Raw genomic sequence first — 113,168 nt, 5'->3', positions numbered from 1 at the left:
CAGGGCCTCCAGGTAGGCGTGGCCGCGCCAGGGACGCAACGCAGCCCAGACGGTGCTCTGCTCCAGGTAGGTGGCCATGAGCGGGCGCGCCAGCTTGCCCAGGGCCTGGCCGGTCTGGCGCCGCGTACCGGTGATGCTGACGGGTTTGAAAGCCATGGCAGGCTCCTGTCGTGGGTCGCTTCTGGTTTGATTGTAATGACCCGCGGGGGGATGGCGGCGGGGGACGTATGCGTTAAGATGATCCGCAGGTCCCCGCCGGATTACCCATGCGGCACGGACTCGGAGATGGTAGCCCCTTACAACAAATGGCTGGGGCCTGAGCAGACCCCAAGAGGAGAGTTCCATGATCAAAGCGAAAGTTGCGGCCGTACTGATCGGCGCGTCGGCGGCCCTGCTGGGCGCCGTGTCCACGGCGTCGGCCCAGGACAAGGAACTGGTGGTCGCCACCGACACCGCGTTCGTGCCGTTCGAGTTCAAGCAGGGCAACACCTATACCGGCTTCGACATTGATCTGTGGGCGGCCATCGCCAAGGAGCTGAACCTGAAGTACAAGCTGCAGCCCATGGATTTCAACGGCATCATCCCCGGCCTGCAGACCAAGAACATCGATGCGGCGCTTGCCGGCATCACGATCCGGGACGACCGCAAGAAGGTCATCGACTTCTCCGATCCCTACTATGAGAGCGGCCTGGCCATCCTGGTCAGCGAGAAGAACGACAGCATCAAGGAGGCCAAGGACCTCTCCGGCAAGAGCGTGGCCGTCAAGACCGGCACCGCCACGGTCGACTTCATGAAGTCGCAGGTGCCCGACGCCAAGCTGAAACTGTTCCCCAATATCGACAACGCCTATCTCGAACTGGCCACCGGCCGCGTCGACGCGGCGGTGCATGACACGCCCAACGTGCAGTACTACGCCAACACGGCGGGCAAGGGCCGCGTGAAGGTGGTCGGCACGGTCAAGAGCGGCGACTTCTACGGCATCGCCTTCCCCAAGGGCAGCGAACTGGTGCCGCAGGTGAACAAGGCGCTGGCCACGCTGAAAGCCAACGGCCAGTACGACGCCATCTACACCAAGTGGTTCGGCAAGCAGCCCTGAGCCGGCTGGCATCCGCGGGCCGGCGCATGGCGCCGGCCTGACCCGCATCCGCTGGCAGGGGGAAGACTGTGGATTTCGATTGGTCGGTAATCGGGACGGCATTGCCCAATCTGCTTGACGGCACGTTGATGACCGTCAAGATCACTTTCTGGGGGCTGGTGGGCGGCTTCGTGGTGGGCGCCCTGATCGGCGTGGCCCGGGCCTACGGGCCGCTGTGGCTGGCGGGGCTGGCGCAGGTGTACGTGGCCGTGATCCGCGGCACCCCCATCGTGGTGCAGGTGATGTTCATCTATTTCGCCTTGCCGCTGATGATCGAAGGCATGCGCGTCGACGCCGTGGCGGCGGCAATCGCCACGCTGATCATCAACTCCGGGGCGTACATCGCCGAGATCGTGCGCGGCTCGCTGCTGTCGGTGCACAAGGGCCTGAAGGAGGCCGGGCAGGCGATGGGCCTGCCGTTCTACAAGATCCTGCTGTACATCATCGGTCCGGTCGCTTTCCGACGCATGATTCCCCCGCTGGGCAACCAGTGCATCATCAGCCTGAAGGACTCGTCCCTGTTCATCGTGATCGGCGTGGCCGAACTGACGCGCCAGGGCCAGGAAATCATGGCCAGCAATTTCCGCGCGGTCGAGATCTGGTCGGCCGTGGCCATCGTGTACCTGATCCTTACCGGGACGATGGCCCTGGGCCTGCGGATGCTGGAAAAAAGGATGCGCATACTATGAGCATGGTCGAATTCCACAATGTCACCAAGAAATTCGGCGATTCGACGGTGCTCGACGGCATCACGCTGGATATCGACGCGGGCGAAGTGGTGGTGGTGGTCGGGCCGTCCGGATCGGGCAAGTCCACTTTCCTGCGCTGCATCAACGTGCTGGAGACCATCAACGACGGCGACCTGCTGGTCGGCGGGCAAAGCGTCAAGGGCGATGCCGCCCAGGTGCGCGAGATCCGCCGCGAAGCGGGCATGGTGTTCCAGCAGTTCAACCTGTTTCCGCAGATGACGGCGCTGGAGAACGTCATGTTCGGCCCGGTGCATACGCGCGGCGCCGCGCGCGCCGAGGCGCGCCGGCAGGCCGAGGAGCTGCTGGGCAAGGTGGGGCTGGCCGAACGCATGAACCACTATCCGTCCGAGTTGTCGGGGGGCCAGCAACAGCGCGTGGCCATCGCCCGCGCGCTGGCCATCAAGCCCAAGCTGATGCTGTTCGACGAGCCGACTTCGGCGCTCGATCCGGAGTTGCGCCACGAAGTATTGAAGGTGATGCGCGACCTGGCCGAGGAGGGCATGACCATGATCGTGGTCACGCACGAAATGGAGTTCGCGCGCAAGGTGGGCAGCCGCCTGATCTTCATCGATTGCGGCAAGATCGCGCACGACGGACCGCCGGCCGAACTGCTATCCAATCCGCCCAGCCAGCGGCTGAAGGACTTCCTGCAGCACGTATCCTGAGCGGCGCGCCGCTCAGCCCTTGACGCGCACGATCTTCTGGACTTGCGGCACGTGCCGGATGGCGCGGATGACCTGCGCCAGGTGCTTGCGGCTGTCCACCTGCACCGTCAGGTGCAGCGAGACCGTGGAAACCGCGTCGTCGTGCATCGTGACATGCACGATATTGGCGTCGGCCGCCGTGACTTCGGCCGCCAGCCGGCCCAGCACGCCGCGCTCGTTGCGCGTGACGATGTCCAGGCGCGTGGGCAGGTGCTTGGCGGTCTGGGCGTCCCAGGCCACGTTGATCCAGCGCTCGGGCTCGCGCGCGCGGGCGCGCAGCGCGACCGGGCAATCGGAGGTATGCACGACCAGGCCGTGGCCCAGCCGCATGCCGGCGATGATGGGGTCGCCGGGCAGCGGGCCGCAGCATGGCGCCAGCTGGACCGCCTGGCCTTCGCTGCCCTGGATCAGGATGGGCGCGGCGCGCGCCGAGGTGATCTGGTCCACGGCGGCGGCAGTGGTGGCGATGAGATCGTGTTCGGGCGCGAAGCGCCGCGCCACCACTGCGGCCAGGCGCTTGCCCAGGCCGATATCGGCCAGGATTTCATCGCGCGAGCTGGCACCCGAGCTGCGCGCCAGCTTGTCCCATTGCGGATCGTCGGTGCTGGGCACGGGCAGGTGCAGCTCGATCATCGCCTGTTCGAGCAGGCGCTCGCCGAAGGCCACGGACTCCTCGTACTTGACGGTCCGAAGGTAATGGCGGATTTCGGAACGGGCGCGGCCGGTGCGCACGTAATTGAGCCATTGCGCGTTCGGGCGCGAGGCCGGCGAAGTGATGATTTCGACCGTGTCGCCGCTGCTGAGCTCGGTGCGCAGCGGGACGAATTCGCCATTGACCTTGGCGGCGACCGCCTGGTTGCCGATGTCGGTATGGATGGCGTAGGCGAAATCGACCGGCGTGGCGCCGCGCGGCAGGGAAATGATCTTGCCGCGAGGGGTGAAGACATAGACCGCGTCGGGGAACAGGTCGACCTTGACGTGTTCGAGGAACTCGCCCGAATCGCCGGTCTGGCTCTGGATGTCGAGCAGCGACTGCAGCCACTGGTGGGTGCGCTTCTGCAGCTCGTTGAGCGTCAGGTCGGCATCCTTGTAGAGCCAGTGCGAGGCCACGCCTTCCTCGGCGATGTGGTGCATGTCGCGCGTGCGGAACTGGAACTCCACCGGCGTGCCATACGGACCCACCAGCGTGGTGTGCAAGGACTGGTAGCCGTTGACCTTGGGAATGGCGATGTAGTCCTTGAACTTGCCGGGCACGGGCCGATACAGCTGGTGCAGCGTGCCCAGCGCCAGGTAGCACTCGGGCAGGGTATGGACGATGACGCGGAAACCGTAGATATCCAGGACTTCGGAAAACGATTTCTTCTGTTCGGTCATCTTGCGGTAGACGCCGTACAGCGTCTTCTCGCGGCCGGTCACCTCGGCCTCGATGCCGGCTGCCGGCAGCGCCGCGCGCACGGCGTCCTCGATCTTGCTGATGACTTCGCGCCGGTTGCCGCGGGCCGCCAGCACGGCGCGATACAGTACCTGGTAGCGGTTGGGGTACATCGCCGCGAAGCACAGGTCCTGCAGTTCGCGAAACAACAGGTTCAGGCCCAGCCGGTGCGCGATCGGCGCGTAGATTTCCAGGGTTTCGCGGGCGATGCGGCGGCGCTTCTCGGGGTTGACCGCGTCCAGCGTGCGCATGTTGTGCAGGCGGTCGGCCAGCTTGATCAGGATGACGCGCACGTCGCGCGCCATGGCCAGCAGCATCTTGCGAAAGCTCTCGGCCTGCTGTTCGGCCTTGGTCGCGAAGTCCAGCCGATCCAGCTTGGACAGGCCGTCGACCAGTTCGGCGACTTCGGGGCTGAACTTCTCGGCCAGCTCATGCTTGCCCACGCCCTGGTCTTCCATCACGTCGTGCAGCAGGGCGGCCGACAGCGCATTGGCGTCCAGCTTCCAGCCGGCGCAGATCTCGGTAACGGCGATGGGGTGGGAAATGTACGGCGCGCCGCTGGCGCGGAACTGGCCCAGGTGGGCCTGGTCGGCGAAGCGGTAGGCTTCGCGCACGCGTTCGACCTCTTTGGGGTCGAGGTAGGTGCTGATGATCTCGGTCAGCGGCGCCAGCGAGGCGACCGGCGAGGCGGCCGCGTCGACAGCTTCCTGGGCGCCGGGAGACGGAGAGGGAGGCGTGCGGCCTTTCTTACCGGTGCGCCGTCCCAGGCGCAACGCGGCAAGCAATCCTGAAGAGGCGTACTTCAGCCCGGGAAAAGCCATTGCCACCGCCTCCCTGGGTAGGTATCAGGTCGGGACTTTGCGCAGCATTTCCAGGCCGGTGAGACCGGAGGCGATTTCCCGAAGCGCGGTGACCGTGGGCTTGTCCTTGCTGTCCAGGCGCGGCGCGTGGCCCTGGGCCAGCTCGCGGGCGCGATAGGTCGCCGCCAGCGTGAGCTTGAAGCGGTTGGGAATCTGGTTCAGACAGTCTTCGACAGTGATACGGGCCATGGAAAATACCTGGAGCTGACGGAAAGTGAAGGGAGTTCGCCTCAGTGCGCGGCGGGTATGCCCAGTTGCGAGAACAACTGCGCATTGCGCACGGCCTGGGACGAAAAACGCAGCCGCGCGGCACTGATGATTTGCACCAGTTCCGTCAGGGCTACGCTAAATTCTTGATTAATAATAACATATTCGCATTCAGGCGCGTGCGCGATCTCGCCGCCGGCAGCCAGCAGGCGGCGCGCGATGACCTGGGGCGCGTCCTGGCCGCGGGCCTTCAGGCGGCTTTCCAGCTCGTCGATGGAAGGCGGCAGGACGAATATGCCGATGGCCTCGGGGTAGCGCTGCTTGACCTGCCGCGCGCCCTGCCAGTCGATTTCCAGCAGGACGTCATGGCCGGCGCGGGTGGCCTCGTCGATGCGGTCGCGCGGGGTGCCATAGAAATTCCCGTGCACCTCGGCCCATTCGAGCAGCTGTTGCGCATCGCGCAGGCGGGCGAATTCGGCCTGGTCGACGAAGCGGTACTCGCGGCCGTCTTGCTCGCCGGGGCGCGGCGCGCGCGTGGTGCACGAAATGGACAGCACGAGAGAGGGATCGCGGTCGAGCAGGGCGCGAACCAGGCTGGACTTGCCGGCGCCGCTGGGAGCGACGACCATGAATACATTGCCGGAGGGTGCGGACATGGACAAAAACGACACAAGGGGCAGAACCGAAGAATAGCAAATCGGCCGGCGCGCCGGGAGCGGCCGGCCTTTTTTTCGCCTTGGGGGCGGCCCGAGGGCGGAAAAGCCCCCGGGGCCAGCAAGCCCTCGCGCCGCCTACTTGCCGGCCGCCCGCAGCTTGCCGCCGGACGGCGGCGCTGCGCTGCCCAGCAGATGGCCGTTGACTTCCATCCCGTACAGGGAGTCGTCCGAATCGTGGTACTTGGCGCGCGTCTGCGCCACCGAGCCCTGGTAGCGGGGGTCCTGCGGGCGTTCGTGGGCGTTCATGAAGTACGCCACGTCCCAGGCTTCCTGGTCGCTCAGCAGGCCGGCCTGGCCCAGCGGCATATTGGCCTTGATGAAGCCGGCCGCGTTGCCGATCTGGTGCATGCCCGCGCCCCAGTTGAACGAGTGCTCGCCCCACAACGCGGGGAAGACCCAGTGCCGGCCGTTTTTCTGCCCCTGGCCTTCGGCGCCGTGGCAGACGGCGCAATATTGCGCGTAGGCGGTCTTGCCGCGCAGGTAGTCGGGTTTTTGCGGCGGCGCCGGCAGCTTGCGATAGCCCTGGCCCGCCAGCTTGACGCCGGTCGGGGCCTTGCTCGCCAGCCAGTACATGTACGACTGCAGGGCGACCAGCGTGGGGTCGTCGGCCGGCGGGGATTCGCCATTCATGCTGTAGCGAAAACAGCCCTGCAGGCGCTCGGCCAGCGTGTTGACGTGCCCGTTCTTGGCCCGGTAGGCCGGATACAGCACGTAGGCCGCCCACATGGGCGCGGAATCGGCGCGCCGGCCCGCGTCCAGGTGGCAGCTGGCGCAGGTCAGGTCGTTGCCGACGAACTTGGCGGCGCGCTGCGGGGTATGCAGGAAGATCTGCTCTCCCTCGCGCACCACTTTGCCGAACTCGTTATCGGGAATGGCGTCGGCCGCGGGCGGCGTGAACGCGGGCGGGGCGTCGGCGGCCAGGGCTGGCGCGGCCGGCAAGGCGGCGGCCAGCAGCGAGGCCAGCGCAAGGCGGTGGATCAGTGCGTGCTTCATTTGGCGGCCTCCGGTCGCGGCGCGGCGGCCTGCCTGGGAAGGTTGGCGTAATAGGCCGAGACCGCGTCGATCTCGGCATCGCTCAGGCGGGTGGCGACGGCGGGCATCAAGGCCAGCGGGCCGGGCGGTCGCTGGCCCTGGCGCCATGCGCGCAACTGGCCGGCGATGTAGGCGGCCGGCTGGCCGGCCAGCGCCGGGAAGGCCGTGCCTACCCCGATGCCGCCGGGTCCGTGGCACTGGTTGCAGGCGGGTACGTTCCTGTCCCAGGCGCCGCGCACCGCCAGCCAGGCGCCGGTATCGGCCTTGGCGGGCTCGCCCAGGTGGGTGGCGGCCAGTCGGTCGGCATCGAAGGGGGCGGGCAGGCCGGCGTAGTACTCGGCCAGGGCCTGGCGCTGCGCGTCGCTCAGCCCTTTCGCAATGGGCGCCATGACCGGGTTGGCGCGCGAGCCGTTGGCCAGGGCGGTGAGCTGCTCGTACAGATAGCCCGAACCCAGGCCCGCCAGATGCGGAAAACCGGCGGCCGGGTTGCCTTCGCCCTTGGCGCCATGACAGGTGACACAGGCGGCCACGCCGTCGGCCCCCTGGCTGGCGATGCGGGCGGCGTCGGCGGGGGCGGGGGCCTGCGCGTGCGCCGCCGGGCTACAGAGGGCCGCGACGGCCAGCGCCGACAGGACGGGCCAGCGGCAACGGACAAGCCGGTGTGGGTGCATGGGTGACTGCTCCTTGGTAAGCGCATCTGGCGCTGCCGGTATCCGGGGCCAATCCGCTTGGGGTAATAAGTAAATACCCAAAAATTATATAAGGCGTTGGCTGACCAGTCCCTAACAGGGGCAATGTCGTTCATCCTGGTCGAACGGACTCGTCCGAAAAAGTCACGGGCACTTGCAGCAGCTGTCCGACGATTGGGTTAGGATGCGCCGAACACGTGACACAAAGAGGAGAGGGGCATGCAAGCCAACGCTAATTCGGGCGTCAAGGTCGCATTGGTGACGGGGGCGGGCACGGGTATCGGCCGTGCCGTGGCGCTGGAATTCCTGGCGCAGGGGTATCGCGTGGTGCTGGCAGGCCGGCGCCGCGAGCCGCTGGAGCAGACCCGCATCGCCGCCGGCGAGGATGGCGTGCGCGCGCTGGTGGTGCCGACCGACGTGGCCCGCGAGGAATCGGTGCGCGAGCTGTTCGACGAGACGCAGCGCGCCTATGGCCGGCTGGATGTGCTGTTCAACAATGCCGGGCGCGGCGCGCCGGCCGTGCCCATCGAGGAGTTGCCGGTCGAGACCTGGCGCGACGTGGTGGATACCAACCTGACCGGCATGTTCCTGTGCGCGCAGGCGGCGATCCGCCTGATGAAGGCGCAGCAGCCGCAGGGCGGGCGCATCATCAACAACGGTTCGATTTCCGCGCATGCGCCGCGGCCGTTCTCGATCGCCTACACCGCGACCAAGCATGCGGTCACGGGCCTGACCAAGTCGATTTCGCTGGATTGCCGGCCCTACGGCATCGCCTGCGGGCAGATCGATATCGGCAACGCCGCCACCGAGATGACCGAGCGCATGGCCGCCGGTATCCTGCAGGCCGATGGCAGCACCCGCCAGGAGCCGCGCATGGACGTGGCGCATGTCGCGCACGCCGTGGCCGAAATGGCCCGCCTGCCGCTGGACACGAACGTGCAGTTCATGACCATCATGGCCACCAACATGCCGTTCGTGGGACGCGGCTGAGGTTTCAGTTCTCGCTGGCGGCCAGCAGGGTGCCGCCGGCGGCGGGCGTGTCGAGATAGCGGCGCGCGCCGACGAAGCGCTTGTTCCAGTAGCGGTTGTCCATGCTGTCGACGCGGACCTTGGAGCCGCGCGTGGGGGCGTGCACGAACTGGTCCTGGCCGATATAGATGCCTACATGCGAGGTCACGCCGCGGCCGCGGGTGGCAAAGAACACCAGGTCGCCTGGCCGCAGGTTCTTGCGGGCCACGGTGCGCCCGGCGCCGCGCTGCGCGCGCGCGGTGCGCGGCAACTCCAGCCCGGCGGTGTGGCGGTACACGAACAGCACCAGGCCGCTGCAATCGAAGCCATCGGCGGGGTCGTCGCCGCCCCAGCTGTAGGGTGTGCCGATGGCGTCCAGGCCGGCCTGGACGACGCGGTCGCGCAGCGTGGGAACGGTGGGTTCGCCGGCCAGGCGCAGGCCCTGCAGCGAAGGGCGGGCCTTGGGCGAGAGCGCGGCTTGCGCGGTATCGGGGGAGAGCGACAGGCCCAGCGCGAGCAGCGGGGCGGTCAGGAAGGCGGGCAGGGACAGCGACAGGAGTCGGGCTTTTCGCGTAGGGGGAGTCATTACGGCACTTCGGGAAAGACAGTGGACGGCATGGCTGGACAAGGCGCGCGCCGGCGGCGAAGACGGTCCGCGAGGGAACGCCTGCGCTGCATTGTAATGGAATAATATTCCATTACATTTGCAAAGGCTTGCAGCATCGAGGCAAGCGCATGTAGCCGCGCCGGTGTCCGGCCGGCGACACGCCGGTGGGGCATAATCGACGCAACAGACAAGCTGTCGTGTCACTACGGAATCCGTCCCGCCCATGCCCTCCGACTATTCGATCGCTCAACTGCATTGCCCGGACCCGGTGCCCTTCGAGGCCTTCGACAGCGCGGTCGCCGCCACCGACCGCCTGATCGAGCTGTACCGCCGCAATACCGGGTTCGTGCGCGAGCTGTTCCACGAGGTGGTGGGCGGGCGTGAGTTGTCCGGACGGGTGCGCGCCTACTACCCGGCCATCCGCATCGGCGTGCAGACCTACGATCCGATCGATTCGCGCCTGTCGTACGGGCACGTGGCCGAGCCGGGCGAGTACCAGACCACCATCACGCAGCCGCATCTGTTCCGCGACTATCTCATCGAGCAGATCGGCCTGCTGCTGCAGAACCACCGCGTGCCGGTGGAGGTGGGCGAATCCGATATGCCGATTCCGCTGCATTTCGCCTTTCCGGACGGCACCTACGTGGAAGGCGAGCATATCGAGAACCTGCGGCGGCCGCTGCGCGATCTGTTCGACGTGCCCGATCTGGCGGTCACCGACGACGCCATCGTCAATGGCTCGTGGCGCGGCCAGCCCGGCGAGCCCCGGCCGCTGGCGCCGTTTACGGCCACGCGGGTGGATTATTCGCTGCATCGCCTGCAGCACTACACGGCCACCGCGCCCACGCACTTCCAGAATTTCGTGCTGTTCACGAACTACCAGTTCTATGTGGACGAATTCTGCGTGTGGGCGCGCGGGCTGATGGCCAGCGGCGGCGGCGACTACGACGCGCTGATCGAGCCGGGCAACCGCATCACGCGGCGCGGCGACCAGGCGCCGGTGGAGGCGGCGGCGGTGCGCCTGCCGCAGATGCCGGCGTACCACCTGGTGCGCCCCAATCATTCGGGCATCACGCTGGTCAATATCGGCGTGGGGCCGTCCAACGCCAAGACCATTACCGACCACATCGCCGTGCTGCGCCCGCATGCCTGGCTGATGCTGGGCCATTGCGCCGGCCTGCGCGATTCGCAGCGCCTGGGCGATTACGTGCTGGCGCACGGCTACGTGCGCGAGGACCACGTGCTGGACGCCGACCTGCCTACCTGGGTGCCGGTGCCGCCGCTGGCCGAGGTGCAGGTGGCGCTGGAGCAGGCAGTCGAGGAAGTGGCGGGCCTGTCCGGCTGGGAGCTCAAGCGCATCATGCGCACCGGCACGGTGGCCACCATCGACAATCGCAACTGGGAGCTGCGCGACCAGGGCGAACTGGTGCAGCGGTTCGCGCAATCGCGCGCCATCGCGCTGGACATGGAATCGGCCACCATCGCGGCCAACGGCTTCCGTTTCCGGGTGCCGTACGGCACGCTGCTGTGCGTGTCCGACAAGCCGTTGCACGGCGAGCTCAAATTGCCCGGCATGGCCAGCGCCTTCTACCGGCGCCAGGTCAACCAGCACCTGGAGATCGGCATCCGGGCGCTGGAGCGCCTGCGCGAAATGCCGCCCGAGCGGCTGCAGTCGCGCAAGCTGCGCACCTTCATGGAAACGGCGTTCCAGTAGGCGCGGCCGGCGGGCGCTGCGATAAAGCCGGCGGTTCCTCGCACGCCAACGGTGACAGTCAGGCCAGCGCTTCGATCACCGCCTGGGGATTCCGGTCGATCACGTTGAGCAGAACCAGCGCGGCCCCCCGGGGAGTGCGGTCGCCACGTTCCCAGTGCCGCAGGGTTGCGGGCGAGAAGCCGAACTGGGCGGCGAACTGTTCCTGGGTCATGCCCACTTTGGCACGCACGGCCTTGACATCGACCTGGCGGGGGCGATGCACGCGCATGCCATGAACATTGCCCTTGGCGTGAGCGATCGCTTCCGACAGGCCCTGCCTAATGTTGTTGAATGCAGTGCTCAAGATTTCGCTCGTCCTTTCCAGATGTTCACCAACACATCGACCAGGCCGGCCAGCTCATTACGCTCGGCTTTGGCCAGATTGGCTTTGTCGCCCTTGGCAAAGAGCGCCAGCAGATACAGTGGCATGAGGTCATCGTGCTAGTAGTAGATGACGCGCACGCCGCCCGTGCCTTCCATGATGTCTCCGGCTTCAGGATGTGCGGCCAGATAGCCGATCAGGTCTTGGCGCTCTTGCGGGCCCAAGAGCTTGCCGGCCAAGCGAATGTAGGTGGGCAGTTCGGCAATGCCGTGCATGATTTCGTAGATGTTCCATTCTAATCCAATGGATTAGTTGAAACAAGAACGACTGAAAAGGATTTCAGGGGCACCGGTCTATGCCGGGGGCGATGCTGTCGGCTGCATTGTATTGAGACCTACCCGGCTGATTGAGAAGCCCGAGACGAATTTGTCACCCATTTCTGGGTTGATTGGGCAATGTCTCTTGCGGCAATCAGGCGGCGCTTCGGAGTCTGTGGCGGCGGATGCGGCAGCGGCAGGGGGGAAGGCCAGGGCCCTCCCGTCGCCTCACTCCAGGTTCTGCGCCTGTTCGCGCATCTGCTCGATCAGCAGCTTGAGATCCATCGCCGCGCGCGTGACTTCCAGGCTGCCGGCCTTGGAACCCAGGGTGTTGGCCTCGCGGTTCATTTCCTGGAACAGGAAGTCCAGGCGCTTGCCGGCGCTACCGCCGCGCTTGGCGTCGGATTTGGCGGGGCCGTCGCCCAGCAGGTGGCGCAATTCTTCGAGGTGCGAGCGCAGGCGCGAGAGTTCTTCGGCGACGTCGATGCGCAACGCGAAAAGGGTGGCTTCCTGAGTCAGGCGCTCGGACAGCTCCGGTCCGGTGATGTGGGCGAAGCCGCCGGGGAAGGCCGATTCGACCGCTTCGCGCAGCTTGAGCGCCAGCTTCTCGCGGTGATCGGCCAGCAGCTGGGGCAGGTGGGTTTCGACGCCGTCGACAATGCGGCCCACGCCGTCGGCGCATTCGCGCATCATCGCGGCCAGGCGCTCGCCTTCGCGGGCGCGGCCTTCCTGCATCTGCGCCAGCGCTTGCTGGGCGGCCTGCATGCAGGCCGCGCCCCAGGCCTGCGGATCGAGCGCGTCGTTGCCGCGCTGGCCGGGCCAGTTGAACAGTTCGACCAGGCGCGGCGCGGCGACTTCGGGCAGGACGGCGCGCGCGTTGTCCAGTTGCGCGGCCAGCGAGCGCAGCCATTGCGGGTCCAGCGTGGAGAGTTCGGTGGAGGCGGCGCGGGTATACGACACGCGCACTTCGACCTTGCCGCGCGCCAGCTTGGCGGTCAGCAATTCGCGCAGCGGCGTCTCGACGTGGCGCAGCTCGTCGGGCAGGCGGAAATACAGGTCGAGATAACGGCTGTTGACGCTGCGCAGCTCGAGCGCGAGCGAGCCCTGCTCGAGGTCGGCGCGGGCGTTGCCGAAGGCAGTCATGCTGCGGATCATGGGGAGGATTCCAGGTGATTCGATGAAAGGCCCGCCGCGCGCAGGCCGGCGGCAGGATGCTTGCAGGATAACCGATGCGCGCGCGCCGCCGGCACGTACAATCCCGCTATTGTCAGATTTCCAGGAGCCGATAACCGTGAGCACTTCCGCCGCCGATACTCTTTCCCGTCCGTCCGGCCGCGCCGTCGACGCCTTGCGGCCGTTCAGCCTGGAGCGCGGCTTCACGCGTTATGCCGAAGGCTCGGTGCTGGTGCGCGCGGGCAATACGCATGTGCTGTGCACGGCCAGCGTGCTCGAGAAGGTGCCGCCGTTTCTGAAGGGACGCGGCGAAGGCTGGGTGACCGCCGAGTACGGCATGCTGCCGCGCGCCACGCATACGCGCGGCGACCGCGAGGCCGCGCGCGGCAAGCAAAGCGGCCGCACCCAGGAAATCCAGCGCCTGATCGGCCGCAGCCTGCGCGCGGTGTTCGACCTGCGCCTGCTGGGCGAACGCACCCTGCACCTGGATTGCGACGTGCTGCAGGCCGACGGCGGTACGCGTTGCGCCAGCATCACGGGCGCCTGGGTGGCCGCCGCCGACGCCGTGGCGCTGCTGATGCAGCGCGGCGACCTGGCGCACAACCCGATCCGCGACGCGGTCGCCGCCGTGTCGGTCGGCCTGGTGGATGGACGCGCGGTGCTGGACCTGGATTACCAGGAAGATTCGGCCTGCGCGGCCGACGTCAATGTGGTGATGACCGGCAGCGGCGCATTCGTCGAAGTGCAGGGCACCGGCGAGGGCGCCACCTTCACGCGCGGCGAACTCGACACGATGCTGGGGCTGGCCGAAGGCGGCATCGCCCAGCTCGTGCGGGCGCAGCGCGAGGCACTGCAGTAAACCCGCGTGCCTGTCCCCGCAGGGGGACTGGCACGCGCTGAATCCGGGGTGCCTGTCCTCCCCGCTGACCTGGTGTGCCATGCGCACTCGACCGCCGGGACAGGCACCCCGTCGTCCGTCCTGGCCACTGCCTTACTCGCTCAACAGCTTGCCCACGCGCTCCTGCTCGGCGATGCGCCATACCCGGTCGATCAGGGCGCGGACTTCGCTTTCGGTGGCGTGTCCGCCGTAGCGCGCCAGCCGCGCGACCTTGTCTTCGATTTCGGGGCGCGAGAGGGTGTTGCCGGGGTCGCCCTTGGGCTCGTCGACGCGGCCGTGGAGGCGGCGGCCGTCGGTGGTGGTGACGTTGACCTTGCCGATCCAGCGCCTGGGGTAGGCGCGGTCCACCTCGTCGTCCAGCGTCATGCGCACCTTGTCGCGCAGCGCCGCCACCTCGGCGTCGCCCGGGGCGGCGTCGAATTCGGTGAGGCCGGCGTGGCCGCGCAGCGCGATCAGCGCCAGCACGGTGCCCATCGAGAACTTCGATTGATGGACGGTGGCGGGGGCGGTGACCGGCCCCAGCACGTCGATGGCGCCCTGGTGCACCAGGGTTTCGACCGCCGCCAGGTCGGCGGCGCGCAGGCCATGTTCGCGCATCACGTGCTGCAAGGCGTCGGCCGCCGGGTGGGTGTGGCGGCACGAGGCGTGGTATTTGAACGAGGTCTCGGCCAGGGCCCAGCGCTGGCCCAGGCCGTCGAGCAGCCGGCTGGGGTCGGCGTCGCTGGACATGCCGGCGGCCAGGCCCTGCGCGCCCTCGAGGATGCGCTGCGCGCCGGTGAAGCCGTCCTGCGCCAGGTAGGCCGCCGTGATGCCCGCGGCGGCGGCGTGCGCGGTGTGCAGTTGCTTGGAGTCCGCGGCATCGCGCAGGAACTCCCACAGGCCGGCCGATTGCGTGCCCGCCGAGCCCAGGGCATGCAGCATCTGCGCGGCGTCGAGCCGCAGCAGATGGCCGACCGTGACGGCGGCGGCCAGGGGGCCGACCGTGGCGGTGGTATGGAAGATCCTGTAGTGCGAACGGCCGAGGAATTCGCCGATGCGGATGCCGGCCTCATAGCCGGCCACCGCCGCGGTCAGCAGGTCGCGGCCGCTGCGGCCAAGCGCTTGCGCGACCGCCAGCGCCGGCGGGAATACCACCGCCGCGGGGTGGAACACCGCGCCGTTGTGCACGTCGTCCTGTTCGACCACGTGGCAGGCGGCGGCGTTGACCATGGCGGCGAACAGCGGCGTGGTGCCGGTGCGCGTGACCAGGTTCTGGGAGGGACCGTCGGCCGGGCCCATGGCGGCGGCATAGCGCGCGATGGCCTGCACTGGTGGCGCGCCGGCGCCGGCCAGGATCGAAGCCAGGCTGTCGAGGAACAGGTCTTCGGCGCGCCGGAGCACGGCAGGCGGGATGTCCTCGTAGCGCAGGCCAGCGGTGAATTCGGCCAGCCGGGCGCTGGGGTGATCGGATGGGGAAGGGATCATGGTCATGGTCGGAAGGAGCGACGCATGCCCAGCACGTGCCCGGCGACGTAGGGCAGGACCAGGGGCTGCGTCTTCTTTTATGATGGGGTTTGCGGAAACGTAATCGAGCACTGTGCCCCAAGCCCGGCGCCCTGCCAATTTACGATTGCCGAACACCGGGTTATGGATTACCGAAGGAGGGGGGGCGCATGGCCGCGCATTTCGATTTGACCGACCTGCAGCTGCTGGTGCATATCGGCGATTGGCACAGCCTGACGCGCGGCGCCGAGAAGTCGCACCTGTCGCTGCCGGCGGCCAGCACGCGGGTCAAGAACCTCGAAGAGCATTTCGGCACCCAGTTGCTGTACCGCACCAGCCAGGGCGTGACCCTGACGCCCTCGGGCGAGGCCATGCTGCGCCATGCCCGCACGGTCATGCAGCAGGTCGAGCAGATGCGCGGCGACATGCAGGAGTTCGCGCGCGGCGTCAAAGGACATGTGCGCGTGCTGGCCAACACGACGGCGATGACCGAGTTCATGCCCGCCGTGCTGGCGCGCTACCTGGCGGCGCACCCGGACGTCAACGTCGAGCTGCGCGAACGGCTGAGCTACCTGGTGGTGCGGGCGGTGGCCGATGGCTCGGCCGATATCGGCGTGGTCGCCGGCTGCGCCCCGGACCAGAAACTGCAGTTCATCCCGTACCGCAAGGACAGGCTGGTGGTCGTGACGCCGGCCGGCCACCGGCTGGCGGCCGAGGAGTCGGTGGCGTTCGCCGATACGCTGGCCGACGATTATGTCGGCTTGTCCGAGTGGAGCGCCATCCATCCGTTCCTGGTGCAGGCGGCCGCCAGCCTGGGGCGCACCTTCAAGTTCCGCGTCGAGGTGGGCAATTTCGAAGCGGTCTGCCGCATGATCGAAAGCGGCGTGGGCATCGGCGTGATCCCGGAGTCGGCCGCGCTGCGCTACGCGCGCAACCTCGATATCGCGCTGGTCGGGCTGACCGACGAGTGGGCCGTGCGCGAGCTGCAGATCTGCGTGAAGAACCTGGACAGCCTGCCGGTTTTCGCGCGCGAGCTGGTGGAAACCTTGGTGGCCGACGGGGACGCGGCCGGCTGAGCGTGTCAACAATCTGCAAGACTGCCTGCCCATAATGGCGGCGACGCCGCCATGCGCGGCTCAGCCTCACTTGCGGATCCCGATGCGAAAGAAACTCAAACTTGCGGCCGCGCTGTCGGCCACGCTGGCATTTTTCGTGCTGTTGTTCGCCGCGGCGGCCGGCGCGGGCGTGGCGGTGCTGCGCGACAACCAGGCTGCCATCGAAGCCCTGGGCCGCGGCAATATCGAACGCGCCAGCGACCTGGGCGATACGACCAGCTGGCTGTTCCAGGCCCGCGCCGTGCTGGCCGACGCCAAGACGTATATGGAAGGCGGGCTGGAGGAGCAGCGCGACGCGGCCCTGGCGCAGGCGGCCACGCTGCTGGAGCAGGCCCGCGCCAGCCAGGAGCGCCTGCGCGCCAACCCCGAGATGGCCGCGCAGGGCGCGTCCTTGTATGACGAGGTGCTGGCCGGCTACGACGCGCTGGCGGTCCAGGCGCTGGCGCCGCTGCATGCCGCGCTCAAGGGCTGGAACGGCATCGAGGCCAACCGGCTGGCCGAACGCGCGCTGCCGCAGGCGGCCGAGCGCTACATCGAGGCGGTCGATGCCTTCCAGGGCTATGCGAGGGAGCAGGGGCGCGCCGCCGTGGCCGATGCCGCGCGCGTGCTCGAACGCATGGTGCTGGGCGCGGCGGCCTTGCTGGCGCTGGTGGCCGTCCTGGCCGTCGTGATCCGGCTGGGCTTTCGCCGCGCGATGCTGCGGCCCTTGACCGAGGCCGGCCGCCATTTCGACCGCATCGCCGATGGCGACCTGACCGCCGCGATCGCGGCGCGCGGCGACAACGAGATCGGCGTGCTGTATTCGGCGATGCGACGCATGCAGGGCGGGCTGACCCGCGCGGTCGAATCGGTACGCCATGGCGTGGAGGAGATCCACACCGGTTCGGGCGAGATCGCCGCCGGCGGCGTGGAGATGTCCGGCCGCACGGCGCGCCAGGCGGGCGCGCTGCAGGAGGCCGCCGCCAGCATGGCGGAGCTGGCCGGCACGGTACGCGCCACCGCCGAGCACGCCGACCAGGCCAGCCGGCAGGCGGCCGGCGCCACCGAGCTGGCGCGCCAGGGCGGAACGGCGGTCGCGCAGGTGGTCGCCAGCATGCGCGACATCGCAAGCGGCGCGCAGCGCATCGCCGAGATCGTGGGGCTGGTCGACAGCCTGGCGTTCCAGACCAATGTGCTGGCCTTGAACGCGGCGGTGGAGGCGGCGCGGGCCGGGCCGCAGGGCAGGGGTTTCGCCGTCGTGGCCGGGGAAGTCCGGTCGCTGGCCCAGCGCAGCGCCCAGGCGGCGCGCGAGATCAAGGGCTTGATCGACGATTCGTCGGCGCGCGTGGCCAGCGGGGTGCAGCAGGTCAACCTGGCGGGCGCCACCATGGGCGAGATCGTGCAATCGATCGACCGTGTGACGCAACTGGTGGCCGGTATTTCGGAGGCCAGCGCCACGCAGGCCGCGGGCATTGCCTCGGTCAACCTGGCCGTGGCGGACGCCGAGCGCGCCACGCAGGAGAATGCCGCCATGGCCGAGCAGACCGCGGCGGCGGCGGCCTCGCTGGAAGCGCAGGCGCAGGCCTTGCGCCAGGCGGTGGCGGTGTTCCGGTTGGCCGGCGCGGCGCCGCGTTCAGGCGGCGCGGGCGGGCAGTTGGTAGCGCTGGACCAGCAGCGCCAGGTTGCCGTGCTTGACCTGCTGCTTGACGCGGGCGGCGGCCGAGGCGAGGTCCTCCGGGCGAACGTGGCTGCCTAGTTCGACCGGGCTGACCTCCAGCGCGCCGATGCCCAGGGTGACGCAGGGGAAAAAGCGCAGCACGCCGTAGCGGTCTTCGGCGCGGATGCCGCCGTCGTGGCGGCCCTGGTCGTCGTACAGGTCGAGGGCGCGCAGGTTGAACTCGGCGATGATGCGCTCGATCCGCAGGCGCCAGTCGGTGCTGCGCAGCATGACGACGAAGTCATCGCCGCCGACGTGGCCGACGAAGTCGCGGCGCGCGTCGCAGTGGCGCTTGATGCTGTCGGCGCACAGGCGGATCATGTCGTCGCCGCGCCAGTAGCCGTAGACATCGTTGAACGGCTTGAAATTGTCCAGGTCGGCGTAGCAGACGACGAAGTCGAGCGCATGGTCAAGCAGGTGGGCGATGTGCTGGCTGATGGGGATGTTGCCCGGCAGCGAGGTCAGCGGGTTGGCGTAGCGCGCGGCTTCGAGGCGCATTTCGGTGACCGAGCGCACCAGCGCTTCGCCGGTGCCCAGGCTGTCGTAGCGGCCGCCGCGCGTGATGACGAAGCCATCGGCCAGATAGCGCTGGTCGTCGGACAGCAGCACGTGGCTGAGCTGGTCGATCGACGTATGCACGTCCACCAGCACAGGGTCGGGGTTCATGAACGTCGAGCATGGATTGCGCCCGAACAGGTCGCGGGTATAGCGCTGGGCGTAGTGCTCGGAGAAGTCGCGCCGGTTGATGATGCCTACCGGCCGGCTGTCGGTGTCCAGCACCGCCACGGCATGCAGGTGGCGATGCTCCTGGAACAGCCGCTGCACGTCGTCGTTGGTGTGGCGCGCCAGCATGACCGGCGGCGCCTCGACCCGCAGCGCCAGCGCCGTGTGGCCCGGGATGCGCGTGGGTTGCGTCGCACAGGCTGGCTGCAGCGAGGCGCGCGCCGCCGTGGGCAGGTCGGTGCGCGGCTCGTTCTCGGGACGGCCCAGGAACCAGCCTTGCGCGTAGCGTATGCCCAGCTCGTAGACCGTGCGCAGGTCGTCGGCATTCTCGATGCCCTCCGCCACCAGGGTGGAGTTGAGCTGGCGCGCCGTCGACACCATGGAGCGCACCAGTTGCAGGCGGCGCTCGTCGCGGCTGATGCCATTGAAGAAGTAGCGGTCGATCTTGACCAGGTCGGGGGCCAGTTCGGCCCATAGCTGCAGGCTGGCGTTGCCGACGCCGTAGTCATCCAGCGCCACCCGCATGCCGCTGGCGCGCAGGCAGGCCAGGGCCTGGTTCAGGGCCGGCAGGTCGCCGCCCACCGGATCGTATTCGGTGATCTCGATGACCACGCGGTCGGCCGCCAGGCCGCTGTCGGCCAGCAGCATGACCGGCAGCCCGCTGCCGTAGTGGCGCCAGCACGCCACCAGGACGGCGCCGGAGAGATTCAGGAACAGGTTGCCGGGCGAATCCAGCTCGATGAAGCGGCGCGCGCCGGCCTGCAGGCTGGCCAGTTCGAGTTCGGCGTGCAGGCCGTCGCGGCGCGCCGCGGCGAACAGGGCGTCGGGCATGTGCAGCACGCTTTGGTGCGGCCCTCGGATCAGGCTTTCATGGCCGAAAATACGATCCTGCGCCAGGTCGGCCACCGGCTGGTAGCAGGGATTGAGCAGGCCGCCCTGGAGAATGGCGGCCAGGCCGGCGTCGGCATGGAGGTCTGCTGCGGAAGACGAGATCATGCTGGGCGTATGCGCAAAGGGCCAGGCAGGCCGGGGTCAATATCATGACGAGTCATTATTGCCGCGATGTTGCGTAGGTTCGCCAGTCGCGCCGAGGCGGCCGCATCCCGTTCTACAATGTTGCCCATGTCCGCAGAAATACTCAATCCAAACTTGCGTCGCGTGGTGCTTGCATCCAACAATGCCGGCAAATTGCGCGAATTCTCGGCCCTGTTCGCCCCGCTGGGGATAGAACTGGTGCCGCAAAGCGAATTGGGCGTCTCGGAGGCCGAGGAGCCTCACGCCACCTTTGTCGAGAACGCGCTGGCCAAGGCCCGCCACGCCAGCCGGCATACCGGCCTGCCGGCCCTGGCCGACGATTCGGGCCTGTGCGTGGTGGCGCTGGGCGGGGCGCCGGGCGTGCATTCGGCCCGCTACGCCCAGCAGCCCGGCGGCGCCCGCAGCGACGCGGCCAACAACGCCTTGCTGGTGCGCGAGCTGGCCGCGGCCGGCGACCGGCGCGCCTGGTATGTGGCGCTGCTGGCGCTGGTGCGCACCGAGAACGATCCCTGTCCGCTCATTGGCGAAGGGCTCTGGCACGGCGAGATCGTCGATGCGCCGGCCGGCGAGCATGGCTTCGGCTACGACCCGCATTTCTATCTGCCGCAGCAGGGCTGCACCGCCGCCCAACTGGCGCCGGAGCACAAGAACCGCATCAGCCACCGGGCGCAGGCCCTGGCGCAGCTGCTGGACAAGCTGCGCGCAACCGGGCCGGTGGACCGGCCCTAGCCGGTCGAGGCGACTACGCGCATGGCCATCACGATTCCCATCCGCAACCTGGGCGGGCCGGCCGCCGGCGCGCGCGTCCTCGCGCCGGCCGGCGCCACGCTGACCAGCCTGCCGCCGCTGTCGGTCTATGTGCACGTGCCCTGGTGCGTGCGCAAGTGTCCCTATTGCGACTTCAATTCGCATGCCGCGCCGGGCGAGATTCCCGAACGCGCCTACCTGGACGCGCTGCGCGCCGACCTGGAGCAGGCCGTGCCCGAGGTATGGGGGCGCCAGGTCATTTCCGTCTTCATCGGCGGCGGCACGCCCAGCCTGCTGTCGGCGGCGGGGCTGGACGAGCTGCTGGCGATGCTGCGCGCCTGCCTGAACCTGCTGCCGGACGCCGAAATCACCATGGAGGCCAACCCGGGCACCGCCGAGGCCGGACGCTTCCGCGATTACGCGGCCAGCGGCGTGACGCGGCTGTCGCTGGGCATCCAGAGCTTTGACGATGCCCAGCTGTCCAGGCTGGGCCGCATCCATGACGCGGCCCAGGCGCGCGCGGCCATCGCCATGGCGCAGCAGGCGGTCGAGCGCGTCAACCTGGACCTGATGTTCGCCTTGCCGGGCCAGGAGCTCGAGCAGTGCCGCGCGGACTTGCGCCAGGCGCTTGCCTTCGGCACGGAACACCTGTCGCTGTATCACCTGACGCTGGAGCCCAATACGGTTTTCGCCAAATACCCGCCGGAATTGCCGGACGACGATGCCAGCGCCGCCATGCAGGACATGGTCGAGGAGACCCTGGCCCAGGCCGGGCTGGCGCGTTATGAGGTCTCGGCCTATGCCCGCCGGGGCGCGCGTTGCCGGCACAATCTCAATTACTGGGAGTTCGGCGACTACCTGGGCCTGGGGCCCGGCGCCCATGGCAAGCTGTCGTTTCACGACCGCATCGAACGCCAGGCGCGCCTGCGCAATCCGGATTCCTGGATGCAGCGCGCCATGGCGCGCGATGGCAGCCATGTGGCCGAAAGCCGGGTCGTCGGGGCGGGCGAACTGCCGTTCGAGTTCATGCTCAATGCGCTGCGCCTGAAAGAAGGCGTGGCCGCGTCCTCGTTTGGCGAGCGCACTGGCCTGTCGCTGGCGGCCATCGCGCACCAATTGGAAGCAGCGACCCGGCGCGGCCTGCTCGACGCCGATCCGACCCGCCTGCGCGCCACCGCACTGGGCTGGCGCTTCCTGAACGATCTGCAGGAAATGTTCCTGTAATCGCTGCGCACCAAAATAGGGCAACCAGCGCCCCGTGTTTTGCACCATAATGGTGCTGAATTCCTGTTTTCGCATTCCGCGGCCGCCTCCTTCCAGGAGTGCGGGACCTGGCACGCATTTTGCTTGCCTGTTTATTGCCAGTCGGGCAACCAAGGCCCTCGACGCTTTTATCTTATGGAGATGACATGGCAAGCCCCAAAGACGTTCTCAAGCAGATCGCCGACAACGAAGTCAAGTTCGTGGATTTCCGCTTCACCGATACGCTCGGGCGCGAGCACCACGTTTCCGTTCCCACCTCGGCTGTCGACGAGGACAAGCTGGAGAGCGGGCAGGCGTTCGACGGGTCGTCGATCCCGGGCTGGAAGGGCATCGAAGCCTCCGACATGCTGTTGATTCCCGACCTGGACACGGCCAACCTGGACCCGTTCCGCGAAGAGCCGACCTTGATCCTGAGCTGCGACGTGGTCGAGCCGTCGGACCTGAAGGGCTATGACCGCGACCCGCGTTCGCTGGCCAAGCGCGCCGAAGCCTACCTGAAGTCCTCCGGCCTGGGCGATACCGCCTACTTCGGTCCGGAACCCGAGTTCTTCGTGTTCGACGGCGTGACCTGGAACACCGACATGTCGGGCACCTTCGTCAAGATCAAGTCGGAAGAGGCGCCGTGGTCCAGCGGCCTGGAATTCGAAGGCGGCAACATGGGCCATCGTCCGGGCCCCAAGGGCGGCTACTTCCCCGTGCCGCCGGTCGATTCGTTCCAGGACATGCGTTCCGAAATGTGCCTGCTGCTCGAGCAGATGGGCGTGCCGGTCGAAGTGCACCACCATGAAGTGGCCGCGCCCGGCCAGCTGGAAATCGGCACCAAGTTCAGCACGCTGGTGCAACGCGCGGACTGGAACCAGGTCATGAAGTACGTGATCCACAACGTGGCGCACGTATACGGCAAGACCGCGACGTTCATGCCCAAGCCCATCGTCGGCGACAACGGCTCGGGCATGCACGTGCACCAATCGATCTGGAAGGACGGCCAGAACCTGTTCGCGGGCAACGGCTACGCCGGCCTGTCGGAGTTCGCGCTGTACTACATCGGCGGCATCATCAAGCACGCCCGCGCGCTCAATGCCATCACCAATCCGGGTACCAACTCGTACAAGCGCCTGGTGCCGCACTTCGAGGCGCCGGTGAAGCTGGCCTATTCGGCCCGCAACCGCTCGGCCTCGATCCGCATCCCGTACGTCGGCAACCCCAAGGCGCGCCGCATCGAGACGCGCTTCCCGGATCCGCTGGCCAACCCGTACCTGGCGTTCTCGGCCCTGATGATGGCCGGCCTGGACGGCGTGCAGAACAAGATCCACCCGGGCGACCCGGCCGACAAGAACCTGTACGACCTGCCGCCGGAAGAAGACGCCAAGATCCCGACCGTCTGCGCGTCGCTGGAAGAGGCCCTGGCCGCGCTGGACAAGGATCGCGAGTTCCTGACCCGTGGCGGCGTGTTCAGCAACGACATGCTCGACGCCTACATCGAACTGAAGATGGGCGAAGTCACGCGTCTGCGCATGACCACGCATCCGGTCGAATTCGACATGTACTACAGCCTGTAATCCGGGAGGCTGTGCGGCGGCGGGCCTCGCGGCCCGCCCGCCGCGCCGTCCCGGTTGCCTCCTATGACGAATGTCGATGCTTTTGATCTGCTGGCCACATCGGTCTTCCTGCTGAACGAGCGCGGGCATATCGAATACGCCAATGCCGCCGCCGAGGACCTGTTCGGCCGTTCCCGCAAGCAGTTGCGAGGCCTGTCGGCCGCGACGCTGTTCGACAATCCCGAAGACCTGCAATCGGCCATCGACAGCGCGGCCGCCGGCAAGTTTGCCGACGTGCGCCAGCTGGCCTCGCTGCGGCGGGTGGTCGAGTCGGTGGAGGTCACCGTCACGACGGTGTCGCTGTCCGGCCAGGCCTGGCCGGTATTGATCGAGACGCGCGAGATCGAGCAGCGCGTGCTGGCCGATCGCAACCAGCGGCTGGTCGACGAAATCGAATCGCATCGCGAATTGCTGCGCAATCTCGCGCACGAGGTCAAGAACCCCCTGGGCGGCCTGCGCGGCGCGGCCCAGCTGCTGGAAGCCGAGCTGCCCAGCGCGGCCCTGGCCGAATATACCCAGGTCATCATCACCGAGGCCGACCGGCTGCAGGCGCTGGTCGACAGGCTGAGCGGTCCGCAGCGCGTGCCGCTGGCCGCGCGGCCGGTGAACATCCATGAAATCTGCGAGCGCGTCTGCGCGCTGATCCAGGCCGAGTTCCGCGACGCGGTCGAACTGGTGCGCGACTATGACGCGTCGGTGCCCGAGCTGCGCGGCGACGCGGCCAGGCTGATGCAGGCGGTGCTGAATGTGGCGCGCAACGCGGCGCAGGAGCTGGTGCAGCAGAAGCCGGGCGCCGACGTGCCCGCGCCGCGCGTCGTGCTGCGCACGCGGGTGGCGCGCCAGGTCATGCTGGCGCACCGGCAGCACCGGCTGGCGCTGGTCGTGTCGGTGCTGGACAACGGGCCGGGCGTGCCCGAGCACATCCGCGAGCGCATTTTCCATCCGCTGGTGACCGCGCGCGCCGGCGGCACCGGGCTGGGCCTGAGCCTGGCCCAGGATTTCGTGCAGCAGCACGGAGGCATCATCGAATTCGAGTCCCGTGCGCGGCACACCGAATTCCGGCTGGTATTACCGATGGAGCCCCCACTTTGATGAAACCCGTTTGGATTGTCGACGACGACCAGGCTATCCGCTGGGTGCTCGAGAAGGCCCTGGCGCGGGCCGGCATCGCCACCCGCAGCTTCTCCCGGGCCGCCGATGTCCTGCAGGCGCTGGCGGCCGACGTGCCGTCGGTGCTGGTGTCGGACATCCGCATGCCGGGCGGCGATGGGCTTGAACTGCTGCGCCAGATCAAGGAGCGCAATCCCGGGCTGCCGGTGATCGTCATGACCGCCTTCGCCGACCTGGACAGCACGGTGTCGGCGTTCCAGGGCGGCGCGTTCGATTACCTGGCCAAGCCATTCGACGTCAACGAGGCGGTGGCGCTGATCCAGCGCGCCATGCAGGAGGGCGAGCCGGCGGCCGACGCGGGCGCGGCGGGCGAGCCGGCGCAGAACGGCGAGCGCTGGGTGATGACGCAGTCCTCGTCCACCGCGATGCAGGAAGTGTTTCGCGCCATAGGCCGGCTGGCCCAGTCCAAGGTGACGGTGCTGATCACCGGCGAGTCCGGCACCGGCAAGGAGCTGGTGGCGCGGGCCCTGCATGGGCACGGCGCGCGCGCCGGCGGGCCGTTCGTGGCGCTGAACGCCGCGGCGATTCCGCGCGACCTGCTGGAGGCCGAGTTGTTTGGGCACGAGCGTGGCGCCTTCACCGGAGCCAATACGCTGCGGCGCGGACGCTTCGAGGAGGCGCATGGCGGCACGCTGTTCCTCGACGAGATCGGCGATATGCCGATCGAGTTGCAGACCCGCCTGCTGCGCGTGCTGGCCGAGGGCAGTTTCTACCGCGTGGGCGGGGCGCAACCGGTGCGCGTGGATGTGCGCATCGTCGCGGCCACCCACCAGCCGCTCGAACAGCGCGTCGAGCAGGGCCTGTTCCGGGAGGACCTGTTCCATCGTCTCAATGTGATCCGCCTGCGCCTGCCGCCGCTGCGCGAACGGGTCGAGGATATTCCGGCGCTGGCCCAGCACTTCCTGGCCACCAGCGCCCGGGCGCTGGGCGTGCCGGTCAAGCGCTTGACGCCCGACGCGCTGGCCGTGCTGGCGCGTTTCGATTTTCCCGGCAATGTGCGCCAGCTGGAGAACTTCTGCCATTGGCTGACGGTCATGGCTCCGGGGCAGACGATCGATCGCAACGACCTGCCGCCCGAAATCCGGGCGGTCGAACACCAGCAGGCGGCGGCCCGGCAGGCCGAACCGGCTGCCGCGGCGGCCGCGGCCGGGACGGCGCCGGCCCCGGCCGAGGCGCCGGATGCCGCGCCGCGCAACTGGCACGCAGCCTTGCTGCGCGATGCGCAGTTCCGCCTCGAGCGCGGCGAGCCGGCGGTCATGGCGACGCTGACGCGCCAGTTCGAGAAGATCCTGCTGCAAAGCGCCCTGGATGCGAGCCGGGGGCGGCGGGTGGAGGCTGCATCGCGGCTGGGCATCGGCCGCAATACCATCACGCGCAAGCTGCGCGAGCTGGGTATCGACGACGAATAGCGCCAACCTTCACGACACGCCCAGCAGGCTTTCGCACAGCCGGGGCGAGCGCAGCCGCTCCAGCCACCACTGCAAGGCCCGCCCGGGGTTGGGATCGCGCCAGGCGTAGACCACCTGCTCGGTGAGCGGCACGACGTCGTCGGTGGGGCAGGTCGCCAGCAGGCCCTGGGCGAGGTAGGGCGCGGCCAGGGTCAGGGGCAGGTGCCCCACGCCGATGCCGCGCACCTGGGCGTCGATCTTCGCCTGCATGGTGGGCATGACGATCACGGGCTGTTCGCGCAGCAGGCCGCGCGTGCGGGGCGGCAGGTCGCGCGACGTGTCGGCCACCACGATGGCGCAATAGGCCGCGATGTCGCGCGCGCTCAGGGGGCGCCCCAACGCGGCCAGCGGATGATGCGGCGCCACGCAGAAGGCGAACTGGGTCTGCCCCATGGCCTGGGTGCGGTAGGCGCCCGACGGCGCGCCCGCCGCGTCGGCGCCGATCAGCAGGTCGGCGCGGCCGGAGGCCAGCGCATCCCAGTTGCCGCTGAGCACTTCGGCGGAAAAGCGCAAGGTGGTGGCGCCGGCCAGGGCGCGAAAATCCTCGATCAGATCGTACAGCGGCGTCCAGGGCAGCACGGCGCTGACGGCGATGCGCAATTCGCCTTCCCAGCCGGTAGCGACGCGCTTGACGCGGCTGGCCAGCGCGTCGAGCGATTGCAGCACGTGGCGGCCTTCGGCCAGCAGGGCCTGGCCGGCGGGCGTGAGGGCGGCCCGATGGCCGCTGCGGTCGAACAGCAGCACGTCCAGTCCGTCTTCCAGCTTGCGGATGGCGTAAGTGACGGCCGAAGGCACCTTGCCCAGTTCGCGCGCCGCCTTGGCGAAGCTGCCATGGCGGGCGATGGCGTCGACCATGACGAGCAGGTCGGGCGTGATGGGCTGGCCGGGGGGCGGGGCGGCGCGTGGACGGGGCATGGCGGCCTCCACTAATTCAAATTAATTGAATGATGTCATCAAATCCATCCCTCATCAAGGCGCCGGGGGAGGGGCACAATGGACCCATGTTGTGAATGCCTGCACTCGGCATCCGGCCGATGCACGGAACATTCATATTATTGAAATAAGGAGTTCGCCATGCTTACCCTGCGTCGCAGCGCCGAACGCGGCCATGCCAACCACGGCTGGCTCGATACGCACCATACGTTTTCCTTCGCCAATTACTATGATCCGGCCCATATGGGCTTCGGGCCGCTGCGTGTGATCAACGATGACCGCATCGCCGCCGGCCGGGGCTTCGGCACGCACGGCCACCGGGACATGGAAATCATCACCTATGTGCTGGACGGCGCGATCGCGCACAAGGACAGCATGGGCAGCGGCTCGACCATCCGCCCCGGCGATGTGCAGCGCATGAGCGCCGGCCGCGGCGTGATGCATTCGGAGTTCAACCCGCAGCCGGATGCCGCGACCCATATGCTGCAGATCTGGATCGAGCCCGATGTGGCGGGCATTGCGCCCGAGTACGAAGAGAAGCGTTTTCCCGAGGCTGACAAGCGCGGCCGGCTGCGCCAGCTGGTTTCCCCCGACGGCGCCGACGGATCGCTGCGCATCCACCAGGATGCGCGCCTGTACGCGGGCCTGTTCGACGGCACGGAAAGCGCCGAGCTGCCGTTGGCGGCCGGACGCCGCTCGTGGGTGCACGTGGCGCGCGGCAGCCTGGTCGTCAATGGCCAGAGGCTGGGCGCGGGCGATGGCCTGGCGCTGCAGGACGAGGCCGCGGTGCGGCTGGGCGACGGCGAAGGCGCCGAAGTCCTGGTATTCGATTTGCCGTAAAGTGAGACGGGCGCCGCCAGCCGGCGCCCATTTTTCCACGGCGCGGCCGCGCGGCCAGCCGGTACAGGAGGAGAGCCATGTCGATTTTGAACAATGCGCCGCAGTCGGCGGTACAGACCATCGTGGTGCCGCGCACCAGCGACCTGGGCGGATTCGAAGTGCGCCGCGCCTTGCCGTCGGCGCAGCAGCGCTCGGTGGGGCCGTTCGTGTTCCTCGACGAGATGGGCCCGGTGCAGTTTCCCGCCGGCGTGGGCATGGACGTGCGGCCCCACCCGCATATCGGGCTGGCCACGGTGACCTATCTCTACGAGGGCTCGCTGGTGCACCGGGACGGGGCCGGCAATGTCCAGACCATCCTGCCCGGCGAGGTCAACTGGATGACAGCCGGCCGCGGCATCGTGCATTCTGAGCGCACCGCGCCGGAAAGCCGGCTGGCCCCGCTGCGCATGTATGGCCTGCAGATGTGGGTGGGCCTGCCCAAGGAGCACGAGGAAACCGACCCGGGTTTCGTGCACTATGGCACGCAGGCGCAACCGGTGGTCGAAGGCGAGGGCGTGCGCGCCCAGGTGATCGCCGGCTCGCTGTTTGGCCAGACCTCCGGCGTGCGCACGCTGTCGCCGCTGTTCTACGGCGACGTGCAGCTGCAGGCCGGGGCCACGGTGGTGGTGCCGCCCGAGCACGAAGAGCGCGCCGCCTACCTGGTCGAGGGGACGGTGGACATCGAGGGGCAGGCGTACGAACCCGGCCGCCTGATCGTGTTCGCGCCGGGCGTGGCGGTGACGATCCGCGCGCAGACGGCGGCGCGCATGGCGCTGGTGGGCGGCGAGCCCCTGGACGGCCCGCGCTTCATCTGGTGGAACTTCGTCTCCAGCAGCAAGGACCGCATCGAACAGGCCAAGGAAGACTGGACCAGGAACCGCTTCGGCCAGGTCGTGCCGGGCGACGAAACCGAGTTCATCCCCTTGCCGCCGCCGCGCTCCTGAGCGGTCCGCCGCGTCCCTGCTAGCGCCCGCGGTCGAACGCCTGCAGGCGCTGTTCCACCAGGGCTTCGCGGCGGATGAAATCGCGCACGAACGGACTGGCCGGGTGCTGGTGCAGGTTGTACGGGGTGTCCCACTGCTCGATATGGCCGCGCGCCATGACGCCGATGCGGTCGGCGATGGCGAAGGCCTCGGCCTGGTTGTGCGTGACCAGGATGGCGGTGTGGCCGGTGCGCTTGAGGATCTCGCGCACCTCGAAGGCCAGGCGTTCGCGCGTATCCACGTCGAGATTGGAAAACGGCTCGTCGAGCAGGAGCAGGTCGGGCGAGGGCGCCATGGCCCGCGCCAGCGCCACGCGCTGCTGCTGGCCGCCGGAGATCTCGTGCGGATAGCTGTCGGCCGATTGCGCCAGGCCGACCAGTTCCAGCATTTCGGCCACGCGCTGCGCGCGCGCCGGGCGCGACAGCCGGCGCAGGCCGAAGGCCACGTTCTGGCTGACGCTCAGGTGCGGGAAGAGGGCGTAGTCCTGGAACATCATGCCGACGCGGCGCAGCTCGGGCGCCACCTGCACGTCGGGCGACGAAATGACGGCGCCGTCCAGCGCGATGTGCCCGGCCAGCACCGGCTCGAAGCCGGCGATGGCGCGCAGCACGGTGGTCTTGCCGCAGCCGGATTCGCCCAGCAGGCAGCCGATGTGGCCGGCGGGCAGGCTCAGCGACAGATCGTCGATGATGGTCTTCAGGCCCTGGGGCGTGTCGTAGCCCAGCCGGATGTGATCGAGTTCTAGCAGGTCGGCCAAGGTATCAGTGTCCCATCTTCAGATTGGTGCGCGCCAGCAGGATGACCGGGATCAGGCCGGCCGCGACGATGGCCAGCGCGGCGACCGCTCCTTCTTCGTAGGTGCCGCGCGCCGCCTCCGCGTACAGCCAGGTGGCCAGCGTCTCGAAATTGAGCGGGCGCAGCAGCAGCGTGGCGGGCAGTTCCTTCATGGTGTCCACGAACACCAGCAGCGCGCTGGCCGCCAGGGCGGGGCGCAGCAATGGCAGGTGGACGCGGCGCAGCGTGCCGGCGGAGGTCTCGCCCAGCAGCCGCGAAGCCTGTTCCAGCGAGGCGGGAATGCGCGCCAGGCCGGCTTCGATGCCGCCGGTAGAGATCGCCAGGAACCGGATGGTGTAGGCGCATACCAGCGCGCCCGTGGTGCCCATCAGCAGCAGGCCGTTCCAGCCGAACAGCGTGGACATGGTGTGGTCGAGCCAGGCGAAGGGCGCCAGCAGGCCGATGGCCAGCACCGTGCCGGGCACGGCATAGCCCAGGCTGGCGATGCGCCCGCAGGTGCGGCCGGGGTTGAACGAGGCGCTCTCGCGCAGGCTGCGGCCGGCCCAGGCCACGACCAGGCCGCACAGCAGCGTGACGATGGTGGCCAGGGTGGCCACCATCAGCGTATTGCGCAGCCCGGCCCAGAGCTGGTCCGAGACGCCGCCCACCAGATGCAGGCGCTTGTAGGTTTCGACGATCAGGTACAGGGCAGGCGCCACGAAGCCCAGCACCACGGGAATCCAGCCCAGCACGGCGGCCAGCGCGGCGGCCGGACCATGGAGCCGGCGCGGCTGCATGGCGCGCATGCGCTGCGTGTTGGCGTAGCGCTGCCGCTTGCGGCCGTGGCGTTCGAGCAGGATGAGGGCGATGACGAACACCAGCATGGTCAGCGCGATCTGCGCCGCGCTGGCCAGGTCGGAGCGGGTGATCCAGGTGGTGTAGACGGATACGGTCAGTGTCTGCACGCCCAGGAATTCGGAGGCGCCGATGTCGTTGAGCGTCTCGAGCAACGCCAGGCTGACGCCGACCGCGATGGCCGGCCGCGCCATGGGCAGGGCCACGCGCAGGAACACGCCGACGCGGCCGGCTCCCAGTGTGCGGGCGGCTTCCAGCAGGCTGGCGGCCTGGGTCATGAACATCACGCGCGTGCTCAGGTACACGTAGGGGTACAGCACGAAGCCCAGCACGAAGATGGCGCCGTAGATCGAGCGCAGGTCGGGCAGGCGGAACTGGCGCGGGCTGTCGTATCCCAGCACGGCGCGGATGGTGCCCTGCACCGGCCCGATCGGATGCAGCAGGTCGAGATAGGCGAAGGCGATGATGTAGGTGGGCACGGCCAGCGGCAGCAGCAGGGCCCAGGTCAGGGTGCGGCGGGTCGGGAACTCGTAGGCGGTGACCAGCCAGGCCGCGCCGGTGCCCAGCATCGTGACCAGCACGCCCACGCCGGCCAGCAGGATCATGGTGTTGGCCATGGCCTGCGGGAGCACGTAGCGGGTCAGGTGGGTCCAGTGCGACAGGTCGGCGTGCAGGGCCCACCATGCCAGCGCCGCCACCGGCGCCAGCACCGCCAGCGCGATGAGGGACGCGCCGGCCAGCCAGCCGGCGCCGCGTTCGCTGAAGCGGGTCCGCGCGCTGCGCGGCAAGAAAGTGGTGTGCATGCTACGGGGAAAAATGCAAAGCGGCCGGATGGCCGCTTTGCCGACAAACAAGGCAGTTCATGCCGTGCGCCAGGCAACGCCCGCGCCGCCGCAATGGCGTGGCGGGCGTGAGTGTAGCGCGGCTCAGTTGTCGAAGCCCACCTTGTCGACCAGTTCGCTGGCCTGCTTGCGGTACTTGGCGATCTCGGCCACGGGCAGGGTATCGACCTTCAGCGGGCCGAAGCTGGCCACCACCGCGTCCAGCTTGACGCCGGCGCGCACCGGGTACTCGTAGTTGGCCTGGGCGTACAGCGTCTGGGCAGGCTCGGAGACCAGGTACTCCAGCAGCTTGACGGCGTTGGCCTTGTTGGGCGCGTGCGCCGCGACCGCGGCGCCGCTGATGTTGACGTGGGTGCCGCCATCCTTGGCGGTGGCGAAGGTCGGGCGCACTACCTTGATGGCGTCGCCCCACTTGCGGGCGTCGGTGCCCGGCTCGGCGTTCTTCATGTGGCCGACGTAGTAGGCGTTGGCCAGGCCGATGTCGCAGATGCCGCCGAGGATGTCGCGCGCCACGTCGCGGTCGCCGCCGGCCGCCTTGCGGGCCAGGTTGGCCTTCACGCCGCGCAGCCATTTCTCGGTGGCCTCGGCGCCGTCATGGGCGATCATGGCCGCCACCAGCGCGGTGTTGTAGGGGTGCTGGCCCGAGCGGATGCACACCTTGCCCTTCCATTTGGGGTCGGCCAGGTCTTCGTAGCGGAAGCTGTCCAGCTTGAGGTCTTTCTCGACGTAGAGAACCCGGTCGCGCAGCGACAGGGCGTACCAGCTGCCTTCGGCGCCGCGCAGGTTGGCGGGCACCACGCTGTCGAGCGTCTGCGACTGGATTTTCTGGGTGACGCCGCCATTGACCAGGTCGATCAGGTTGCCGATGTCGACCGTCATCAGCACGTCGGCCGGCGACTTGTCGCCCTCGGCCCTGACGCGTTCGAGCAGGCCGTCCTTGACGAAGACGGTGTTGACCTTGATGCCGCTGTCCTTGGCGAAGGCGTCGAGCAGAGGCTGGATCAGCTTGGGTTCGCGCGTGGTGTAGAGGCTGACCTCATCGGCGGCCAGCGCCTGGGCGGAGAACGTGGCAACGCCCGCGAGCGCCAGGGCGCGCAGCAGCGGGATCAGGGAGGAACGCTTGGTCGACGGCATGGAATGACTCCGGCAGGACAGGAACGCACGCCGATGCGGATTGCAGTTGCGTGCGCTAACGAAAATGATTATCAACTGAGACGGGCACAATAACAGGAAGCGGACCGCTGTTCAACTTCTTGAAAGGTCAGTTTGCGGGCGCGGCGGGGTGGGGATTGACCCCGATCAAACGGCATATGGGTATTACGATTAATAAGAGCAGTTCTCAGCTACTTGCGTTAAAATCAGGATTAACCCTAGGTTCGCCCATGCGTTGCGCGCGGCGAGGCCTCTTCCCGTTTCTTCCTTTGTGCGCTGGAAGGCGCCGTAATTTACAACGACATGGCAGCTTTCAATACCGAGCGCGTGCTCAGCGTGCGCCACTGGAACGACACCCTTTTCTCCTTCACCACCACCCGCGATGCGGCGCTGCGCTTTCACAATGGCCATTTCGTCATGATCGGCCTGGAAATCGAAGGCAAGCCGTTGATGCGCGCCTACAGCATCGCCAGCGCCAATTACGAGGAAAACCTCGAGTTCCTCAGCATCAAGGTGCAGAACGGGCCGCTGACCTCGCGGCTGCAGCACCTCAAGGAAGGCGACACCATCCTGGTCAGCCGCAAGCCGGTGGGCACGCTGGTGGTCGACGATCTCAAGCCGGGCAAGCACCTGTATCTGTTCGGCACCGGCACGGGCCTGGCCCCGTTCATGAGCATCATCAAGGATCCCGAGGTCTACGAGCGGTTCGAGAAAGTGGTGCTGGTGCACGGGGTGCGCTGGGCCAGCGAGCTGGCCTATGCCGATTTCATCGAGAAGGAACTGCCCGGCAACGAGTTCTTCGGCGACATCGTGCGCGACAAGCTGGTCTATTACCCCACCGTGACGCGCGAACCGTTCCGCAACCAGGGCCGCATCACGCAGCTGGTCGACTCGGGCAAGCTGTGCGCCGACATCGGCCTGCCGCAGCTGGACCCGGCGGTCGACCGCGCCATGATCTGCGGCAGCCCGCACATGCTGGCCGATATCCGCGCCATGCTGGACAAGCGCGGGTTCGAGGTTTCGCCGGGCGTGGGCGAGCCGGGCGACTACGTGTTCGAGCGCGCGTTCGTGGACAAATAAGGCCGTGCGCCGCCAGGAAAAGCCGCCTTCGGGCGGTTTTTCTTTGGCCGCGCGCCGGCGCCGTTCATGCGTCGAACGGCCGGGCGCCCAGCGTCTCGATCACGTGGTCCACGAAGCAGGTGATGCGCGCGGCCAGCGCGGTGTTGCGGTAGTAGACCGCGTTGACCGGCTGGCGCACGTCCAGAGTCTGCCTGGCGAACAGTTGCACCAGTGCGCCGGCGCGGCGGTCCTCGCCGGTCATGAAGTCCGACAGGCAGACGATGCCCAGGCCCGCCAGGGCCATGTGGCGCAGCGTTTCACCGCTGGACGAGGCGATGGTCGGCCGGATGCGCAGGACGGCGCCGTCCGCATCGCGCAAGGGCCAGTCGTTCAGCGTCTCGGGCTGGGTGAAGCCAAGCAGGGCATGTTGCGCGAGTTGCGCGGTGCGGGTGGGCGCGCCGCGACGCTCGAGGTAGGCGGGACTGGCGAGCACCCGCAGGCGGCTGGTGCCGACGGCGCGGGCGTGCAGGGTGGAGTCTTTCAGCACGCCGATGCGAAACGCCACGTCGGTGCGCTTTTCGATCAGATCGACGATGCCTTCGTTGGAATTGAGCTCCAGCTCCACCTCGGGGTAGCGGGCATGAAAGCCTGCTATCAGCGGTACCAGCACATGCAGCATGAACGGAGTGGCCGCGTCGACCCGCAGCCGTCCGGCCGGGCGCATGCGGCGCGCCGCCATCTGTTCCTCGGCCTCGTCGACCGAGGCCAGGATGGCGCGCGCATGCTGCAGGAAAGCGGCCCCTTCCTCGGTCAGCTCGAGCCGGCGGGTCGTGCGGCGCACCAGGGTGGTCTGCAGCTTTTCCTCCAGCCGGCCCAGCGTGCGGCTGGCGGCCGAGACCGTCAGCCCGAGCTGTTCCGCGGCCGCGGTGATCGAACCCGTGTCCACGACGGCCACGAAGGCCTGCAATTCGTCCAGGGTGGTTTTCATTGTTGAATTCAAATCAAAAGAATTTGGTTCATACAGAGCTTAATCCGCAAATATAAACCCGGCACACTGTCGCCATTGGACTTTTTCAAGGAGAAGCGGCGATGAAATCCTCGGCCGCATTGTTTGCCCTGGCCACCGGCGCATTCGCCATCGGCACCACGGAGTTCACGCCGATGGGGCTGCTGCCCGTCATCGCCGACGGTGTGCAGGTAAGCATTCCCAGCGCGGGCATGCTGATCTCGGCCTACGCGGTGGGCGTGATGCTCGGAGCGCCGGTCATGACCCTGCTGTTTGCCCGTTTCGGCAAGCGCGCGGCCCTGATGTCGCTGATGCTGATCTTCACCGTCGGCAACCTGCTCTCGGCGTTCGCGCCGAGCTACTCGACCCTGCTGCTGTCGCGCCTGATCACCAGCCTCAACCATGGCGCCTTCTTCGGCATCGGGGCCGTGGTGGCGGCCAGCCTGGTGCCGCGCGAAAAGCAGGCCAGCGCCATCGCGGCCATGTTCATGGGCCTGACCCTGGCCAATATCGGCGGCGTGCCGGTGGCGACCTGGATCGGGCAGCAGGTGGGCTGGCGGCTTGCCTTCGGCGGGACGGCGGCCCTGGGCCTGGTTACCATCGCCGCGCTGTGGCTGGCGCTGCCCAAGGGCGAGCCCGGCAAGCGTCCGGACGTGCGCCGCGAGCTGGGGGTGCTCACGCGCCCCGAGGTCCTGCTGGCCATGGGCACCACGGTGCTGGGCGCGGGCGCCATGTTCGCGCTCTACACCTATGTGGCGCCGGTCCTGGCCGACCTGACCCACGCCAGCCCCAACTTCGTGGCCTTCGCCCTGGTGTTGATCGGCATCGGCTTCACGCTGGGCAATACGCTGGGCGGCCGCCTGGCCGACTGGTCGCTCGACGGCGCCACCAAGCTGATCCTGGGGCTGCTCGCGGTCATCATGGCCGTGCTGCCGCTGCTGCTGACCACCCATGCGGGCGCGGCCATCGGGCTGGTGGTGTGGGCGGCCGCGGCCTTCGGCATCGTTCCGCCGGTGCAGATGCGGGTCATGCAGGCGGCGGCCCAGGCGCCGGGCCTGGCCTCGTCGGTCAACGTCGGCGCGTTCAACCTGGGCAACGCGCTGGGCGCGGCGCTGGGCGGCGCGGCCATCGGCCAGGGCCTGGGCTATGCATCCGTGCCCCTGGTCGGCGCGGCGCTGGCCGCCGGCGGCCTGGGCCTGGTCTGGCTGGGCAATGCCGGCCGCCGCCGGGTGGCGCAGGGCGCCTGAGCGGGCCGGCGCCGCCGGCAGGCCGTCGACAACCTTCATATTCATCCGTCTTGCATTCAAGGAGTCTTCGCATGACCATCCCTTCCTTTGGCGTGGGTACCTTCCGCCTGACCGGCCAGACCGTGATCGACTCGGTCCGCAACGCCATCGACCTGGGCTATCGCGCCGTCGACACGGCGCAGATCTACGGCAATGAAACCGAGGTCGGCCAGGCTATCGCCGAAAGCGGCGTGGCGCGTTCCGAACTGTTCGTGACCACCAAGATCTGGACCGACAACTACGCCCGGGCCAAGCTGCTGCCCAGCCTGCGCGCCAGCCTGGAAAAACTGCGCACCGACTACGTGGACCTGACGCTGATCCACTGGCCCGCGCCGGGCAACGGCGTGGCCTTGCCCGAATACATGGAGGCGCTGGCCGAGGCCAAGGCGCTGGGCCTGACGCGCCGGATCGGTATTTCCAATTTCAACATCGCGCTGACCAGGCAGGCCATCGCGGCGGTGGGACAGGGCGAGATCGCCACCAACCAGATCGAACTCAGCCCCTATCTGCAGAGCGCCAGGCTGACGGCTTTCCTCAGGGAGCAGGGTATTGCCGTGACTTCCTATATGACCCTGGCCTACGGCAAGGTACTGAAGGATCCGGTGCTGGCGCGGATCGCGGACAAGCATCGGTCGACCGTGGCGCAGGTGGCGCTGGCCTGGGCCCTGCAACAGGGCTATGCGGTGATCCCGTCCTCGACCAAGCGCGAGAACCTGGCGAGCAATCTGCTGGCCCGCGGCCTGGCGTTGGACGCCGACGACATGGCGCGGATTGCCGCGCTGGAGCGTAACGGTCGCGAAGTCGATCCCGAGGGCCTGGCTCCGGCGTGGGACTGAACGATCGGAGTGCTGGGAAATGTTCCAGGGTTGCTGGCAAGACAGGCGAGACGTTGGGGCTTTTCGCCAGATGCCACGGTAAGAGCTGATAGGCCTGTATATGGACGGTCGGCAGACTGCGCGGATTGCTGCATGAGGGATGCAGCGTTCGCAAGAGGATGCCATGCTCAGGTCTGTTTCACCGTTGTTTTCCTTGCCTGTTTCCGGGCGCCGCCAACCGGTCCGAATGGTCGCAAGCGCAGCGCGGCCGGTGCTTGCCGTGGCGCTGGGCGGCGCGATGATCGGGGCGCCGCTGGCCCGTGCGGAGCATTGGTCCGGCGCCACGATCAAGAAGACCGGCCAGGGCGAGATCGGCATCGAGGTTCCGGACAAGACCGCGGCCTTGCATACCGGGCCCTGGGTCGCGCGCAAGATGACGGTGGAAACCACCGGCGCGCGAGGGGTGGGCGTATTGCTGGACAAGACCGGCGTTTCGCTGACGCTGGAGGAGGCCGCGATCACTTCCAGCGGCGACCTCGGCCTGGATAGCAGTTATCAGCCGCGCGGCACGGTGATGGTGCGGGCCGGCGCGCTGACCGCGCGCGGCACGACCATCCGCAACCGGTACGGTTCGAGTGCCGGCGACTGGAGCCGTCGGCCGCTGGCCTTGCGTGTCGCCGGCCCGGATGCGTCGCTGATCCTGTCCGACAGCACGGTCGAAGGGGAGCAGGGCATGCAGCTGGTCAGCAGGGCCCGGGCGGATATTGTGCGCAGTACCGTGCGTGGCCTGCATGCCACGGGCTTGTCGATCAAGTACGCCGCCAAGGCCAGTCTGGCTGACAGTGAGGTGCTGGGCGAGCGGGCGGCCAGGGTGGATGGCGATGGCGAGCTGGCGGCGCGCAACACCCGGTTCAGCGGCCGCTCGGGCCTGCTTCTGAGTAGCGGTGGGCGGGCCGACCTGAGTGGCGGGTCGCTGGCGGCGAGCAACGGATCCGCCCTTGATCTGTACGGTGGCGTCGAGGGGCAATTGCGTGATGTGGAAGTGAGCGCGCAAGGGGCGCCCGCCATCGATCTGGTTTCGACCCTGGCCGGCGATTCCGCGGGCGATTCGCCTGCGCGCCGGGATCCTGTGCTGCGTGTGGTGGGTGGTTCGATTTCGGTCGCCGGCGCGCACGCGCCGGCACTGTCACTCGGTGGCGGGCAGGCAAGGCTGGACACGGTGGATGTTCGTACGGCCGGCTCGCCGGCCGTCGAGCTGGTCGCGGGAGCGCTCGGCGTCGCGGGTGGAACGGTAAACGCGGGCCAGGCGCCGGTATTCGTCACGGGCGCCTACGATGCGGTGCTGGCGGCGGCGAATGTTTTTCTGCGGCCAGCGAAGGCCGCGCCGCAGGACGGCATGCCTGCGGTTACCGTCACCTTGTCGGGGGCCAAGGTCGGCGGCGCGCAGCTGTTGCGCCAGACCACGCCGGTGCCGGTGCGGCTCGTCCTGCGCGGCGCGGCGGTCGCGCAGGGCGATGTCGTGCGCGCGCCCGAGACGGCGCCGGAGAAGGATGGGTTCGGCACGCCCGTGCGGCCGGGCTTGCGCGTCGGGCTGGACCAGGCGCCGCTCGAGCTCGATGTGGCCGACGGCGCGCAGTGGCATGGCGCGACTCAGTCGCTTGACAGGCTGGCCCTGGGCGCGGGCGGCCAATGGCGCATGAGCGCGGCATCCAGCGTGGGCGAACTGAGCATGGAGCCTGGCGCGGCCGTCGTGTTCGGCGATGCGGCCGGACCGGGTTTTCAAACGCTGACGGTGCGCACCCTGGCGGGCGCCGGTTCGTTCGAGATGCGTGCGGACGCCGCGCTGGAGCATGCCGATCAACTGGTGGTGACCGACCAGGCCGAAGGGCGGCATCGCGTGTGGTTGCGCGCGCCGGCCGGCGCCGAGCCGTCGAAGGCACAGGCCGTGCTGGTGCGCGCGCCCGCAGACGGCAAGGCCAGTTTCGAACTCGACGGCAGCGACGGCAGGGCCGACTTCGGCACCTATCGCTACGGGCTGGCGCAGCAGCCGGGCGGCGCCTGGGGCCTGGTCAGGACGGGGTATTCGTCCACCGCCGCCGCGGCGCTGGATACCGGCGGACTGGGCGCGGTGCAGGGGTTGTGGTATGCCGAATCCAACGCGTTGGGCAAGCGCATGGGCGAATTGCGCCTGAACCCGGACGCCGGCGGCGCCTGGGGCCGGGCGTTCAGCCAGCGCCAGCGCATCAGTCCGCGCGCGGGCCGGCATTTCCAGCAAGGCGTCAGCGGCATCGAGCTGGGCGCCGACCGGGCCTGGCCCGTGGCCGGCGGCCGTTGGCATGCGGGCGGGTTGCTGGGCTACACGCGCGCGTCACGCGGGTTTTCCGGCCAGGGAAAGGGGCACACCGACAGCGTGCACGTGGGCGGCTATGCCACCTATATCGGCGCCAATGGCGTGTACGCCGATGCCACGCTGCGCGCCAGCCGCTTCGAGAATTCGTTCGACGTACCTGGCTGGGCGGGGCGCACCGTGTCCGGCAGCTACCGCGCCAATGGCGTGGGCGTGACGCTGGAGGCCGGCCGGCGTCTGGCGCTGGACCGGCACTGGTTCGTCGAGCCGCAGGCCGAACTGGCGTGGTTTCGTGCCGGCGGCGGTACGTACACGGCCAGCAATGGCCTGCGTATCGAGGATGACGGCGGCACGTCGCTGCAGGCGCGGGTAGGCGCGCAAGCCGGCCGCCGCTTCGACTTGCGCGGCGGCGCGGTGGTGCAGCCCTACGCGCAGCTGAGTTGGGTGCAGGAACTCAAGGGCGTGAGCACGGTGCGCACCAACGGCATCGCGCACCGTACCGACCTGGGCGCGGGCCGCGTCGAACTGGGACTGGGCGTGGCGGCCGCGCTGGGCAAGGGCCACAATCTGTACGCGTCGTACGAGTACGCGCACGGACCCAGGCTCAGCCTGCCGTGGACCGTGCAGCTGGGTTACCGCTACGCTTGGTAAACCGGTCCGCAATGGCGGTCGCGCATTGCCGGCGGCTGCCCGGCCTCTGTACCATCCGCTCATGGCGCAATGGCGCGCGAGGCTCGTCCAAATGGTTGAGGGCGGGCCACTTTCGCAAATGCCTATTGCTGATTAAACTCCGATAGTCGATGTTCCCTATCACGAGGACTGTCCCCATGAGCAAGCAGATCATTCATACCGACGCCGCGCCCGCCGCGGTCGGCCCGTACTCCCAGGCGGTCGCCGCCACCGGCGCCAAGACGGTCTACCTGTCGGGCCAGATCGGCCTGGAGCCGGGCACCGGCGACCTGGTGTCCGAGAATTTCGACGCCCAGGTGCGCCAGGCGTTCGCCAACATGCAGGCGGTCATCAAGGAAGCGGGCGGCACGCTGGACGACATCGTCAAGCTGACGCTGTTCCTGACGGACCTGAACAAGTTCGCCGCCGCCAACGCCATCATGGCCGAGCTGATCCCGCAGCCGTTCCCGGCCCGCTCGACGGTAGGCGTGGCCAGCCTGCCCAAGGGCGCCCAGTTCGAAGTGGAAGCGGTGCTGGTGCTGTAACGCCGGGAGCCGCCCATCAGCAGTAACGACGCGCCTGCCGCGCCCAAGCCGGCCGCCAAGGCCAGCGGCGCGGCCCGACCCACAGATACCGAGCGCAAGCTCCATAATCTGGGCTTGGTCGTGCCCGAGGATTTCGTGCTGCATCTGCCGTTGCGCTACGAGGACGAGACCCGCGTGACGCCGGTATCGTCCTTGCGGCCGGGGTTCGCCGCGCAGGTCGAAGGCGAGATCCTGCGCTCCGAGGTGCTGTACCGGCCGCGCCGGCAACTGACTGCCGTACTGGCCGACGACTCGGGCGAATTGCAGTTGCGCTGGCTGAACTTCTATCCCAGCCAGCAGAAGCAGCTGACGGTGGGGCGGCGCCTGCGGGCGCGCGGTGAAGTGCGCGGCGGATTGTTCGGCCGCGAGATGGTGCACCCGCGCATGAGCAGCGCCGACCAGCCATTGCCGGCGTCGCTGACGCCGGTCTATCCCAGCACCGACGGCCTGCCGCAGCCCACGCTGCGCAAGGCCATCGGCCAGGCGCTGGCGCGGGCCGATCTCTCCGATACCCTGCCCGAGGAGGCGCGCCGGCGCTATGGCCTGGCCGAATTCGCGCCCGCCGTGCGCCTGCTGCACGCGCCGCCGCCGGATGCGGCCGAGCACGAGCTGATGGAGCGCATCCATCCCGCCTGGCGCCGCATCAAGTTCGACGAGCTGCTGGCGCAGCAACTGTCGCTGGCGGCCGCGCGCGCGGCGCGCCGGGTCAAGCGCGCCGAGCCCTTGCCGGCCAGCCAGGACGAGGACGGGCTGGTGGCGCGCCTGTACGAGGCCTTGCCGTTTGCGCTGACCGGGGCGCAGCAGCGCGTGGTGGCCGAGATCGCCGCCGATCTGGCGCAGCCTTATCCGATGCACCGCCTGCTGCAGGGCGACGTGGGCAGCGGCAAGACCGTGGTGGCGGCCATCGCCGCCGCGCAGGCCATTGCCTGCGGGACCCAGGTGGCGTTGATGGCGCCCACCGAAATCCTGGCCGAACAGCATTTCCGCAAGCTGGTGGGCTGGCTGGAGCCGCTGGGCGTAGCCGTGGCCTGGCTGAGCGGCAGCCTGAGCGCCAAGGCGCGCCGCGAGGCTGCCGCCGCCGTGGCCGATGGCAGCGTGCAGCTGGTGGTCGGCACGCAGGCGCTGATCCAGGATCACGTCATGTTCCAGCGGCTGGGCCTGTCCATCGTCGACGAACAGCACCGCTTCGGCGTGGGCCAGCGGCTGGCCCTGAGCCGCAAGGGGGAGACCGGGCGCGGGGTGATCGTGCCGCACCAGCTCAACATGAGCGCCACGCCCATCCCGCGCACGCTGGCGATGACCTTCTTCGCCGATCTGGACGTCTCGGTGATCGACGAATTGCCGCCCGGCCGCACGCCGGTGGTCACCAAGCTGGTGGCCGATGCCCGGCGCGAAGAGGTCATCGGCCATATCGCCCATGCGGCGCGCCAGGGACGGCAGGCGTACTGGGTCTGTCCCCTGGTGGAAGAGAGCGAGGCGCTGGAGCTGCAGACGGCGGTCGATACCCACGAGGCGATGCGCGCCGCCTTGCCCGACCTGCGCATCGGGCTGGTCCACGGACGCCTGCCGCAGGCCGAGAAGGCCGAGGTCATGCGCGCGTTTCGCGAGGGCGAGATCGACCTGCTGGTCGCCACCACGGTCATCGAAGTCGGAGTCGACGTGCCGAACGCGTCGCTGATGGTCATCGAGCATGCCGAGCGCTTCGGGCTGGCGCAGCTGCACCAGCTGCGCGGCCGGGTCGGGCGCGGCACCGCCGAGTCGATCTGCGTGCTGCTGTACCAGGCGCCGTTGTCGCAGGTGGCGCGCCAGCGGCTGCGCGCCATGTTCGAGACCAGCGACGGATTCGAAATCGCGCGGCGCGATCTGGAGCAGCGCGGGCCGGGCGAATTCCTCGGCACGCGCCAGTCCGGGTTGGCCTTGCTGCGCTTTGCCGACCTGGAGGCCGACGTGGCCATCGCCGAGCAGGCGCGCGAGGCGGCGGTGTGGCTGCGCGCCAAGCATCCCGAGGCGGTGGCCGCCCACCTGGCGCGCTGGATGCGGGGGCGCGAGGATTTTCTACGTACTTGAAGGGCCGGCGCCGACACGGGGCGGCGCGGCATACCTGGAGCGAGTGGCGTTATGACACTGACCGAACTCAAATACATCGTCGCGGTGGCGCGCGAACGGCATTTCGGCCGTGCGGCCGAGGCCTGTTTCGTCAGCCAGCCGACCCTGTCGGTGGCGATCCGCAAGCTGGAGGACGAGCTGGGCGTGACCCTGTTCGAGCGCGGCGGCACCGAGGTGGGCGTGACGCCCATCGGCCAGCGCATCGTGGCGCAGGCGCAGAAAGTGCTGGAGGAAAGCGCCAGCATCAAGGAGATCGCCCGCCAGGGCCACGATCCGCTGGCCGGGCCGCTGCGGGTGGGCGTGATCCACACCATCGGCCCGTACCTGCTGCCGCGCCTGGTGCCCGAGCAGATCGCGCGCACACCGCAGATGCCCTTGCTGCTGCAGGAGAACTTCACGGTGCGGCTGGTCGAGCTGCTGCGCCAGGGCGAGATCGATTGCGCCATCATGGCCTTGCCGCTGCCCGAAGCCGGCCTGGTCATGCAGCCGCTGTACGACGAACCGTTCGTGGTGGCCGTGCCGCATGACCACGAATGGGCGCAGCGCAAGGCCATCGACGCGCAGGATCTCAAGCAGCAGACCATGCTGCTGCTGGGCAGCGGCCACTGTTTCCGCGACCAGGTGCTGGAAGTGTGTCCGGAGCTGTCGCGCTTTTCCGCTTCCAGCGACGGCATCCAGCGCACCTTCGAAGGCTCCTCGCTGGAGACCATCCGCCACATGGTGGCGGCCGGGATCGGGGTGACGGTGCTGCCGTTCACCGCGGTGCCGAATCCGCCGCAGCCCAAGAGCCTGTTGCGCTACCTGCCGTTCGATGGCGAGACGCCCGAGCGCCGCGTGGTGCTGGCGTGGCGGCGCAGTTTTCCGCGCCTGGCGGCCATCGAGGCGCTGGCCCAGGCGGTGTATGCGTGTGGCCTGCCGGGCGTGCGCATGCTCGACGAAGAGGCCGCCAGCGCGCAGGTGGATTGAGGGCAGCGGCCTGGTCAGGCCGGCGTGGCGAAGCCCGGCCGGAAATGCTCGGCCAGGGCTTGCTCGACCACGCGGTGCGCCTCGGTGGGCGTGGCCGAGAACGGCTTGAGCAGGTAAAGCGAGCGCCCGAATCCCGCATAGCAGTCCCACTGCGGCAGGACCGGCTCCAGGTCCGCGCAATCGCCCAGGCTGAAGTCCGGCACCATGGCGATGCCCAGGCCGTGGGCCGCGCTCTCGCGCAGCAGCTCGCTGTTGTTGACGCTGAGGCAGTCCACCGGTTTGACGTGCACGGCCGCGCCGCGCCCCTGCCTGGGGGCGAACGACCACTGCGGGCTGCGCTCGTCGCCGCGGTACAGCAGGCAGCGATGGCGGGCCAGTTCCGATGGGTGCGCAGGACGGCCATGGCGGGCCAGATAAGCGGGGCTGGCCACCAGGTGGGCACGGGTGGCGCACAGGCGCTTGCTCACGTAGGCATCGGAGACCTGGTCGGCGTGCCTTAAGGCGAAGTCGTACCCTTCCTGGCGCAGGTTGACGAAGCGGTCCGATAAATAGACTTCCAGCGCGATGTCCGGGAATTGTTGCCCCAGGCGCGCCAGCCAGATGCCCAGGTGCTGGCGGCCCAATGCCACGGGGGCGGTCAGGCGCAGGCGGCCGCGCGGTGCGCGGGCGAGATTGCGCACTTCGCCCAGGCTGTCCTCCAGCGTGTCCAGCGCCGGGCGGGCCCGCTCGGCCAGCAGGGCTCCGGCTTCGGTCGGACGCACCGAGCGGGTCGTGCGCAGCAGCAGGCTGACCCCCAGCTCCTGCTCCAGGGCCTTCATGCGCAGGCTGATCAGGGACTTGGAGACGCCCAGGCGCTGGGCGGCCGCGGTAAAGCTGCGCGTGTCGGCCAATACCGCCAGCATTTTCAGGTCGGCCAGCCGGTCGAAAGCAGGGGTGCTCATTATTGTTTAACCAGATAAACAGTCTTTCCAACTATAAGGGATTACTGCGGCGGCGTTTCTTGCCTAGACTGAGGCCTCTTTCTCAGTGGGAGCGAAGCATGGCGAATCAGACCGCGCAGGTGGCGCATTGGATCGGCGGACAAGCCGCGTATGGCGCCGAACATGGCCTGCAGGACATTCATGATCCGGCCACCGGCGAGGTGGCGGCGCAGGTGGGGCTGGGCGGCGGCGACACGGTGGCGCAAGCCGTCGCGGCGGCCCGTGCCGCGCAGCCGGCCTGGGCGGCCAAGAGCCCGCTGCATCGGGCGCGGGTGCTCAACCGCTTCCTGGCCTTGCTGGAAGACAACAAGGAGACGCTGGCGCGCATGATTTCGCGCGAGCACGGCAAGGTGATCTCGGATGCGCGCGGCGAAGTCATGCGCGGGATCGAAGTGGTCGAATTCGCCTGCGGCGCGCCCGAACTCATGAAAGGGGCGATGTCCATCAACGTGGGCGGGGGGATCGATAACTGGATGCAGCGCGAACCGCTCGGCGTGGTGGCCGGCATCACGCCGTTCAATTTCCCGGTGATGGTTCCTTTGTGGATGATGCCGATGGCGCTGGCCACCGGCAACGCGTTCGTGCTCAAGCCCAGCCCGCTGGACGCATCGCCGTCGCTGGCGCTGGCCGAGATGCTGGGCCAGGCGGGCCTGCCGGCGGGCGTGGCGAGCGTGGTGCAGGGCGGCGTGCAGGCGGTCAATGCCTTGATCGACCACCCCGATGTCAAGGCGGTCTCGTTTGTCGGATCGACCGCGGTGGCGCGTCAGATCTATGAGCGCAGCGCCCGCGAGGGCAAGCGCGTGCAAGCCCTGGGCGGGGCCAAGAACCATCTGGTGGTGATGCCGGACGCCGATCCGGAGGGCGCCGCCGACGCGCTGGTGGGCGCGGCGTTCGGCAGCGCGGGCGAGCGCTGCATGGCGATCTCGGTCGCGGTATTCGTGGGCGGCGCGGCCGAGGCGGTCATGCCGCATATCCTGCGCAAGGCGCGCGCGCTGAAGGTCCGGCGCGGCATGCAGGAAGACGCCGAGATGGGCGCCATCGTGAGCGCGGCGGCGCGCGACCGTATCGCCGCGTATATCGCCTCGGGTGTCGATGAGGGCGCCAGCCTGTTGCTCGACGGCCGCGAGATCGCCGCGGCCGACTGCGGCGAGGGCTGCGGCAACGGCTATTGGCTGGGTCCCACGGTGTTCGACCGGGTCCAGCCCTCGATGCGCATCTATCGCGAGGAAATCTTCGGCCCGGTGCTGGCGTGCGTGCACGTGGAGACGCTGGAGCAGGCCATCGACCTGATCAACGGCCATGATTTCGCCAACGGCGTCAGCCTGTACACCGATAGCGGCACGGCCGCGCGCGCCTTCGTGCAGGGCATAGAGGTGGGCATGGTGGGCGTGAACGTGCCCATCCCGGTGCCGGCGGCCTGGCAGGGCTTCGGCGGCTGGAAGCAGTCGCTGTTCGGCGATCTGCACGTGTACGGCGAAGAGGGCGTGCGCTTCTACACGCGCCAGAAGAGCGTGATGCAGCGCTGGGCCGCCAAGGCCGCCGGGATGTCGTTCGCCATGCCCCGTTCGGGCTGAGCGCGCGCCGGCGCGGCCGGGCGCCGCGCCGGGCTGCCTTGTTGCGTTCCTCGGTGGTATTCTTGACATGTTTCCATCCCCTGGACAAGGAGCACTACATGGCAAAACCGACCAAGAACAGCAGCGCCGCGCCGCGTATCAATATCGGCATTTCCGACAAGGACCGCGCTGCCATCACCGGCGAACTGTCCAAGCTGCTGGCCGACTCGTACACCCTGTACCTGATGACGCACAACTTCCATTGGAACGTGACCGGGCCGCTGTTCAATACGCTGCATAACATGTTCATGGCGCAGTACACCGAAGAATGGAACGCGCTGGACAGCATCGCCGAGCGTATCCGCGCGCTGGGCCATTACGCGCCCGGCACGTACCGGGAGTACGCCAAGCTGTCGTCGATCGCCGAGCCCGATTCGGTGCCCGACGCGCTGGAGATGGTGCGCATGCTGGTCAAGGGCAACGAAGCCGTGGCCAAGACGGCGCGGGCGGCCTTCGACAAGGCCGACGCGGCCAACGATCAGCCCACTGCCGACCTGCTCACGCAGCGGCTGGACGTGCACGAGAAGAACGCCTGGATGCTGCGCAGCCTGCTGCAGTAACGCGCGGCGCGCAGAAGAAAAGCCGGCATCGAGAGATGCCGGCTTTTTTCTTGCCGGGTGCCTGTCCCCGCATGGGGACTGGCACCCGCAAACTTCACGCCTGCCCCCGCATGGGGGACGAACGCGCCGAGCCAGGACTCAGGCGGGCGCGCTTTGCAGGAAGCGCTCCAGGATGCGGCGGCTTTCGCTCAAATTGCCGGTGCGCAGGTTCTGCACTGCAAGCTCGATGTTGGCGTCGCGGTCCAGCGGGCTGGCCTCGATGATGCGCTGGGCGCTGGCCATGAGGTCTGCCGGGGTGGCCTCCTGCGCCCGCTGCGAACGGAATTCGCGCTTGTGGGCTTCGGACAGCGAGCGTTGCAGTGAGGTCAGGCCGGCGTAGCCGGGGTCGATTTCGCGGATCGACGCCAAGGCCTGCTCGGCGTCGCGCAGGCGTTCCTCGGTGATGCATGCCCGCACGCTGCGGGCCAGGGCGCGCAGGCATTTGTCGATGTACTCCTGGGCCGTGGCCGTGTCCATGGCGCCGCTGTTGGCCAGGCGGCGGTACACGGAGGCGGCGGTGCGGTGCGCCTCGAGTTGCGACAGCTTGCTGGCGGCCAGGGCCACGGTATCGCGGCCGGCCGGCAGCTCGGCGCCGGCGAGGTGCTCCCAGCACTTGGCGGCGGCCTGCTTGCGGCCGTGCGCGTGCAGCATCTTGGCGGCGCGCTGGATGTAGCGCGGATCGACCTCCGGCAGCGCCGCCAGGTCGGCAAGCAGCGCGATGGCTTCGTCGCTGTTCTGGTACTCGGGCGTGTCCTCGTAGGCCCGCAGCAGGCGGCGGTAGGCCTGGTTGATCAGGTCGGCGTCGTGCGCGGCGCCATGTTCCGAGGGCAGGGTGCGCACGGCGTAGAAGGCGCCCAGCGAGGGCAGCAGGGCGCCGGCGCGTCCGGCGTGCCGGACTTCGCGCGTGGCGCGCTTGAGCACCGTCTGGCGCACGCCGTCGACGCTGCCGGGATCGGCCGCCGGCGTGGTGGTCAGGGCATTGACCATGCTGGCGGCGTCGGCCAGCGGGGTATGGGCGCGCGCGGCGAAGCGCAGGCTGCGGGCCGGATCGCTGGCGGCGCAGCGGCGGAACACCTGTTCGGCCTGCGTGTTCATGCCCAGGCGGGTATAGATGCGGCCCAGCAGCAGGGCGGTCTTGTCGTCGTCCTCTTTCTGCAGCGAGGCTTCGGCCCATTCGCGGGCGCGCTCATGGTCGCGCATGTAGAACGCGGCCTCGGCGGCCTGGCGCAGCACGTACGGGGTGCGGTTGCTGTCGGTGGCCAGGGCCAGCGACCAGGCTTCGAGCATGTCCTCGGTCTGGTCCAGCGCCGTGACGGCGCGCGCGCGCAGCACGTAGGCCGAGCCGCTGCCGGGCTTGAGCTCGATGGCGCGGTTGGCGAAGAGCAGCGCGAGGTCCCATTCGTGCGCCTGGGCCGACTGCTTGGAGCGCTCCATGCACGCGCGGAAGTCCAGGTTGTGCAGGCTGTCGGCGGCATCGTCGGTGATGGCGGGGCCGAGCAGCTTGTCGCTGATTTCCTTGCCCACCAGCTTGGCGAAGGCCGGTGTGTAGTGGGCGGTGTCCAGGCCTTCGTCGGGCATGCCGCGTTCCTGGCCGAAGCCGGCCAGCAGCGCGCCCGGGTCGACCGAGACCAGGCCCAGGCGGGCGGCGGCCTGGGCCACGCGGGCCACCATCTTGGCGCGTTCGGCGATCAGTTCGCCGGTGGCGTTCTTGGCATTGCAATGCGTCACCAGCACCAGCTTCGGCCCCAGCAGCTGGGCGATGGCGTGCAGGTCTTCCTCGATCTCGGCGGCGGTCTGGCTGCGCACGACGGTGTGCGTCAGGGCATGCTGGATGTGGGTGGCCAGGCGGGCGAACGAGGGCGTGGCCTGCAGCAGCTGCAGGCGCTGGCCGCGCTGATCGGCGCCAGGGTGGTCGAAGAAGATCTTGCGCAGGTCCGGGCAGACGCTGAGCGCTTCCTTGAAGCGCACCAGCTGCAGGTACAGGCCGTCGAGCTCGAGCACCTTCACGGAGCTGATCTCGACCACGTAATGGGCGCCCTGGGGGGGCGGGGTGCTGTTGCCGTTGCGAAACGGCTGGTCAGAAATGAAGGGCCACAGGCTTTCGGGCAAGCGCAGCTCGCCGCGCATGAAGCGGATGGCCTGGATGGTTTCCTTGGTGTTGTGGGTGAATCCGTACAACAGCCGGTTATCCAGTACGAAACTACGCTGCGCCTGGAGCTTGGTCACGGGGCCGGCCACGCGGCACGAACCTATTGTTGAAATAATCACGGGTCAATACTCCTTCTTAACAGCAGGGAAAAAGAGGCCCCGCGCCGTGCCCGCCGCGCGGGCGCCGTCGTGCTGGACGGGCTTTTGCCTTGGGCCGGTCCGGCGCGACGCATGGCGGGGCTCGGGGCTGGCATGGCTTACGACACCTTCAGGTGCAGCAATTGCGGTTCGGCGCGCCGGCCGGGTATGTGCGGCTGCGGCGTGGCGGCCTGCAGCAGCAGGGCGCCGATGGCCTCGTCGTAGTCGTGCCAGGGCAGATCGCGCTGCACGCTTTCGCGCGCGCGCTTGCCCAGCTCGCCGGCCTCGCCCAGCACCTGCTGCAGGTGCGCGGCGGTTTCGGCGGCGGGCGCGTTCAGGTCGATCGGCACGCCGTTGCGGCCAGCCTCCACATGGGCGGCGTAGGCGGGCGCCGGGCCGACGGCGGGGCACACGCCCAGCGCCATGCATTCGAGCAGGGCCGCGGCCGACGGCACCAGGCTGACTTCGGCGCGGTTGTCGACGTAGGGGAACAGGGCGATCTCGACGCGCCGCAGCAGTTGCTCGCGCGAGATGGCGTCGCTGGCCGGCGGAGCGAATACCACCTGGCCTTCCTGCAGGCCGATCGCCACGGCATGGTGGCGCATCGCGGCGGCAGCCTTGCCGTTGGACATGACCAGCAAGACGGCATCGGGCTGCACGAACGAGATTTCCGCATACAGATCGATCAGCGCGCGCGCCGTCGCCACGGCCGGCTCGTCCTCGGTCACGGCGAACACCCGCTTGCCCTCCAGGCGGCGCAGCGTGGCGGCCAGGTCCGGGGGAGCTTCCTTGCGGTGATTCATCGGCGGCAGGGGCAGCGGCGGCACCAGCGCGACCGGGCGCGAGCCGTCCAGCAGGTTCTCCAGCGCGCCTTGCAGCGCCGGGGAGCCCAAGGCCAGCAGATCCGCCTGGCGCGCCGCCAGGGTCAACAGATTGAGGTCGACGCGCGCGCGCTCGGACAGCAGATGGTTGGCCGCCGTCTTCTGGAAGAAATCCAGGCTTTGCAGCACCAGTCCATAGGGCACGCGCAGGGTCTGGGCCGCCGCGCTGGCCCCCAGCGCGCAATAGGCGTCGTCCCAGGCCAGCACCGCGCGCGGCTGCTGGCGCACCGTGGCGGCCAGCACCGTCTCGGCCATGGCCGCGCACACGTCCTGGAACGACGGCGTCTGGCGCGATATGGCCGGCGCATGGCGGTACGCGACGCCATCGACGACCAGCCCGGTGCGCGCATGCAGCGCGGCGTCGGCCTGCTGGCCGGGCGCGGCGTCGGCGGATTCGGCGTGCTGAGCGGCCAGGCTGATGACCATGGTGTCGCCGTAGCGGGCCTGCATGCTCAGCGCGAAGCGGTGCAGCGCGTTGCTGGCGGCGTTGCGGCCTTGCAGGATGGAGACGGGCGAGAGGATGACGATGGGGCCCTGCGCGTCGAAATCGAAGGTGTAGTCGCCGCGCGCGGCGGGTTCGATGGATTGGGCCAGGATGCCTTGCGCATGTTCGATGCGCTCGGCGCGCAGGCGCTCGGCCGTGCTGAAGGTGGCCCCGGCGGTGCGGGCGGCGCGCAGCAGCTGGGCCGACGCGTCGACGATGCCGGCGTCATAGAGGCTGAATGCGAGCTGGCGCACGTGCGGCGCGGCGGGGTCGAGCCCCAGCAGTTGCTGGACGATTTGCTCGGCGATCTGCGGATAGCTGGTGCGGGCCCATTTGGCCACTTCGCAGAAGACCTTGGCGCGTACTTCGGCCGGCCACGGCTGGCGTCCGATCCACAGGATGACCTCGGGGCTGCGCACCCGTTTGACGTACTCCAGCGCCTCCTTGATGGCGCTGGCGGTTTCGGCGGGCAGTGCGGCCGAGGCGTGCTTGCGCACCACGGGCGCGTGGCGGCTCTGGCGGCGATGGTCTTCGGACAGCTTGATCAGGCGGTAGGGCAGCAGCACGTAATCCTTCAGCGTGCGCGCGCGCGTGACCGCCTCGCCGAACTGCCAGGTCAGCGTGCGGCGCTGCTTGGCGAGCTGCTGGTTGGTTTCGCGCAGCAGCGCCTTGACGCCGGCGAGGTCTTTCTCGGCCTGCACGCGCGCGGCGCGCTCCTGTTCCAGGCGGGAGTAGGCCAGCTCGTTCTCCTGGGTCAGCTGGCGCAGGCGGTCCGGCGCGGCCGCCCGGCGAGCGGCCGGGGCGGGCATGTGGCGTACGGTATTGTTGTCGTGTTCCATGGGCGCAAAGAAAGTGGTGCGTGGCGTCAGGGCGTGCGTAGCGGCGCCAGGCTGGCGTGGCGCCGCATCCAGGTCTCGCGGTAGGCGATCCGCCGCTGTCTGCCCTGGTCGGAGCCCAGGCCGGTCGCGCCGTGCTGGGTCAGCGACTGCGGCCGGTGCAAGGCCACGGTCTGGACCGCGCGGCTGCGGGCGATGCTGTGGAAACCCAAAAGAACCTGCATGCGATGCTCGTACTCCTCATCGGCGCCGAAGCGCATTTCCTCGAACTGCCCGATGACGGCCAGCGCGTCGCGCCGGATCATCAGCGAGCAGGGGTTGTGCCGGACGAAGGGAAACACGCGCGGGGCGGCCAGTTGTCCGTCGGCCGTCAGGCGCAGCAGGCGGCTGACGGCGGCGCAGGCGCCGCTTGCCTGCAGCAGGGCCGCCTGATCCTGCAGGCGGGTGGCCAGCATTATGTCGTCGGCATCGAGAAAGGTAATGAATTCGCCTTTTGCCCGCTGCAGGGCCATATTGCGAGCCGCATATACGCCGTGGTTTTTCGTCCTGGCGATATTTATACGCGGATTTTGAGCGGCGGCGGCGCTCAGATGTTGAAATGTGTTATCGGTCGAGCCGTCATCTATCGCAATGATTTCAATATTAGGATAGGTTTGCGCCTGTATGGATTGCAGCGCATTGTTGATATAAGGCGCGGCGTCGCGGGCGCAGATTATGACGCTTATCAGCGGGGCGCCGGCGGCGACGGGCCGGGGGGAAATCGGCGCCAGGCCAATGAAATCGGCGGGCCGCAGCGGCGTGTCGCCGGGCGGCACGGAAATGCGCGAATCTGTCAGTAGCTGCGATAAATTATTTCTGGCCGCAGAGAAATCCCCCAGGCAAGTGTGCGCTGCAGCAAGAATTTCATGCAAATTCTTTGATTTACTAATATTGCTCGCAGATTTCCTTGCCTTGTGTAAGGCCAGGTCAGCGCGGCCGGCAGCCAGGTCCAGGGCGAGATCGAGTTCCCAGTCGGTTGGCGCCAGCCATTGGCGCGCGCTTTCGGGGTCGTGACGCGCCAGCGTCAGGGCGTATTGGCGCCGCGCATGGTCGGAGACGCGGGCGCGCAGCCGCGCGGGATCGGGGCGGCGGGCCGCGTGGCTGCATTCCAGCGCGGCCCGCGCCCGGCACAGTCCCTGTTCGGCGTCGCGCGCCGGGACGGCCGCGGCGCTCTGGAACAGACCCAGCCGGTTGAGCAGGGCGGGATTATCGGCGGCGCGCGCCAGCAACTGCGCCAGCGGCAGGCGGCTGGTAAGCGCTTGTACTCTTTTCTGATAAATATTAAGCAGTGCGGTGCGCAGCATGGCGGCCTTGCAAGTGTGCCGCCCGGCCGTCGACGGATGCGCGGCATTGGTTTGCCGGGAAAATCCCGGTTGTGATGCACCTGGATTATAGGCCGCCAATACACCATTTTTGTGAAGCGATTGATCGCCGCATGGATGGTGTTGATTTGATATATGTTGAAATCAACGGCCGGTGCCCCGAAATTATCATTCTCCCGTTCCGACTGCCGTCCGACATTTTGGGCGGTTTTGTTTTTGTTTATATGGAAGTGGCGCGCCGATAATCCATCGGGTTATTAAGCGCGCCGCAAGGGAGCGAAGGATGCAGGCATCGGGAGCCCAGGTTTGAGCTCGGCGCTGACGGTACAGGCGCGGGTGATCGGGTCTTTGATATTTCGCGAAACACGGGTGCGCTTCGGCGGCACGCGCCTGGGTTATCTGTGGGCGCTGATCGAGCCGATCCTGCACGTGGCGGTGCTGTCCACCATCTACGTGGTGTGGGGCCGGCAGGCGCCGGTCGGCAACCTGCAGATGTTCTTCATCACCGGCATCATGCCGTTCTTCCTGTTCAGCCACACGTCGTCGCGGCTGGCACGGTCGATTTCGTCGAATGCGTCGCTGCTGCGGCTGCCGCCGATCACCAACATGGACATCGTGTTCGCCAAGGCCTTGCTGCAGGCGCTGACCTGGGTGGCGGTGTTCGCCATCCTGCTGTTCCTGGTGATGCTGGGCGGCAAGCTGATCCTGCCGCAGCGCCTGGAAGAGTGCGCCGCCGCCGCGCTGTTCACATTCCTGCTGGGCTTCGGCGTGGGCCTGATCAACGCGGTGCTGAACATGCTGTTCAAGTCGTGGGAGCACCTTTATTCGGCGCTGACCCGCCCGCTGTACCTGCTGTCGGGCGTCTTCTACCTGGTGGATGCGTTGCCGGAGCAGGCGCGCCGCGTGCTGGTCTGGAATCCGCTGGTGCATGCCATCGAGTGGTTCCGCGCCGGGTATTTCACCCATTTCAGCTCGCTGACGCTGGACCGCGGCTATCTGATCAAGTGGGCCGTGGGCAGCGTCGTGCTGGGGCTGTGCCTGGAGCGCGCCATGCGCCGCCGGCTGCACACCCGTTGATGGAGACGGCCATGGACCAGGACACCATCATTTCGCTGCGCAATGTCTGCAAGGGCTATCGCTCCAAGAAAGGCATCAGGCGCATTCTCGATGACGTGTCGTTCGATTTCCGCGGCGGCGAGAACCTGGCCATCCTGGGCGGCAACGGCTCGGGAAAATCGGTGCTGCTGCGCATGATCTGCGGCATGGAGCTGCCCGACTCGGGCACGGTGCAGCGGGCGGTCAGCATTTCGTATCCGCTGGGGTTCGCCGGCGGCATCAGTTCGAACATGACCGGCCGCGACAACGTGCGCTTCATCGCGCGCATCTACGGCTGCGATGTCCCGGACGTGGAGCGCTTCGTCTACGACTTCTCTGAACTGGGGCGGTCGTTCGACCTGCCTGTGGTCACCTACGCCAACAGCATGCGCGCGCGGCTGTCCTACGGCATATCGATGGCGCTGCGCTGCGATGTGTACGTGGTCGACGAGATGGCCGCGGTCGGCGACGTGAACTTCAAGCGCAAATGTCTCGAGGTGTTCGCCGAGCGCTCGCGCGGCGCCACCATCATCATGGCGGCCAACGCGCCCACCACGGTGCGGCGCTTCTGCAGCCACGGCGTGATCATGCAGCACGGCGCCATGGCGCACTACGGCCCCTTGGACGAAACCATCGCGCGCTACACGCAGAGCGCGCCCGCGCCGGCGGCCGAGGCCGAGCCGGCCGTCGACACGGTCGACGCTGAGCAATCCTGAGCCCGATTCGATCGGCAATTCACCTGAATCCAGAAGCGACTATGACTAGTACGGAGAAAACCTATACAGGGCCGCGCCTGCCCGGCATGACGCCGGGCAAGCCCGCCAATTACCTGCGCTGGTCCGCCATCGCGCTGATCGGCATTCCCGGCGTGCTGCTGGCCTTGTACCTGTTCTTCATTGCGTCCGACCAGTATGTCTCGGAGGCGCGCTTCGGGCTGCGCGCGGGCTCGCAGATGCAGCAGGCCAGCGCCAACCGCGACGGGCATTCGTCGATGGGCAGCGGCGCGATGGCGACCGAGCTGTTCGTCGATTCGTTCGCCGTGGTCGATTATGTGAAATCGCGCCAGATCGTACAGGAGCTGGACAAGGAACTGAACCTGCGCGAGATGTGGTCCAAGCCGATGATCGATTTCTGGTACGGCATGAACCAGGACGAGACCGAGGAAGGCCTGTGGCGGCAATGGAATCGCATGGTGGACATCGAATTCGACATGTCCACCGGCGCGATCATCCTGCGGGTGCGGGCCTTCTCGCCGGAGGAATCGCTGCAACTGGCCCAGGCGATCCTGCAGGCCAGCGAGAAGCTGGTCAACCAGATGTCGGCCAAGTCGCGCGAGGACAGCGTGGACTTCGCCCGCGTCGAGGTCGGCATCGCCGAAAAGCGCCTGGCGCAGGCACGGGTGCAGGTCCAGGACCTGCGGGCCCGCACGGGCGTGCTGGACCCCGTCAAGGAGGCGGAGGCCAATCTGCAGCTGGCGGCCAAGGTGCGCGGCGACGTGACCACCGCGGCCGCGGAACTGGACGCGATGGGGCGTGGCGGGCTGCGCAGCGGCCCGGCCTACGAGCGCGTCAAGGCGCGCCACGAAGCGCTGATGCGCCAGCTCAAGGACCTCAATGACCATCAGATCAGCGGTGGGCGCAGCGAGAACGGCAACACGCTGTCCAAGCTGCTGCGCGAGTACGAGTCGGCCGAGACCGAGCGGCAATTCGCCGAGGCGTACTACACCGGCGCCCTGAAAACCCTCGAGGACGCCCGCGGCCTGGCGGCGCGCCAGGTGCTGTACACGGTGATCGCCTCGCAGCCGCAGCTGGCCGACGAGTCGCTGTACCCGCGCCGCTTCACCGATACCGCGCTGGGCCTGCTGGGTCTTTTCATTCTGTGGATCGTGGCGGTGCTGGTGGTTTACGCCGTCAAGGACCACGCCTGAGCCATCGTTCAACCGTCAACGAGATCACGCCATGTTTTCGTTTCTGTCCCGCATCCGCAAGCCGCGCCGCGCCGATACCGCGGCCGGCCCGACCGGCGGCCCGGCGTCCGGGCCGACGATTCTCGACCTGCTCGAGGCCGCGCTGGCCGAGCCGGGCGAGTCGGAAGAAGCCGGCCGCGAGCTGTTGCAGCAGGCGCGCCAGGTGCTGGAGCGCCATGCGGCGGTCCACAAGCCGGCGGCCGCCTTGCCCGAACTGCTGGATTACGTCCGGCGTTATCCGCATACCGAGCTGTTCCAGGTGCTGGTGGCGCGGGCGCTGGAGGCGGCCCACCGCAGCGATGAAGGCCTGGCGGTATGGTGCGGCATCCATCAGCGCTTTCCCGACTCTTCCGAGGCTTTCATCCTCATGCTGCGCGGCGTCAAGCGCCAGCAGGGCATCGAAGCCGGGCGCGCCGAGATCGAACTGTACTTCTCCGGCGGCAGCAGCAGCGCACGGGAGATCCTGCTGGAAGCCAAGAGCTGGGACGAGATCGGGCAGAGCGAGCAGGCCGACGCCTGCTTCGAGCGGCTGTCCCGGCAACACCCCGAGTTCGAGAACGGCTATGTCGGCTGGGCGCAGTCGCTGACGCGCCGCGGCGCGCTGTGGCGCGCCCGCGATGTGCTGCAGGCGGGGCTGGACGCCATCGGCGACGGCGCGCGCAAGCTGACGCGGCGGCTGGTGGACCTGAATGCCGACCTGGCCGCGTTGCGGCGCCTGGGCGTGGAGGGCGATGGGCGCGATGTGCCGGTCAGCATCCTGGTGCTGGAGAAAATGCTGCAGGAGATCGGCCGGCGCCGCAATGCGGAATACGATGCCGGGCCGGAATCGTTCGTCGGTCCGGTGCTGATGATCAATGGCTCGCTGGGCGCCGGCGGCGCCGAGCGTCAATTCGTCAACACCGCCGTGGCCCTGCAAAGCGCCATCCAGCAGGGGCAATCGATTGCCGGCTACGGGGTGCTGGGTCCGGTGCAGGTCGTGTGCCGCTCGCTGCGCAGCCGCGAAGGCGCCGATTTCTTCGCCGCCACGCTGCGCGACGCCGGCATCCCGGTTTCCGTCTATTCGGACATGCAGGCATGGGGCGGCTGCGAGTTCTCGTCGCTGCTGGCGCCGTACCGCGAGTACCTGCGCTTCCTGCCCAAGCAGATCATCGAGGGAACGACCAAGCTGACCGACGTGATGCGGTCGTCGGTGCCCAGCGTGGTGCATATCTGGCAGGACGGTTCGATCTTCGCCTGCGCGCTGGCGGCGCTGCTGGCCGGCGTGCCGCGCATCGTGCTGTCGGTGCGCACCATGCCGCCGGTGGACCGGCCGGACCGCTATCGCGTCGAGTACGACATCATTTATTCGGAACTGCTGAAGATGCGCGGCGTGGCGCTGAGTTCCAATTCGCAATTCGCCGCGCATCGCTATGCCGACTGGCTGGGCGTGGACGAGCGGCGCATTCCGGTGGTCTACAACGGGCTGGCGCCGCTGAAGTCGGTGCAGGACGACGCCTGCACCGCCATGATGGCGCAGTTCGACGCCCGCACTTCGGACGCGCGCTTTACCGTCGGCACGGTCATGCGGGTCGACGACAACAAGCGCCCGTTCCTGTGGGTGGAGGCGGCGCAGCGCTTTGCCGCCAGCCACCCGCATGTCCGCTTCATCATGGTGGGCGGCGGGCCGCTGCTGGAGTCGGTGCGGGAGTTCGCGCAGCGGCTGGGCATGGGCGAGCGCATCCTGTTTACCGGCCTGTCCAGGCGGGTGGGCTACTGGCTGACGCAGTTCAACGCGTTCCTGCTGCTGTCGCGCTTCGAAGGGCTGCCCAATGTGCTGATCGAGGCGCAGTTCTCGGGCGTGCCGGTGGTGACGACGCTGGCCGGCGGCGCCGGCGAGGCGGTGCAGGAAGGCGTGACGGGGCTTACCCTGCCGGCCGACACGGTGACCGCGCCGGACGTGGCCGAGGCGCTGGCGCGCATCCACGACATGTGCGCGGCCGACCCGGGGATCGCGCGCAAGGCGGCCGACTGGGCCTCGGCGCGTTTTTCGCTCAACCAGATGATTGCATCGACGGTCCGGTGCTACCAGATGCCATGACCATGCCGCCCAAACTCTTCGTGCTGGGCAGTTGCCGTGTGCACCGGCCGGCGCGCCTGCTGCACGACGGCGGCCTGGTGCAGCCGCTGACGGCCGGGATAAGCGGCTACATCCACAGTACGCGCGAGGCGGTGCAGCGCGTGCAATGGCTGGCCGACCGGACGCGTCCCGACTCCCAGCTGCTGCCGTTCATGTTTCCGGCCGGCCGCACGCCCGTGGTGACGCCGGCGCGCGCCGACGAACTGGCGCAGGCCGACGCGGTGCTGGTCGAGGCGGCTTCGGAGCGCAGCGTGAGCGTCAATGGCGTGTTCCTGCAGAAGAACCTGGTGGTCAAGCACCTGGTGCGCGAGCTGGGCGACGAAGGCCGCAACTGGTGGCGCTCGCTGGTGCGCGCCGGCGAAGTGGCGCCCGAAGCCTACGAGGCCGTGGCCGGCCTGTACCGAGACCAGGCCGAGGAGACGGTGCTGGCGGGCGGCTTGCGCGTGCTGCGCGAGGCGCGCTGCGCCGAGGACAGCGAGGCCGTGGTGCGCGCCGACCTGATGTACCTGGCGCTGCGCCTGGGCAAGCCCGTGCTGGTGGTGACCCACGTCGACGCCGAGCGCGCCGACGGGCGCCGCATCGCCGCGCGGGTCCGCCACGTGGCGCGCATCAAGGCCGCCGCGCGCGGACTGCACCAGGTGCACGTGATCGACCCGCTGGATGCCGCGCCCGATTGGCCCCCGGCGCGCCTGCTGGCCAGCGACGGCGCCGACATGAACCATTATTCGCCGGAGTTCGAGCCGGTGCTGGCCGGGTACATGCATACGCGCATCCGGGCCGCGCTGGCCGCTTCGAGCGGCGCGCTGGCGCCTTCCCAGTTTCTACCGGAGTACCAAGACGGACCATGAACCATAGACTCATACGTTGCCTGAGCATCGCGCTGCTGGCCCTGCTGTCGGGCTGCAGCATTCTCTCCGGGTCGGGCCCGACGCGATCGGCCATCATGGACGGCGGGTCGACCGACGCGACCGGCGCCAAGCCCGGCTCCTACGACCTGGTGGACCTGCGCGCCGACACCATTGCGCCCTATGTGCTGGTCAAGGCGGTGTCCAAGGATGGCGCCACCTCGGACGGCTACGTGGGCAATATGCGCGTGATGCCGGGCGATGTGCTGCGCATCCTGGTAGCCGACAGCATGGAGACCGGACTGTTCGCGCCGCTGGCCGCCGGCGGCACGGTGTTCGAAGCCGTGCGGGTCGCGGCCGACGGCAGCATCTCGCTGCCCTATGCGGGCCGCCTGAAAGTGCAGGGCAAGTCGCTGGCGCAGATCGAGCAGCTCGTCAAGGGCAGCCTGCGCAATACCGCGGCGGTGCAGCCGCAGGTCATGGTGGATCTGGCCGACGACCGCTCCAATTCGGTGCTGGTGGCCGGGGCGGTGCCGCGCCCGGGACGCTTCGGCGGCAACAAGGGCCCGCTGACGGCGCTGGATGCGATCACGCAGGCGGGCGGCTCGACCCTGCCGGCCTACCAGGCCGACGTAGTGATCCGGACTGGCAGCAAGGTGCAGCGCATTCCTTACCAGCAATTGCTCAACGGCCGCAACGTGGCGGTGGAGCCGCGCTCCGAACTGGTGGTCGAACCGAACCTGAAGCGTTTCGTGGCGATGGGGGCCCTCACCAAGCCGGGCCTGCACGAACTGCCGTCGAACCAGACCAATCTGCTCGACGCCCTGGGCGTGGCCGGAGGCCTGAACGACCGCGCGGCCGACGCCACCGGGGTATTCGTTTTTCGCCTGGACGGCCGCAACGCCGATGGCCGCCCGCGGCCCACGGTGTTCAGGCTGAACATGCGCAATCCGGAGTCCATGTTCCTGGCCAAGCAATTCGAGCTGCTGCCGGAGGACGTGGTGTATGTCAGTAATGCGCCCATGTACGAATGGGAAAAGATCATTACGCCTATCGTGCAGGTCCTGATCGTGGGCCAACGCGTGGGTACTTACTAATTTTCACTGGAAGGTAGCACCAATGCCGAAGAAGTTTTCCAATCCTGCAGATGTTCATCTCGCCGTCGTCGGCCTGGGGTATGTCGGGCTGCCGCTGGCCGTGGAGTTCGGCAAGAAACGCCCGGTGATCGGCTTCGATATCAACGAGCGCCGCATCGCCGCGCTCAAGGCCGGCCACGATCACACCCTGGAAGTCGAGGACGACGAACTGGCCCGGGCCGGGCAGCTCAGCTACACCGCCGAGCGCGAGGAACTGGGCAAGGCCAATGTGTTCATCGTCACCGTGCCCACGCCGATCGACGAGTACAAGCAGCCCGACCTCACGCCGCTGGTCAAGGCCAGCGAGACCATCGGCGCGGTGCTCAAGCGCGGCGACATCGTGATCTACGAATCGACCGTGTACCCGGGCGCCACCGAGGAAGACTGCGTGCCGGTGCTCGAGCGCGTGTCGGGCCTGAAGTTCAACCAGGACTTCTACGCCGGCTACAGCCCCGAGCGCATCAACCCGGGCGACAAGGCGCACCGCGTCAACACCATCAAGAAGGTGACCTCGGGCTCGACGCCGGAAGTCGCCGAGCTGGTCGACCAGCTGTACAACGAGATCATCACGGCCGGCACCCACAAGGCCTCGAGCATCCGCGTGGCCGAGGCCGCCAAGGTGATCGAGAACACGCAGCGCGACGTCAACATCGCGCTGATCAACGAGCTGGCGCTGATCTTCAACAAGATGGGCATCGACACCGAGGCCGTGCTGCAGGCCGCCGGCACCAAGTGGAACTTCCTGCCGTTCCGTCCGGGCCTGGTGGGCGGGCACTGCATCGGCGTGGATCCGTACTACCTGACGCACAAGGCGCAGGCCATCGGCTACCACCCCGAGATTATCCTGGCGGGCCGCCGCCTGAACGACTCGATGGGCGGCTACGTGGTCTCGCAGCTGGTCAAGGCGATGGCCAAGCGCCGCATCCACGTCGAGGGCGCGCGCGTGCTGCTGATGGGCCTGACGTTCAAGGAAAACTGCCCCGACCTGCGCAACACGCGCGTGGTGGACATCGTGCGCGAGCTGGGCGAGTACCACGTCGACGTGGACGTGTACGACCCGTGGGTGGACCCGGCCGAGGCCGAGCACGAGTACGGCATCACGCCGGTGGCCAAGCCGGCCGCCGGGGCGTACGACGCGGTCATCCTGGCGGTGTCGCACCATCAGTTCGTCGAGATGGGCGCCGAGGCGATCCGCAAGTTCGGCAAGGCCGAGCACATCCTGTACGACCTGAAGTACGTGCTGCCTCCCGAGCAGGCCGACCTGCGTCTGTAAGGAGAACACAGCCATGACGACACGATACGAGGATTTGCGCGCGACCCTGCCGCGTGCGCCGGAAAAATGGCTGGTGACCGGCTGCGCCGGCTTCATCGGCTCGAACCTGCTCGAGACGCTGCTCGGGCTGGACCAGGCGGTGGTGGGGCTGGACAACTTCGCCACGGGACACCAGCACAACCTGGACGAGGTGCGCGCGGCGGTGACGCCCGAGCAATGGGCGCGCTTCACCTTCATCGAAGGCGACATCCGCGACCTGGCGGCCTGCCAGCGCGCCGTGCAGGGCGTGGACCGGGTGCTGCACCAGGCCGCGCTGGGTTCGGTGCCGCGTTCGCTGAAAGACCCGATCACGACCAACGAGGTCAACATCGGCGGTTTCCTGAACATGCTGGTGGCCGCGCGCGACGCGCAGGTCCAGGCGTTCGTCTATGCGGCCTCGAGCTCGACCTACGGCGACCATCCCGACCTGCCCAAGGTCGAGGACCGCATCGGCAATCCGCTCTCGCCGTACGCGGTGACCAAGTACGTCAACGAGCTGTACGCCGACGTGTTCGCGCGCTCGTACGGGTTTTCCAGCGTGGGGCTGCGCTACTTCAACGTGTTCGGCAAGCGCCAGGACCCGGACGGCGCGTACGCGGCGGTGATTCCGAAGTGGACGGCGGCGATGATCAAGGGCGAGGACGTCGTGATCAACGGCGACGGCCAGACCAGCCGCGACTTCTGCTTCGTGGAGAACGCGGTGCAGGCCAACCTGCTGGCGGCGATGGCCGCACCGGAAGGCGCGAACCAGGTCTACAACGTGGCGTACAACGCGCGCACGACGCTGACCGAGCTGTTCGAGCACCTGCGGCGCGCGCTGGCCGGGCAGGGCGTGTCGTACGAGAAGGCGCCGGTGTACGCGGAATTCCGCGCCGGCGACGTGCGCCACTCGCAGGCCGACATCGGCAAGGCCGGCAAGCTGCTGGGCTACGAGCCGGCCTACGACATCCTGCGCGGGCTGGAAGCCGCCATGCCCTGGTACAAGCAGTTCCTGCGATGATCGAGCTTCATTCGTCAGGCATCGCGCGTATTCCGTACCTGACGGAGCTGCTGGGCGCGCCGGTCACCCGCTACCGGCGCTTCTGGCCGCCGGGCGGCGCGGCGCCGCGCGCGGTGGCGGGATGGGGCGCGCGCCCCAGCGCCGCGCCGGCGCGGCGCCGCGCCCGTTCGCTGGGCGTGCCCTACATTGCGCTGGAAGACGGTTTCCTGCGCTCGTTCGGCACCGGGCGCCATTTTCCGCCTCTGTCGCTGGTGGTCGATCGCCTGGGCATCTACTACGACGCGACGCGCGAATCCGAGCTGGAGTGCCTGCTGGCGTCGTCGCGCACGCTGCTCGACGGCATCGAGGACGCCGTGCCCGAAGCCATGGAGCTGGTGCGCGAACGCCGCCTGTCGAAGTACAACCAGGGCGGCTTCCTGGCCACCGGCGTGCCGGCCGACGGCCGGCGCCGGGTGCTGGTGGTGGACCAGACCGAAGGCGACATGAGCGTGACCCTGGGTTGCGCCGAGGCGGCCACCTTCGAGGCCATGCTGGCGGCGGCGCGGGCGGAGAACCCTGGCGCGCTGATCTGCGTCAAGACGCATCCCGAGGTGGCGGCCGGCGACAAGTCGGGCTATCTGTCGCGGGTTACCGACGACGCCGATACGGTGGCGCTGCGCCACGACATGAATCCCCTGGCCTTGCTGGAACAGATGGACCGGGTCTATGTGGTCAGTTCGCAGATGGGGTTCGAAGCCCTGATGCTGGACAAGCCCGTGACCTGCTTCGGCATGCCCTGGTATGCCGGCTGGGGCGTGACCGACGATCGCCAGCGCTGCGAGCGGCGCGGCCGCGCGCGCAGCGTCGAGGAGCTGTTCGCCGGCGCGTATTTCCACTACACCCGCTACCTGGATCCGGTGCTGCATCGCCGCGGCACGATCTTCGACGTGATCGACTGGCTGACGCGCCAGCGCGACATGGCGCAGCGCCTGCCGTCGCGCGTGATCGGCGTGGGCATGCGCCGCTGGAAGGCGGCCGCGCTGGCGCCCATGCTGGCGTTAAAGCCCGGCCAGGCGGTGTTCGCCGCCGACGCCGCCCGCGCGCGGGACCTGCGGCCGGCCGCGGGCGACGCCCTGGTGCATTGGGGCGCCCGGGCGCCCGCCGGCGTGGCCGAGCTGGCCGAACAGAGCGGTTGCGCGGTGCTGGCCGTGGAGGATGGCTTCCTGCGGTCGGTCGGCCTGGGGTCGGACCTGATCCGGCCGCTGAGCCTGGCGCTGGACGGGCGGGGCATCTACTTCGACCCCCGCCAGCCCAGCGATCTGGAGCATGAATTGAACCGGGGCGGGTTCAGCCCGGGAGAGCTGGCCAGCGCGGCGCGCATCCGCGCGCTGGTGGTCGCCCACGGCATCACCAAGTACAACGTGGCGCAGCCCCAGCCGGCCGACTGGCCGGCGCGCGGGCGCGAGATCGTGCTGGTGCCCGGCCAGGTCGAGGACGATGCGTCGGTGCGGCTGGGCTGCGACGAAGTCCGCACCAACCTGGACCTGCTGGCGGCCGCGCGCGCCGCGCATCCCGACGCCTACATCGTCTACAAGCCGCATCCGGACGTGGTCAGCCGCAACCGCCGCGGCCGCGTGGCGCTGCGCGAGGCGCGCCGCCATGCCGATCATGTCGAGTCCGCGCTGTCGGTGGTCAGCTGCATCCAGGCGTGCGACGTGGTGCACACCATGACCTCGCTGACGGGCTTCGACGCCTTGCTGCGCGGCAAGCGCGTGGTGACGTACGGCAAGCCGTTCTATGCCGGCTGGGGCTTGACCGAGGACCGCGCCGCCGATTGGCCGCGCGGCCGGCGCACCCGCCGGCTGAGCCTGGACGAGCTGGTCGCCGGCACGCTGCTGCGCTATCCGCTGTACTGGGATTGGGAACTGCGCGGATACACCACGTGCGAGGCGGTGCTGACGCATATTTTCGAGACGCGCGAACGCCTGCAGCGCGAAGGCCGCCTGCAAGGGCTGCGCGCCGGCTATGCGCGCCGCCAGGTGCGCAAGCTGCAGACATTGTGGCTGGCCCGATGAGCCGGAGCATGGCATGAGCGCCTCGTTCCTGTTCCTGCAGGGCGTCTGTTCGCCGTTCTTCGATCGCCTGGGGCGGGCGCTGCGCGAACGCGGCCATGCGGTGCGCCGCGTCAACTACACGGTGGGCGACGCGGCGTACTGGCGCGGCGGCCAGGCGTACGCTTATCGCGGCGCGGCGCAGGCCTGCGGCGATTTCTACGCCGAATTGCTGGAGCGCCACGCCGTCAGCGACATCGTGCTGTTCGGCGACCGCCGGCCGGTGCATCGGCCGGCGGTCGCGCTGGCCCGCGAGAGCGGCGTGCGCGTGCATGTGTTCGAAGAGGGTTATTTCCGGCCGCACTGGGTGACGCTGGAGCGCGGCGGCGTGAACGCGCATTCGTCGCTGCCGCGCGATCCGGCGTGGTATCGCGCCAGCGCCGCGCGCGTGCCGCAGGCCAGCCCGCGCGCGTTCAGGTCGCCGTTCTGGCTGCGCGCCTGGCACGACGTGGCCTACCACGCATGCAACGCCTGGAACCCGCTGCTGTTTCCGCGCTATCGCACGCACGCGCCGCATGGCGCGGCGCGCGAGTACGCCGCCTATGTGCGGCGGGCCCTGCGCTTGCGCGCCCGGCGCGCCGAGGACGCCCGCGCCATGGCCGACCTGGCGGCGCGGCGCGCGCGCTTCTTCCTGCTGCCGCTGCAGCTGGACAGCGACGCGCAGATCCGCGACCACTCTCCCTACGGCGATATGCGCGAGGTCCAGGATGCGGTGATGGCCTCGTTCGCGCGCCACGCGCCGCCGGACTGCCTGCTGGTGGTCAAGAACCACCCGCTCGATCCGGGCTTCGTCGACCAGCGCCGGGTTACCGCGGAAACCGCCCGGCGCCACGGCCTGCAGCGGCGCGTGCGCTACCTGGAGACCGGGCATCTGCCCGGCTTGCTGGCGCACGCCGCCGGCGTGGTGACGGTCAACAGCACCGTGGGCAGCGCGGCGCTGGCGGCCGGCTGCGCCACGCTGGCGCTGAGCCAGCCCATCTACGCCATGCCGGGACTTACCTGCCAGCACACGCTGGACGATTTCTGGCGCGACCCCACGCCGCCACAGGCGGCCCTGTTCGCCGCGTTCCAGGCCGTGGTGATCCATGCCACCCAGGTCAACGGCGGCTTTTATTGCGCGCCGGGCATCGACCTGGCGGTGGCCAATGCGGTGGGACGCCTGACGGCGCCGCGCTCGGCCCTGGAGGAATTGCTATGAGATCGAACTGGCCGGCATGCGTGCTGCTGACCGGCGCCAGCGGCGAGATCGGCCGGGCGCTGGCGCTGGAGTACGCCGCGCCCGGCGTGCGGCTGATCCTGCAAGGCCGGCGCCTGGGGCGGCTCGACGAGCTGGCCGGGCTGTGCCGCGAGCGCGGCGCCACCCTCAGCGTGGCGGCTTTCGACATCCGCGCCACCGAGCGCCTGCTGGCGTGGCTGGAGGAGGTGAACGCTACGCACCCGCCCGACCTGGCCATCATCAACGCGGGCGTCAATATCGACATCGGGCCCGATCGCGCCGGCGAGCGCTGGGAAGACGTGTGCATGGTGATGGACACCAACCTGCGCGCGGCCCAGGCAACGGTGCATGGCCTGCTGCCGGCCATGCGCGCGCGCGGCCAGGGGCAGATCGCGCTGATGAGCTCGCTGGCCGCCTGGCGCGGCCTGCCCGACACGCCCAGCTACAGCGCCAGCAAGGCCGCGGTCAAGGCGTATGGCGAGGCGTTGCGCGACTGGCTGGCGCCGCAGGGCGTGCGGGTGAATGTCATCATGCCGGGCTACGTGGCCTCGCCGATGTGCGCGGCCATGCCAGGGCCCAAGCCATTCCTGTGGCCGCCCGGGAAAGCGGCCCGCGCGATACGGCGCGGGCTGGCGGCCAACCGCGCGCGCATCAGCTTTCCGTTTCCGCTCAACCTGGGCTGCTGGTTCCTGGGGCTCGCGCACCCGGCGGTCTCCAGCCGCCTGCTGCGCTGGCTGGGCTACGGTGGCTGAGACGTTCTGGCTGGCATTGGCGCCCGCCTGGGCCGGCGGACTGGTGCTGTCGTGGGCGCTGGAGGCATTGCTGCGTCCGCCGGTGCAGCCGCCATGGCGGCGGCCGGCCTGGACGCTGCTGCTGCATGCCGGCGTCTGGACCCTGCTGTTCGCGCTCGAGCTGGCCCTGTTTCGCCGGCCGTACTTCGGCGCGATCAACGTATTGGCCATCGAGGCGGTGCTGGTGCTGGTCAGCGCCGCCAAGGCGCGCGTGCTGCGCGAGCCGTTCGTCTACAGCGATTTCGAATACTTCACCGATGCGCTGCGCCATCCGCGCCTGTACCTGCCGTTCCTGGGATGGCCGGCGGCGCTGCTGCTGGCGTGCGGGTACGGCCTGGCGTTGTGGGCCGGACTGGCGCTGGAGCCCTCGGCTACCGGGGCGCGCACGGCGGCCTGGGCCGCCCATGCTGCGCCGGCCCCGTTCTGGGGCGCCACGCTGGCGCTGGCGGCTGCCGGCGCGGCGCTGGCTGTGCTGGCCGGCCACCGCGACGCCGGGCTGACCTACGAGGCGGATCAGGACTTGCGGCGCCTGGGTCTGGTGGCCACCCTGTGGCTGTATGGAAGGGCCGAGCGCCAGCCTTGGACGCCCGCCATGCGATCCGGTCCGTTCGGCGCGGCGCCCGCGGCGGCAGGCGCCGGCCCGCTGCCGCACCTGGTCAGCGTGCAGAGCGAGTCATTCTTCGACGCGCGGCGCGTGTTCGGGACGCTCAAGCCCGAGGTGCTGGCCGGCCTGGATGCGCTGCGCGCCGAGGCCCTGGAGCACGGCCAGCTCGAGGTGGCGGCCTGGGGCGCCAATACGGTGCGCACCGAATTCGCCTTCCTGACCGGGCTGGCCGCGTCGGCGCTGGGCGTGCACCGCTACAACCCGTACCGGCGCCTGCGCCAGCCGCAGCCCAGCCTGGCCAGCCATCTGCGCCAGCGCGGCTACCGCACGGTGTGCGTGCATCCCTTCCACGCCAGCTTCTACGGCCGTGACCGGGTCATGCCCTGGCTGGGCTTCGACGAGTTCGTGCACCTGGACGCCTTCGCCGACGCGCCGCGCGCCGGGCCCTATGTGGCCGACGCGGCGCTGGCGCGCTACGTGGCCGAGCGGCTGGCCGGGCAGGGCAGCCAGCCGTTGTACGTGCATGTCATCACCATGGAGAACCATGGTCCGCTGCATTGGGAAAGCGTCGACGCGGCCGACGCCGCGGCGGTGCTGGACGGGCCGCTTGCGTCTGGCTGCGCCGACCTGGTGGCGTATGCGCGGCATCTGCGCAATGCCGACGCCATGTTCACCGGACTGGCGGCGGCCATGCGCGGCCTGTCGCGCCCGGCAGGCCTGTGCGTGTATGGCGACCATGTGCCCATCATGGCCGAGGTGTACCGGCGCCTGGGCGAGCCGGACGGCCGTACCGATTACCTGATCTGGCAGGCCGGCGGCCAGGGCGGCGCCGCACCCGGCCTGCGCCGCGTCGACGAGCTGGCGCAGGTGTTCCTGCGGCACATGGGGTTGGCCCCGCCCGGCTAGGCGCGGTCGATTTCCTCGGCCAGGGTGTCGACCGCCTGGCGGATGTCGGCCTCGCTGTGCTGGGCCGACATGAAGAAGCGCAGGCGCGCCGATTGCTCGGGGACGGCGGGGTAGAGGATGGGCTGCACGTTGATGCCGCGCGCGAACAGCGCGGCCGACAGCCGGGCGGCCTTGATGGAGTTGCCGACGATGGCGGGTATGACGGCCAGGCCGCTGCTGCTGCCGGTGTCGATGCCGCGCGCGCGCGCCTGCCGCAGGAAGTCGCGGCCGCGCGCCTGCAGGGTGGCGACCCGTTCGGGCATTTCGCGCATGCGCGCCAGGGCCGCCAGGGCCGCCGCGGCGACCGCCGGCGGCATGCCCACGCTGTACAGAAAGCCGGGCGCGAGGAACTTCAGGTGCTCGACCAGGGCGTGTTCGCCAGCGATGTAGCCGCCGCAGCCGGCCAGCGTCTTGCTCAGCGTGCCCATCCAGATATCCACGTCGTTGCCGGCCAGGTCGAAGTGCTCGCGGATGCCGCGTCCGCGTGCGCCCATCACGCCCAGCGAATGCGCCTCGTCCACCATGAGGAAGGCGCGATGGCGGCGCTTGACCTCGATGAAGCGGGGCAGGTCCGGGTAGTCGCCGTCCATGCTGTAGATGCCTTCGAGCACGATGAGCACCCGTTCGAAATGGCCGCGCTGTTCGTTCAGCAAGGCGTCCAGCGCGGCCCAATCGTTATGGGGAAAGGACAGGCGCCGCGCGCCGGCCAGCTGGATGCCTTGCAGCACGCTGTTGTGGATGTATTCGTCGTGCAGCACCAGGTCGTTGGCGCCGAACAGATGGCCGATGGTCGATACGTTGGTGGCGTGGCCGCTGACGAAAACGACCGCGTCATCGACTTCGTAAAGCCGCGCCAGTTCGCGCTCCAGCTCGCGATGCACGGGCCGCTCGCCCGATACCACGCGGCTGGCCGAGACCGACGTGCCGTAGCGGTCGATGGCCTGCTTGGCGGCCTCGTTGACGCGCGCGTCGCCGGACAGGCCGAGGTAGTTGTAGCTGGCGAAGTTCAGGTAGGGCTGGCCGTCGATGCGGGTGGTCGCGCCGGCGCTGCCTTCGTGCAGCTTGAAGAACGGACTGTCGATGCCCAGCCGCGCGGCGCCGTCATTGATGATGCGCAACTGCTGGTAGGCCGGATGCTGGTCGAAGCGGCAATGGGCGTCGCCCACGGCGACGCGCGCACCGGCCGCCAACGGCGAGGCCGTGGCCGGCGCCGCGTTGCGCAGCTTGCGCTGCAGCGCTTGCTGGATCAGCTTCTGTTTGATGCCGGCCGCCAGGCCGGGCAGGGTCTTGCTGTGCGTCATGGGATTCAATGGATCATTTTCTGGCGAGGCGCCGTGGCGTCGAGATCGGCGGCGAACTCCGCCAGGGAGTCTGCCGGCACGTCGGCCGCGTGTTGCGCCGCCACTTGCCGCACCTGCGCAGCAGTCGCGTCGGCCGGCATGTCGGATTCGCCGCGCAGCAGCGCGACCAGGCGTTCGGCCAGCTGTTCGATGGTGGGACTTTCGCTCAACGCCATCACCGGCAATTTCAGCCCGCAACGGTTCTCCAGCGCCACCATCAGTTCGACCCCCATCAGCGAGTCCAGGCCCATGTCGTACACGGAACGGCTCGCGTCGAGGCGGTCCATCGGCACGCGCAGGATTTCGCCCACTTCCGCTTTCAGGATCTCGACCAGGCGGGCCTGCAGCGCGGCGTCGTCCAGCGTGGCGGCCAGGTGGCGGATGTCCTCGTCGTTCAGGTCGGGGCCGCCGGCCTGGGCGCGGCGGCGCGCCACATCGCCGAACTTGGGACTGGCCGCGCTGGGCAGGAAGCGGGCCAGCGCGTTCCAGTCCAGCTCCAGCACGCCCAGGTCGCTGCGATCGGCCAACAGGATGTCCTCCAGCGCCTGCAGGGCCACGTCCGAACGCAAGGCCTGGCCGCCCATGCGTCCGGCCAGCGCGTCCTTGACCTTGACGTTGCGGGCCAGATAGCCCACATCGTCGAGCGCGCCCCAGGCTACGCAGGTGGCCGGCAGGCCGCGCTCGCGCCGGGCGCGGCAGAATGCTTCGAGCCAGGCGTTGGCGGCGACATAGTTGCTCTGGCCGGGATTGCCGAACAGCGTCGTGGCCGAGGAGAAGCAGACGAAGAAGTCCAGCGCCAGCCCGGCCGTCAGCGCGTCCAGGTGTTGCGCGCCCAGCAGTTTCGGCGCCAGCACGCGTTCGATGCGCGCCGCGTCGGTATTGCGCACCAGGGCGTCGTCGATCACCATGGCTGCGTGCACGATGCCGCGCAGCGGCGTCTCGGCCGCAATGCCGGCCAGCAGCGCCGCCAGGGCGGCGCGGTCGGTGACGTCGCAGGCGACGGCGTGCACGGCCACGCCCTGGCGGCGCAGGGCGGCCAGCGCCGCCAGCGTATCGGGTTCGGTGGCGCCACGCCGGCTTGCCAGCACCAGATGGCGCGCACCCTTGTCGGCCAGCCACTGCGCCGTGCGCAGGCCGAACCCGCCCAGCCCGCCGGTCACCAGGTAGCTGGCGCGCGGATCGAGGGCGAGCGCGGCGTCCGGCCGCGCCGCCGTGGCAGGCGCGGGGCGGACCTCGTCCATGCCGGCGACCACGATCTTGCCGATCTGGCGGGCCTGCTGCATGTGGCGGAAGGCATCGACCACCTGGTCGGCATGAAACACCGTGTACGGCAGCGGATGCAGCGCGCCGGCCTCGAACAGCGCCATCATGTCGGCGAACAGCCGCTGGGTCAGGGCGGGACGGCGCGCCATCAGCTGGTCGGCGTCTATGCCGAAGTAGCTGATGTTGTTGCGGAACGGCCGCAGGCCGATGCGCGTGTTCTCGTAGAAGTCGCGCTTGCCCAGTTCCAGGAAGCGGCCAAAGGGCTTGAGCACCACCAGGTTGCGATGGATCGCTTCGCCGGCCAGCGAGTTGAGCACCACGTCGACGCCGGCGCCGCCGGTGTTGGCCAGCACCTCGTCGGCGTAGGAGAGGGTGCGCGAATCGTAGACATGCTGCACGCCGAGCAGGCGCAGGAAGTCGCGTTTGTCGGGCGTGCCGGCGCTGGCGTGGATTTCGGCGCCGCGCCATTGCGCATACTGGATCGCCGCGATGCCCACGCCGCCCGCGGCGCCGTGGATCAGCACTTTCTCGCCGGGTTCGAGCTGCGCCAGATGATGCAGCGCGTAGTAGGCGGTGAAGAAGGTGCTCGGTATCGTGGCGGCCGCCTCCAGCGACATGCCGGCCGGCACGCGGGCCACGGCGGCGGGCGTGGTCAGCACGCGGTCGCCGAAGCTGGCCGGTCCGAACCCGACCACCGCGTCGCCCGCCGCGTAGCCCTGGACCTGGGCGCCCGCGCGCGTGACCGTGCCGGCGAACTCCAGGCCCAGCGTGGGGCCGGCAAAGCCGTTTTCGATCGCTTCGTCGGACAGCATGCCCAGTGCGTACATCACGTCGCGGAAGTTCAGGCCGGTGGCGGCCACGGCCACTTCCAGCTGGCCCCCGGCCGGCGCCGGCAGCGGCGCGTGGCGCCAGGCCAGGGCGCGCAGCTGCCCGGGCAGCTCGAAGCCCAGCTGCACCGCCGCGGCGTCCTGCGGCGCTTCGGCCGGGCAGTCGGCGCGCGGCGCGGGCGGCTGCGCCAGGCGCAGGCGCGGCGCGTGGCGGCTGCCGCCGGCGGCCAGGACGAGCTCCTGCTCGGTGTCGGGCCACAGCAGTTCGCGCGTCAGCGCATCCAGGGGCAAGTCGGCCATGTTGCGCGGCAGATCCAGCATGCGCACAGCGTTCGACTCGTTCATCAGCGTGCGGCCGTAGCCCCACAACGCGCTGTCGGCGGCGGGGGCGACGGCGTCGTCGCCGGCCAGGTGCTGGGCGGCGCCGCGCGTCAGCAGCCACAGCGGCGCGTCGGCAAGCGGCGGCCCGGCCTGCAGCGTGGCGGCGGCCAGAGCACAGCGGCGCACCTGGTGGCGCAGCATGGCGGCGGCGTCGATGTGGGCGGTGGCGGCCAGTCCCGCGGCGTGGATCACGCCATCGACCGGACCGCTCTTGGCGGCCTCCTGCAGCCAGAGGGCCAGACCGGCGTCGTCCTCGGGGGCATCGCCGGCCGTGGTCACTTGCTGGCCAGCGGCGCGCAGTTGGGCCGCCAACGGCCTGGCCACGGCGGCGTCGGCCGCGTCGGCCAGCAGCAGCCAGCGGCGCGCGGGCGGCGCGTCTACCGTATCGCCGCTGTCGCCGTCGGCCACCGTGGCCACGGTGGCCGCCAGCAGGTAGGGGCCGCTGCGGGTGTCCGGCAGGAAGTCGGCCGCCGGCTCGCAGGCGCAGCCCAGGGCCTGCAGTTCGCGGCGCCAGAAGGCGGCCGGCTGCAGCGCGGGCGTGGCCTCGCCCGCGACCGAGGCGCTCCACCACTGGCCACGCGCGCCGAAGATGAAGTCCAGCCACGCGGTGGGCTGGTTGGCCAGCAACAACAGCACGCCGCCGGGCGCCAGGCAGTGGCGTACGTGGCCCAGGGCCTGGCGCGCCTCGTCCAGCGTCGGCCAGTTGGCATGCAGGATGGCCAGGTCGAAGCGACCTGCCGGCGGTTCGGTATGGTCGATGGCCTGCACGCTCAGATCGGGGCAGCGCTCGCGCAGCCGTTCGGCCTCGTCGATGGCCGCGCTGCGCGAGCTGCGGTAGACGCAGTCGATGCGGTCGTCGTCGAGGGCCTGGTAGTAGTCCAGGCCGAAGGCGGGGCCGTCGGCGCCGCATTCGAGCACCCGCAGGCGCGCGTCGCCGCGCAACTGCGCCACGGCCGTCGCCAGCCAGCCGGCGATGTGCTGGCCGAGGCGGCGCTGTTGTCCCGCAGGCAACAGTTGCGCGGTCAGCGAGCCCGGCGTAAGCGCAGGCGGATGGACTTCGTCCAGGGTGCGTTCGCCGCGCAGCAGCGCAGGCAGGCTGAGGCCCACCCGGCCCACCGCCTGGGCGACGCGGAAGTGCTCGGGGTACTCGCGCACCAGCGCGTTCCAGATATCGGTGGCGCGCGGCTCCTGCGGGTCGGCGGCGCGCAGCCGCCAGCCGGACGGCGTGGCGTCGAGCTGTCCGTCCTCCTGGGCCTGGCGCAGCAATTGCTCGAGCAGCGGGGCGCCGCCATCGGCGGCTTCGCGGCAACGCGTCACGGTCGCCGCGGACAGCAAGCCGTCGTCGTCGGCCAGCGCGTGCAGGGCTTCGCAGGTGAACTGCCGGCACAGGCTGTCGAGCAGCGGATCGACCTCGTACGCATAGCGTTTGAGGGAGTCGGCATCGATGGCCTGCAGGATCGCGCGTTCGCCGTCGGCCACCTGCAGCGGCGGCGGCGCGTCGGCGTGTGGGTGCGGCCGCGGCACGCCGACGTAATGCAGGAAATCGAGCGCCTCGCCGGCGCCCTTGCGCAGGCGGATGCTGCGGAACCGCGCTTCGCGCGCGTGGGCGATCTGCTTGCCGCGGGCGTCGAACAGCGCGAATTCGGCCATCAGGGAATGCGGGTTGCGGCGCAGCAACCGCACGCGCGCCGAATGCACCGGGCCGGCGGCGCGCCGCCAGGCCAGGCGGCCGATGCGGGCCGGCACGTAGGTCAGCCCGCTGTCGCGTTGCGCGTCGTCGCGGAACCAGTGGATGATGAGCTGCAGCACGCTGTCGAAAACCGCCGGGTGCAGATGGTGCGCGGCCAGTTCCGTGGCGATGGGCTCGGGCATGCGCAGCTGCGCGACGATGTCGCCGTCGTCCTGCAGCCAGCCGCGCTCCACGGCGCGAAACGCCGGGCCATAGCTCAGGCCCACGCTTTCGGTCAGCGCCAGATGGCTGGCGGCGTCGAAATCGGCGGGGCGTTCGGGCAAGGCGGGCGCACGCTCGCCTAGCAGGGCGGCGCCGGGCTCGCTGAGGATGCGCGCGGTGGCATGCGTGGTCCAGGCGCCGTCGCTGCCCTGGTCGCGCGCGCGCACGTGCCAGCGGCCGTCCTGGGGGTCGACGGCGCAGCGCGTCACCTTGGCAGCGCCTGCGGCCAGCAGCAGCGGCGCGTGGATTTCCAGGTCTTCGAGTTCGACGTACTCCCCATCCTCGTGCCGGGCCTGCGCCGCCGCCAGCGCCATCTCGGCGAATCCGGCGCCCGGGAACACCACGGCCTGGCCCACGACGTGATCGGCCAGCGCCGGATGGGTGCTGCAATCGAGCTGGTTTTCCCAGGTCGATTCATGCTGGCGCAGCGGGTAGCCCAGCAGGGGATGCACGCGGCGGCGCTCCAGCAGTCCGATGCCGGACGGCGTGAGCGGATGCCAATGGCGTTCGCGCTGCCAGGCGTAGGCTGGCAGCTCGACATGCCGGCCCGGCCACGGGAACAGCGTTTGCCACTGGGGCGCGGCGCCGCTGGCCACCACCTGGCCGGCGGCGTCGTGCACGCGCTGCGGGTCGTCCTCGCCGCGCGTCGCGGTGACGATGACGCGGCCTTCGACGTTGGCCTGCTTGAGCGCATCGTTGATGTAGCCGCGCACCACCGGGTGCGGTCCGATCTCGACGAAGATGTTCTCGCCCTGTTCGATGAGCGCGGCCATGGCCTGGTCGAAACGCACTGGCTGGCGCACGTTGCGCCACCAGTAGTTGGCGTCCAGCGCGGCGCCGGCCATGCATGCGCCGGCGACGGTGGAATAGAACGGGATTTCCGCCTCGCCGGGCGTCAGGCCGGCCAGCGCTTCGTGCAGCGCGCCGCTGATGCCGTCCATGGCGGGGCTGTGGAAGGCATAGTCCAGGTCGAGCCGGCGCTGGAAGGCGCGCCGCTCGCGCAGGGCATTTTCCAGCACCGCCAGCGCATCGGGGTTGCCGGCGATGGTGGCGCCGCGGCTGCTGTTGTGGCCGGCCACGCACAGCACGCGCGACAGGCCCAGTTCGGCGATCAGCGCCAACGCGGCGCCGCCGTCCACGCCCACCGCGGTCATGGCGCCGCGCCCGCGCGTCAACCCTTGCAGGCGGCTGCGATGGAAGATCACTTGCACGGCGTCGGCCAGCGTCAGCGCGCCGCTGGCCCAGGCGGCCGCGACTTCGCCGACGCTGTGGCCGGCGACCGCGTGCGCGACGATGCCGCGTTGGTTCAGCATGCGGGTCATGCCCACCTGCATGGCGAACAGCGCGGGTTGCGCATATTCGGTGCTGTCGTAGCGGCAATCGCCCGGGGCGGCGCGCAGCGCATCGCCCAGCAGGTAGCCGGCCAGCGGATGGAAGTAGGCGTCGATCTCGTGCACCGCTTCGGCGAACACCGGGTTGTGCATCAGGCGCTCGCCCATGCCGGCCCACTGCGAGCCATTGCCCGAGTAGACGAACACCGGTCCCTGGGCGGCGGGCACGGCGCGGCCGCTGGCGACCAGCCGGCGCGGCCCGCTTTCGTCGGCGAAGGCGGTCAGGGCCTGGGCGATGGCTTCGGAAGTGGCGCCATACACGACGGCCCGCTCTTCGTGCCAGTCGCGGCGCAGCGCGGCCTGGTAGGCGATATCGTAGAGGGCGCGCGACGGCTGGCTGCGCAGGTGCCGCGCCATGTCGCGCGCGGCCGCCTTGAGCGCGGCGGGCTGCTTGCCGCTGATGACCAGCGGGATGGCCGAGGTGGTGGCCAGTGTGGCAAGCGGCGCATGCGGCTCGTCCGGCGGCGTCTGCAGGATGACGTGGGCATTGGCGCCGCCGAAGCCGAACGAGTTCACGCCCACGGTCAGCGTGCCGCGTTCGGGCAGGGCGCGCCGCTGGCGCACGATGTCGATGTTCCAGGCGGCGCAATCGATGTTGGGGTTGATCTCGTCCACGCCGATGGTGGCGGGCACTTCCCGGTGGCGCAGGCAGTACAGCGCCTTGACCAGGCCGGCGACCCCGGAGGCCGCTTCCAGGTGGCCCTGGTTGCTCTTGACCGAACCGATGGGCAAAGGCGCGTGGGCCGCCCGCTGCCGGCCCAGCGCCATGCCGATGGCGCGGGTTTCGATGGGGTCGCCCACCGGCGTGCCGGTGCCGTGCGCTTCCAGGTAATCGATCTGGCGCGGGTCGATGCCGGCCTGCGCATAGGCCTGGCTCAGCAGCCTGGCCTGCGCGTCGGCGCTGGGCACGGTCAGGCCGGACTTCCTGCCGTCGGTGTTGACGGCGGTGCCCGCCACCACGGCCAGGATGGGGTCGCCGTCGGCCAGGGCGGCGTCATAGTCTTTGAGGATGAACAGGCCGCCGCCTTCGGCGCGCACATAGCCATCGGCGCTGGCGTCGAACACGCGGCAACGGCCGCGCGGCGACAGCATGGAAGCCTTGGAGAAGGTCACGAACCCGTACGGGTGCAGGTGCAGGCTGACGCCGCCGGCCACAGCCATGGTGGCGTCGCCGGCGGCGATGGCGCGGCATGCCTGGTGAAAGGCCACCAGCGACGACGAGCACGCGGTGTCGACGGCCATGCTGGGGCCGCGCAGGTCGAACACGTAGGACAGCCGGTTGGCGGCGATGCTGCTGGTATTGCCGGTGGCGATGGAGGCATCGACCACCTCCAGATCGTCGGCCAGCCGGTAGGCATAATCCGCGCTGGCGATGCCGATATATACGCCGCAATCGCTGCCGCGTACCCGGGACGGCCGCAGGCCGGCATTTTCGAAGCCTTCCCAGCACAGTTCCAGCAGCAGGCGCTGCTGCGGATCCATCAAGGCTGCTTCGCGTGGCGAGATACCGAAGAAATCCGCATCGAAGCCGGAAATGTCGCCGAGCGAGCCCGCGCTGCGGGTATATGCGGTGCCCGGATGATCGCGCTGCGGGTGGAAATAGGCATCGCTGGACCAGCGCGATTCGTCGACCTGGGAGACCAGATCCTTGCCCTGGAGCAGGTCGCGCCAGTAATCGGCGGTATTGGTGCGGGGGAATCGGAACGACAATCCGATGACGGCAATACGCTTTGCCATTGAACATCCTTCTAGCATGCTGTCTGACAGCGGGCCATTAATGGGCGCGCTCCGCCGCGGTGCGGCAGAGCGTAGGAATTGCGCACTGCACAACGATAAATCCAGGCCGCGCGGCGGGTTATGGCCGATCAGGCAGCCGTTATCGGGCAGGGCCTGGCGCCGATGCCGTTGAAACGGCGCGCCATCCCGCCCGGAAGCGGAGAGCTGCGGAGGATTCTAGAGGGCGGCCTGTCGACAAATATTTCAAGCCCCGACATTCTCAATGCCAATGTTGCGTCGCCTGATTAGCCTGGAGCGTGTGCCGTAGTCACGCGGCGCATATGAGGTTGCAGTGCGGTACGGCTGCTTACATGGTTATCCTTGCGCTTACACGTTGCCCGCCGCGGAAATAATGCTGTAGCGCGGCCGTGTTTGCGGCGCCGCGTCGCGGATCGCCGGATTTATTAATTCCCGGATTATCGATTCTACTTGCCAGGCTATTTTTTCCGTGCGCAAAAATATTAACGGACGCCAGGCGTCCGTTAATATCGGCAGGCCGCGCGCGCGTGCGCTAGCCGTAGCGCGGCGGCGCCATGATGCCGGCGGGCACTGGCGGGATTTTCTCGGCTGGCGGGCTGATGCGCCAGCAGGCGCGCCGGCGCAGCGCGGCCAGTTGTTTCAAGCCCTGCGGCCATGCGCCCAATTGGCTGTCGGCGTTGATATGGCCGGCGCCCTGCAGCACCACCAGCCGACTGCCCCAGTCCTGGGCGAACTGGCGCGCGCGCTCCAGCCGGCAGTAGGGATCGTCGTCGCTGGCGATCACCACGCTTTGGTACGGCAGCGATTGCCGCGGCACCGGGCCGAAGGCGGCGATGGCGGCGGGCGCGCCGGGCCGCTCGACATCGGCCGGCGCCACCAGCAGGGCGCCCGCCACCTTGGCGCGCAGCGCGATCGGCAGCGCCGCGCTGACCAGGCAGCCCAGGCTATGGGCGACCAGCAGCACCGGCGTAGGCGCGGCGTCGACGGCGGCGGCCAGGGCCGCGACCCATTCGGCGCGCTGCGGCTGGTGCCAGTCGCGTTGCTGCAGCCGCACGGCATGCGGCAGCGTGCGGCTCCAGTGCGTCTGCCAGTGTCCGGGGCCGGAACCTTGCCATCCGGGGACGATGATGGGTTGGAGTCTCATGGGCCTGATGATGCCGTCGCCGCTTATGAACGCAAACGAAGAAATGCTCCATTGCATATACGCGCGCGGGTATAACGAACGGCTGCGCGAGGCTTCCGGGACGCGCCGCAACATGCCCGGAAACAGGGCCTTTCAGTGTATGCTTGCCCTGCTATAGGCCGGGCGCGGGCGGGCATTGCCGGTCCACGCGCCAGGCCGGTCGATATCAATGATTAAAAGCCAAGGAGCAGGCATATGAACAAGGCATTTCGTTTCACGCCGGTGATCGCGGCGCTGGGCATGGCGGCAGGTATCGCCATGTCGGCCGGCGCCCACGCGCAGACGATCAAGATCGCCGTGGTCGGCCCCACCACCGGCCAGGTCACCCAGTATGGGGACATGGTGCGCGAGGGCGTGGATACGGCGATCGAGCGTATCAACGCCACCGGCGGCGTCAACGGCAAGAAGCTGGAGGCCGTGGTCATCGATGACGGCTGCGAACCGAAGCAGGGCCCGGTGGCCGCCAACCGCGTGGTCAACGACAAGATCGGCTTCGTGGTGGGCCACGTATGCTCGGGCGCGACCATCGCCGCCACCGAGATCTACAACAATGAAGGCGTGGTCATGGTGACGCCTTCGGCCACCTCGCCGGCGGTCACCGACGGCAAGAACTACGAGTTCATCTTCCGTACCATCGGCCGCGACGACCAGCAGGGCCCGGCGGCGGCCAAGTTCATCCTGGAGAAGATCAAGCCCAAGACGGTGGCCGTGATCCACGACAAGCAGTCGTACGGCCAGGGCATCGCCACCGCCGTCAAGGACACGCTGGAGAAGAACGGCACCAAGGTCGTCATCTTCGAAGGCATCAACGCCGGCGACAGCGATTATTCGGCGGTGATCACCAAGCTGAAGGCCGCCAAGGTCGACTTCGTGTACTACGGCGGCTATCACCCCGAGATGGGCCTGCTGCTGCGCCAGGGCGCCGAGCAGGGCCTGGATGCCAAGTTCATGGGGCCGGAAGGCGTGGGCAACCCGGACATCAACGCCATCGCCGGTCCCGCCGTCGAAGGCATGCTGCTGACCTTGCCGGCCGACTTCACGCTCAACCCGGCCAACGCCGAGATCGTCAAGGCGTTCAAGGACAAGAAGCGCGACGCCAGCGGCGCGTTCCAGCTGACCGCCTACGCGGCCACGCAGGTGATCGCCGACGGCATCAAGGGCGCCGGCAGCGAGGATCCCACCAAGGTGGCCCAGTACCTGCACGCCAACAGTTTCCAGACGCCGATCGGCAAGACCTCGTGGAACAAGCAGGGCGACTTGAACGCGTTCGAGTTCGAGGTGTTCACCTGGCACAAGGACGGCAGCAAGACGTCGTACAAGTAAGGCGCATGCGCGCGGCTCGCCGCGCACGGGCGCCTGTCCCCGCTGCGGCAAGGGTGCCTGTCCCCGCGGGGACAGGTACCTTGGCCCGGCGGGAACAGGCACCTTGGCCCGCCGGGGCAGGCACCTCGGCCCGGCGGGGACAGGCACCGAATACGTCAGAGCCCTTCGACGCGGCGGCCGGTATCGGCCTCGAACCAGTGCAGGGGGTGGCGGCCGTCGGGGCCGATGGTCAGCGTGTCGCCGACCCGGGCGGGCGTCTCGGAAAACTGGCGGGTGCTGCAGCGCACCACCACCATGTGCTTGCCGCAGCGGCCATGGACGAGTTGCTCGGAGCCCAGTGTCTCGATCATTTCGATTTCGGCGGCCAGGCCCTGCGCGTTGAGCAGCATGTGCTCGGGACGCAGGCCCATGACGACCTTGCGGCCGCGCACCTGTTGCGGCACGGCCAGCGGCGAAATGTCGAGCGCGATGCCATCGCTGGTATGCACGATGCCGTCGCCGCCCACGGCGACTTCCAGCAGATTCATGGGCGGCGAGCCGATGAAGCCCGCCACGAAGGTCGAGGCCGGCTTCTCGAACACCTCCATCGGTGTGCCGATCTGCTCGGGCACGCCCTGGTACATCACCACCATGCGGTGCGCCAGCGTCATGGCCTCGACCTGGTCGTGCGTGACGTACAGGCTGGTGGTGTTCAGGCGGCGATGCAGCTTGAGGATTTCCAGCCGCATCGCCACGCGCAGCTTGGCGTCCAGGTTGGACAGCGGCTCGTCGAACAGGAATACCTTGGGTTCGCGCACGATGGCGCGGCCCATGGCCACGCGCTGGCGCTGGCCGCCGGACAGGGCGCGCGGGCGCCGGTCCAGCAGCTTGCCCAGCTCGAGGATCTGCGCGGCGGCCTCGACGCGCTTGCGGATCTCGTCCTTGGGCAGCCTGCGGATCTTCAGGCCGTAGGCCATGTTGTCGAACACGCTCATGTGCGGGTAGAGCGCATAGTTCTGGAACACCATGGCGATATCGCGCTCGGCCGGCTCCAGCGTGTTGACGACCTTGTCGTCGATGAGGATCTCGCCCTCGGTGACGGTTTCCAGGCCGGCCACCATGCGCATCAGGGTGGATTTGCCGCAGCCCGACGGGCCGACGATGACGATGAACTCGCCATCGGCGACGTCCATGTCGATGCCGTGGATCACCGGCACGTTGCCGGCATAGGTTTTCTTGACGTTGCGAAAGCTGAGAGTAGCCATACGGATGTAATCGTCTGCGTGATTCTGGGGCGGAAGGCGGGCGGGCGGCGGCTTACTTCTCGGTGTCGACCAGACCCTTGACGAACCATTTCTGCATCAGGATGACCACCAGCGCGGGCGGGATCATGGCCAGGATCGCGGTGGCCATGGTGATATTCCATTCGGTGACGCTGTCGCCCCCGCTGATCATGCGCTTGATGCCGATGACCACGGGATACATGTCTTCCTGGGTGGTGATCAGCAGCGGCCACAGGTACTGGTTCCAGCCATAGATGAACTGGATCACGAACAGGGCCGCGATGCTGGTGCGCGACAGCGGCAGCAGCACGTCGCGGAAGAACCGCATCGGGCCGGCGCCGTCGATGCGCGCGGCCTCGACCAGTTCGTCGGGCACGGTCAGGAAGAACTGGCGGAACAGGAAGGTGGCCGTGGCCGAGGCGATCAGCGGCAGCGTCAGGCCGGCGTAGCTGTTGAGCAGGCCCAGGTCGGCCACCACCTTGTAGGTGGGCGCGATGCGCACCTCCACGGGCAGCATCAGCGTGACGAAGATCATCCAGAAGAAGAACATGCGGCCGGGGAAGCGGAAATACACCACCGCGAACGCCGACAGCAGCGAGATGGCGATCTTGCCCAGCGAGATCGCCAGCGCCATGATCAGGCTTACATACATCATGCGGCCCACCGGCGCGCCGTACGAGCCGCCGCCCGAACCGGCGAACAGCGCCTGCATGTAGTTGTCGACGAAATGCTTGCCGGGAATCAGCGACATGGGCGCCGAGGCGACTTCCTGCGCCGTCTGCGTGGAAGCCACGAAGGTGACGTATATCGGGAAGGCCACCAGCGCCACCCCGCACAGCAGGATGAAGTGGGCCAGGATGTCCAGCCAGGGACGACGTTCTACCATGGTTGTTGACCTTCTGCTTTCAATACTGGACCTTGCGGTCGATGTAGCGGAACTGCAGCACGGTGAGCGCCACCACGATGGCCATCAGCACGACGGACTGCGCCGCCGAGGAGCCCAGGTCCAGCCCGCGGAAGCCGTCGCTGTAGACCTTGTAGACCAGGATGGAAGTGGCCGTGCCGGGGCCGCCCTGCGTGGTCGTGTCGATGACCGCGAACGTATCGAAGAACGCGTAGATGATATTGACCACCAGCAGGAAGAAGGTGGTGGGCGAGAGCAGGGGAAACACGATGGTCCAGAAGCGGCGCGCGGGCGAGGCGCCGTCGATGGCGGCCGCCTCGATCAGCGAGCGCGGGATCGATTGCAGCCCGGCCAGGAAGAACAGGAAGTTGTACGAGATCTGCTTCCACACCGCGGCGATCAGCACCAGGATGAGGGCCTGGTCGCCATCGAGGCGGGGGTTCCAGTTCACGCCCATGCCGTTGAGCGCCACGGCCAGGATGCCGACCGAAGGCGAGAACAGGAACAGCCACAGCACGCCCACTACCGCCGGCGCCACGGCGTAGGGCCAGATGAGCAGGGTCTTGTACAGGCCGGCGCCGCGCAGCACGCGGTCGGCCATCACGGCCAGCAGCAGCGAGACCGCCAGCCCGACGAAGGCCACCAGCGCCGAGAACACGGCGGTGACGCGGAAGGAGTCCAGATAGCTTTGCTGCGAGAACAGGTCGGCGAAGTTGGCCAGCCCGACGAACTCCGACGACAGTCCGAAGGCATCTTCCAGGCGCAGGGATTGCCACATGGCCTGGCCCGCCGGCAGGAAGAAGAAGACGATGGTGATGATGATCTGCGGCGCCAGCAGCAGGTAGGGCAGTGTCTTGTGGCCGAATACGACGCGTTTTTCCATGGAGCGGAAGTCCAGGTGAGAATACAGGCGGCCGGCCGGTAATGCCGGCCGGCCGCTACAGGCACAGGCCAAACGCACGAGGCTCCGAACCCGCTCATGCCGCGAAGTCAGGGCCCGTTTGCGGCGGCGCATGACGCATCATGCGCCAGGCCGCCTGGCGCCGGGCGAAAAGCCCGCTACTTTACACTTTTCTCGAACTTCTCCAGCAGCTCGTTGCCGCGCTTGACGATGCTCTGCAGGCCGTCCTTGGCCGGCACCTTGCCCGCGACGATGCGCTCGATCTCGGCGTCCTCGATCTCGCGGATCTGCGGCAGGTAGCCCAGGCGCAGGCCGCGCGACTGCGCGGTGGTTTCCACGTTCAGCTGCTTGACGCCGACGTCGGTGCCGGGATTCTTGTCGTAGAAGCCCTGCTTCTGCGTCAGTTCGTAGGCGGCCTTGGTCACCGGCACGTAGCCGGTCTGCTGGTGCCAGCGGGCGGCGATCTCGGGGCTGGCCAGGAACTTGAAGAACTTGGTCACGCCCTTGTAGGTCTCGGGTTTCTTGTTGGCGAAGACCCACAGCGAGGCGCCGCCGATGATGGTGTTCTGCGGCGCGCCCTGCACGTCGCTGTAGTAGGGCAGGGTCGAGGTGCCGAACTCGAACTTGGCGTTCTTGGCGATGTTGGCGCGCAGGCCGCTCGAGCCGGTGATCATGGCGCACTTGCCGCTGATGAACAGCGAGTTGGGCTCGTCGCCGCGCCCGCCGTACATGAAGATGCCTTCCTTGGCCAGCTTGGCGAGGTTGTCGAGATGGCGCACGTGCAGGGGCGTGTCGACCGCCAGGCGGGCGTCCAGGCCGGCGAAGCCGTTGTCCTTGGTGGCATAGGGCACGTTGTGCCAGGCCGAGAAGGTCTCCAGCTGCACCCAGGACGGCCAGGAGGTGGTGTAGCCGCATTCCTGGCCGGCTGCCTTCAGCTTCTGGCCGGCGGCGGCCAGCTCTTCCCAGGTCTTGGGCGGCTTGTCGGCGTCCAGGCCGGCCTTCTTGAAGGCGTCCTTGTTGTAGTAGAACACCACGGTGGAGCTGTTGAAGGGCATGGATACCAGCTTGCCCTCGGGCGACGAGTAGTACCCCGCGACCGCGCCGATGAATTGCTTGGGATCGATGGGGTCGCCCACTTCCTCGGACATCTGCTGCACCGGCTTGATGGCGCCCTTGGCGTACATCATGGTGGCGGTGCCGACTTCGAACACTTGCAGGATGTCCGGCGCGTTGCCGGCGCGAAAGGCCGCGATGCCGGCGTTCATCGATTCGCCGTAGTTGCCCTTGTAGACCGCCTTGATCTGGTAGTCGGCGTTCTGCTTGTTGAACTCCTCGACCAGGCCGTTGACGCGATCGCCGAGCGCGCCTTCCATCGAGTGCCAGAACTGGATTTCAGTGGCGGCGTGCGCCGAGGCACCGGCGAACGCGGCCATGACGGCGGCGAAAGTGAGCGCTAGACGTTGGGATCTCATGAAGGGGTTCCTCCGGTTGTAGACCATCGCATCGGCGGTTCGCGCAATGCGAAAGTGTGACACCTTATGAATTGTTTGTGACAAAGGCGTGACTTTTACACCACAGCCCGGTGCTGTCAAACGCCGGGCCGCGCCCGGCCTGCCTTCCAGGGCCGATCGCCCGGTGAGGCCATTCTGCATCCTGGGGCGGCGGTTTACAATCACGGCACTATGAAAAACGATCTCTCCATCGCGTTCATCGGCGGCGGCAACATGGCCGCCGCCCTGGCCAGCGGCCTGGCCGGCAAGGTCTGCCCGGCAGCCAATATCCATGTCGTCGACATCAATGCGGACTCGCACGCCGGCTGGCGCGCCCGCGGCATGAGCGCCGCGGCGGCGCCGGACGCCACCCTGGCAGGCTGCCGGGTGTGGGTCTATGCGGTCAAGCCGCAGCATATGCGCGAGGCCGTGGCCGGCACGCGCCCGTGGCTGCGCCCGGACACGCTGATCGTCAGCGTGGCGGCGGGCATCCGCGCCGATACGCTGGCCGGCTGGCTGGGCGAACCGGGCCAGCCATGGCAGCGCCTGGTGCGCTGCATGCCCAATACGCCGGCGCTGGTGGGGGCGGGGATGACCGGCCTGGCCGCCTTGCCGGGCGTGACCCCGCAGGACCGCGAACTGGCCGGCCAGCTGCTCACTTCGGTGGGCGAGGTGGTCTGGGTCGACGGCGACGCCGGGCTGGACGCCGTGACCGCGCTGTCGGGCAGCGGCCCGGCCTATGTGTTCCTGTTCATCGAGGCGCTGATCGCCGGCGGCCGCGCCGTCGGGCTGACCGACGAGCAGGCGCGCCAGCTGGCGCTGGGCACGCTGGCCGGCGCCACGCGGCTGGCAGCGCAATCGGATGAACCGCCGGCCGTGCTGCGCGAGCGGGTCACCTCCAAGGGAGGCACCACCGCCGCCGCGCTGGACGTGTACGCCCAGGGCGACTTCGCCGGCCTGGTCGAGCGCGCCATGCAGGCCGCCGCGCGCCGGTCGCGCGAGCTGGCCGAGGAGTTCGGCCGATGAGTTCGGCATCGCGCCGCTACGAGCCGCTGCGCAGCGGCCCGTTCCTGCTGGCGGTGTTTTGCATGGGCCTGGTGGTGGTGGGGTCCAATATCCTGGTGCAGGTGCCCCTGAACGACTGGCTGACCTGGGGCGGCCTGTCCTATCCGGTGGCATTCCTGGTCACCGACGTGCTGAACCGGCGCTACGGGCCGGACGCGGCGCGCCGGGTGGCCTGGTTCGGCTTCGCCGCGGCGCTGGCGGTGTCGGTCTGGGTGGCCTCGCCGCGTATCGCGCTGGCTTCGGGCCTGGCCTACCTGTGCGCGCAGTTGATCGACATCCGGGTGTTCGACCGGCTGCGCGACCAGCGCTGGTGGCGCGCTCCGCTGATCTCCGGCGTGATCGGGGCGGTGGCGGACACGGCGGTGTTCTTCAGCGTGGCGTTCGCCGGCTCCGATACGCCCTGGGTCACCTGGATGCTGGGCGACCTGGCGATCAAGCTGGCCGTCAATATCAGCATGCTGGCGCCGTTCCGGGCGCTGATGTGGAACCTGGCGCGGCCGGCCGAGGCGCGGCCCGCCCAGGCCTCGACGGGGCGTTGAACCGGGTCTGGGACGACGCGGCGTAAGTTTCGTGAAAGCCGCGTCGTATAAGGCTCGCGCGGCAATTCACGGCGTCATGTGTCACGCATTTCGACGGGGTCCCAAACATTGGGGATTACACGCAGTGACACGCTTCTTCCTAGCTCGCAGAATACCGGCCACATTGCTTTTTTGCCCAAGAAGCCGGCAATGCCCGTTGCGATGCGCAGCCCACCCTGTTGCGCAGTCCGATGCAAAGCCGCTCAAAACCTCTAGCCGGGAGAATTCCGCATGAAGTTTTCGCAACGCTTTACCCCGCTTGCCGTTGCACTCGGCGCACTCGCCTTTGCGGGCGCCGTGCATGCCGCCGACACGATCAAGATCGGCATTCCCCAGCCCATGACCGGTCCCAATACCCAATACGGCGACCAGATCCAGGCCGGCGCGCTCACCGCGATCGAAACCATCAACGCCAAGGGCGGCGTGAAGGGCAAGAAGCTGGAGCCCATCCTGATCGACGACGGCTGCGAACCGAAGCAGGCCGTGCCGGCGGCCAACCGCGTGGTCAACTCGGGCGCCAAGTTCGCCGTGGCGCATGCATGCTCGGGCGTGACGGTGGCCGCGGTCAACGTCTACGAACAGGAAGGCATCGTCGCCATCACCCCGGGCGCCACCTCGCCGCTGGTGACCGACACCATCAAGCCGCATTTCTTCTTCCGCACCATCGGCCGCGACGACCAGCAGGGCCCGTTCGCCGCCCGCTACATCGCCAACACGATCAAGCCCAAGAAGGTGGCCGTGCTGCACGACAAGCAGACCTACGGCTCGGGCGTGGCGACCCAGGTCAAGGACACGCTGGAGCGCAACAAGGTCAACGTGGCGCTGTTCGAGGGCATCAACGTCGGCGACAGCGACTACTCGGCCATCATCACCAAGCTGAAGTCGGCCGGCGTGGACTTCGTCTACTTCGGCGGCTACCACCCCGAGCTGGGCCTGCTGCTGCGCCAGGCGCGCGAACAAGGCCTGAACGTGCAGTTCATGGGACCGGAAGGCACCGCCAACCAGGACCTGGTGGCCATCGCCGGCCCGGCCATCGACGGGCTGCTGGTGACGCTGCCGTCGGACTTCACCAAGCTGCCTGGCAATGAAGGGGTGGTCAAGGCGTTCCAGGACGCCAAGCGCGACCCCGACGGCGCGTTCCAGATGCCGGCCTATGCCGCGGTGCAACTGCTGGCCGAAAGCATCAACGCGGTGGGCGAAGACCCCGCCAAGGTGGCCGACCACCTGCACAAGAACACCTTCAACACCGCCATCGGCAAGGTCGAGTACGACGCCAAGGGCGACCTGAAGGACTTCGAGTTCGCCGTCTTCAAGTGGGACAAGAACGGCAAGAAGACCCAGCTGTAAACACGCGACGGGCCGGCTATCCGCCGGCGCCTCAACGTACGCCCAGGTTTCCGGCTCCGGGTCGCACTACCGGAGCCGGAGCCATTTGGAGCACGAGTAAACATGTCAGACCTCATCCCACAACTTACCCAGCAGTTCTTCAACGGACTGTCCCTGGGGGCGATCTACGCGTTGATTGCCATTGGCTACACAATGGTCTACGGCATCATCGGTATGATCAACTTCGCCCACGGCGAGATCTACATGATCGGCGCCTACGTCGGCCTGGTCACGCTGACGGCCATCGGCACCAACAGCGGCCTGCCGCTGCCTTTCATCATCGCCGCCATGCTGGTGGTCGCCATCTTCGTGACCGGCGTCTACGGCTATAGCGTCGAACGCGTGGCGTACCGGCCCGTGCGCGGCAGCCCCCGCCTGGTGGCGCTGATCTCGGCCATCGGCATGTCGATCTTCCTGCAGAACTGGGTCGCCCTCGGGCAGGGCGCGCGCGACATGGCCGTGCCGGCGCTGGTCTCGGGCGCGGTGCAGTTCCACATGGGTTCCAGCTTCGACGTCACCGTACCGTATTCGCGCATCATGATCATCGTGGTGACCGTGGTGCTGATGGTGGCGCTCACGCTGTTCATCAAGTATTCGCGCATGGGGCGCGCCTCGCGCGCCTGCTCGCAGGACATGCACATGGCCAACCTGCTGGGCATCGACACCAACCGGGTGATTTCCTTCACCTTCGTGCTGGGCGCCATGCTGGCCGCGGTGGGAGGCGTGCTGATCGCCATCACCATCGGCAAGCTGAATCCGTTCATCGGCTTCCTGGCGGGCATCAAGGCGTTCACCGCCGCGGTGCTGGGCGGCATCGGCAGCATTCCCGGCGCGATGCTGGGCGGCGTGCTGCTGGGCCTGGCCGAAACCTTCGCGGCCGCCTACATCTCATCGCAATACAAGGACATCGTGGCTTTTGCGCTGCTGGTGCTGATCCTGCTGTTCCGTCCCACCGGGCTGCTCGGCAAACCTGAGGTGGAAAAAGTCTGATGACCCAACAAAGTCCTCTCAAGAATGCCACGATCGCCGCGGTCATGACCGCCGTCATCGTGACGCCGATCTTCGGCCTGCAGCTGGTGCGCCAGGGCGCGCGCACCCTGATGGAGCCGCGCTGGGACCTGGTCGCGCTGGCCTGCGCGCTGGTTTTTGCGTTCCAACTGTTGCGCCCATGGATTTCCAAGCCCTTCAAGGCGCTGAAAACAGGCCTGCCGACGCTGCCGTCGGCGCCGGCGCGCGGCCACAAATGGCTGGTCGTGCTGCTGATCGCCGTCGCGGTGATCTGGCCGTTCTTCAGCGGGCGCAGCTCGGTGGACATCGCCACGCTGGTGCTGATCTACGTCATGCTGGGCCTGGGGCTGAACATCGTGGTCGGCTTCGCCGGCCTGCTCGACCTGGGCTTCGTGGGCTTTTACGCGGTCGGGGCCTATACCTACGCCTTGCTTTACCACTGGGGCGGCTGGAGCTTCTGGGAAGCGCTGCCGTTCTCGGGCGCGGTCGCGGCGCTGTTCGGCTTCGTGCTGGGCTTTCCGGTGCTGCGCCTGCGCGGCGACTACCTGGCCATCGTCACGCTGGGCTTTGGCGAAATCATCCGCCTGCTGCTCATCAACCTGAACATGCTGACCGGCGGCCCGGACGGCATATCCGGCCTGCCCAAGCCCAGCGTGCTGGGCATGGAAATGGCGCGCCGCGCCAGCACGGAAGGCGGCCAGACCTTCCATGAGATCATGGGCTGGACCTTCCAGAACCAGCACATGGTGATCTACCTGTACCTGATGGCGCTGGCGTTGGCGCTGGCGACGCTGTTCGTCTCCACGCGGCTGATCCGCATGCCGGTGGGGCGCGCCTGGGAGGCGCTGCGCGAAGACGAGATCGCCTGCCGCTCGCTGGGCCTGAACCCCACGCGCATCAAGCTGTCGGCCTTCACGCTGGGCGCCATGTTCGCCGGTTTCGGCGGCGCCTTCTTCGCGGCCCGCCAGGGCATGGTCAACCCCGAGTCGTTCACCTTCATCGAATCGGCGCTGATCCTGGCCATCGTGGTGCTGGGCGGGATGGGCTCGCAGATCGGGGTGATCCTGGCGGCGATCCTGCTGACGGTGCTGCCGGAGCTGGCGCGCGAGTTCGCCGAATACCGCATGCTGATGTTCGGCCTGGTGATGGTATTGATGATGATGTGGCGTCCGCAGGGATTGCTGCCCATGAAGCGTCCGCATGTGGAGCTGCGCAAATGAGCGAAACCCTGTTGAAAGTATCCGGACTGACCATGCGCTTCGGCGGCCTGCTGGCCGTCGACAGCGTGGCCTTCGAGGTCAGGCGCGACGAAGTGTTCGCCATCATCGGCCCCAACGGCGCCGGCAAGACCACGGTGTTCAACTGCGTGGGTGGCTTCTACAAGCCGACCGCCGGCGAGATCGTGATGGACGGCAAGCCGATTACCGGCATGCCCAGCCACAAGGTGGCGCGCCATGGCCTGGTGCGCACGTTCCAGAACGTGCGGCTGTTCAAGCAGCTGACGGTGCTGGAGAACCTGCTGGTGGCGCAGCACACCCAGGTCGAGGCGCGCCTGCTGCCGGGCCTGCTCAAGCTGAAATCCTACCGGCAGGCCGAAGCCGAGGCGCTGACGCGAGCGGCCCAATGGCTGGACTTCATGGGCTTGCGCGAATTCGCCAACCGCGAGGCGGGCAACCTGGCGTACGGCCACCAGCGCCGCCTGGAGATCGCGCGCTGCATGATCACCAAGCCGCGCCTGCTGATGCTCGACGAGCCGGCCGCCGGCCTGAACCCGCAGGAAAAGCGCGACCTGCAGTCGCTGATCGATCAGTTGCGGCGCGAGTTCGGCGTCGCGGTGCTGCTGATCGAGCACGACATGAGCCTGATCATGGGAATATCCGACCGCATCCTTGTCATGGAACACGGCAAGCCCATCACGACCGGCATCCCCGATGAGGTGCGCAACGACCCGCGCGTCATCAAGGCGTACCTGGGGGAAGAATAAATGCTGAAGCTGGAAAACATCCACACCTACTACGGGGCCATCCAGGCGCTCAACGGCGTATCGGTGGAGGTCAAGCAGGGCGAGATCGTCACCCTGATCGGCGCCAACGGCGCGGGCAAGACCACCTTGCTCATGACGGTATGCGGCAACCCGCGCGCGCGCGAAGGCGTCATCACCTTCGAGGGCAAGGACATCACGCATGCCGAGACGCACCACATCATGCGCAGCGGCATCGCCATCTCGCCCGAGGGGCGGCGGGTCTTCAAGGATCTGACCGTGGCCGAGAACCTGATGATGGGCGGCTTTTTCTCCAGGCGCGAGGAAGTCGACGCCGGCCTGGAGCACGTCTACACGCTGTTTCCGCGCCTGAAGGAGCGCGCCGGCCAGCGCGCCGGCACCATGTCGGGCGGCGAGCAGCAGATGCTGGCCATCGGCCGCGCCTTGATGACGCAGCCTCGGCTGCTGCTGCTGGACGAACCCACGCTGGGCCTGGCGCCGTTGATCATCGCGCAGATCTTCGACATCATCCGCACCATCCGCGAGCAGGGCGTCACGGTGTTCCTGGTCGAGCAGAACGCCAACAAGGCCCTGCAAGTGGCCGACCGCGGCTACGTGCTGGAGAACGGCCGGGTGGTGCTGCACGACACGGGCGCCAACCTGCTGGTCAACGACCAGGTGCGCAAGGCCTATCTGGGCGGGTAGGCCGAGGTGCCTGTCCCCGCTGGGACAGGCACACTGCCGTGCGCCATCGAAGACGGTATCTGTCCCCGCCGGGACAGGCACCCGCGCGCAGCGTTACGCGACCAGCTTCTGCGCCTGCTGGTCGGCCTCGTAGTGTTCGATGGCGGCCAGGGCAAGCGCGTCGATGGAGTCGGTCAGCCTGATTCCCAGGCCCGGCCGCAGGGCGTGCGGGACGGCCAGGGGCAGCTCGGTGCAGCCCAGCACCACGGCATCGGCGCCGCGCGCTTTCAGGCGGGCGATGCATTCGGCGGCCGGCTCGTAGGCGAGGTCCAGGCGGTTGGCCTTGACGGCGCGGATCGAACCCATGCAGTAGCGCTCGACTTCGTCGGGCTCGGGAATGATGCAGCTGTAGCCCTGGCGCTGCAGCGTCTGCTGGTACAGCCCCAGCGCCAGCGTGGCCGAGGTGCCCATCAGGCCGATGCGTCCGCCGTGCAGGCCCTGGCGGCGCAGGTCCTGCGCCACGGCTTCGATGATGTGCAGCACGGTGCAGCCGGCCACCGCGGCCAGCGGTTCGTACCAGAGATGGGCCGTGTTGCACGGGATCGCGATCAGGCGCGCGCCGGCTTCGCGCAGGAAACGCATGCCCGCGATCATGGCGGGCAGGGGATCTTCGCCGCCCTGCGTGCGGGCATTGCTGCGGTCGGGAATGCGAGGGTCATTGAGCAGCAGCGTGGGAATGTGCTGCTGGTCGGACTGGGCAGGGGTCAGGGCCGCCAGCCGCAGCGCGAATGCCGCGCCGGCCATGGGTCCCATGCCGCCGAGTACGCCCAGGTAACAACTTTGCGTGGGGGCTGTCATCTGTACTTCCGCAGGGCGCCGCAATCGCGGCGACGCCCACCGGCGCGCGCCGTGCGCGCCAGGGTGGTCGATCTGTGAATCGGAGCCCGCATCATACCCTGCGGGCGCCAGGCGTATTACGAAAGCCCTTCGGCCTTCAGCGCGGCTTGCACCGCCGGGTCGGCCTGCATGCGCTCGAAGAACGCCGCCAGGTTGTCCTGGCCGGAAAGGTCGATCTGCTTGCCGTGGGCCCAGCGCAGGACCACGTACAGGTAGGCGTCGGCGATGGAAGGGCGGGCGCCCGCAAGGAAAGAGCGGCCCTGCAGATGGGTGTCGAGCTGGCCGAACAGGCCGCGCAGCATGGCGGCGGCCGAGGCGCGCACTTCCTCCTGCGCCGCGGCGTCGGCCACGAAGCGCTGCGGGCCGAACACCGCCGAGAAGGTCTTGTGCACGTCGGAGTTGATGAAACCCAGCCAGCGGCGCACCTCGGCGCGCGAGCGCGCCGTGCCGTCGCCCAGCAGATTCAGCTGGGGCGCCTGTTCGGCCAGGTATTCGAGGATGGCGGCGTTCTGCGTCAGGGCCCAATCGCCTTCGGTCAGCGCGGGCACCGCGCCCAGCGGATTGATCTTGAGGAACGCCGGCTCCTTGAGCGCTTCGCGCGACAGCGCATGCGTCTCGTAGGGCTTGCCGATCCATTCCAGCACGATATGGGCCGCCAGCGAGCAGGCGCCGGCCATGTAGTACAGTTTCATCGTAGAGGGTCTCCGTAGCGGGGCGCGCGCCGCGCCCCGGCCCGGGTATGGTACGCCAGTTCGATGGCGCCCCCGGCGGGCCCGCCTGTCGCATACACCAACCACCTGTCGCGGGGAGGCTTCGATGTTGCGCGTACTTGCTGCCACGATCATGCGCCATGGCGTCCTGCCGGCACTGCTGGCCGCCCTGGCCGCGCCGGCCACGGCGGCGCAGGTCGCGTCCGAGCCGACGCGGGCCGATGCCCGCGTCACCGAGGTGGCCGACGGGCTCGAGCATCCCTGGTCCCTGGCCTTCCTGCCCGATGGCGGCATGCTGATCACCGAGCGGCCCGGGCGCCTGCGCCACCTGGCGCCCGGCGGCGCGCTGTCGGCGCCGCTGCAGGGCGTGCCCAAGGTCGCGGCCCAGGGGCAGGGCGGCCTGCTCGATGTGGCGCTGTCGCCGGATTTCGCGCATGACCGCCTGGTCTACCTGTCGTACGCCGAGGCCGGCGAGGACCGCAGCGGCACGGCGGTCGGGCGCGGCAGGCTGTCGGCCGACCTGACGCGGCTGGACGACTTCACCGTGATCTTCCGCCAGCAGCCCAAGCTGTCGCGCGGCCAGCACTACGGCGCGCGCCTGGTGTTCGACCGCCAGGGGTTCCTGTTCGTCGCGCTGGGGGAGAACAATGACCGGCCCACGGCGCAGGACCTGGACAAGCTGCAGGGCAAGGTGGTGCGCCTGCATGCCGACGGATCGGTCCCGGCCGACAATCCCTTCGTGGGCCACGCCGGGGCGCGCCCGGAAATCTGGTCGTACGGCCATCGCAATCCGCAGGGCATGGCGCTCAATCCCTGGAACGGCCAGCTGTGGGAGCACGAGCATGGTCCGCGCGGCGGCGACGAAATCAACGTGGTGGTGCGCGGCGCCAATTACGGCTGGCCGCTGGCCACGCACGGCATCAATTACTCGGGCCTGCCGATTCCGGAGGCCAAGGGGGACACGCTGCCCGGCGGACAGGAGCCGCGGTACTGGTGGCGGCGCTCGCCGGCCATCAGCGGCATGGCGTTCTACACCTCGGACCGGTATCCGCAATGGCGCGGTTCGCTGTTCATCGGCGCATTGGGCAGCGAAGAACTGATCCGGCTGCAGCTCGACGGCGAGCGAGTCGTGGCCGAGGAGCGCCTGCTGGGCGAGCGCAAGGCGCGCATCCGCGATGTGCGCCAGGGGCCCGACGGCGGGATCTATGTGTTGACCGATGCGGCCAAGGGCGCGCTATGGCGCGTCGCGCCGGCCGCGGTTTCAGGAGGCGGATCATGAGCACGTACGAACTGATCGGCTCGCGCGGGTGCGGGTCGGCCATCGTCGAGATGGCCCTGGCGCTGGCCAATGTGCCCTATACCCTGACGGACTTGCCCTATCTGAAGCCGGGGCCGGGCCGCGACCGGCTGTTGAGCCTGAACGTGACCGGCCAGGTGCCGACGCTGGTGCTGCCCGATGGCGAAGTCATGACCGAAAGCGCGGCCATCGTCATGCACCTGCACGATGTGGCGCCGGCTGCCGGCCTGGCGCCGCCGCCCGGCAGCGCCGAACGGGCGCGCTTCTGGAACACGCTGGTGCGCCTGGTGGCGGGCGTGTATGCCACCTTCACCTACGGCGACGATCCGGCCAAGTGGACCTTGCCGGGCGATGCGGCCGAACTGCTGCGCACGCGCGTGCACGACCGGCGCGCGCAGCTGTGGCAGGAGATCGAACGCGGGGCTGGCGCGCCGCACGTGCTGGGCCGCCGTTTCAGCGCGCTGGACCTGTATGTCGTGGTCATGACGCGCTGGCGGCCGGGGCCGCCATGGTTTCAGAGCGTCTGTCCCAGGCTGGCGGCGGCGGCCCGCCGCGCGGCCGAGGAGCCCAACGTGGCGCAGGTGCTGCGGCGCCATTTCGACCCGCCGCTGGAATAGCCGGTCCGGCGCCTAGCTGCGGCGCCGGCTGGTGGCGCGCCAGGCGATGTACAGGCCGCTGCCGGCAATGAATGCCGCGCCCACGCAGTCGAGCAGGTCCGGCGTTTCGTGCCAGAACAGCCAGCCCAGCAGCGTGGCCCACAGCAGTCCGGTGTAGTCGAACGGCGCGACCACCGAAGCCGGCCCGATGCGAAAGCCCTGGGTGATCAGCGTCAGGCCGAGCGTGCTGAACAGCGCCACGCCGGCGAAAAAGGGCAGGTCGGCCCAGACCGGCGTGGTCCAGAACCAGGCCACGGCCACGGCGCTGCACACCAGTTGGCCTGCCACGATGTAGAACATCGTGGTCAGCATGCTTTCGCCGCGGCCGATGGCGCGCGCGGTCAGCATCATCACGGCGTACAGCAGCGCCGTGGCCAGCGGCCACAGCGCCGCGGCCTGGAAGCTGGCCGAGCCGGGGCGCACGATGACCAGCACGCCGGCAAAGCCTGCCGCCACCGCCAGCCAGCGCGCCGCGTCCACGCGCTCCTTCAGGACCAGCACCGACAGCGCGGTGACGAACAGCGGCGCCGCGAACGCGATGGCGGCGTTCTCGGCCAGCGGCAGCGCCTGCAGGCCCAGGTAGAAAAAAGTGGCCGAGATGACGTTGATGGCGCCACGCACCAGGTGCACCAGCGGATACTGCGTGCGCAGGGCGCGCCGCCCGCCCAGCGACGCGGTCAGCGCCAGCACGACGGGCATGGCGATCAGGGCGCGCAGGAACAGGATCTGCACCGGGCTGTAGCGCTCGCCCAGCCACTTGGCCTGGGCGTCGCTCAGGGTAAGACAGAAGATGCCCACCGCGACGCAGGCGATGCCGACCAGCGGCGAGGCGGCGCGCGTGTTCGCGGTTGCGATCATGCGGGCGCGCGCCAGGCCGCCCAGGCGACCATCGCCCATGCCGCCAGGAACGCCACGCCGCCCAGCGGGGTGACGGCGCCCAGCCAGCGGGTGCCGGTCAGCACCAGCACGTACAGGCTGCCGCAGAACAGCAGGATGCCGATGAACATGACCAGGCCGGCCATCGACAGCAGCGGCGAGCCGAAGCGCGCGCCCAGCAGGGCGACGACGAACAGGCCGAGCGCGTGGATGAGGTGATAGAGCACGCCGGTGTGCCAGATGGCCAGCAGGGTGGGGTCGACCACGCGCCTGAGGCCGTGTGCGCCGAACGCGCCGGCGCCTACGGCGACCATGATATTGAGCGCCGCCAGCACGATGAGTTGCCGATCCGTCATGAGGTTTCCTTGCATTGCGGGATACGAAAGATGCCTATGATAAGGGGCCGGCGCTCCCGCGCGCGGCGCGCCCGGTCTTGCGATGGGGTTTCATATGGAATATAATATGTTCTAAATGGAATTAACTGTCCTGTGCAGGAGGCCGCCATGAGCATTGCCATCGCCGAGAAAAGCCCCGCCCGGGGCGCGCCCAAGCGGCGCGCGCCGGCGGCGCGCAAGCGCGCCCTCGAGGAAGAGGCGCGCGTCGATTCCTTCGCCGACCTGGTCGACAGTCCCTTGATCGCCATGGCGCACGGCGTGCAGCGCGGGCTGTCGCCGCGCCTGCTCGACGACGCGGCCGATTACCTGCAAGTGCCCAAGTCCGAGATCATGGCCATCACCGAGGTGAAGGCCGCCTCGCTGTCGCGCTGGATGCGCGACGGGCAGGCGCTGCCCCTGGGCGAGTCGGACCGCCTGGCGCGGGTGGCGCGCGTGACCAAGGTGGCGCGCCAGGTGCTGGGCGGCGACGCCGAAGCGGTGCAATGGCTCAATACGCCGGTGCCCGCCCTGGGCAACGTCAAGCCGCTGTCGCTGCTGACCTCGGACGCCAGCAGCCGCATCGTCGAGGATACCCTGGCCCGCGCCGCCGCCGGGGTCTACGCTTGAGCCATGTATCGCTGTGGCGCATCGCCACCACGGCGGGCAAGTACCGCGCCGACGACCTGAGCGGCGCCGGCGCGGCGGCGGTGGGCGGGCGCTACAACAGTCCGGGCACCGCCGTGGTGTACACCTCGTCCTGCGTGGCGCTGGCGGTGCTGGAGACCGTGGTGCATTTCGCCGCGCCGGCCACCGCGCAGGCCAACCGTTACCTGATCGAGATCGTGGTGCCGCGCGCGGTGTACGAGGCGCGCCAGGTCCTGGAGGTCGACGCGCTGCACAAGCGCCATCCCTTCTGGGACGCGGTGCCGTTTGCCGAAGTGTCGCAGCGCATCGGCGACGCCTGGGTGCGCGACAACGGCTCGGCCCTGCTGCAGCTGCCCAGCGCCATCGTGCCGTGCCGCGGGGTGCCGGACTGCAATCTGCTGATCAATCCGCAGCATCCCGATGCCGCGAGCGTGCGGGTGGCGCGGCGCGAGAAGTTCATCTACGATCCGCGCCTGGCGCCCGGCGGGCCGCGCCAGTGAGGGCCATGCCCCGCGGCGCCACGTCCTGTACCCGTCCCGCGGCAGCCTGATCCCCTTGCCGGGCGCAGGGCTACCGGCCCGGCCGCGCGGCCCGTGCGGCACAATGGGATTTTTGGCGCAAGGCGAGGCGGCAATGCGGATTCGAAGCGGCTGGATGCAATGGTTGGGCGCGCTGGCGCTGTGGTGCGCGGCGGCCGGCGCGGGCGCGGCCCAGCAGGCGCCGCTGCGCATAGGCGTGATCGCCAGCGTGGCCAACGAGGCCACCGAGATCGCCATCGCGCAGGCGCGGGCGCAGGGGCTGGAGGTCAAGCTGATCGAGTTCAACGACTGGGTCATGCCCAACATCGCCGCGGCCGAAGGCTCGATCGACGCCAATTTCTTCCAGCACGAGCCTTTCCTGCAATTGTTCAACCGCAGCCGGGGCACGCACCTCACGCCGATCGCGTACGGTTATTCCACCACCATCGGCCTGTTCTCGAAGAAACTGAAGAAAGGCGATGCCATCCCGCAGGGCGCGACCATCGCCGTGCCCAACGACCCGGTCAATACCGGGCGCGCGCTGCAGCTGCTGGCCTCGATCGGGCTGATCGGGCTCAAGCCCGGCGCCGGGCACCAGGCCACGCTGCAGGATGTCACCGACAATCCGCGGCGCATCAAGCTGGTGCAGCTGGAAGGCTCGCAGTCGGCGCGCACCTTCGACGACGTAACGGCCTCGGTCACCTACACCACCTTCGCCAAGCACGCGGGCATCGACGAAAAGGACGGGCTGGCATTCGACAACACCGACCCCGAGACGGTGCGCCGCTACGCCATCCGCTGGGTCGCCACGCCCGAGCGGGCGCAGGATCCGCGCTTGCTGGCCTTCATCCGCATCTACCAGTCCTCGCCCGAGGTCAAGGCGACCCTGCGCCGCCTGTATGGCGAACTGATCGACTTCCCCTGGGAGTGAGGGGACCGCGCCTTACAGACGGCGCAGCAGCCCGGGCGCCATGGCGGTGCAGCGCGTCACGCCCAGCATGGCCATGTTGCGGTCGATCTCCTCGCGCAGCAGGCCGATGGCGTGCGCCACGCCGGCTTCGCCGCCCACCGCGGCGGCATAGTTGAAGGGCCGGCCCAGGAACACGAAGCGCGCCCCCAGCGCCAGCGCCTTGAGCACGTCGCCGCCGCGCCGGATGCCGCTGTCCATCATGACGGCCATGGCGCCGGCCGCCTCGGCGATGTCGGGCAGCACGCGCAGGGGCGCGCAGGCGCCATCGAGCTGGCGCCCGCCGTGATTCGAGACGATGATGCCGTCGGCCCCATGGGCGCGCGCCAGGGCGGCGTCGCGCGGATGCATGATGCCCTTGATGACCAGCTCGCCGCGCCAGGACCGGCGGATGCGCTGCACATGGCTCCAGTCCAGGTGGTCGCGCGCCGAGAAATCGCGCAGCACGTTGGCCGACAGGATGGGCGCGCCGCGCGTGGCGAACGAGTTCTCGAAATGCGGCATCCCGTGCGCCAGCAGGGTGCGCAGGAAGGTGCCGGCCAGCCAGCGCGGGCGGCTCAGGCCGTCCCAAGCCAGCCGCAGGCCAGGCTTGAGCGGGGTGGAGAAGCCCGTGCGCACATTGTTCTCGCGGTTGGCCGAGACTGGAATATCCACGGTCAGCACCAGCGTCCGGTAGCCGGCGCGCGCCACGCGCTCGACCAGCGCGTCGATGCGCGCGGGGTCGCCGGGCAGGTAGGCCTGGAACCAGGTGCCCGGCGCCTGGCGCGCCACTTCCTCGAGCGGGATGAGCGACGATCCGCTCATGATGGCGGGGATGCCCGCCGCGCGCGCCGCGCGGGCCAGCACGATGTCGCCGCGGTAGGCCGACAGGGCGCTGATGCCCATGGGGGCGACGCCAAAGGGCGCGGCCCATTCCTGGCCGAAGAGCTCGGTGCGCGTATGGCGCGCCGAGACGTCCACCAGCACGCGCGGCAGGAATCCGTATTCGGCGAAGGCGCGCCGGTTGTCGTCGTGTGCCTGGTTGTCCTCGGCCGCGCCCGCCACGTAGCCGAAAATCGGCCGCGGCAGGCGGCGCCGCGCCGCCGCTTCGAAGTCATTGAGCGACAGCAGCTTGCGCAGCGAGGCGGGAACGGCGGCGGCGCGGGCGGCGGAGGCGGCGGACAGGGGCAGTGCGGAAGACGACATGAGAGCTCCAGAAACGGCGGCGATGGCCAGGCCGCAATCTAGCAAGCCCTCATGTATCGATAAAGCGAATTTATTATGAGATGTTTATTCGCTTTCTGGAAATGAAATGGCGGTGCTGGCGGGCAATGCCAGGGTTTCGCCCATCCGTACCGGCCCGCGTACCGAGGGCAGGTCCAGCCAGCGCAAGCGCTTGGGGCCGAACAGCACGATGACGGTGGAGCCCAGCTTGAAGCGGCCCATTTCGGCGCCCTTGTCCAGATGGATGGGCGCACGGGCGGCGGCGTCGTAGCGGACGCTGCGCACCTGGCGCTTGTGCGGCGTCACCAGGCCGGCCCAGACGGTTTCGATGGACGCGACGATCATGGCGCCGACCAGCACCAGCGCCATGGGGCCATGCTCGGTGTCGAACAGGCAGGCCACGCGTTCGTTGCGCGCGAACAGTTCCGGCACGCTGCGCGCGGTCAGCGGGTTCACGGAAAACAGGCGGCCGGGCACGTGCACCATTTCGCGCAGCGTGCCGGCCAGGGGCATGTGCACGCGGTGGTAGTCGCGCGGCGACAGGTAGATGGTGGCGAACTGGCCGCCGGCAAACGGCGCGGCGCGCTCGGCGTCGCCGCCCAGCAGGTCGGTCAGCCCGAAGCTGTGGCCCTTGGCCTGGAAGATGCGGCCGTTGTCGATGGCGCCGATCTGGCTGATGGCGCCGTCGGCCGGGCACAGCGCCGCGCCGGGCTCGTCGTCCAGCGGGCGGGCGTCCGGCTTGAGCGCGCGCGTGAAGAAGTCGTTGAAGCTGGCGTAGGCCAGCGGGTCCTCGACCAGGGCTTCGCTCATGTCGACGTTGTAGCGGCGTACGAAGCGCGCAATCATGCGGTTCTTGATTTCGGGGGCGCGGCAATCCGCCACGCGGCCCATCAGGCGCGAGACCAGGTGATGCGGAGCGAGATACTGGCTGGCGAGAAAAAGCTGGTCTTTGAAAGGCATGTATGGGTTCGGCGAACGGCGCCGGGCAGGCGCCGCACTGGTGGGAACGGATACAGACGGGCCGCGCGCGGCGTCCGTGGCGACAGGCGGCAATTGTAACGTGGAATGGGCGCGCGCCCGCGTTGGTCAGGGCTGGGGCAGGCGCTCGACCGGCACGTCGGCCGGCACGCGCGTCAGGCGCTCGCGGTCGATGCGGCGGCTGACGAAGCTGGTGCTGCGCGCGGCGGCGTTGCGCAACAGCACCGACAGCACGGCGCCCTTGTCCTGGATCCAGCGCGGCTTGGCGCGCAGCAGCTTCATGGCGCTGTCGGGGTTGCCCATCCGGTAGTTCATGCCGTTGATGGCGGTGGTGCGCTTGCCGTCGAAATGGGTCTCGTCGAGCTCGGTGATGGCGGCCGCGTCCAGGTTGTTGCAATCGTGTTCGACGCGATAGACGAACTTGATGCCGCTGTGCGGATCCTTGATGACCACCAGCTTGTCGGCGCCCGAGATATCCGAAAGCATGCCCACGACGATGGACTCGACCCATTGGTTGCCGCGCTGCTCCTCGGTGTACAGCAGGATGGTGGCGGGCGTGGGACGGGCGGATTCGGTCATGGGCGGTGCGGTCGTAGAGGGGCGCTCGCTGCGCGGCAGCCGCATGATAGGCGCGGCCGGCGCGCGGCAAAGGCGCGAACAACGGGCCTTGCGCCGCGTTGTTCGGCGGCGCCCGCCGCCGGCGCTCAGCCCGCCGGGATGAACTCGGGGCGCAGAACGCCGCGCAGGCGCTCGTAGGGAATGAGGATTTCCGGCTGTCCGTGCGAATACGGCGCGATGGTATAGGCGTCGTACTTGACCACCAGCCCCTGGCGGGTGAGGGCGAAATTGGTGGTTTCCTGGAACGGCCACATGCGGTCGTAGGCGGCGCGGTCGCGCTGCGCGTCTTCGTTGGCGGCCAGCCATCGCTGGTGTGCCTCGCGCATGGCGACGACATACTCGGCCTTGCGGCTGGGGATCAGGACCTCGTCCAGCGTCAGCGGGCGGCCCTGGCCGCGTTGCCAGTTCAGGTAATGCGTGGCGGGGATGCCGTGCGCCGCGCCGGTCAGGAACTGGGTGGTGCCCAGCTCGACGGCGACGATGTCGCCCACCACGTCCTTGACGCTGGCCTTGAAGTAGGTGGCGTCGCGCGCCTGGGCGGTTTTCCAGAAGTACTGCGTGTATTCGGACAGCGTCTGGTAGCGGCCGCGCAGGTTCTGGTCCACGCCGGTCATGGCGGCCAGCTGGCGGTCGACCAGCTCGCTCAGGGCCGGGATGCCGGGGAAGGACACGCTGTCGATCTCGACGCGCGGGCATTCGCCGGTGCAGCCCGGCTTGGCGCTGGCCCATTGGATGCGCTCGGTGCGCACGTCGCCGATGGTGGCCGGCTCGGCGCCGGCCGCGGCGGGAGCGGCGCCGGCCAGCGTGATGTCGGCCGGCGGCGCGCTGCCGCAGGCGGCCAGCAAGGCCAGCGCGCCGGCGGCGCAAAGCAGTTTCAGGCGGGGCGGGGGCAGCGCGGTCGCGCGGTACTTCATGGGCGTTGCTCCAAGAGGGCGGAAGGCATCAGGGAACGAGGGCAGTCCATTCGGGGCTGGAGAATTTTTCCTCGGCCTGGCGTTGCGCCGCCTGCAGGGTGGCCGCGCCGATCTCGGCGGGCGTCAGGCGGCACATGCCGGCAAAGGTCTGCAGCATGCGTTCGATAATGGTATCGCGAGCCAGGCCGGTCTGGCTGCGCAGCGGGTCCACGCGCTTCCTGGCGCTGGTCGTGCCCTTGTCGGACAGCTTCTCGCGGCCGATGCGCAGCACCTCGACCATCTTGTCGGCGTCGATGTCGTACGACATGGTGACGTGATGCAGCACCGCGCCGGCGCGGCGCGCCTGGGCGGCGCCGCCGATCTTGCCCGCGTCCGAGGCGATGTCGTTGAGCGGCTGGTACCAGGCCTTGATGCCCAGCTCGTGGAGGGCGCGGATGACCCAGGCATCCAGGAAGGCATACGATTCCTGGAAGCTCATGCCGGCCACCAGCGCCTGCGGCACGCTCAGCGAATAGGTGATGGTGTTGCCCGGCTCGACGAACATCGCGCCGCCGCCGCTGACGCGGCGCACCACGGTCACGCCGTGGCGGCGCGCGCCGTCGGGGTCCACCTCGTTCCTGAGCGACTGGAAGCGCCCGATGATGACGGCCGGCTGCGACCATTCCCAGATGCGCAGCGTGGGCGGACGCTGGCCCGCGCCGACCTCGTCGGTGATGGCGGCGTCCAGCGCCATGTGCAGCGCCGGCGGCAGCGGGCCCGGGTGGATCAGTTGCCAGTCGTAGTCGGTCCAGGCGGTGCGGTTCATGACAGCGCCCTCTGCACGACCACGGCCACCGCCTCGGGGCTGAAGCCGAACAGCTCGGCCTCGGCCGGCAATGCAGCGCGCACGGCCTGCGCGATGCCTTCGGCGCCGGCGTCGGCCGGCAGCCCGTCCAGGCCGCGGTTGATGGCCTCCAGCGCCTCGGGCGGCTCGAGGAAGAAGTCGCCCGACAGGCGCACCTGGCGCAGGCGGCCCTGCGCGACCTCCAGGTCTATGACGACCAGCTTGCCGCCGGGAACTTTGTATTCGCCATGCATGGCCGGGATTCCTTTCATGCCAGGTCCAGTTTCATGCCCTCGTGCGTGGCCTTGAAACCCAGGGATTCATAGAAGCGCCGGGCGTCGGCGCGCTGCTTGTCGGTGGTCAGCTGCACCAGGCCGCAGCCCTTGTCGCGGCACTGGGCGATGGCCCACTCGAACAGCGCGCGGCCGGTGCCCGCGCCGCGCTCGCTGGCCGCCACCCGCACGCTTTCGATCTGCCCGCGCCACAGGCCGCGGCGCGACAGCCCGGGAATGAAGCTGAGCTGCAGGCAGCCGATGATCTGGCCGGCGCGCTCGACCACCGCCAGGAACTGGTTGGGATCGCGGTCGATGGCGCCGAAGGCCGCCAGATAGGCCGGCTGCGGCGGCATGGTCGGGTCTTCGCGCTGCTGGCCGAAGGCGTCGTCGGCCAGCAGCGCGATGATGGCCGGCAGGTCGGTCGCGGCGGCGCGGCGGAAGCTGAGCGTGGCGGTCATGGCGGCCTCGCTCAGCGGCGCACGTTGGCGGCGGTCTGGCCGAACAGCACGCGGCGGGACTCCTCGGTGTCGACCGACGGCTTGGTGTTGATCCGGTCGGCCAGCGCGTAGGCGCGCTGCGTGGCCGGGCGGGCGCCGATGGCCTCGAACCAGCGCTTGAGGTTCGGAAACTCGTTCAGGTCCTGGCCCTGGCGCTCGTGCGGCACGATCCAGGGATAGGCCGCCATGTCGGCGATCGAGTAGTCGCCGGCGACGAACTCGCGCTGCGCCAGCTGGCGGTCGAGCACGCCATACAGGCGGTTGGTTTCCTTGACGTAGCGCTCGATGGCGTAGGGGATGCGCTCGGGCGCATAGGCCGAGAAGTGGTGGTTCTGGCCGGCCATGGGGCCCAGTCCGCCCATCTGCCAGAACAGCCACTGCAGCACGTCGGCGCGCCCGCGCAGGTCGGCGGGGATGAGTTGGCCGGTCTTCTCGGCCAGGTACAGCAGGATGGCGCCGGACTCGAACAGCGGGATCGGCGCGCCGCCATCGGCCGGCGCCTGATCGACGATGGCCGGGATGCGGTTGTTGGGCGCGATGGCCAGGAATTCCGGCTGGAACTGCTCGCCCTTGCTGATGTTGACGGGGTGTATGCGGTAAGGCAGGCCGGTCTCTTCGAGAAAGAGCGTGATCTTGTGGCCGTTGGGAGTCGTCCAGTAGTAGAGATCGATCATGGCGCGTCCTGAGCGAATGCCGGGCGGAGCCGGCGGGCAGCCGTCATGATAGCGGGTCGCGCCGCGCGGGCGCGCCATGTCCACGTCAGCGGGTCGGGCAGGGGCGCCGCTAGGGCGTCGGGCCGGGCGCGGCGCAGGCGCGCGCGATGTCGTGGCGCAGCGATTCGGGCGTGTGGGCGGGCGCGTAGCGCCGCAGCGGCAGGCCGTCGCGCCCGACCAGGAATTTGGTGAAATTCCATTTGATGGCGCGGGTGCCCAGCAGGCCGGGCTTGCGTGCCTTCAGCCAGCGGTACAGCGGGTGGGCGTGGGCGCCGTTGACGTCGATCTTGGCGAACAGCGGGAAGCTGATGGCGTACTGGGTTTCGCAGAACTGCGCGATGGCGGCCTCGTCGCCCGGCTCCTGGCGCCCGAACTGGTTGCACGGAAATCCCAGGACGACAAAGCCTTCGTTGCGGTACGAGCGGTACAGTTCTTCCAGGCCCGAGTACTGGGGCGTGAACCCGCAGCGCGAGGCGACATTGACCACCAGCGCCACCTGGCCGCGAAAATCGGCCAGCGCGCGTTCCGCGCCCGTTATGGTGGGGGCGCTGAAGTCGTACATGGTGTTCATGCAGGCTCTCCAGGGGGACGGTTCAGGCCGCAGCGGCCTGCGTGGCCAGTGTAGCGCCAGCGCGCCGTCCGTGGCGTGCGCGTCAGACCAGCTTGAGGTCGAGCGGACGCGCGCCCGGAAACACGGCCTGCAGGCGTTGCGCGTCGAGGCCATACAGGCGGCCGAACAGGCCCGCGAACAGCGCGCGGTAGTCGGTCAGCACGGGGTAGTCGCGATCCTGGAACAAGGTGTCGCGCTTGACCGCCACCTGCTCGCCGGCGATGCGTCCGCCGCGCACCCCGCCGCCCAGCACCCAGTACACGCTGCCATGGCCGTGGTCGGTGCCCTTGTTGCCGTTCTCGCGCAGGGTGCGGCCGAATTCGCTGATGACGACCACGGTGGTATGGCGCCAGGCCGGGCCCATCGCCTGCGCGTAGGCGGCCAGCGCGCGTCCCAGCTGGCCCAGCTTGGTGGCCAGCACGCCGTTGGCCGCGCCCTGGCCGACGTGGGTATCCCACCCGCCCACGTCCACGAAGCCGAGGTTGTAGCGCTCGGCCATGAAAGTGCCGATGCGGCGCGCCTCCTGCTCCAGTTTCTCGGTGCTGCCGGCACCGCCGTTGGCCTCGCGCATTTCGGCCTCCAGCGCGGCGCGCGCCTGGCCCATGGCGGCCAGGCCTTCGTTGACCGAGGCATCCAGGCCGGTGCCCTGGTACATCTGGGCGATGGCGCTGCTGCTGTCGGCCGTCAGGCGCGACTTGCGCTTGGCCCCGCCCAGGTCGATATTGGGCACGCGCGCCTGGCCGCGGAAGATCTGCGGCACGTCCTCGGTGAAGGCCGCCGGCCTGCCGGCCTTGCCGTCGAGCTGGGCGGCCAGCCGGTTGAGAAAGCCGGAGGCGGGCGCGGCGCCGCTGCCGCCGGCGCGGCCCAGCTCGATGCGGTTCTGGGTCTCGAAGTGGCTGCGGCTGGCGTCGTCGGTGCCGGCGAAAGGAACGAAGGCCAGCTCGCCGCGTTGGTAGAACGGCAGCAGGCTGTCCTTGACGGCCGGGTGCAGGGCCCAGCCGTCGGACAGCGCGGCGGCGGCGTCGCGGGCAATGGCGATGTGCGGACGGGACTCGTAATAGAACTCGCTGGTCGTGGGCACGAGCAGGCTGGCGGCGTCGTAGGCGCCGCGCATGAACACCACCAGCAGGCGGGTGTCGGGCGGGCCGGCGGCCAGCAGGCGGGTGCCGTACAGGGTGAGCGGGGCGGCGGCGGCCAGTTTGAGCAGTTGGCGTCGGTGCATGGCGATTCCTGGAATGCGGGCGTTCAGCGGCGCATGAATTCCGGCGAGGCCAGCAGGTAGGTATTGGCGTCGCGGACGTTGGGGGCCGATTCGATGGCGCGGCGCGTGGCCGGCGACAGCGCCGAGAACGGCCCCGCGCCGGCGCCATAGGCCTGGACCAGGGGCGGCAGGGGCGGCACGCGCGGCCTGTCGTCGCGGTCGGCGCGGTAGAAGGTCGCGGGCGCGGCGGCAATGGCGCGCGCCGCCTCGAAGCGCGTGGTCATCTGTCCGGAACCGGCCCAATCGGATTCGTTCATGGGATAGCCGTCCGGCGTCAGCCGCTGGTAGAGCGGCTGGCCCATGCGCTTGAGCCAGTCCAGCGCGGCGTCGGGATTGCGCAGCGGTCCCCTGCCGTCGTAGGCCAGGCGCAGGGCCGAGTACAGGTAGTGGGCCGGGTCCTTGAATTTTCCGCGCGCCAGCGAAGCCTCGAATTCGGGCGACTCGAACATGGCGGCCAGCGTGGCGGCGATGTCGCCGTCGCTGCCCTGGAACGCGCGCGCCATCCGCTGCACCAGCGCATCGGGCGGCTGGTCGGCCACGAAGTACTGCGCCAGCTTGCGGCTGACGTGGCGGGCCGTGGCGGGATGGCGCGCCAGCAGGTCGAGCGCCTCGTCCAGTTCGGCCAGGCCGCGCCCGCCGCGTATGGTGTGGCCCAGCACGGTCTTGTCGCCGTGGTCATGGCGCCCCGGTTCGAACAGGAACAGGCCGTCTTCGACCAGCTGCTCGCGCTGTGCGGGCTTGACGCGCGGCGCCTCGCCGGTCTGGTTCAGGCCCACGCCCGTGAGCACGCGCGCCAGTTCCTGCACGTCGCGCTGGCTGTAGCCGCCTTGCACGCCCAGGGTGTGCAGCTCCAGCAGTTCGCGCGCGTAGTTCTCGTTGATGTGGCCGGCGCTGTTGCGGATGTTGTCCAGGTAGATCAGCATGGCGGGCGAACGGGCGGTGGCGGCCAGCAGGTCGCGGAACTTGCCCAGCGCATGCGGCCGTATGGCCTGGTCTTCGTAGGCGTCGAGCACCGTGCCGACGTTGGCCTTGCCGGCGTAGACGCTGAAGTGGTTCATCCAGAACCAGGTCATCTGCTCCTGCAACTGGTTGGGGGAATAAAGCGCCAGCCAGACGGCGCGCTGCATGGTTTCGTTGGCGCGCTGGCGCGACACCATGCGGTTCTCGCGCGAGGCCGCCAGCTTGCGGGCGGGGTCTTCGATCTGGCGGATTTTCGCGGTCCGCGCGCGTTGCGCCAGCAGCGCGTCGCGCGCCGGCACGCGCGTGATCGACAGCGCGTCGATCCGGGCCTGCACCGCCGGCGGCAGCGCGGCCGGCCGCGGCCGCAACTGCTCCTGCAGATAGACGGTCCAGCTCAGCCGCTGCGCGCGGGCCAGTTCGGCGGGGGTGACGCCCCAGCTGACGCGGTCGACCTGGGCGGCCAGGCGTTGCGGGCCGGCCGGGGCGGCTTGCGCGGCGGCCGGCGCGGCCGGCGCGCTGGCGGCGGCGCCGGCCAGCAGGGCGGCGCAGGCCAGCCGGCGCCAGACTTTCATCCACGATGGAAACAGCACGATCGATGGCACAGTGGGTTCCTGCATTGTTCAGGTATCGGATCGCACTATGGCGGAATAATTCGCCCTGCACATCGATTTGATACGCACCGACACAGACGGTTTTCCCCTGTCGGAACGCGGACATGCGGGCGTCGCGGCGGGAGCTGGCCTATCATGAACGAACGCGGCGCCCTGGGGCGCCTTTGCCGGAGAGGCCCTTATGCAAGCCATGACCGAGCGCCTGGAAGCCATGCTGGCGCAGGGTACCGACAACATGTTGTTGCGTTTCACGCTGGGCAAGACCTACGCCGAACACGAACAATTCGACGCGGCCTTGCCGCACCTGCGCGCGGCGCTCGATTTCGATCCCACGTACTCGGTCGCCTGGAAGTGGCTGGGCAAGACGCTGCAGGGACAGGGCGACCGCGCCGGCGCGCGCCAGGCCTGGGAAAGCGGACTGGCGGCCGCGCAGTCGCGCGGCGACCAGCAAGTGGTCAAGGAATTGCAGGTTTTCCTGCGGCGATTGGCGCGCGAAGACGCGCAGCACGGCGGCTAGGGCGCGGCGACCGCGCCACACCCTATGTAAAATTTACAAACAGATGTGACGCCGGCGCCATGGACGCGGCCAGTGGCGCCCGCCGGCGCGGTCAATTCGTGAAACACCGTCGCGGCGCCCGCATCTTGACGCAACCCAGGGCTGGACATGTAATCGCCTCATCAGCTCGTGAGCACCGAAGACTGCAATGGGAAACCTGAAGGATCTCCACCCGCCCGTGGCGCGAGGGCAAGCACATACCGCCAAGGGGGCCCGGGTAGCCCTGCAGAACCTGTGGGGCGCCGCAGGCCTGCCCGACGAGGCGCTCGACCACGTCGAGCTGCATGGCGCCGAGCCGGTGCTGCCCTCGTCGTTCGCCGTCGGCACGGCCGCCCAGGCCAGCATCGCGGCCGCCGCGCTGGCCGCGGCCGAGATCTGGCATCTGCGCGGCGGGCAGCGCCAACGCGTGGCGGTGGACATGCGCCACGCGGCGCAGGAGTGCCGCAGCTACTTCAAGATCAACGGCGTGACGCCCAATATCTGGGACAAGATCACCGGCGTCTACCCATGCGGCGACGGCGGCTGGGTGCGCATCCATGCCAATTTCCCGCACCATCGCGACGGCGCGCTGGCGCTGCTGGGCTGTCCGCCCGGCGAGGCCGCGACCCGCGAAATGGTCGAGCGCGCCTTGGCGCGCTGGCGCGCGGGCGATTTCGAGCAAGTCGCCGCCGATGCCGGCATGGTGGTCGCCGCCATGCGCAGCTTCGATCAATGGGACCGCCATCCGCAAGGCCTGGCGACCGCTTCGCAGCCGGTGGTGCGCATCGAACGCATCGACAACGCCGATCCGCGGCCTCTGCCCAAGTACGGGCACGAGGCCACGCCGCTGCAGGACATCCGCGTGCTCGATCTCACGCGCATCATCGCCGGCCCGGTATGCGGACGCGCGCTGGCCGCCTACGGCGCCGACGTGATGCTGATCAATTCGCCGCATCTGCCCAATATCGACAACATCATCGACACCAGCCGCGGCAAGCTGTCGGTGCACGCCGACCTCGAGACCGCCGACGGCCGCATTGCGCTGGGCAATCTGTTGCGCAGCGCGCATGTGTTCGTGCAGGGCTACCGGCCCGGCGGCCTGCAGGCGCTGGGTTTCGGCCCGGAGGACGCCGCGCGCATCCGTCCCGGCATCGTGTACGTGTCGCTGTCGGCCTACGGCGATAGCGGTCCGTGGGCCGGCCGGCGCGGCTTCGACTCGCTGGTGCAGACGGCCACCGGCTTCAACCATGCCGAGGCCCAGGCGGCCGGGCAGGAAGCCCCCAAGGCCATGCCTGTGCAGATCCTCGATCATGCCAGCGGCTACCTGATGGCCTTCGGCGCGCTGGCCGCGCTGGCGCGCCAGCGTATCGAGGGCGGCAGCTGGCACGTGCGCGTGTCGCTGGCCAGCACGGCGCGCTGGCTGCGCGAGCTGGGACGCGTGCCCGACGGGCTCGCCTGTCCGATGCCGCCGATCGAGGAGCTGCTGTATGCCGAGGAGTCGGGGTTCGGCGAGCTGACCGCCGTGCGCCACGCGGCGCAGTTCTCGTTGACGCCGGCGCGCTGGACGCGGCCGGCCATGCCACCGGGTTCGCACCCGACCGTGTGGCCGTTTCGCTGAATGCAGGCGGCCGCGGGTAGACTATAGGGTGGCCTGATGTTCCACCGAGGAGTCTGCATGTCTGCCACCATCTACCACAACCCGCGTTGCAGCACGTCGCGCAACGTGCTGCAAATGCTGCGCGACGCGGGCATCGAGCCCACCATCATCGAATACCTGAAGACGCCGCCGTCGCGCCAGACGCTGGCCGGCCTGATCCAGCAGTCCGGGCTGAGCGTGCGCGAGGCGGTGCGCGCCAAGGAGCCGATCTACCAGGAACTGGGCCTGGACGGCGTGGACGACGAGGGCCTGCTCGATGCCATGGTCGACAACCCCATCCTGATCAACCGGCCTTTCGTCGTCACCGAGCGGGGCGCGCGCCTGTGCCGCCCGGCCGAGAGCGTGCGCGAAATCCTGCCGTAGGCGGCGGCTTCAGAACCTGCGCGCCCGATTGAGGGCGAGTGATTGCGGCCTGGCGCGGCAAGACGCGCCAGGCCGCTTTCGTTGACGGCCGGATGCGCGCGGGCGTCTATTTCTTCCTGGCCTGCCAGTCGCGCAAGGCCTGCAGGGTGTTGGCGACGTGGCGGTCCGGGCTCATGTCCGTGAACTCGTAGACGATGCGGCCCTGCGGCGATATCACGTATGAAATGCGCTGGGCGTATTCGGGCCGCCTGTCGTGCACGGCATCGTAGGCCTTCATGATGGCGCCGTCTGCATCGGCGGCCACCGGAAATTTGCCGCGGCATTCGCTGACCGAGAATTTGCGCAGGGTTTCGATGTCGTCGCCGGAGACGCCGATGACGGTGGCGCCCAGCGCCCGATACTGGTCGATGGCCTCGGCGAAATTGCGGGCCTCGATGGTGCAGCCCTGGGTGAAGGCCGCCGGATAGAAGTACAGCACCACCGGCCCCTGGCGCAGCGCCTGCGCCAGTTCGAAGGTGAAGGTGTTGCCGCCTTGCGAAGCCTGCGCGCTGAAATCGGGCGCGGGCGCGCCCACCGGCAGGGCGGCGTGCGCGGCGGGCGCCGCGATGGACAGGAGGGCGGCCAACAGCAGTGCGGGGCGTGACATGATGAACTCCGGATGGGCAGGGCCCGGCGAGGCGGGCCGATGCCCTTACTGTAGCGGCCTCGCGGCGGATCGGTCCAGCAGGACGGAAGGACCTAGCCGTCGCGCCCGCGTCCGCCGCCGTTGCCGCGCTCGCCCGGGCCGCGTTCGGCCTTGCCCCCGCCGTCCTGGCGGCCAGGCGCGCGCGGCTGCGAGGCGGCGCGCTCTGCCTGGGGGCGCGATTCGGCGCGCGGCGCCGGCGCGGGGCGCGATGACCGCTCGGGAGGGCTGCCGGCGTCGCGCCGCGGTTCGGCCGGCCGCGCGCGCTCGGGGCGCGGCGCGTTGTGCTGGCGCGGGGCGCTTTCCTGGCGCGGCGTGCTTTGGTTGCGGCGGACGTTTTCCTGGCGGGTATTTTCCTGGCGCGCGCCGGCCTGGCGCGGGACGCTGTCCGGGCTGGGGCGCGCGTCCCGGCGCGGCGCGGAAACATCGCCGGCGCGCGGGCCGCCTTGTCCGGCCGGCCCCCGCGCACCGGGCGCAGGCGCGGCCTGGTCGCGGCCGCGCTCGGACAGCGGGTGTTCGAGCGCGGTGCGGGCCGGGCCGCGGCGCGCGCCGCCGTCGAATTGGGCGCGGTCACGGCCGGCCTGGCGGGCGTGGTCGCGTTGCATGTCGGTGGGCGGCGTGTGGCGCTCGCGCGCGGCGGCCATCTCGCGCGGGTCGGCGCGCCGCTGGATGCCGCGCGGTCCGCCGTGGTAGCCGACGCGGCTCCTGTCGATGTGCTGGACGACCACCCTGCGTTCGTAGACGTGGGTGACGCGCGTGATGTTCACATTGGTGACGGCGCGGTTGTAATAGAAGCGGTCGCGGTTCCAGTAGCCGCCTACGTAGCCGAAGCCGATGTAGCCATAGCCGTAGTTGATGCCGCCGTAAAAGCCGATGTGCGGACCCCAATAGCCGCGCCGCCACCGGTAGTAGCCGGCATCGTAGGCCCAGTAGCCCGGCGTCCACAACGCGCCCGGGTAGGGCGCCAGCATCCAGACGCCGGGCACCCAGTAGAACCCCAGGGCGTTGAGCGCCCAATAGCCCGGCACCCAGATGTAGCCGTCGCCCGGCACGGGCGGTTGCTGGTAGACCGGCAGGGGCGGCGGGGCCTCGCGGGCCACTTCGACGGGGGCCAGGTTGGCGGCGGCGGGGTCGCCGCCGGCGGGCTCGTCGTAGGCCGGTTCAGGGTCGTAGCCGACCTGCGCCAGGGCAGGTGGCGTACTCACGCCCAGGGCCAGGGCCAGGGCGGCGAGAGGGGCTTTGGCAGTATGCATGGCAATCCGCCGCGAGCGGCGTCCATAAATCCCGATGTCAGGATTAGGCCGTCGTTTCGGCCTTGGGGTTCGCCAGCGTAACGGGTTGGAAACACAACAAGCGTGACAGTTGATTACCAAGCGTCCAAAAAAAACAGGGCCGCCCGAGGCGGCCCTGCGATCGCGGCGCGGCGGCGCGGCGCTTAGTTCCAGCGACCGCCCGACCCGGCCAGGCTGAAGCGGCCCGCGCCCATGAAGGCCAGGGCGAGCGCGCCGAACAGGAACATGCCCTGCAGCTCCAGGGCCCAGCCGCCGGTGTTGCTGATGGAGAACAGTTGGCCCATGTGGGCCAGCAGAATGGCCACCACCATGTTGAGCACGACCAGCAGGGCGCCCAGGCGGCAATAGATGCCCAGGATGATCAGCAGGGGGCCGACGATTTCGCCGACGTAGGCGAAGTAGGCGAGGAAACCGGGCAAGCCATGCGAAGACAGCATGCCGGCGATGCCGCCCACGCCGCTGCTCAGTTTGGCCAGACCGTGCATGATGACCAGAATGCCCAGCGCAAGGCGAAGAATCAGCTTGCCGGCGTCGTCAGATTTAATCATGGGGATCTCTATGTTCCAGAAGTTGATCGGCGTACAGGAGCGTAAGGGGCAAGAAAAAGAGTTAGGAAAACTTCCTTACAAGCGCGCTAATTATTGCAAATTCCGCGCAGAATACAAGAGTGAATAGGTAGGATAAAGTTGCTGGAATGGGACGCGCGCCCGTGGCGAGAATCGGGCGCCCCGCAGCCTGGCAGGAGGAATGCGATGAAGCGACCTACCTCGAAAGCCGCGCGCCCGAGCGTGGTGCCGCCTTACTTGCTGGACCGGCTGGCGCAGGCGGCCGACGCGCGGCTGAGCGCGCGCGCCGTCAACACCTTGCGCATCGACACCAGCCAGCGCGCCGTGCGGCTTGCCGCGCCGCCGGCGCCCGCGTCCGCGCGCCCGCCCGGGCAGGTCGACAGGCAGGTGCACGATGCCGGCGGCGGCCTGCAATTGCCGGGCGCGCTGGTGCGGTCCGAAGGGCAGCCCGCGCATGCCGACGTGGCGGTCAACGAGGCCTACGATCATCTGGGCGCGACCTATGCGCTGTTCTGGCAGGCCTACGGCCGCCATTCGCTCGATGGCGCGGGGCGGGCGCTGGTGGCCAGCGTGCACTATGGCGAGGAATACGACAACGCGTTCTGGAACGGCGCGCAGATGGTGTTCGGCGACGGCGACGGCGACGTGTTCAACCGCTTCACCATCGCGGTCGATATCGTCGCCCACGAACTGACGCACGGGGTGATCGACCACGAAGGCGGCCTGCGCTACGAAGGCCAGTCGGGCGCGTTGAACGAATCCCTGTGCGATGTGTTCGGTTCGCTGGCCAAGCAGCATGTGGCGGGCCAGCGCGCCGACCAGGCGGACTGGCTGATCGGGGCGGGGCTGTTCACCGCCAAGGTGCGGGCGCGCGCGCTGCGCTCGATGGCGCAGCCCGGCAGCGCCTACGACGATCCCCTGCTGGGCCGCGACCCGCAGCCGGGACACATGCGGGACTTCGTGCAGACCGGCGAGGACAATGGCGGCGTGCATATCAATTCCGGCATTCCCAACCGTGCATTCCATCTGGCCGCCACCGCGCTGGGCGGCCATGCCTGGGAGGTGGCCGGCCGGATCTGGTACGACACCTTGCGCCTGCCGGCGCTGACGCCGCAGGCCGATTTCGCCCTGTTCGCGCGCCTGTCGGTGGAACAGGCCGGCCGCCATGGCGCGGCCCAGGCGGCGGTGCGGCAGGCCTGGACCGATGTAGGGGTACTGACATGATTGCGCTGCCATCGCTGGAGCAGGCCGCGGAAGTGCGCGTGTCGCGCCAAGGCGGCGTGGCGTTCGTGCCGGCCCTGGTCCGCACCCGGCGCTTCGAGCTGGGGGCGTGCTCGGCAACCCTGCGCGCGCAGATCGATGCCGCCCTGCACAGCGCGGCCGGACAGGCGCGCGATGCATGCGGGCAAGGAGACCAGCGCTATTTTCGCGTCGAGGTGCATTTTGGCGCCGGGTCGCGCGCCGAACCCTTGCGTTTCGACGTGCCCGAAGAGCTGGCGCCGCACGACCTGGTATGGCTGTGGCGCAGCGCGCCGGCGCGCTGAGCCTAGGCTTTGTCGTTCCAGAATGACAGCGGCGGCGGCGCCGCCATGCCGGCGGCCAGGTTGTCGCGCATGTGGGCGGCCCGGCCGGTGCCGGGTATCGCGCAGGTGACCGCGGGATGGCTGAGCACGAACTTCAGCAACACTTGCGCCCAGCTGGTTGCG

General features: G+C 68.9%; 101 protein-coding genes and 1 pseudogene (2 of these 102 running past the window's edge). 54 read left to right on the top strand and 48 right to left on the bottom strand.

Annotated elements, in window-relative coordinates; translation table 11 throughout:
• Positions 1-156 carry the start of a C45 family autoproteolytic acyltransferase/hydolase gene (locus EL288_RS12960; RefSeq protein WP_033468011.1) on the bottom strand. 876 nt of this gene lie to the left of the window's left edge, so only the first 156 of its 1,032 coding nucleotides appear in the window; it begins with the start codon at positions 154-156; the stop codon falls past the left edge of the window.
• A gap of 187 nt (positions 157-343) precedes the next feature.
• Here EL288_RS12960 and glnH point away from each other — a divergent pair, with 187 nt between their 5' ends.
• The 3 genes from glnH (at position 344) to glnQ (ending at position 2,549) form a co-directional block, all read left to right on the top strand.
• On the top strand, positions 344-1,096 hold the full coding sequence (glnH, locus tag EL288_RS12955) for a glutamine ABC transporter substrate-binding protein GlnH (protein ID WP_003811110.1): 753 nt from the start codon (positions 344-346) through the stop codon (positions 1,094-1,096).
• A 68-nt stretch (positions 1,097-1,164) separates the two neighbouring features.
• Complete coding sequence (gene glnP / locus EL288_RS12950) at positions 1,165-1,824, top strand: glutamine ABC transporter permease GlnP (protein WP_003811112.1); 660 nt, start codon at positions 1,165-1,167, stop codon at positions 1,822-1,824.
• Entirely contained in the window at positions 1,821-2,549 is a 729-nt protein-coding gene (gene glnQ, locus EL288_RS12945; RefSeq protein WP_003811113.1) for a glutamine ABC transporter ATP-binding protein GlnQ, read from the top strand. The genes glnP and glnQ overlap by 4 nt, the downstream gene beginning before the upstream one ends.
• A gap of 12 nt (positions 2,550-2,561) precedes the next feature.
• Here glnQ and EL288_RS12940 read toward each other — a convergent pair whose 3' ends face one another.
• The 5 genes from EL288_RS12940 to EL288_RS12920 all read right to left on the bottom strand — a co-directional run bounded on the left by EL288_RS12940 (position 2,562) and on the right by EL288_RS12920 (position 7,506).
• A complete protein-coding gene (locus EL288_RS12940; protein WP_003811115.1) occupies positions 2,562-4,841 on the bottom strand; it encodes a RelA/SpoT family protein in 2,280 nt (759 codons plus the stop codon).
• A gap of 24 nt (positions 4,842-4,865) precedes the next feature.
• On the bottom strand, positions 4,866-5,069 hold the full coding sequence (gene rpoZ / locus EL288_RS12935) for a DNA-directed RNA polymerase subunit omega (protein WP_003811126.1): 204 nt from the start codon (positions 5,067-5,069) through the stop codon (positions 4,866-4,868).
• A gap of 41 nt (positions 5,070-5,110) precedes the next feature.
• Positions 5,111-5,743 (bottom strand): guanylate kinase, encoded by a 633-nt coding sequence (gene gmk / locus EL288_RS12930; RefSeq protein WP_010930442.1) that lies wholly within the window; start codon positions 5,741-5,743, stop codon positions 5,111-5,113.
• A 135-nt stretch (positions 5,744-5,878) separates the two neighbouring features.
• Positions 5,879-6,796 (bottom strand): c-type cytochrome, encoded by a 918-nt coding sequence (locus tag EL288_RS12925; protein ID WP_015063868.1) that lies wholly within the window; start codon positions 6,794-6,796, stop codon positions 5,879-5,881.
• The gene (locus EL288_RS12920) at positions 6,793-7,506 is read right to left on the bottom strand and encodes a c-type cytochrome (protein WP_010926697.1); all 714 of its coding nucleotides are present in this window, start codon (positions 7,504-7,506) and stop codon (positions 6,793-6,795) included. The genes EL288_RS12925 and EL288_RS12920 overlap by 4 nt, the downstream gene beginning before the upstream one ends.
• 237 nt (positions 7,507-7,743) lie before the next feature.
• On the opposite strand from EL288_RS12920, the gene EL288_RS12915 reads away from it, so the two are divergent.
• Entirely contained in the window at positions 7,744-8,514 is a 771-nt protein-coding gene (locus EL288_RS12915) for an SDR family oxidoreductase (RefSeq protein ID WP_003811135.1), read from the top strand.
• A gap of 4 nt (positions 8,515-8,518) precedes the next feature.
• On the opposite strand, the gene EL288_RS12910 is transcribed toward EL288_RS12915, so the two are convergent.
• Positions 8,519-9,118 carry a C40 family peptidase gene (locus EL288_RS12910; RefSeq protein ID WP_003811137.1) on the bottom strand — a complete coding sequence of 200 codons (600 nt, stop codon included), beginning with the start codon at positions 9,116-9,118 and terminating at the stop codon, positions 8,519-8,521.
• 244 nt (positions 9,119-9,362) lie between these two features.
• On the opposite strand from EL288_RS12910, the gene EL288_RS12905 reads away from it, so the two are divergent.
• On the top strand, positions 9,363-10,853 hold the full coding sequence (locus tag EL288_RS12905) for an AMP nucleosidase (protein ID WP_003811138.1): 1,491 nt from the start codon (positions 9,363-9,365) through the stop codon (positions 10,851-10,853).
• 58 nt (positions 10,854-10,911) lie between these two features.
• On the opposite strand, the gene EL288_RS12900 is transcribed toward EL288_RS12905, so the two are convergent.
• From EL288_RS12900 to EL288_RS12885, 4 genes are all read right to left on the bottom strand, one after another.
• Positions 10,912-11,196 carry a helix-turn-helix domain-containing protein gene (locus tag EL288_RS12900; RefSeq protein WP_010926696.1) on the bottom strand — a complete coding sequence of 95 codons (285 nt, stop codon included), beginning with the start codon at positions 11,194-11,196 and terminating at the stop codon, positions 10,912-10,914.
• Complete coding sequence (locus EL288_RS24535) at positions 11,193-11,321, bottom strand: hypothetical protein (protein ID WP_003811142.1); 129 nt, start codon at positions 11,319-11,321, stop codon at positions 11,193-11,195. The genes EL288_RS12900 and EL288_RS24535 overlap by 4 nt, the downstream gene beginning before the upstream one ends.
• 12 nt (positions 11,322-11,333) lie before the next feature.
• The gene (locus EL288_RS12890) at positions 11,334-11,489 is read right to left on the bottom strand and encodes a hypothetical protein (protein ID WP_010926695.1); all 156 of its coding nucleotides are present in this window, start codon (positions 11,487-11,489) and stop codon (positions 11,334-11,336) included.
• Between the two features lie 270 nt (positions 11,490-11,759).
• On the bottom strand, positions 11,760-12,686 hold the full coding sequence (locus EL288_RS12885) for a YicC/YloC family endoribonuclease (protein ID WP_003811148.1): 927 nt from the start codon (positions 12,684-12,686) through the stop codon (positions 11,760-11,762).
• 136 nt (positions 12,687-12,822) lie between these two features.
• Between EL288_RS12885 and rph the strand changes: the two genes are divergently transcribed.
• Complete coding sequence (gene rph / locus EL288_RS12880) at positions 12,823-13,563, top strand: ribonuclease PH (protein ID WP_003811149.1); 741 nt, start codon at positions 12,823-12,825, stop codon at positions 13,561-13,563.
• 132 nt (positions 13,564-13,695) lie between these two features.
• Here the strand turns inward: rph and EL288_RS12875 are convergent, their stop codons facing one another.
• Entirely contained in the window at positions 13,696-15,072 is a 1,377-nt protein-coding gene (locus EL288_RS12875; protein ID WP_003811151.1) for an MmgE/PrpD family protein, read from the bottom strand.
• Between the two features lie 182 nt (positions 15,073-15,254).
• Between EL288_RS12875 and EL288_RS12870 the strand changes: the two genes are divergently transcribed.
• Together EL288_RS12870 and EL288_RS12865 are read left to right on the top strand one after the other, a co-directional pair.
• The gene (locus EL288_RS12870; protein ID WP_003811152.1) at positions 15,255-16,160 is read left to right on the top strand and encodes a LysR family transcriptional regulator; all 906 of its coding nucleotides are present in this window, start codon (positions 15,255-15,257) and stop codon (positions 16,158-16,160) included.
• Positions 16,161-16,194: 34 nt separating this feature from the next.
• Positions 16,195-17,628: pseudogene (locus EL288_RS12865) on the top strand (methyl-accepting chemotaxis protein); the annotation flags it as partial.
• A 183-nt stretch (positions 17,629-17,811) separates the two neighbouring features.
• Here the strand turns inward: EL288_RS12865 and EL288_RS12860 are convergent.
• Positions 17,812-19,614, bottom strand: coding sequence for an EAL domain-containing protein (locus EL288_RS12860; protein WP_003811157.1), 1,803 nt, complete (start codon positions 19,612-19,614; stop codon positions 17,812-17,814).
• A 117-nt stretch (positions 19,615-19,731) separates the two neighbouring features.
• Here EL288_RS12860 and rdgB point away from each other — a divergent pair, with 117 nt between their 5' ends.
• From rdgB to ntrC, 5 genes are all read left to right on the top strand, one after another.
• Entirely contained in the window at positions 19,732-20,382 is a 651-nt protein-coding gene (rdgB, locus tag EL288_RS12855) for an RdgB/HAM1 family non-canonical purine NTP pyrophosphatase (protein WP_003811159.1), read from the top strand.
• A gap of 21 nt (positions 20,383-20,403) precedes the next feature.
• On the top strand, positions 20,404-21,624 hold the full coding sequence (hemW, locus tag EL288_RS12850; protein WP_003811160.1) for a radical SAM family heme chaperone HemW: 1,221 nt from the start codon (positions 20,404-20,406) through the stop codon (positions 21,622-21,624).
• 185 nt (positions 21,625-21,809) lie between these two features.
• Complete coding sequence (glnA, locus tag EL288_RS12845; protein WP_003811164.1) at positions 21,810-23,222, top strand: type I glutamate--ammonia ligase; 1,413 nt, start codon at positions 21,810-21,812, stop codon at positions 23,220-23,222.
• Between the two features lie 63 nt (positions 23,223-23,285).
• Complete coding sequence (gene glnL / locus EL288_RS12840; protein ID WP_003811167.1) at positions 23,286-24,353, top strand: nitrogen regulation protein NR(II); 1,068 nt, start codon at positions 23,286-23,288, stop codon at positions 24,351-24,353.
• Complete coding sequence (gene ntrC, locus EL288_RS12835; protein WP_010930451.1) at positions 24,353-25,840, top strand: nitrogen regulation protein NR(I); 1,488 nt, start codon at positions 24,353-24,355, stop codon at positions 25,838-25,840. The genes glnL and ntrC overlap by 1 nt, the downstream gene beginning before the upstream one ends.
• A gap of 9 nt (positions 25,841-25,849) precedes the next feature.
• On the opposite strand, the gene EL288_RS12830 is transcribed toward ntrC, so the two are convergent.
• Complete coding sequence (locus EL288_RS12830; protein ID WP_003811174.1) at positions 25,850-26,794, bottom strand: LysR family transcriptional regulator; 945 nt, start codon at positions 26,792-26,794, stop codon at positions 25,850-25,852.
• A gap of 159 nt (positions 26,795-26,953) precedes the next feature.
• Here EL288_RS12830 and EL288_RS12825 point away from each other — a divergent pair, with 159 nt between their 5' ends.
• Entirely contained in the window at positions 26,954-27,652 is a 699-nt protein-coding gene (locus EL288_RS12825; protein ID WP_003811176.1) for a pirin family protein, read from the top strand.
• 77 nt (positions 27,653-27,729) lie between these two features.
• Entirely contained in the window at positions 27,730-28,635 is a 906-nt protein-coding gene (locus EL288_RS12820; protein ID WP_003811178.1) for a pirin family protein, read from the top strand.
• A 19-nt stretch (positions 28,636-28,654) separates the two neighbouring features.
• On the opposite strand, the gene EL288_RS12815 is transcribed toward EL288_RS12820, so the two are convergent.
• The 3 genes from EL288_RS12815 to EL288_RS12805 all read right to left on the bottom strand — a co-directional run bounded on the left by EL288_RS12815 (position 28,655) and on the right by EL288_RS12805 (position 32,279).
• Positions 28,655-29,431 (bottom strand): ABC transporter ATP-binding protein, encoded by a 777-nt coding sequence (locus EL288_RS12815; protein WP_003811180.1) that lies wholly within the window; start codon positions 29,429-29,431, stop codon positions 28,655-28,657.
• A 4-nt stretch (positions 29,432-29,435) separates the two neighbouring features.
• Positions 29,436-31,106: an ABC transporter permease gene (locus EL288_RS12810; RefSeq protein WP_126621961.1), complete on the bottom strand. Its 1,671-nt coding sequence runs from the start codon at positions 31,104-31,106 to the stop codon at positions 29,436-29,438.
• Between the two features lie 123 nt (positions 31,107-31,229).
• A complete protein-coding gene (locus tag EL288_RS12805) occupies positions 31,230-32,279 on the bottom strand; it encodes a Fe(3+) ABC transporter substrate-binding protein (protein WP_003811185.1) in 1,050 nt (349 codons plus the stop codon).
• Positions 32,280-32,600: 321 nt separating this feature from the next.
• Here EL288_RS12805 and EL288_RS12800 point away from each other — a divergent pair, with 321 nt between their 5' ends.
• Positions 32,601-33,377, top strand: a complete 777-nt coding sequence (locus tag EL288_RS12800) for a ferredoxin--NADP reductase (protein ID WP_003811187.1) — start codon at positions 32,601-32,603, stop codon at positions 33,375-33,377.
• A gap of 64 nt (positions 33,378-33,441) precedes the next feature.
• Here the strand turns inward: EL288_RS12800 and EL288_RS12795 are convergent, their stop codons facing one another.
• The gene (locus tag EL288_RS12795; RefSeq protein WP_003811189.1) at positions 33,442-34,344 is read right to left on the bottom strand and encodes a LysR family transcriptional regulator; all 903 of its coding nucleotides are present in this window, start codon (positions 34,342-34,344) and stop codon (positions 33,442-33,444) included.
• A 101-nt stretch (positions 34,345-34,445) separates the two neighbouring features.
• Between EL288_RS12795 and EL288_RS12790 the strand changes: the two genes are divergently transcribed.
• The 6 genes from EL288_RS12790 to EL288_RS12765 all read left to right on the top strand — a co-directional run bounded on the left by EL288_RS12790 (position 34,446) and on the right by EL288_RS12765 (position 43,135).
• Complete coding sequence (locus EL288_RS12790; protein ID WP_003811192.1) at positions 34,446-35,609, top strand: MFS transporter; 1,164 nt, start codon at positions 34,446-34,448, stop codon at positions 35,607-35,609.
• A 71-nt stretch (positions 35,610-35,680) separates the two neighbouring features.
• Positions 35,681-36,484, top strand: coding sequence for a 2,5-didehydrogluconate reductase DkgB (gene dkgB / locus EL288_RS12785; RefSeq protein ID WP_003811193.1), 804 nt, complete (start codon positions 35,681-35,683; stop codon positions 36,482-36,484).
• A gap of 163 nt (positions 36,485-36,647) precedes the next feature.
• Positions 36,648-39,461, top strand: coding sequence for a BB2941 family autotransporter (locus tag EL288_RS12780; protein WP_010926694.1), 2,814 nt, complete (start codon positions 36,648-36,650; stop codon positions 39,459-39,461).
• A 176-nt stretch (positions 39,462-39,637) separates the two neighbouring features.
• Positions 39,638-40,024, top strand: a complete 387-nt coding sequence (locus EL288_RS12775) for a Rid family detoxifying hydrolase (RefSeq protein WP_003811198.1) — start codon at positions 39,638-39,640, stop codon at positions 40,022-40,024.
• A 114-nt stretch (positions 40,025-40,138) separates the two neighbouring features.
• Positions 40,139-42,130 (top strand): ATP-dependent DNA helicase RecG, encoded by a 1,992-nt coding sequence (recG, locus tag EL288_RS12770; protein WP_232018689.1) that lies wholly within the window; start codon positions 40,139-40,141, stop codon positions 42,128-42,130.
• Between the two features lie 51 nt (positions 42,131-42,181).
• Positions 42,182-43,135, top strand: coding sequence for a LysR substrate-binding domain-containing protein (locus tag EL288_RS12765; protein ID WP_003811203.1), 954 nt, complete (start codon positions 42,182-42,184; stop codon positions 43,133-43,135).
• Between the two features lie 14 nt (positions 43,136-43,149).
• Here the strand turns inward: EL288_RS12765 and EL288_RS12760 are convergent, their stop codons facing one another.
• Complete coding sequence (locus EL288_RS12760) at positions 43,150-44,037, bottom strand: LysR family transcriptional regulator (RefSeq protein ID WP_126622043.1); 888 nt, start codon at positions 44,035-44,037, stop codon at positions 43,150-43,152.
• A gap of 137 nt (positions 44,038-44,174) precedes the next feature.
• Here EL288_RS12760 and EL288_RS12755 point away from each other — a divergent pair, with 137 nt between their 5' ends.
• Positions 44,175-45,689: a CoA-acylating methylmalonate-semialdehyde dehydrogenase gene (locus EL288_RS12755; RefSeq protein ID WP_126621959.1), complete on the top strand. Its 1,515-nt coding sequence runs from the start codon at positions 44,175-44,177 to the stop codon at positions 45,687-45,689.
• Between the two features lie 98 nt (positions 45,690-45,787).
• Positions 45,788-46,288 (top strand): Dps family protein, encoded by a 501-nt coding sequence (locus tag EL288_RS12750; RefSeq protein ID WP_003811209.1) that lies wholly within the window; start codon positions 45,788-45,790, stop codon positions 46,286-46,288.
• Between the two features lie 138 nt (positions 46,289-46,426).
• Here EL288_RS12750 and EL288_RS12745 read toward each other — a convergent pair whose 3' ends face one another.
• From EL288_RS12745 to EL288_RS12735, 3 genes are all read right to left on the bottom strand, one after another.
• The gene (locus tag EL288_RS12745) at positions 46,427-48,595 is read right to left on the bottom strand and encodes a capsular polysaccharide biosynthesis protein (protein ID WP_003811211.1); all 2,169 of its coding nucleotides are present in this window, start codon (positions 48,593-48,595) and stop codon (positions 46,427-46,429) included.
• 137 nt (positions 48,596-48,732) lie between these two features.
• A complete protein-coding gene (locus tag EL288_RS12740) occupies positions 48,733-50,817 on the bottom strand; it encodes a glycosyltransferase (RefSeq protein ID WP_003811213.1) in 2,085 nt (694 codons plus the stop codon).
• A gap of 26 nt (positions 50,818-50,843) precedes the next feature.
• Entirely contained in the window at positions 50,844-52,157 is a 1,314-nt protein-coding gene (locus EL288_RS12735) for a glycosyltransferase family A protein (protein ID WP_126621958.1), read from the bottom strand.
• Positions 52,158-52,481: 324 nt separating this feature from the next.
• Between EL288_RS12735 and EL288_RS12730 the strand changes: the two genes are divergently transcribed.
• Genes EL288_RS12730 through EL288_RS12675 form a run of 12 tightly spaced genes read left to right on the top strand, consistent with a single transcriptional unit; the run spans position 52,482 to position 67,252 of the window.
• Positions 52,482-53,252: an ABC transporter permease gene (locus EL288_RS12730; protein ID WP_003811217.1), complete on the top strand. Its 771-nt coding sequence runs from the start codon at positions 52,482-52,484 to the stop codon at positions 53,250-53,252.
• Positions 53,252-53,986, top strand: a complete 735-nt coding sequence (locus tag EL288_RS12725) for an ABC transporter ATP-binding protein (protein ID WP_014905766.1) — start codon at positions 53,252-53,254, stop codon at positions 53,984-53,986. Before EL288_RS12730 ends, EL288_RS12725 begins: the two co-directional genes overlap by 1 nt.
• A gap of 41 nt (positions 53,987-54,027) precedes the next feature.
• A complete protein-coding gene (locus EL288_RS12720) occupies positions 54,028-55,197 on the top strand; it encodes a capsule biosynthesis protein (protein WP_126621957.1) in 1,170 nt (389 codons plus the stop codon).
• Between the two features lie 31 nt (positions 55,198-55,228).
• On the top strand, positions 55,229-57,313 hold the full coding sequence (locus EL288_RS12715) for a glycosyltransferase (RefSeq protein ID WP_126621956.1): 2,085 nt from the start codon (positions 55,229-55,231) through the stop codon (positions 57,311-57,313).
• Positions 57,310-58,200 carry a hypothetical protein gene (locus tag EL288_RS12710; RefSeq protein ID WP_033452374.1) on the top strand — a complete coding sequence of 297 codons (891 nt, stop codon included), beginning with the start codon at positions 57,310-57,312 and terminating at the stop codon, positions 58,198-58,200. The genes EL288_RS12715 and EL288_RS12710 overlap by 4 nt, the downstream gene beginning before the upstream one ends.
• Entirely contained in the window at positions 58,197-59,294 is a 1,098-nt protein-coding gene (locus tag EL288_RS12705; RefSeq protein WP_003816414.1) for a polysaccharide biosynthesis/export family protein, read from the top strand. Before EL288_RS12710 ends, EL288_RS12705 begins: the two co-directional genes overlap by 4 nt.
• Before the next feature lie 22 nt (positions 59,295-59,316).
• Complete coding sequence (gene tviB / locus EL288_RS12700; protein WP_033469731.1) at positions 59,317-60,606, top strand: Vi polysaccharide biosynthesis UDP-N-acetylglucosamine C-6 dehydrogenase TviB; 1,290 nt, start codon at positions 59,317-59,319, stop codon at positions 60,604-60,606.
• A gap of 13 nt (positions 60,607-60,619) precedes the next feature.
• Positions 60,620-61,645, top strand: a complete 1,026-nt coding sequence (locus EL288_RS12695) for an SDR family oxidoreductase (protein ID WP_010926688.1) — start codon at positions 60,620-60,622, stop codon at positions 61,643-61,645.
• Positions 61,642-63,699, top strand: coding sequence for a capsular polysaccharide biosynthesis protein (locus EL288_RS12690; RefSeq protein WP_015063857.1), 2,058 nt, complete (start codon positions 61,642-61,644; stop codon positions 63,697-63,699). The genes EL288_RS12695 and EL288_RS12690 overlap by 4 nt, the downstream gene beginning before the upstream one ends.
• A gap of 13 nt (positions 63,700-63,712) precedes the next feature.
• Positions 63,713-64,933, top strand: a complete 1,221-nt coding sequence (locus EL288_RS12685) for a capsule biosynthesis protein (RefSeq protein WP_033455381.1) — start codon at positions 63,713-63,715, stop codon at positions 64,931-64,933.
• On the top strand, positions 64,930-65,703 hold the full coding sequence (locus EL288_RS12680) for an SDR family NAD(P)-dependent oxidoreductase (RefSeq protein ID WP_003811236.1): 774 nt from the start codon (positions 64,930-64,932) through the stop codon (positions 65,701-65,703). The genes EL288_RS12685 and EL288_RS12680 overlap by 4 nt, the downstream gene beginning before the upstream one ends.
• Entirely contained in the window at positions 65,696-67,252 is a 1,557-nt protein-coding gene (locus tag EL288_RS12675) for an LTA synthase family protein (RefSeq protein ID WP_033459472.1), read from the top strand. The genes EL288_RS12680 and EL288_RS12675 overlap by 8 nt, the downstream gene beginning before the upstream one ends.
• Here the strand turns inward: EL288_RS12675 and EL288_RS12670 are convergent.
• From EL288_RS12670 to EL288_RS12660, 3 genes are all read right to left on the bottom strand, one after another.
• Positions 67,249-68,601 (bottom strand): aminotransferase class I/II-fold pyridoxal phosphate-dependent enzyme, encoded by a 1,353-nt coding sequence (locus tag EL288_RS12670; protein ID WP_003811240.1) that lies wholly within the window; start codon positions 68,599-68,601, stop codon positions 67,249-67,251. The genes EL288_RS12675 and EL288_RS12670 overlap by 4 nt on opposite strands.
• Positions 68,598-76,181, bottom strand: a complete 7,584-nt coding sequence (locus EL288_RS12665; RefSeq protein WP_126621955.1) for a type I polyketide synthase — start codon at positions 76,179-76,181, stop codon at positions 68,598-68,600. Before EL288_RS12665 ends, EL288_RS12670 begins: the two co-directional genes overlap by 4 nt.
• Positions 76,182-76,731: 550 nt before the next feature.
• On the bottom strand, positions 76,732-77,343 hold the full coding sequence (locus EL288_RS12660) for an RBBP9/YdeN family alpha/beta hydrolase (RefSeq protein WP_003811244.1): 612 nt from the start codon (positions 77,341-77,343) through the stop codon (positions 76,732-76,734).
• A 234-nt stretch (positions 77,344-77,577) separates the two neighbouring features.
• Between EL288_RS12660 and EL288_RS12655 the strand changes: the two genes are divergently transcribed.
• Positions 77,578-78,705: a branched-chain amino acid ABC transporter substrate-binding protein gene (locus EL288_RS12655; RefSeq protein WP_003811246.1), complete on the top strand. Its 1,128-nt coding sequence runs from the start codon at positions 77,578-77,580 to the stop codon at positions 78,703-78,705.
• A gap of 155 nt (positions 78,706-78,860) precedes the next feature.
• On the opposite strand, the gene EL288_RS12650 is transcribed toward EL288_RS12655, so the two are convergent.
• The 4 genes from EL288_RS12650 to ugpB form a co-directional block, all read right to left on the bottom strand.
• Complete coding sequence (locus EL288_RS12650) at positions 78,861-79,949, bottom strand: sn-glycerol-3-phosphate import ATP-binding protein UgpC (protein WP_003811254.1); 1,089 nt, start codon at positions 79,947-79,949, stop codon at positions 78,861-78,863.
• Positions 79,950-80,001: 52 nt separating this feature from the next.
• Entirely contained in the window at positions 80,002-80,853 is an 852-nt protein-coding gene (gene ugpE, locus EL288_RS12645; RefSeq protein ID WP_003811259.1) for a sn-glycerol-3-phosphate ABC transporter permease UgpE, read from the bottom strand.
• Between the two features lie 19 nt (positions 80,854-80,872).
• Positions 80,873-81,754 carry a sn-glycerol-3-phosphate ABC transporter permease UgpA gene (gene ugpA / locus EL288_RS12640; RefSeq protein WP_003811262.1) on the bottom strand — a complete coding sequence of 294 codons (882 nt, stop codon included), beginning with the start codon at positions 81,752-81,754 and terminating at the stop codon, positions 80,873-80,875.
• Positions 81,755-81,930: 176 nt separating this feature from the next.
• Entirely contained in the window at positions 81,931-83,244 is a 1,314-nt protein-coding gene (gene ugpB / locus EL288_RS12635; RefSeq protein WP_003811264.1) for a sn-glycerol-3-phosphate ABC transporter substrate-binding protein UgpB, read from the bottom strand.
• A 210-nt stretch (positions 83,245-83,454) separates the two neighbouring features.
• Here ugpB and proC point away from each other — a divergent pair, with 210 nt between their 5' ends.
• The 7 genes from proC (at position 83,455) to EL288_RS12600 (ending at position 89,985) form a co-directional block, all read left to right on the top strand.
• Positions 83,455-84,288 carry a pyrroline-5-carboxylate reductase gene (proC, locus tag EL288_RS12630; protein WP_003811267.1) on the top strand — a complete coding sequence of 278 codons (834 nt, stop codon included), beginning with the start codon at positions 83,455-83,457 and terminating at the stop codon, positions 84,286-84,288.
• Positions 84,285-84,866, top strand: coding sequence for a queuosine precursor transporter (locus tag EL288_RS12625; RefSeq protein WP_003811269.1), 582 nt, complete (start codon positions 84,285-84,287; stop codon positions 84,864-84,866). The genes proC and EL288_RS12625 overlap by 4 nt, the downstream gene beginning before the upstream one ends.
• 270 nt (positions 84,867-85,136) lie before the next feature.
• The gene (locus EL288_RS12620) at positions 85,137-86,252 is read left to right on the top strand and encodes a branched-chain amino acid ABC transporter substrate-binding protein (RefSeq protein WP_003811271.1); all 1,116 of its coding nucleotides are present in this window, start codon (positions 85,137-85,139) and stop codon (positions 86,250-86,252) included.
• Between the two features lie 102 nt (positions 86,253-86,354).
• Entirely contained in the window at positions 86,355-87,281 is a 927-nt protein-coding gene (livH, locus tag EL288_RS12615) for a high-affinity branched-chain amino acid ABC transporter permease LivH (protein WP_003811272.1), read from the top strand.
• Positions 87,281-88,519 (top strand): high-affinity branched-chain amino acid ABC transporter permease LivM, encoded by a 1,239-nt coding sequence (locus EL288_RS12610; protein WP_003811274.1) that lies wholly within the window; start codon positions 87,281-87,283, stop codon positions 88,517-88,519. The genes livH and EL288_RS12610 overlap by 1 nt, the downstream gene beginning before the upstream one ends.
• On the top strand, positions 88,516-89,283 hold the full coding sequence (gene livG / locus EL288_RS12605; protein WP_003811277.1) for a high-affinity branched-chain amino acid ABC transporter ATP-binding protein LivG: 768 nt from the start codon (positions 88,516-88,518) through the stop codon (positions 89,281-89,283). The genes EL288_RS12610 and livG overlap by 4 nt, the downstream gene beginning before the upstream one ends.
• Positions 89,284-89,985 (top strand): ABC transporter ATP-binding protein, encoded by a 702-nt coding sequence (locus EL288_RS12600; protein WP_003811279.1) that lies wholly within the window; start codon positions 89,284-89,286, stop codon positions 89,983-89,985.
• Between the two features lie 93 nt (positions 89,986-90,078).
• Here the strand turns inward: EL288_RS12600 and cuyB are convergent, their stop codons facing one another.
• A complete protein-coding gene (gene cuyB / locus EL288_RS12595; RefSeq protein WP_003811281.1) occupies positions 90,079-90,822 on the bottom strand; it encodes a cysteate racemase in 744 nt (247 codons plus the stop codon).
• Between the two features lie 116 nt (positions 90,823-90,938).
• Entirely contained in the window at positions 90,939-91,553 is a 615-nt protein-coding gene (locus EL288_RS12590; protein ID WP_003811283.1) for a glutathione S-transferase family protein, read from the bottom strand.
• Between the two features lie 124 nt (positions 91,554-91,677).
• On the opposite strand from EL288_RS12590, the gene EL288_RS12585 reads away from it, so the two are divergent.
• On the top strand, positions 91,678-92,850 hold the full coding sequence (locus tag EL288_RS12585) for a PQQ-dependent sugar dehydrogenase (protein ID WP_033466991.1): 1,173 nt from the start codon (positions 91,678-91,680) through the stop codon (positions 92,848-92,850).
• Positions 92,847-93,485 (top strand): glutathione S-transferase, encoded by a 639-nt coding sequence (locus EL288_RS12580; RefSeq protein WP_003811288.1) that lies wholly within the window; start codon positions 92,847-92,849, stop codon positions 93,483-93,485. The genes EL288_RS12585 and EL288_RS12580 overlap by 4 nt, the downstream gene beginning before the upstream one ends.
• A gap of 12 nt (positions 93,486-93,497) precedes the next feature.
• On the opposite strand, the gene EL288_RS12575 is transcribed toward EL288_RS12580, so the two are convergent.
• Together EL288_RS12575 and EL288_RS12570 are read right to left on the bottom strand one after the other, a co-directional pair.
• Positions 93,498-94,382, bottom strand: a complete 885-nt coding sequence (locus tag EL288_RS12575; protein WP_003817609.1) for a DMT family transporter — start codon at positions 94,380-94,382, stop codon at positions 93,498-93,500.
• Positions 94,379-94,756 carry a DUF423 domain-containing protein gene (locus tag EL288_RS12570; protein WP_003811293.1) on the bottom strand — a complete coding sequence of 126 codons (378 nt, stop codon included), beginning with the start codon at positions 94,754-94,756 and terminating at the stop codon, positions 94,379-94,381. Before EL288_RS12570 ends, EL288_RS12575 begins: the two co-directional genes overlap by 4 nt.
• 147 nt (positions 94,757-94,903) lie before the next feature.
• On the opposite strand from EL288_RS12570, the gene EL288_RS12565 reads away from it, so the two are divergent.
• The 3 genes from EL288_RS12565 (at position 94,904) to EL288_RS12555 (ending at position 96,868) form a co-directional block, all read left to right on the top strand.
• Positions 94,904-95,401, top strand: a complete 498-nt coding sequence (locus EL288_RS12565) for a DUF2384 domain-containing protein (protein WP_003811295.1) — start codon at positions 94,904-94,906, stop codon at positions 95,399-95,401.
• Positions 95,398-95,919 (top strand): RES family NAD+ phosphorylase, encoded by a 522-nt coding sequence (locus EL288_RS12560; protein WP_010928806.1) that lies wholly within the window; start codon positions 95,398-95,400, stop codon positions 95,917-95,919. Before EL288_RS12565 ends, EL288_RS12560 begins: the two co-directional genes overlap by 4 nt.
• 133 nt (positions 95,920-96,052) lie before the next feature.
• On the top strand, positions 96,053-96,868 hold the full coding sequence (locus tag EL288_RS12555) for a MetQ/NlpA family ABC transporter substrate-binding protein (protein WP_003811298.1): 816 nt from the start codon (positions 96,053-96,055) through the stop codon (positions 96,866-96,868).
• Between the two features lie 12 nt (positions 96,869-96,880).
• Here EL288_RS12555 and EL288_RS12550 read toward each other — a convergent pair whose 3' ends face one another.
• From EL288_RS12550 to EL288_RS12500, 11 genes are all read right to left on the bottom strand, one after another.
• Positions 96,881-98,089 carry an alpha-hydroxy acid oxidase gene (locus tag EL288_RS12550; protein WP_003811299.1) on the bottom strand — a complete coding sequence of 403 codons (1,209 nt, stop codon included), beginning with the start codon at positions 98,087-98,089 and terminating at the stop codon, positions 96,881-96,883.
• A gap of 84 nt (positions 98,090-98,173) precedes the next feature.
• A complete protein-coding gene (gene asd, locus EL288_RS12545; protein ID WP_003811301.1) occupies positions 98,174-99,067 on the bottom strand; it encodes an archaetidylserine decarboxylase in 894 nt (297 codons plus the stop codon).
• 126 nt (positions 99,068-99,193) lie between these two features.
• Positions 99,194-99,664 carry a hypothetical protein gene (locus EL288_RS12540; RefSeq protein ID WP_003811304.1) on the bottom strand — a complete coding sequence of 157 codons (471 nt, stop codon included), beginning with the start codon at positions 99,662-99,664 and terminating at the stop codon, positions 99,194-99,196.
• A gap of 125 nt (positions 99,665-99,789) precedes the next feature.
• Positions 99,790-100,617: an RsiV family protein gene (locus EL288_RS12535; RefSeq protein WP_015039935.1), complete on the bottom strand. Its 828-nt coding sequence runs from the start codon at positions 100,615-100,617 to the stop codon at positions 99,790-99,792.
• A gap of 28 nt (positions 100,618-100,645) precedes the next feature.
• A complete protein-coding gene (locus EL288_RS12530) occupies positions 100,646-101,422 on the bottom strand; it encodes a lipoate--protein ligase family protein (protein WP_003811306.1) in 777 nt (258 codons plus the stop codon).
• Positions 101,419-101,694, bottom strand: coding sequence for a hypothetical protein (locus EL288_RS24395; protein ID WP_023852802.1), 276 nt, complete (start codon positions 101,692-101,694; stop codon positions 101,419-101,421). Before EL288_RS24395 ends, EL288_RS12530 begins: the two co-directional genes overlap by 4 nt.
• A 14-nt stretch (positions 101,695-101,708) precedes the next feature.
• Positions 101,709-102,173 carry a GNAT family N-acetyltransferase gene (locus EL288_RS12520; protein ID WP_003811308.1) on the bottom strand — a complete coding sequence of 155 codons (465 nt, stop codon included), beginning with the start codon at positions 102,171-102,173 and terminating at the stop codon, positions 101,709-101,711.
• An 11-nt stretch (positions 102,174-102,184) separates the two neighbouring features.
• Positions 102,185-102,886, bottom strand: coding sequence for a glutathione binding-like protein (locus EL288_RS12515; protein ID WP_033450941.1), 702 nt, complete (start codon positions 102,884-102,886; stop codon positions 102,185-102,187).
• A gap of 109 nt (positions 102,887-102,995) precedes the next feature.
• The gene (locus tag EL288_RS12510; RefSeq protein WP_003811310.1) at positions 102,996-103,496 is read right to left on the bottom strand and encodes a glutathione peroxidase; all 501 of its coding nucleotides are present in this window, start codon (positions 103,494-103,496) and stop codon (positions 102,996-102,998) included.
• An 82-nt stretch (positions 103,497-103,578) separates the two neighbouring features.
• Positions 103,579-104,757, bottom strand: a complete 1,179-nt coding sequence (locus EL288_RS12505; RefSeq protein ID WP_003811311.1) for a DUF1501 domain-containing protein — start codon at positions 104,755-104,757, stop codon at positions 103,579-103,581.
• Positions 104,758-104,780: 23 nt separating this feature from the next.
• Positions 104,781-106,373, bottom strand: a complete 1,593-nt coding sequence (locus EL288_RS12500; RefSeq protein WP_126621954.1) for a DUF1800 domain-containing protein — start codon at positions 106,371-106,373, stop codon at positions 104,781-104,783.
• 175 nt (positions 106,374-106,548) lie between these two features.
• Here EL288_RS12500 and EL288_RS12495 point away from each other — a divergent pair, with 175 nt between their 5' ends.
• The 3 genes from EL288_RS12495 (at position 106,549) to arsC (ending at position 108,922) form a co-directional block, all read left to right on the top strand.
• A complete protein-coding gene (locus EL288_RS12495; RefSeq protein WP_003811313.1) occupies positions 106,549-106,884 on the top strand; it encodes a tetratricopeptide repeat protein in 336 nt (111 codons plus the stop codon).
• A gap of 187 nt (positions 106,885-107,071) precedes the next feature.
• The gene (locus tag EL288_RS12490; protein ID WP_003811314.1) at positions 107,072-108,520 is read left to right on the top strand and encodes a CoA transferase; all 1,449 of its coding nucleotides are present in this window, start codon (positions 107,072-107,074) and stop codon (positions 108,518-108,520) included.
• A 57-nt stretch (positions 108,521-108,577) separates the two neighbouring features.
• Positions 108,578-108,922, top strand: coding sequence for an arsenate reductase (glutaredoxin) (gene arsC, locus EL288_RS12485; protein ID WP_003811315.1), 345 nt, complete (start codon positions 108,578-108,580; stop codon positions 108,920-108,922).
• A 106-nt stretch (positions 108,923-109,028) separates the two neighbouring features.
• Here the strand turns inward: arsC and EL288_RS12480 are convergent, their stop codons facing one another.
• The 3 genes from EL288_RS12480 to EL288_RS12470 all read right to left on the bottom strand — a co-directional run bounded on the left by EL288_RS12480 (position 109,029) and on the right by EL288_RS12470 (position 111,444).
• Positions 109,029-109,568 carry a peroxiredoxin gene (locus tag EL288_RS12480; RefSeq protein ID WP_003811316.1) on the bottom strand — a complete coding sequence of 180 codons (540 nt, stop codon included), beginning with the start codon at positions 109,566-109,568 and terminating at the stop codon, positions 109,029-109,031.
• Positions 109,569-109,660: 92 nt separating this feature from the next.
• Entirely contained in the window at positions 109,661-110,857 is a 1,197-nt protein-coding gene (locus EL288_RS12475) for a YXWGXW repeat-containing protein (protein WP_126621953.1), read from the bottom strand.
• A gap of 182 nt (positions 110,858-111,039) precedes the next feature.
• Positions 111,040-111,444, bottom strand: a complete 405-nt coding sequence (locus EL288_RS12470) for a DoxX family protein (protein ID WP_003811318.1) — start codon at positions 111,442-111,444, stop codon at positions 111,040-111,042.
• Positions 111,445-111,648: 204 nt separating this feature from the next.
• Here EL288_RS12470 and EL288_RS12465 point away from each other — a divergent pair, with 204 nt between their 5' ends.
• Positions 111,649-112,686 carry a M4 family metallopeptidase gene (locus EL288_RS12465; RefSeq protein ID WP_003811319.1) on the top strand — a complete coding sequence of 346 codons (1,038 nt, stop codon included), beginning with the start codon at positions 111,649-111,651 and terminating at the stop codon, positions 112,684-112,686.
• Positions 112,683-113,006, top strand: coding sequence for a protealysin inhibitor emfourin (locus EL288_RS12460; protein WP_003811320.1), 324 nt, complete (start codon positions 112,683-112,685; stop codon positions 113,004-113,006). Before EL288_RS12465 ends, EL288_RS12460 begins: the two co-directional genes overlap by 4 nt.
• 2 nt (positions 113,007-113,008) lie before the next feature.
• Here EL288_RS12460 and EL288_RS12455 read toward each other — a convergent pair whose 3' ends face one another.
• Positions 113,009-113,168 carry the end of an aldo/keto reductase gene (locus tag EL288_RS12455; protein ID WP_010926674.1) on the bottom strand. 728 nt of this gene lie beyond the right edge of the window, so the window shows 160 of its 888 coding nt (coding positions 729-888); the start codon falls outside the window, past its right edge — the gene reads right to left on this strand; its stop codon occupies positions 113,009-113,011.

This window comes from Bordetella bronchiseptica, assembly GCF_900636925.1.
Lineage (GTDB): Bacteria > Pseudomonadota > Gammaproteobacteria > Burkholderiales > Burkholderiaceae_B > Bordetella > Bordetella pertussis.
The sequence above is the reverse complement of the archived record's forward strand: the minus strand, read 5'-3'. Positions and strand labels throughout refer to the sequence as shown.

Coding starts and splice junctions, on each gene's coding strand:
- arsC (WP_003811315.1), top strand. CDS start 108,578: ATGTCTGCCACCATCTACCACAACCCGCGTTGCAGCACGTCGCGCAAC.
- EL288_RS12510 (WP_003811310.1), bottom strand. CDS start 103,496: ATGAACACCATGTACGACTTCAGCGCCCCCACCATAACGGGCGCGGAA.
- EL288_RS12555 (WP_003811298.1), top strand. CDS start 96,053: ATGCGGATTCGAAGCGGCTGGATGCAATGGTTGGGCGCGCTGGCGCTG.
- livG (WP_003811277.1), top strand. CDS start 88,516: ATGAGCGAAACCCTGTTGAAAGTATCCGGACTGACCATGCGCTTCGGC.
- EL288_RS12690 (WP_015063857.1), top strand. CDS start 61,642: ATGATCGAGCTTCATTCGTCAGGCATCGCGCGTATTCCGTACCTGACG.
- EL288_RS12530 (WP_003811306.1), bottom strand. CDS start 101,422: ATGAACCGCACCGCCTGGACCGACTACGACTGGCAACTGATCCACCCG.
- EL288_RS12705 (WP_003816414.1), top strand. CDS start 58,197: ATGAACCATAGACTCATACGTTGCCTGAGCATCGCGCTGCTGGCCCTG.
- rpoZ (WP_003811126.1), bottom strand. CDS start 5,069: ATGGCCCGTATCACTGTCGAAGACTGTCTGAACCAGATTCCCAACCGC.
- EL288_RS12740 (WP_003811213.1), bottom strand. CDS start 50,817: ATGGAACACGACAACAATACCGTACGCCACATGCCCGCCCCGGCCGCT.
- EL288_RS12685 (WP_033455381.1), top strand. CDS start 63,713: ATGAGCGCCTCGTTCCTGTTCCTGCAGGGCGTCTGTTCGCCGTTCTTC.
- EL288_RS12875 (WP_003811151.1), bottom strand. CDS start 15,072: ATGACCATGATCCCTTCCCCATCCGATCACCCCAGCGCCCGGCTGGCC.
- EL288_RS12735 (WP_126621958.1), bottom strand. CDS start 52,157: ATGCTGCGCACCGCACTGCTTAATATTTATCAGAAAAGAGTACAAGCG.
- EL288_RS12570 (WP_003811293.1), bottom strand. CDS start 94,756: ATGACGGATCGGCAACTCATCGTGCTGGCGGCGCTCAATATCATGGTC.
- EL288_RS12540 (WP_003811304.1), bottom strand. CDS start 99,664: ATGACCGAATCCGCCCGTCCCACGCCCGCCACCATCCTGCTGTACACC.
- EL288_RS12720 (WP_126621957.1), top strand. CDS start 54,028: ATGACTAGTACGGAGAAAACCTATACAGGGCCGCGCCTGCCCGGCATG.
- glnA (WP_003811164.1), top strand. CDS start 21,810: ATGGCAAGCCCCAAAGACGTTCTCAAGCAGATCGCCGACAACGAAGTC.
- EL288_RS12805 (WP_003811185.1), bottom strand. CDS start 32,279: ATGCCGTCGACCAAGCGTTCCTCCCTGATCCCGCTGCTGCGCGCCCTG.
- EL288_RS12480 (WP_003811316.1), bottom strand. CDS start 109,568: ATGTCACGCCCCGCACTGCTGTTGGCCGCCCTCCTGTCCATCGCGGCG.
- EL288_RS12600 (WP_003811279.1), top strand. CDS start 89,284: ATGCTGAAGCTGGAAAACATCCACACCTACTACGGGGCCATCCAGGCG.
- EL288_RS12890 (WP_010926695.1), bottom strand. CDS start 11,489: ATGCACGGCATTGCCGAACTGCCCACCTACATTCGCTTGGCCGGCAAG.
- EL288_RS12870 (WP_003811152.1), top strand. CDS start 15,255: ATGGCCGCGCATTTCGATTTGACCGACCTGCAGCTGCTGGTGCATATC.
- EL288_RS12515 (WP_033450941.1), bottom strand. CDS start 102,886: ATGATCGATCTCTACTACTGGACGACTCCCAACGGCCACAAGATCACG.
- EL288_RS12565 (WP_003811295.1), top strand. CDS start 94,904: ATGAGCATTGCCATCGCCGAGAAAAGCCCCGCCCGGGGCGCGCCCAAG.
- EL288_RS12800 (WP_003811187.1), top strand. CDS start 32,601: ATGGCAGCTTTCAATACCGAGCGCGTGCTCAGCGTGCGCCACTGGAAC.
- proC (WP_003811267.1), top strand. CDS start 83,455: ATGAAAAACGATCTCTCCATCGCGTTCATCGGCGGCGGCAACATGGCC.
- ntrC (WP_010930451.1), top strand. CDS start 24,353: ATGAAACCCGTTTGGATTGTCGACGACGACCAGGCTATCCGCTGGGTG.
- EL288_RS12520 (WP_003811308.1), bottom strand. CDS start 102,173: ATGACCGCCACGCTCAGCTTCCGCCGCGCCGCCGCGACCGACCTGCCG.
- EL288_RS12760 (WP_126622043.1), bottom strand. CDS start 44,037: ATGCTGGCGGTATTGGCCGACACGCGCAGCTTTACCGCGGCCGCCCAG.
- cuyB (WP_003811281.1), bottom strand. CDS start 90,822: ATGACAGCCCCCACGCAAAGTTGTTACCTGGGCGTACTCGGCGGCATG.
- EL288_RS12660 (WP_003811244.1), bottom strand. CDS start 77,343: ATGAGACTCCAACCCATCATCGTCCCCGGATGGCAAGGTTCCGGCCCC.
- EL288_RS12665 (WP_126621955.1), bottom strand. CDS start 76,181: ATGGCAAAGCGTATTGCCGTCATCGGATTGTCGTTCCGATTCCCCCGC.
- livH (WP_003811272.1), top strand. CDS start 86,355: ATGTCAGACCTCATCCCACAACTTACCCAGCAGTTCTTCAACGGACTG.
- EL288_RS12550 (WP_003811299.1), bottom strand. CDS start 98,089: ATGTCGTCTTCCGCACTGCCCCTGTCCGCCGCCTCCGCCGCCCGCGCC.
- glnQ (WP_003811113.1), top strand. CDS start 1,821: ATGAGCATGGTCGAATTCCACAATGTCACCAAGAAATTCGGCGATTCG.
- EL288_RS12495 (WP_003811313.1), top strand. CDS start 106,549: ATGCAAGCCATGACCGAGCGCCTGGAAGCCATGCTGGCGCAGGGTACC.
- ugpA (WP_003811262.1), bottom strand. CDS start 81,754: ATGGAAAAACGCGTCGTATTCGGCCACAAGACACTGCCCTACCTGCTG.
- gmk (WP_010930442.1), bottom strand. CDS start 5,743: ATGTCCGCACCCTCCGGCAATGTATTCATGGTCGTCGCTCCCAGCGGC.
- EL288_RS12790 (WP_003811192.1), top strand. CDS start 34,446: ATGAAATCCTCGGCCGCATTGTTTGCCCTGGCCACCGGCGCATTCGCC.
- EL288_RS12475 (WP_126621953.1), bottom strand. CDS start 110,857: ATGCATACTGCCAAAGCCCCTCTCGCCGCCCTGGCCCTGGCCCTGGGC.
- EL288_RS12810 (WP_126621961.1), bottom strand. CDS start 31,106: ATGCACACCACTTTCTTGCCGCGCAGCGCGCGGACCCGCTTCAGCGAA.
- asd (WP_003811301.1), bottom strand. CDS start 99,067: ATGCCTTTCAAAGACCAGCTTTTTCTCGCCAGCCAGTATCTCGCTCCG.
- EL288_RS12820 (WP_003811178.1), top strand. CDS start 27,730: ATGTCGATTTTGAACAATGCGCCGCAGTCGGCGGTACAGACCATCGTG.
- EL288_RS12655 (WP_003811246.1), top strand. CDS start 77,578: ATGAACAAGGCATTTCGTTTCACGCCGGTGATCGCGGCGCTGGGCATG.
- EL288_RS12575 (WP_003817609.1), bottom strand. CDS start 94,382: ATGATCGCAACCGCGAACACGCGCGCCGCCTCGCCGCTGGTCGGCATC.
- EL288_RS12925 (WP_015063868.1), bottom strand. CDS start 6,796: ATGAAGCACGCACTGATCCACCGCCTTGCGCTGGCCTCGCTGCTGGCC.
- EL288_RS12830 (WP_003811174.1), bottom strand. CDS start 26,794: ATGCCCCGTCCACGCGCCGCCCCGCCCCCCGGCCAGCCCATCACGCCC.
- EL288_RS12710 (WP_033452374.1), top strand. CDS start 57,310: ATGACCATGCCGCCCAAACTCTTCGTGCTGGGCAGTTGCCGTGTGCAC.
- EL288_RS12580 (WP_003811288.1), top strand. CDS start 92,847: ATGAGCACGTACGAACTGATCGGCTCGCGCGGGTGCGGGTCGGCCATC.
- EL288_RS12860 (WP_003811157.1), bottom strand. CDS start 19,614: ATGATCTCGTCTTCCGCAGCAGACCTCCATGCCGACGCCGGCCTGGCC.
- rdgB (WP_003811159.1), top strand. CDS start 19,732: ATGTTGCCCATGTCCGCAGAAATACTCAATCCAAACTTGCGTCGCGTG.
- EL288_RS12490 (WP_003811314.1), top strand. CDS start 107,072: ATGGGAAACCTGAAGGATCTCCACCCGCCCGTGGCGCGAGGGCAAGCA.
- EL288_RS12590 (WP_003811283.1), bottom strand. CDS start 91,553: ATGAAACTGTACTACATGGCCGGCGCCTGCTCGCTGGCGGCCCATATC.
- EL288_RS12610 (WP_003811274.1), top strand. CDS start 87,281: ATGACCCAACAAAGTCCTCTCAAGAATGCCACGATCGCCGCGGTCATG.
- EL288_RS12915 (WP_003811135.1), top strand. CDS start 7,744: ATGCAAGCCAACGCTAATTCGGGCGTCAAGGTCGCATTGGTGACGGGG.
- EL288_RS12695 (WP_010926688.1), top strand. CDS start 60,620: ATGACGACACGATACGAGGATTTGCGCGCGACCCTGCCGCGTGCGCCG.
- EL288_RS12715 (WP_126621956.1), top strand. CDS start 55,229: ATGTTTTCGTTTCTGTCCCGCATCCGCAAGCCGCGCCGCGCCGATACC.
- EL288_RS12765 (WP_003811203.1), top strand. CDS start 42,182: ATGACACTGACCGAACTCAAATACATCGTCGCGGTGGCGCGCGAACGG.
- dkgB (WP_003811193.1), top strand. CDS start 35,681: ATGACCATCCCTTCCTTTGGCGTGGGTACCTTCCGCCTGACCGGCCAG.
- EL288_RS12625 (WP_003811269.1), top strand. CDS start 84,285: ATGAGTTCGGCATCGCGCCGCTACGAGCCGCTGCGCAGCGGCCCGTTC.
- EL288_RS12910 (WP_003811137.1), bottom strand. CDS start 9,118: ATGACTCCCCCTACGCGAAAAGCCCGACTCCTGTCGCTGTCCCTGCCC.
- EL288_RS24535 (WP_003811142.1), bottom strand. CDS start 11,321: ATGCCACTGTATCTGCTGGCGCTCTTTGCCAAGGGCGACAAAGCCAAT.
- EL288_RS12465 (WP_003811319.1), top strand. CDS start 111,649: ATGAAGCGACCTACCTCGAAAGCCGCGCGCCCGAGCGTGGTGCCGCCT.
- EL288_RS12775 (WP_003811198.1), top strand. CDS start 39,638: ATGAGCAAGCAGATCATTCATACCGACGCCGCGCCCGCCGCGGTCGGC.
- EL288_RS12780 (WP_010926694.1), top strand. CDS start 36,648: ATGCTCAGGTCTGTTTCACCGTTGTTTTCCTTGCCTGTTTCCGGGCGC.
- EL288_RS12825 (WP_003811176.1), top strand. CDS start 26,954: ATGCTTACCCTGCGTCGCAGCGCCGAACGCGGCCATGCCAACCACGGC.
- EL288_RS12905 (WP_003811138.1), top strand. CDS start 9,363: ATGCCCTCCGACTATTCGATCGCTCAACTGCATTGCCCGGACCCGGTG.
- tviB (WP_033469731.1), top strand. CDS start 59,317: ATGCCGAAGAAGTTTTCCAATCCTGCAGATGTTCATCTCGCCGTCGTC.
- EL288_RS12920 (WP_010926697.1), bottom strand. CDS start 7,506: ATGCACCCACACCGGCTTGTCCGTTGCCGCTGGCCCGTCCTGTCGGCG.
- EL288_RS12680 (WP_003811236.1), top strand. CDS start 64,930: ATGAGATCGAACTGGCCGGCATGCGTGCTGCTGACCGGCGCCAGCGGC.
- EL288_RS12620 (WP_003811271.1), top strand. CDS start 85,137: ATGAAGTTTTCGCAACGCTTTACCCCGCTTGCCGTTGCACTCGGCGCA.
- EL288_RS24395 (WP_023852802.1), bottom strand. CDS start 101,694: ATGCATGGCGAATACAAAGTTCCCGGCGGCAAGCTGGTCGTCATAGAC.
- EL288_RS12585 (WP_033466991.1), top strand. CDS start 91,678: ATGTTGCGCGTACTTGCTGCCACGATCATGCGCCATGGCGTCCTGCCG.
- hemW (WP_003811160.1), top strand. CDS start 20,404: ATGGCCATCACGATTCCCATCCGCAACCTGGGCGGGCCGGCCGCCGGC.
- EL288_RS12725 (WP_014905766.1), top strand. CDS start 53,252: ATGGAGACGGCCATGGACCAGGACACCATCATTTCGCTGCGCAATGTC.
- EL288_RS12795 (WP_003811189.1), bottom strand. CDS start 34,344: ATGAAAACCACCCTGGACGAATTGCAGGCCTTCGTGGCCGTCGTGGAC.
- EL288_RS12750 (WP_003811209.1), top strand. CDS start 45,788: ATGGCAAAACCGACCAAGAACAGCAGCGCCGCGCCGCGTATCAATATC.
- ugpB (WP_003811264.1), bottom strand. CDS start 83,244: ATGAGATCCCAACGTCTAGCGCTCACTTTCGCCGCCGTCATGGCCGCG.
- EL288_RS12940 (WP_003811115.1), bottom strand. CDS start 4,841: ATGGCTTTTCCCGGGCTGAAGTACGCCTCTTCAGGATTGCTTGCCGCG.
- EL288_RS12470 (WP_003811318.1), bottom strand. CDS start 111,444: ATGATTAAATCTGACGACGCCGGCAAGCTGATTCTTCGCCTTGCGCTG.
- EL288_RS12755 (WP_126621959.1), top strand. CDS start 44,175: ATGGCGAATCAGACCGCGCAGGTGGCGCATTGGATCGGCGGACAAGCC.
- EL288_RS12650 (WP_003811254.1), bottom strand. CDS start 79,949: ATGGCTACTCTCAGCTTTCGCAACGTCAAGAAAACCTATGCCGGCAAC.
- EL288_RS12535 (WP_015039935.1), bottom strand. CDS start 100,617: ATGAAGTACCGCGCGACCGCGCTGCCCCCGCCCCGCCTGAAACTGCTT.
- EL288_RS12505 (WP_003811311.1), bottom strand. CDS start 104,757: ATGCACCGACGCCAACTGCTCAAACTGGCCGCCGCCGCCCCGCTCACC.
- ugpE (WP_003811259.1), bottom strand. CDS start 80,853: ATGGTAGAACGTCGTCCCTGGCTGGACATCCTGGCCCACTTCATCCTG.
- glnL (WP_003811167.1), top strand. CDS start 23,286: ATGACGAATGTCGATGCTTTTGATCTGCTGGCCACATCGGTCTTCCTG.
- EL288_RS12460 (WP_003811320.1), top strand. CDS start 112,683: ATGATTGCGCTGCCATCGCTGGAGCAGGCCGCGGAAGTGCGCGTGTCG.
- EL288_RS12885 (WP_003811148.1), bottom strand. CDS start 12,686: ATGATCCGCAGCATGACTGCCTTCGGCAACGCCCGCGCCGACCTCGAG.
- glnH (WP_003811110.1), top strand. CDS start 344: ATGATCAAAGCGAAAGTTGCGGCCGTACTGATCGGCGCGTCGGCGGCC.
- EL288_RS12500 (WP_126621954.1), bottom strand. CDS start 106,373: ATGCAGGAACCCACTGTGCCATCGATCGTGCTGTTTCCATCGTGGATG.